Source organism: Streptomyces sp. NPDC006529 (assembly GCF_040611795.1).
In the GTDB taxonomy this organism is placed as follows: domain Bacteria; phylum Actinomycetota; class Actinomycetes; order Streptomycetales; family Streptomycetaceae; genus Streptomyces.
The window spans coordinates 169,787-263,563 of sequence record NZ_JBEXPB010000004.1; the positions used below are offsets into that span (position 1 = coordinate 169,787).

The window sequence follows — 93,777 nt, forward strand, 5'->3', positions numbered from 1 at the left end:
AGACCTCCGGCGTGTGCACCGTCAACAGCGCCGACGGCTTCCGCCTCGGCTCGGTCGGCCGGCCGATCGAGGGCCTGGAACTGAAGCTCGCCGAGGACGGCGAGATCCTCACCCGGGGCGCCACCGTCTTCGACGGCTACCTGCAGGCGGACGGGACGGTGGAGCGCGCGAGCGACGCCGATGGCTGGTTCCCGACCGGGGACATCGGCCGGCTCGACGAGGACGGGTTCCTCTGGCTGACCGACCGCAAGAAGGAACTCATCATCACCTCGAACGGCAAGAACGTCTCGCCCGCCCTGGTGGAGAACACCGTCAAGGAACATCCGCTGATCGGCCAGGCCCTGGTGCACGGCGACGGCCGCTCCTACCTGGTCGCCCTGCTGGTCCTGGACGCCGAGATGGCCCCCGCCTGGGCCGCCGCCCACGGCATCGAAGCCACCGGCCCCGAAGAACTGGCCGCCCATCCGGCCGTCGTGGCGGAGATCGCCCGCGCCGTCACGGCCGCCAACGCCCGCCTCAACCGCACCGAGCAGATCAAGCGCTACCGCCTGCTCACCGGCGAATGGGGCCCGGACTCGGGCGAGCTGACCCCGTCCCTGAAACTCCGCCGCCGCGTCATCCGCGAAAAATACGGCTCCCTCCTCGAAGCCCTCTACGAGGACCCGCCGGGCGCGGCGTAACGGCGACCCCGCGACCGCGTTCACCGGGAGCCCTGGGATCTCAGGGCTCCCGGGTGAGCGGGTTCTCGTGGCGTCAGCGCGCGAACTTTTCGATGGCCGCCGGGGTGACGGGGGTGAAGAAGTTGACGAGGTTGCCGTCGGGGTCACGCAACAGCAGCGACCGGTTGCCCCAGGGCATCGCCGTGGGCTCGGTGACGAAGTCGGTGACGAAGCCGGTCAGGTCCTGGTGAAGGCGGTCCACGTCGTCGACGAGGAACTCCGTGATCACGCTGTGGTTGTCCGCCGGGCGGGCGGAACCCGGGGCGAACAGCGGGACGGTGCGGGTGCCGGCGATCGCGAGGGCGGCGCCCGCGGTCCTGAGTTCGGCGAAGTCTTCGGTGGCCCACGTCGCCCGCGCCCCGGTGGCCCGCTCGTAGAACGCGACGAGGCGCGCTACGTCGATGGTGATGATGCGGATCGAGACGAACTCCATGGGGATCTCCTTGGCTGTGCCGACGGCGTGCACTGCGGAGGCTAGGAGAAATAGAGGACAGAATCGGTCCTGTATTCGCGTTAGGTTGTGCCCATGTCCCGACCCACTCGACCCACTGCCCGCGTGCTGACACTCCTGGAGCTGCTGCAGTCGGGCGGCACCCGGACGGTGGCCGAACTGGCCGACCGGCTCGGCGTCGAGGGGCGCACCGTGCGGCGGTACGTGGACCAGCTGATCGAACTGGACCTGCCCGTGGAGTCGGTGCGCGGCCGCTACGGCGGGTACCGGCTCGCCCGCGGGCACCGCTTGCCTCCGCTCATGCTCAGCGACGACGAGGCGCTGGCCGTGCTGCTCGGCCTGGTCGCCGGCCGCCGGGCAGGGCTGACGACCGCGGAGCGCACGGCGAGCGAGACGGCATCGGCGAAGATCCGACGGGTGCTGCCCCAGCACGTCGCCCGTCGGCTCGACACACTCCTGGAGGCCCTCGCCTTCACGGACCAGCCCGGCGAGTTCGACACTCCGGACGCCGGGGTGCTGCTCACCATCGCCGATGCGGTGCGCCACCGCCGACCGGTCTCGATCCGCTACACCGACCGCGACGGACGGCGCAGCGAACGCACGCTGCACGCGTACGGGATCGTCGCCCATGCGGGCCGGTGGTACGTCACGGGCAAGGACGCTCAGATCGGCGAGGACCGGACCTTCCGGCTCGATCGCATCGCAGACGCGCGCGCCCTGCCCGGCGCATTCGAAGCGCCCGCGGGTCCCGGTCCGGCACAGCGCGTGTTGTCTGCGTTCGCCACGGCCGAGTACCGGCATGAGGTGACCTTGCGGATCCACGGGACGGTCGAACAGATCCGCACCCGCCTTCCCGCCGGCGTCGCGACCTTGGAGGAGCACGAGCCCGCGGCAGACCAGGACCGGGCGACCGAGCGCTGGCGGCGCGTCGAGCTGCGGGCGGAGCGCCTCGACTGGTTGCCTCCGGTACTCGCCTCGCTCGACCGGCCGTTCGTCATCGAGCGCCCCGACGAACTGCGCGACCTCGTCACCGCGCTCGCGGACCGCCTCGCGTCCTACGCCCGCCACGCCTGATCCGCGAGGAACCGATGTCACGTGGAGCAACCCGGTCACAGGCGTCGGCGCCGCGCGGTCCGGGCCGCGGCCGGCCCGGACCGCGGGGGTGGGCTACGAGCCGATCAACGGGTAGTGGTCCGAGAGGTTGGTGTAGGTGTAGGAGGTGCCCCAGCTGGAGACGGTCCAGGGGGCGGACTGCTCCTTGACCACGGTGTTGTTCCAGTTCGCCGGGCGGGCGTTGCCCTTGCGGTACAGGACGTAGTCGAGGTCCTCGCGGGGGTCCGTCGGGTAGCGGTAGTTCGCTATCGAGTTGGTGGCCGTGTCGAAGGAGTACGGGTGGCCCGTGCGGGAGTCGGCGCCCGCGAGGTCCGCGTCCGCGAGCATGGAGGCGTACTCCGGGCTGCGCGAGTCGACGTTCATGTCGCCCGCCACGATGACCTGTTCGCCCGCCGGGATGTTCTTGGCGTCCAGGAAGGCGTCGATGTTCCGGAACTGGCGGCTGCGCATCTGGGCCGCCTCGCCCGCCTTGCAGCCCGAGTCGGTGGACTGCGCGTGGGTGCCCACCACGTGCACCCTGGCGCCGTTCACGTTCAGGACGACGTAGGCGAAGCCCTTGTTGGACCACCAGTCGGAGCCGCAGGCGTCCTTGTAGACGTACTGCTCCTTGCGCAGGACCGGCCACTTGCTGAGGACGGTGACCCCGCCGTCCTCCGGGGTCGTGGAGGTGTACGCGCCGCCCGTCGCGTCCCAGCCGTCTTTGCTCCGGCCGACCACGGGGGTCTGGTAGGGGTACTGCGCGGCCGCGTTCGCCTTCAGGGCGTCCGAGGTGCCGTTGTCGAAGGCCTCCTGGAGGACGACCACGTCGTGGCCCTGGAAGAAGGCCGCCTTCGGGATCTCGCGGGCCCGGAGGTCCTGGCCCCAGTTCGGGTACAGGCTGGTGCTCATCAGGAAGGTGTTGTACGTCAGCACGTTCAGCCGGGGCGCGGCGGCGGAGGCGGACTCCGCGGCCGGGGCGGCGGAGGCTGCCGGGACCGCGGTGACGGTGAGCGCGAGGGCCGCGAGCGCGCCGACGGCCGCCGCGGCGGCCCTGGCGTGAGGCGCGCGAGGAGTGCGAGGAGCGCGAGCGGTGGGGCGGTTCGTGCTGGGCAGCATGAGGACTCCATCGTTCCTGCGGGGGGAAGATCGGCTGCGCCATCACATCATCTGCAGTTACCTCTGGGTAACACCCAGGACAAGACTTTCCGACGGGGGAGGGGACTTATCGCGCTCGCATACTGGAGTCATGAGCACCACGCGCGCCACCAGCACCGGAAGCCACCCGGACCCCCGTGGTCACATCGCTCCGCCACCGCCCGGCGGGGTGCTGTGGACCATCGCCGGAGACGTCCGCGCGCTGCTGATGCTGCCGCCCGCCTTCACCATGCAGGTGGCCCACCCGGCGATCGGCGCGGGCGTGGACCAGTACTCCGTCTTCCGCAGCGACCCCTGGGGGCGGGGCGAGCGCTCGCTCCGCTCGGTGCAACTGTGGGTGTACGGCGGCGAGGAGGCGGCCGAGGAGGGGCGCCGCGTCCGCCGGCTGCACCGGGGGATCCAGGGCACCGACACCCGCGGGCGGCGCTACCACGCCCTCGACCCGGCCTGCTACTCCTGGGTGCACGCCTCCGGCTTCCCGGTCTACCTCCACGCCGCCCGCTACCTCTTCCGCGCCTTCACGCCCGCCCAGGAGCGGGCCCTCTACGCCGAGTGGCTCCAGGTCGGCCGGATCCTCGGCATCCACGACCGCGACATGCCGCAGACGATCGAGGAGTACTGGCCGCACTACCACCGGATGCTGGCCGAGGAGATCGAGTCCACCCCGGTCGCCCGCGAACTGGTCGCCACCGACGCGGCGCTGCCCCGGCCCACGGGCGGACCGCTGCCCGTGCGGATCCTCACCCGGCTCGCCTGGCCGCTGCTGCGGACCCTCTTCCTGCGCTTGCGCGCCTTCGCCACCGTCGGCTACATGCCGCCGGAGGCGCGGGCCGCGATCGGGCTGGAGTGGAGCCCGGCCCAGGAGCGCAGGCTGCGCCGGTTCAGCGCCGTCGTACGGATCGTCGTACCACTGCTGCCCGAGCGGCTGCGGTACCTGCCGGTGGCCCGCCAGGCCCGGGCACGGTGGCGCGCCGCCGCCCGCTGAGGGGCGACGGCGCGCGGGCCGCCGTAGGAGCCGGCTGCCGTGGGGAGCTCAGCGGCCGTGGCCGTGCCCGTGCCCCGGCTCCGTCTCGTGGATGCTGTTCGTCGCGGCGATCTTCTTCCAGGACTTGGGCTCCGCCGCCGGGGCCGCGGCGGGGGCCGGGGCCGCGAGCGAGCGGCCCGTCGCCTTCGCCGCCGGGGGCGCGAAGGCGGGCTTGCCCGGCGTGTAGAGCCAGGTCTCGAAGAGGTCGGCCAGCGGCTTGCCGGAGACCCGCTCGGCATAGCGGACGAAGTCGTTCACCTTGGCGTTGCCGTAGGCGTGCTCGGCCGGCCAGCCCTTGAGGATGGCGAAGAACTTCTCGTCCCCGACCGCGTTGCGCAGCGCCTGGATGGCAATGGCCCCCCGGTCGTAGACGGCCGCGTCGAACTGCTTGTCCGCACCCGGGTCACCGGGCTTGACCTGCCAGAACGGGTCCTCGGCGGGCCGGTTCGCGTAGGTCCAGGCGGCCAGCTCCTGCGCGGTTCCCTCGCCCTCCTTCTCCGACCACAGCCACTGGCTGTAGCGGGCGAAGCCCTCGTTGATCCAGATGTCCTTCCAGCCGTCGACCGAGACGCTGTCGCCGTACCACTGGTGGGCCAGCTCGTGCACGACGACCTGGACGTTGGCCCCGTTCGCGAACTGGCGCGGGCTGTAGAAGGGCCGGGTCTGGGTCTCCAGCGCGAACCCGCTGGGCACGTTGGGCACGTAGCCGCCGAGCGCGTTGAAGGGGTACGGGCCGAAGACGCCCTCCAGCCATTCCGCGACCTCGGTGGTGCGCTCGACGCTCGCCCGCGCCGCGCCCGCGTTGTCGCCGAGGTCCACGCTGTAGGCGTTCAGGACCGGCAGCCCGCTCGCGGTCTTGTCGGTGGTGACGTCGAACTTGCCGATGGCCAGGGTGGCCAGGTAGGTGGCCTGAGGCTTGTTGGAGCGCCAGTTGTAGCGGGTCCAGCCGAGCTTCGAACTCTGCGACTGGAGCACGCCGTTGCTGATCGCCTGGGTGCCGTCCGGGACGTTGACGGAGACGTCGAACGTCGCCTTGTCCAGCGGGTGGTCGTTGCTGGGGAACCACCAGATGGCCGAGTCCGGCTCCTGGGCGGCGATCCCGCCGTCCGGCGTGCGCTGCCAGGCCGACCAGCCGTCGACCTTGAACTCCGAAGGCTTGCCTGCGTACTTGACGACCACGGTGGCCTGCTTGTTCTTCTGCAGCGCGGTCGCGGGGGTCACCTCCAGCTCCTGGACACCGGACTTGGCGAACTTCGCCTTGACCCCGTTGACCCGGATCTCGCTGACCTGGAGGCCGAAGTCAAGGTTGAAGCGGGAGAGGTCCTGCTTGGCGGTGGCCAGCAAGGTGGCCGTGCCCTCCAGGAGGTCGGTCGTGGGCTGGTACTGGAGTCTCAAGTCGTAGTGCGAGACGTCGTATCCACCGTTGCCGCTGGCCGGGTAGTAGGGGTCGCCGATGCCCGGGGCACCCGGAACGGCGGTCGCCGCCGACGCCGGGATCACCAGCAGCAGGGAGGCGGCGAGCACGCTCGGGGCGATGACTTTGCGTCGCACGAAGGACTCCAAGGGGGTTGGGGAGACGGTTCTGTTGAGCTGTGTGCAGCTCGGCTCACGGCTTGTGTGTTCGACCGTATTCACCCCTGCGCCCCACGTCATGTCCATGGCCCCTGCTGTCACACGATCGCCATTCGGACGTCACACCGCGCCATGCGGACGGTTCCCGGCCAGGTGGGGCGGGCCGGGCGGGCCGGCGAAGAACGGCCGGATCTCGCAGGGCCGGTGCGGGGCCGGTGCGGGCCCGGCGCGGCGCCGGGGAGCTTGCGCGCGGGGGCCGGGGGTCACCCTGTTGTACATACCAATCAGTCGGTAGGGTGCCGGGCATGACGCTCTCCACCCTCCCGCCCCTCGCCGCGCGCCGCTGTTGGCACGCGGCCATCAATCCGCTGCACGCCACCCTCTACTTCTCGCCGGACCTTGCGAGGGAGCTCGCCGCCCTCGGGATCGAGGGCCCGGCCGCGGCCCTGAGCACCCGCAGCGCCGCCCTGGGCGCCGTCGGCCCCGGCGCCGTCGCCGCCACCTTCTACAACTACAGCCACGCCCACCTCGCCCAGTACCTGCCCGCCGTCTGGCAGAAGGCGGACCCCGAGCAGGTCCTGGCCGCCCGCCTGCGGGCCGCCGACGCGACCCTCACCCGGCTGCTCGGCGCCGAGACCGTCGCCTCCCCGGAGATGGCCGAGGCCGCCGACCTGGCCCTGCGCGCCACCGAGGCCTGCACCCGGCACGGCCGCGCCCTCTACTCCGCGCACGCCGACCTGCCCGTCCCCGAGGCCCCGCACCTGCGCCTGTGGCACGCCGCCACGCTGCTGCGCGAGCACCGCGGCGACGGCCACCTCGCCGCCCTCCTCATCGCCGGCCTCGACCCCGTCGAAGCCCTGGTCAGCCACAACGCCACCGGCCGCGGCATGACCTCCAAGTGGCTGCGGGCCACCCGCGGCTGGAGCGCGGCCGACCTGGCGGCGGCCGCCGACCGGCTGCGCGAGCGTGGGCTGCTCGACGCCGAGAACGAACTGACCGAGGCCGGAACGGCGCTGCGCGAGCGGCTGGAGGCCGACACCGACCGGCTCGACGCGGCCCCGTACGAGCACCTTGGTGCGGCCGGCCTGGCCCGCCTGCACGAGCTGGGCGGCGCCTTCGTCGCCCGCGCGATCGGCGCGGGCGCCTTCCCCGCCGACCTCACCGGCAAGGGCTGACCCGCCCCACCGGGCGCGGGCCGCCCCGGCCCCCGCCCGGACGGGCGCCACGCCCTCCCGGCGCGGCGCCGGCCCCGCCGCCGGACCGATCGGCAGGGTTCCCGCCCCGCGATACCGCCACCTGCCACAATTGGCAGCTTCCAGTGCAGTGCAGACGAAGGCGGGACCGGAACGTGACGACGTCCATCGAAGGCAGGATCGCCGAGGAACTCGGCGTACGGGAGCGGCAGGTCAAGGCCGCCGTCGAGCTGCTCGACGGCGGCTCCACCGTGCCGTTCATCGCGCGCTACCGCAAGGAAGCGACCGAGCTGCTCGACGACGCCCAGCTGCGCACCCTGGAGGAGCGGCTGCGGTACCTGCGCGAACTGGAGGACCGCCGCGCCGCGATCCTGGAGTCAGTGCGGGAGCAGGGCAAGCTCGACGACGCGCTGACGGCCATGATCAACGCGGCGGACACCAAGGCCCGGCTGGAGGACATCTACCTGCCCTTCAAGCCCAAGCGCCGCACCAAGGCGCAGATCGCCCGCGAGGCGGGCCTGGAACCGCTCGCCGAGGGCCTGCTCGCCGACCCCTCGGCCGAACCGGCCGCCGCGGCGGCCGCGTTCGTCGACGCTGACAAGGGCGTCGCCGACGCGGCGGCCGCCCTCGAAGGCGCCCGCGCCATCCTCACCGAGCGGTTCGCCGAGGACGCCGACCTGATCGGCGAACTGCGCGAGCGGATGTGGACCCGCGGCCGGATGGCCGCGAAGGTCCGGGACGGCAAGGAGGAGGCGGGCGCCAAGTTCGCCGACTACTTCGACTTCGCCGAGCCGCTCACGGCGCTGCCCTCGCACCGCGTCCTCGCCATGCTCCGCGGCGAGAAGGAGGACGTCCTCGACCTCACGCTGGAGCCCGAGGAGCGCGACGACACGGCGGCCCCCGGCCCCTCCACCTACGAGGGCATGATCGCCCGCCGCTTCGGGGTCGCCGACCGCGGCCGCCCCGGGGACAAGTGGCTCGCCGATACCGTCCGCTGGGCCTGGCGCACCAAGATCCAGGTGCACCTCGGCCTCGACCTGCGCACCCGGCTGCGCCAGGCCGCCGAGGACGAGGCGGTCCGCGTCTTCGCCTCCAACCTGCGGGACCTGCTGCTCGCCGCGCCCGCCGGGACCCGCGCCACGCTGGGCCTGGACCCGGGTTTCCGCACCGGCGTGAAGGTCGCCGTCGTGGACGCCACCGGCAAGGTCGTCGCCACCGACGTGATCTACCCGCACGTGCCCGCCAACAAGTGGGACGAGGCCCTCGCCAAGCTCGCGCGGCTCGCGAAGGAGCACGCGGTCGACCTGGTGGCCATCGGCAACGGCACCGCCTCGCGAGAGACCGACAAGCTCGCCGGCGACCTCATCACCCGCCACCCCGAACTGAACCTCACCAAGGTGATGGTCTCCGAGGCGGGCGCCTCCGTGTACTCGGCCTCCGCCTTCGCCTCCCAGGAACTCCCGGACATGGACGTGTCGTTGCGCGGCGCCGTCTCCATCGCCCGCCGCCTCCAGGACCCGCTCGCCGAACTGGTCAAGATCGACCCGAAGTCGATCGGCGTCGGCCAGTACCAGCACGACCTGTCCGAGGTGAAGCTCTCGCGCTCCCTCGACGCGGTTGTCGAGGACTGCGTGAACGGCGTCGGCGTCGACGTCAACACCGCCTCGGCGCCGCTGCTCTCCCGGGTGTCGGGCATCAGCGGAGGCCTCGCCGAGAACATCGTCGCCCACCGCGACGCCAACGGGCCCTTCCGCAGCCGCAAGGCCCTCAAGGCCGTGCCCCGGCTCGGCCCCAAGGCGTACGAGCAGTGCGCGGGCTTCCTGCGGATCCGCGACGGGGAGGACCCGCTGGACTCCTCCAGCGTCCACCCCGAGGCCTACCCGGTGGTCCGGGCCATGGGCAGGACGGCGGGCGGCGAGGTCGCGGCGCTGATCGGCAACACCGCGGTACTGCGCTCCCTGCGCCCGGCCGACTTCGTCACCGAGGCCTTCGGCCTGCCGACCGTCTCGGACATCCTGCGGGAGCTGGAGAAGCCGGGCCGCGACCCGCGCCCCGCCTTCAAGACGGCCACCTTCAAGGAGGGCGTGGAGAAGATCGGCGACCTGGCCCCCGGGATGATTTTGGAGGGCGTGGTCACCAACGTGGCGGCCTTCGGCGCGTTCATCGACATCGGCGTCCACCAGGACGGCCTGGCGCACGTCTCGGCGCTGTCGAAGACCTTCGTCAAGGATCCCCGTGACGTGGTCAAGCCCGGGGACATCGTCCGGGTGAAGGTCATGGACGTCGACATCCCGCGCAAGCGCATCTCGCTGACCCTGCGGCTGGAGGACGAGGACGGGGCGGACCGCGCGGCGGGCGCCCCGCGGCCCCGCCAGGAGCGCGGCGAGCGCGGCTCCGGCGGACGCCCGCCGCAGCAGCGCGGCGGCGGCGACCAGGGCCGCGGCGCATCCGGCGGCAACTCCGCGTCCGGTGGCAACCCGGCGGGCGCGGCCAACGGCGCCGGCGGAGCCCGTGGCGGCGGCGGCCGGGGCGGCGCCGGAGCCCGCGGCGGATCCGGTGGCGGGGCGGGCGCGGCCAAGGGTGCTCCGGCGCCCGCCAACAGCGCCATGGCCGACGCCCTGCGCCGGGCCGGCCTGACCGGCCCCGAGGACCGCCGCAAGCGCTGACGCGGGAGGGCCCCGGCGGCGGCGGGGAGCCGGTCCGCAGGTCGCGGCCCCGGGCAGGAAGAAGTGGCCGAATAAGCGCCTTGCCCGGGGCCCCGCCTTGCCAACCCCCGCAGCCGATCTGTAGGCATGTGGGAACGCCCGTTCGTCATTCGCGCACGGGCTTCCCTGACCCCCCTCAGGACGTCATGCCCACATCAGCCCCTGCCTATCGACGCTGCCCGGGAAAGGGTCCGAAGAGGGAGCACATGCCATACCGGCAACTCAGCCTGCGCAAACGCTGCGAGATGATTCTCGGCCGTTTGGACTTGCCGCATCCGTTTTCCCTCGACGCCCTGTGCGGGCGCATCGCCGAGCAGCGGGGCCGGCCCATCCGGCTGCACCCGCTTCCCAAGGAAGCTGCCGAATCCGGCGTGTGCGGCCTGTGGGTGGGCACCACGAGCGTCGACTACGTCTTCTACGAGGCCCAGACCTCCCCGCTGCACCGCGAGCACATCGTCCTCCACGAACTGGGCCACATCCTCTTCGGCCACAACTCGCTGACGAGCGAGGAGAGCGGCGCCGAGGCCCCGGTCATCCTCGGCCGCACCAACTACACCACCCGGCAGGAACAGGAGGCCGAGATGCTGGCCAGCCTGATCCGGACGAGGGCGGGACTGCCCCCGGTCGACGAGGCCGCCGGGACCCTGGCGCGCCTGGAGTCCGCCATGGGGTACCGGCGGGTGCAGCATGGCGCCTGACCCCATCGCCGCCTTCGGGGACTCCCTGGCGGTGCCCAGCGTGGTCTGCCTGTGGCTCGCGGTCCTGCTGCGCTCCCCGGCCGCCGTCCGCTCCCCGCAGCAGCGCGGACTGCTGCTCGCCGTCGCCACGGCCGCCGCGGCGATGACCCTGAACCTGCCCGACGTGGTGACGTACGCGATGCGCGACCCCGCGTACTCGCACACCGTCGGACTGGTCCGCAACCTCATCGGCGTCTTCTCCGCGGGCGCCGTCCTCTACTTCGTCGCCGCGGCCACCACCCGGGGCCGGCGGCTGCGCCAGACCGCCGCCGTCACCACCGTGGGCCTGCTGACCGCCCTGGTCCTGCTCGATCACGCCGCCCCCGGCCACGGCACGCACACCATCCCGCCGCACGGCGACCCGGTGCCCTCCCTCGGCTACTGGCTCGTGCTCATCGCGGCCCACCTCAGCGCCAACACCGCCTGCGTGTACGTCTGCTGGCGCTACAGCCTGCGCACCGAGAGCCGGGGCCTGGCCGCCGGGCTGCGGCTGTTCGGCCTGGGCACCGCGCTCGCCGGGGTGTTCTGGTTCGTCTACCTGCTCAAGCTGCTGTTCGGCAGCACCGCCGCCATGCCCTGGCTGCCCCTGCTGATGAACCTGCACGGGCTGCTGCGCGCCGCCGCGCTGCTCGTGCCCGTGCTGTTCGGCGTGCGACGGACCGCGTCCGACATCGGCACCGCGTGGCGGCTGTGGCCGCTGTGGCGCGACCTGGTCGAGGCGGTGCCGCACGTGGCGCTGACGAAGCCGCGGGCCGGGCGGGTCGTGGAGCTGCTGTGGCCGCCGGTCCCGCGCGACCTGCTGGTCTACCGCAAGGTCATCGAGACCCGGGACGCGATCCTGATCCTCAACGAGTACGTCGTCCAGGGCGTCCCGGAGCGCGCCCGCAGCCACGTCGCGGGCGCCGGAGTGCCCGCCCAGCGCCGCGGCGCGGCCGCGCTGGCGTGCGTGCTCAAGGAAGCCCGGCAGGCCAAGCTCGACGGGCTGGCCGGGCGGCCGCAGGACGGCGCCGAGCCGCTGTACGTCCCGTCCTCGGTGCACGGACCCGCGGGCACCGTCGAGGGCAGCGACCTGGAGGACGAGAAGAGCTTCCTCGTCGAGGTCGCCCAGGCCTACGGATCCGCCGCGACGCGGACCTTCACCCCCGAACCGCCCGCACGACCCGGAAAGCGAGACCGTCCGTGAACCGCCGCACCACCGTACTGATCACCGGGGCCAGTGCCGGGCTCGGCGCCGCCTTCGCCCGCGGGTTCGCCGCCAAGGGCTGCGACCTGGTCCTCGTCGCCCGTGACAAGGACCGCCTGGGGGCCCTGGCGCAGGAGCTGCACCGGGAGTTCGGCGCGGAGGTGGAGGTGCTGCCCGCCGACCTGCTCGATCCGGCACGGTGCGCCGCCGTCGAGGAGCGGCTCGCCGACGCGGGGCGGCCGGTGGACGTCCTGGTCAACAACGCGGGCTTCGGGCTCCCGGCGCCCTTCCCGTACAGCCCGGTCGAGGACGAGGAGCGGATGCTCGACCTGCTGGTCAAGGTGCCGATGCGGCTGACGCACGCGGTGCTGCCGGGGCTGCGGGAGCGGCGGCGCGGGGCGGTGCTGAACGTGTCCTCCGTCGCGGGGCTGCTGCCGACCGGCACGTACGGGGCGGCCAAGGCGTGGGTCACCGCCTTCAGCGAATCGCTGCGCGTGGACATGGCGCCGTACGGGGTCCGCGTCCTGGCGGTGGTCCCGGGCTTCACCCGGACCGAGTTCCAGGAGCGGGCGGGGATGGACGTCAGCAAGCTGTCCGACGCGGTCTGGCTGGAGCCGGAGGCCGTGGTCGCACAGGCGCTGCGGGACCTTGCGCGGGGGCGGCCGCTGAGCGTCACCGGGCGGCGGTACCAGGCGTACGCGATGGCCGTGCGGCACCTTCCGCGGGGGCTGGTGGCCCAGCGCATGGCCCGCAAACGCCTCCCCCCGCCGAACCAAGCCTGACCCCGGGCCGGGCCCGCCTCAATCGCCGGCGGGGCTGGGGTGGTGGGCCGGGTTCGGTCAGCCCTCCGACGCCGGGGGGCTGAGGTTGCCTCCGGCGGCGCCTCAAACGCCGGCGAGGCTGGGGTGGTGCGGGTGAGCTGGCGTGGTGCAGCTGGTTGGCTGGTCCGCCTCAAACGCTCGCGGGGTTGGGTTGGGTTGGTGGGCCTGGGTTCGGTTCGTCCTCGGACGCCGGGGGGCTGCGGTTGCCTCCGGCGGCCCCTCAATCGCCGGCGAGGCTGGATGTGGTTTCGGCTCGGTGCCGAGGCGCCGGAGCGGGGCAAAACTAGCCTCGCCGGCGTTTGAGGCGCCGCCGGAGGCATGCCGTAGGCCCCGCCGGAGGCGCACCCGGGGACCGGACGGAGACGCACCCGGGTCCGACGGGAGGCACACCCGGGGACCGGCCGGATGCGCACCCCGGGGCCGGACCGGAGAAACACGAAGGCGCACCCCAGGGCCGGACCGGAGGCGCACCCCAGGGCCGGACCGGAGGCGCACCCCGGCCCCAGCCGGAGACGCACCCCGGGCCCGACCGGAGACGCAGCGCGACGGTGGTCGGACAGGGGGGACAGCCGGGGCTATTCCTCCGTGACGCGGCCCTCGGCCACCCGCAGGCGGCGCGTCACGTGCACCGCGTCCAGCATCCGCCGGTCGTGCGTGACCAGCAGCAGCGTGCCCTCGTACGCCTCCAGCGCGGACTCCAGCTGCTCGATCGCGGGAAGGTCGAGGTGGTTCGTCGGCTCGTCCAGCACCAGCAGGTTCACCCCGCGCCCCTGGAGCAGGGCCAGCGCCGCCCGGGTCCGCTCGCCCGGGGACAACGTGCCCGCCGGGCGCAGCACGTGCGCCGCCTTCAGGCCGAACTTCGCGAGCAGCGTACGCACTTCCGCCGGCTCCGTCTCCGGCACCGCCGCGCAGAACGCCTCCAGCAGCGGTTCGTCGCCGAGGAACAGCCCGCGCGCCTGGTCCACCTCACCCACCAGCACGCCCGAACCGAGCGTCGCCGCACCGGAGTCCGGCGCGAGCCGCCCCAGCAGCACCGCGAGCAGCGTGGACTTCCCGGCGCCGTTCGCCCCGGTGATCGCCACCCGGTCCGCCCAGTCCAGCTGGAGACTGGCCGGCCCGAAGGTGAACTCCCCGCGCCGCACGGTCGCCTCGCGCAGGGTCGCGACCACCGAGCCGGAGCGCGGCGCCGCCGCGATCTCCATGTGCAGCTCCCACTCCTTGCGCGGCTCCTCGACCACGTCGAGGCGCTCGATCGCGCGCTGCGTCTGGCGCGCCTTCGAGGCCTGCTTCTCGCTGGCCTCGCTGCGGAACTTCTTGCCGATCTTGTCGTTGTCGGTCGCCTTGCGCCGGGCGTTCTTGACGCCCTTGTCCATCCAGCCGCGCTGCATCTGCGCGCGCCCTTCGAGCGCCGAGCGCTTGTCGGCGTACTCGTCGAACTCCTCGCGGGCGTGCGTCCGGGCCCGCTCGCGCTCCTCCAGGTAGGCGTCGTACCCGCCGCCGTACAGGTTGATCTCCTGCTGGGCCAGGTCGAGTTCGAGGACCTTGGTGACCGTCCGGGTGAGGAACTCGCGGTCGTGGCTGATCACCACCGTGCCCGCGCGCAGCCCCTTCACGAAGGCCTCCAGCCGCTCCAGACCCTCCAGGTCGAGGTCGTTGGTCGGCTCGTCGAGCAGGAAGACGTCGTAGCGCGACAGCAGCAGCGACGCGAGCCCGGCGCGGGCGGCCTGGCCGCCGGAGAGCGCGGTCATCGGCAGGTCGAGGCCGACGGACAGACCGAGGTCGGCGGCGACCTCCTGGGCCCGCTCGTCCAGGTCCGCGCCCCCGAGGTCCAGCCACCGGTCCAGCGCGGTCGCGTACGCGTCGTCCGCGCCCGCGACGCCGTCCACCAGGCCCTGCGTGGCCTCGTCCAGCTCCGTCTGCGCGGCGGCCACCCCGGTCCGGCGGGCCAAGAACTCCCGGATCGACTCGCCCGGGCGGCGCTCCGGCTCCTGCGGCAGGTGGCCGACGGTGGCGGTCGGCGGGGAGAGCCGCAGCTCACCGGTCTCCGGCGTGTCCAGACCGGCGAGCAGGCGCAGCAGCGTCGACTTCCCGGCGCCGTTGACGCCGACGAGGCCGATGACGTCACCGGGGGCGACGACGAGGTCGAGCCCGGTGAAGAGCGAGCGCGCACCGTGCCCGGCGGCGAGTTCCTTGGCGACGAGGGTTGCAGTCATGATCCGTCGATCCTATCGGCCGTCCCCCGCCCGGCCGACCGATGAGGCGGTGGCAGGAAAGGTGGGGAGCCCGGCATTGCGGACGTCCACCCGGCGGGAAGACGATGGATCCATGCCCACCGAAACCTGCCGGGACGTCCTCGTCCTGCTCTACGACGGCGTCCAGAGCCTGGACGTCACCGGCCCCGTGGAGGTCTTCGCGGGCGTGGGCCACTACCCCGGCCGTGCGGGCTACCGGATCCGCACGGCGTCGCCGGGCGGCGCGCCCGTGCGGACCGGCAGCGGGCTGACCCTGGTCCCCGACGAAGCCCTGGAGGACGCCGTTCCGGGCCCCGGCACCACGCTGCTGGTGCCCGGCGGCCGCTACCGGGGGGACTTCGAGCCGCGGCTCACCGACTGGCTGCGCGCGCACGGCGCACGACCGGGCCGGCTCGTCGCCGTCTGCACGGGCGCCCTGCTGCTCGCCGAGGCGGGGCTGCTCGACGGCCGCCGCGCCACCAGCCACTGGAACGCCTGCGAGCGGATGGCCCGGGACTACCCCGAGGTGCGGGTGGACCCCGAACCGATCTACGTCCGGGACGGGTACGTGGCCACCTCGGCCGGGGTGACCGCCGGCATCGACCTCGCGCTGGCCCTGGTGGAGGAGGACCACGGCCGGGACCTCGCCCTCGACATCGCCCGCCACCTGGTGGTCTACCTGCGCAGACCGGGCAACCAGGCGCAGTTCAGCGCGCTGCTCGCCGCCCAGAGCGCCCGGCGCGAACCGCTGCGCGAAGTACAGCACTGGATCACCGGGCATCCCGGGGCCGAGCTGACGGTCGAGGCGCTCGCCGCCCGGGCCCGCCTCTCGCCCCGGCACTTCGCCCGCGCCTTCCACGCCGAGACCGGGACCACCCCCGGCCGCTACGTGGAGCGCGTCCGCATCGAGCACGCCCGGCGGCTGCTGGAGGACACCTCGGACGGCGTCGCCCAGATCGCCCGGGCCTGCGGTTACGGCACCCCCGAGGCGCTGCGGCGGGCCTTCGTCAAGATCCTCGGCCAGCCGCCCGCCGAATACCGGCGGCGCTTCGGCGCCGGGTGACCGCCCCTTCCCGGCTTCCCCTTTCCGACTCTCCCTTTCCGGAGGACACCGCATGCAGATCGCCATTTTGCTCTTCGACGGCTTCACCGCCCTCGACGCCATCGGCCCCTTCGACACCCTGGGCCGGCTGCCCGGCGCCCAGAGCGTCTTCGTCGCGGAGCGCCCGGGCCCCGTCCGCAACGACTCCGACCAGCTCGCGCTCGTCGCCGAGCGGTCCCTCGCCGAGGTGACGTCCCCCGACATCCTGCTGGTCCCCGGCGGCCCGGGGCAGAGCGCGCAGATGAAGAACGAGGTGCTGCTCGACTGGCTCCGCGCCGTCGACGCCACCACCCTGTGGACCACCTCGGTGTGCACCGGCTCGCTGCTGCTGGCCGCCGCCGGCCTGCTCCGGGGCCGCCGCGCGACCAGCCACTGGCTGGCCCTGGACCAGCTCCCGGCGTACGGGGCGCGGCCGACGGGGGAGCGGGTCGTCACCGACGGCAAGTACGTGACCGCGGCCGGGGTGTCCTCCGGCATCGACATGGGCCTGACCCTGCTGGGCCGGATCGGCGGGGACCGGGTCGCCCAGTCCGTCCAGCTGCTGACCGAGTACGACCCCCAGCCGCCCTACGACGCGGGCTCGCCGCAGAAGGCGCCCGCCGACCTGGTGGCGCAGTGGCGGGAGAAGAGCCGGTTCGTCATGGAGTAGCCGCACCGGGCGCCGCGGCCGCGCCCAGCGTCCAGGTGAAGGCGGGCGTGCGGCGCTCCAGGAAGGCGGCGACCCCCTCGGCGGTGTCGCCGCCGGCGCGCGCCTGCTCGGCCCAGTGGGCGTCCCGGTCGGTCCGTCCGTTCGCGAACTCCTTCGCGGCGGCCTGGGTGAGCTGCGAGCGGCCGGTCAGGATCCGGGTGAACTCCGCGACCCGCTCGTCCAGCCGGCCCGCGGGCAGCAGCTCGTCCACCAGACCGGTCCGCAGCGCCCGCCCCGCGTCGATCAGCTCGCCGGAGAAGAGGAGGTACTTGGCCGTCGCGGGGCCCACCAGGGCGGTCAGGCGGCGGGTCGAGGAGGCGGGGTAGACGATGCCGAGCTTGGCGGGGGTCACCCCGAAGGACGCGCCCTCCTCGGCGAACCGCAGGTCGCAGGCGGCGGCGAGCTGGCTGCCGCCGCCCACGCAGAACCCGCGGATCGCGGCCAGCGTCGGCTTCGGGAACGCGGCGAGCGCCTCCTCGGCCCGCACGGCCAGCGCCTGCGGGTCGTCGGCCGGACCGGCCCCCGCCTCCGGCGAAGGCACCGCTCCCGCCGCGGCCCCCGCCTCCGGCAGCGGCTCCCGGCCCCGCAGCGAGGAGATGTCGGCCCCGGCGCAGAAGGTGGCGCCGGCTCCGGTCAGCACCAGGGCCCGTACCGCGGGATCGGCCGCCAGCGTCTCCAGCAGCCCGGGCAGCGCGCGCCACATCGCGGCGGTCATGGCGTTGCGCTTGGCGGGGTTCGAGATGACGACCGTGGCGACCCCGTCCGCGACGGTGTGCAGTAGCTGCGCGTCCATGCGCCGGATGCTATCCCGGCCGGTCGATCCTATGATCAAGGAGTCCGGGGGGCTCGGGGGGTGCGAGAAAGAGGCATGTCCATGGCCGCAGACCGCACACGCCGCATCGACGGGGCCGGGCAGCAGAAGCAGGAGAAGAAGAAGCTGAGCCGGGGCTTCGGACTGCTGGCCCTGCTCGGGGTGATCCTCGTCGTGGCCGGGCTGGTCGGCCTCATCTACACCGGGGTCGCGACGCTGACCTCGATGTTCCTCTTCGGCTGGCTGCTGCTGATCGGCGGACTGGTCGGCCTGCTCCAGGCGGTGCAGGCCCGCAAGAGCAACTACTTCTGGCTCGCCGTCATCGTCGCCGCGATCAACCTCGCCGCCGGGTTCGTGATCCTGCGCCGCCCCGAGGCGAGCGCCGAGGCGCTGACCATGTTCGCCGCGCTGCTCTTCCTCACCGGCGGGGTGTTCCGGCTGGCGGGCGCCCTGGTGGTGCGGGGATCGAACTTCGTGCTGACCCTGGTCCAGGGCGCCTTCGGGATCCTGCTGGGCGTGCTGGTGCTGTGGCGCTGGCCGGGCAGCAGTCAGTACGTGATCGGAACCTTCTTCTCGCTCGCCCTGCTGTTCGACGGACTGAGTCTGGTGGCGCTCGGCATGGGCGCGCGCCGGATCCTCGGCCTGGTCAGGGAGGACGAGGTGGCGGCGGTGCCGGTGACCGATCCGGCCGTGGCGGCCACTGCACGGCAGGCGGCCGATAAGCGGGCCGTGGGAGATCAAGAACAGTCGAACAACTGACGAGGCCATACTTCGACGGTCAAAAAGCGTCCGAATAACGCTGACTTATGGTCAGTGGTCCGGTCCGCGCCGACCCCGTCCCCACTCTTGACGCGTGGAGACGATCGAGCGTGAAGACGGGGGCCGGAAGATGGACGTCAGCGGGAATGTCCCGCCAGCCGGGGGGAGCGCGCCGGTCGACCCGGCCGGTCCCCTCGCCTACGAGGGCGTGTGGCGGTTCACCGCGCCCTCCACAGAAGAATCCGTTCCGCAGGCGCGCCGGGCGGTGCGTGACCTGCTCGGCCGCCAGGGCGTACCGGCCGACCGGGACCTGGTCTACTCGCTGCTGCTGATCGTCTCCGAGCTCGTCACCAACTCGGTACGGCACGCGGCCCTGCTCTCGCCGGAGGTGGCCGTCGAGGTCGCCATCGGCCGCGAGTGGGTGCGGGTGGCCGTCGAGGACGACCATCCCTACCGGCCCAAGGCGCTGGAGGCGGATTTCGGCCAGACGGGCGGCCGGGGCCTGCTGCTGGTGCGCGAGATCACCCGGGAGGCGGGCGGGGTCTGCGACGTCGAGCACACCTCGACCGGCGGCAAGGTCATCTGGGCGGCCCTGCCGCTCACCGCCCCGGGCCCGCTCACCGCGGCGGGCTGACCGGCACCGGCGGCGCCCCGGGGGCGCCGCACGGCGAGGCCTACCAGCCCGCGGCTTCGCCGGTCAGCTCGCGGATCGCCGGACGCGCCGCGTCGAGCACGGTCATGAACCAGGCCGAGAACGGCGCCTCGGCATGGCGCTTCACCAGCTCGTCGGCCGTCACGAAGGCGGTGTCGCCGACCTCGTCCGGATCCGGGTCGAGCCGCGCCTGCGCGAGTCCCACGAACAGGTGGTTGTACTCCTGCTCGACCAGCCCCGACGCGGGATCCGGATGGTTGTAGCGCACGGTCCCCGCCTGCGCCAGCAGCGAGGGCGACAGCCCCAGCTCCTCGTGGGTGCGCCGGGCGGCCGCGGCGAACGGGGACTCCCCGGGATAGGGGTGTCCGCAGCACGTGTTCGACCAGACGCCGGGGGAGTGGTACTTCCCGAGGGCCCGCTGCTGGAGCAGCAGCCGCCCCTGTCCGTCGAAGAGGAACACGGAAAAGGCCCGGTGCAGCAGGCCGGGCGCCTGATGTGCGGAGAGCTTCTCAGCCGTACCGATGGTCTGACCGGACTCGTCGACAAGTTCGAGCATGATCGGTTCTTGAGTGCCGGTGCCGGTGGACGCGCTGTTCGCGGCGGTGGCTGGTGTGGTCGGCATACCCATCCTTCGCTTCGGACTTCGGCGTTCAGTCTGCCGCACAAATGCGGCTTGTCCCCACTTCGGTGATCTGCGGCGGGCTGCCCCCCGAGGCGTGGTATGCGGCGGCGGACACCTGCCCGTGCCCAGGGGTACAGGGGCCGGATCGTCCGGCACCGGAGCCCCCGCGGTGCCCCGCGCCGCTCGCCCGCGCACCCTCGCACCCGGGCGGTTTGGCGTGCGTGGCACGATCGTCAATGATGATCCGAACGGGTCCGCACGCCGGACAATCGTCGGATCGTCGGTCGCGAACGGGTGGTGAATGCCCGGTTCCCTTCATCCGATAGCCTCTGCCGACGTGCCGCCGCCCCTCGTGGCGGCCGTCCCGTGTGTACGTCGCAAGGAGTGAGTTCGTCTGCCGACCGCCATCCTCACCGGCCAGCCGGTTCCCGGCTCAGCGCTCGCGGACGACCTGAGGTCGCTCGGCTTCGACGTCGAGCCCGCGACCGATCCGGTCCGCACTGCCGCCGTGCTGGCCGCCGTACCCGCCGACCAGCGGGTCGCGATCGTCGACAGTGAATTCGTCGGGCACCTGCACGCCCTGCGGCTGGCCCTGACCGACCCGCGCTTCGACGCCTGCGCGGTACCGGGCGCGCTCGCCGTCCGGAGCGCCGCCCGCGCCGCGCTCACCCGCGCCGTCGCGGCCGACGGCGCGGCGTCGGCCCCCGCTCCCAACCCGGACCGGCTCGCCGCGGCCGTCGAGGCCGCCGGCACCCCCGTGCACCGGCCCGAGCTGGGCAACCTGGTCGCGTCCGTGCCCGCCGCGGGCCCCGAGCGCGCGGCCGCCGAGGCCGCCGTGGCCGCCGTCGACGACGAGGCCGTCCGGCTGCGCACCGCCGTGAAGTCCCGCGACGGGTTCTTCACCACCTTCTTCATCAGCCCGTACTCGCGCTACATCGCCCGCTGGTGCGCGCGCCGCGGGCTCACCCCGAACCAGGTCACCACCGCCTCGCTGATCACCGCGCTGATCGCGGCGGGCTGCGCCGCGACCGGCGACCGCTGGGGCTACGTGGCCGCGGGCGTGCTGCTCCTCGTCTCCTTCGTCCTGGACTGCACCGACGGGCAGCTCGCCCGCTACTCGCTCCAGTACTCGACGATGGGCGCCTGGCTCGACGCCACCTTCGACCGCGCGAAGGAGTACGCCTTCTACGCGGGCCTGGCCCTCGGCGCCGCCCGCCACGGCGACGACGTGTGGGCCCTCGCTCTCGGCTCGATGATCCTCATGACCTGCCGGCACGTCGTGGACTTCGCCTTCAACGAGGCCAACCACGACGCGACCGCCAATACGAGCCCCACCGCGGCGCTGTCCGGCCGGCTCGACAGCGTCGGCTGGACGGTCTGGGTCCGCCGCATGATCATCCTGCCGATCGGCGAGCGCTGGGCGATGATCGCGGTCCTGACCGCCCTCACCACCCCGCGCACCGTCTTCTACGCGCTGCTCGTCGGCTGCGCCTTCGGCGCGCTCTACACCACCGCGGGCCGCGTCCTGCGCTCCCTGACCCGCAGGGCGACCCGCACCGACCGGGCCGCCCAAGCCCTCGCCGACCTGGCCGACCCGGGCCCGGTGGCGGAACTCGTGGGCCGGGTGGCGGGGCGGATGGCGCCGGGAGCCGGTGTCGTCTTCGCCGCGGCCGGTTCGGCCGCCCTGGTGTGGACGGCGTGGGCGTCCGCCTTCGGCGCCCGCCAGGTGGTCGTCGCCGCCGTGTTCTACGCCGTCCTCGCCGGCGCGGCCGTCGCCCGCCCCCTCAAGGGCGCCCTCGACTGGCTCGTCCCGCCGCTCTTCCGGTTCGCCGAGTACACGACCGTGCTGATCCTCGCCGCCAAGGCGGACGTCCCCGGGGCCCTTCCGGCGGCATTCGGACTGGTCGCGGCGGTCGCCTACCATCACTACGACACGGTGTACCGCATCCGCGGCGGCACCGGCGCGCCCCCGCGCTGGCTGGTGCGGACGACGGGCGGCCACGAGGGCCGGGTCCTGTTGATCACGGTCCTGGCCGCCGTCCTGGCGGAGCGCGCCTCGGACTTCCCCGTCGCGCTCACGGCCCTGGCCGTGTTCGTGGCACTCGTGGTGCTCGCGGAGAGCATCCGGTTCTGGGTCTCCTCGGGAGCACCCGCCGTACATGACGAAGGAGAACCAGCATGATCGGCCTTGTCCTCGCGGCCGGTGCCGGACGCCGCCTGCGTCCCTACACCGACACCCTTCCCAAGGCCCTCGTGCCCGTCGGCCCCGAAGGCGACGAGGAGAGCATCACGGTCCTCGACCTGACCCTCGGCAACTTCGCCGAGGTCGGCCTGACCGAGGTCGCCGTCGTCGTCGGCTACCGCAAGGAAGCCGTCTACGCGCGCCGCGAGGCGCTGGAAGCCAAGTACGGCGTCAAGATCACGCTGATCGACAACGACAAGGCCGAGGAGTGGAACAACGCCTACTCCCTGTGGTGCGCCCGCGAGGTCCTGAAGCAGGGCGTCATCCTCGCCAACGGCGACACCGTGCACCCGGTCTCCGTCGAGCGCACCCTGCTGGACGCCCGCGGCCGCGGCCAGAAGATCATTCTCGCCCTCGACACGGTCAAGCACCTGGCCGACGAGGAGATGAAGGTCATCACCGACGGTGAGAAGGGCGTGCGGCGCATCACCAAGCTGATGGACCCCGCCACCGCCACCGGCGAGTACATCGGCGTCACCCTCATCGAGCCGGAGGCCGCCGAGGCGCTGGCCGAGGCGCTGAAGACCACCTTCGAGCGCGACCCCGACCTCTACTACGAGGACGGCTACCAGCAGCTCGTCGACGACGGTTTCACGATCGACGTGGCCCCCATCGGCGACGTCAAGTGGGTCGAGATCGACAACCACGACGACCTCGCCAAGGGCCGGACGATCGCATGCCTGTACTGACGCGGCTCATCCCCTCGCCGGTCGTCGTCGACATCAGCCACGGCGCCATGGACGACCTGGCCGGCCTCCTGGCCGACCAGCGGATCTCCGCGTCCGGCAAGCTGGCGATCGCGATCAGCGGCGGGTCCGGTCAGGTGCTGCGCGCCAAGCTGGAGCCCGTGCTCCCGTACGCCGACTGGTACCCCGTCGTCGACGGCACCCTCGACTCCGCGGTCAAGCTGGCCGACGACATAAAGGGCCGCCGCTACGACGCGGTGGTCGGCCTGGGCGGCGGCAAGATCATCGACGTGGCGAAGTACGCCGCGGCGCGGGTCGGGCTGCCCATGGTGTCCGTCGCCACGAACCTCTCGCACGACGGCATCTGCTCGCCGGTGTCCATCCTGGACAACGACAACGGGCGGGGCTCCTACGGCGTGCCGATGCCGATCGCGATGGTCATCGACCTCGACGTGATCAAGGAAGCCCCGGTGCGCTTCGTCCGCGCCGGCATCGGCGACGTGATCTCCAACATCTCGGCGATCGCCGACTGGGAGCTCTCGCACCGCCTCACCGGCGAGCCGGTCGACGGCCTGGCCGCCGCGATGGCCCGGACCGCCGGAGAAGCCGTCCTGCGCCACCCGGGCGACTGCGGCGACGACGAGTTCCTCACCGTCTTCTCCGAGTCCCTCGTACTGTCCGGCATCGCCATGGCGATCAGCGGCGACAGCCGTCCTTCCTCGGGCGCCTGCCACGAGATCAGCCACGCCTTCGACCTGCTGTACCCCGGCCGCTCCGCGCTCCACGGCGAGCAGGTCGGCATCGGCGCGGCCTTCGCGATGCACCTGCGCGGGGCCCGCGAGCAGTCCGGGCTCTTCGCCGAGGTACTGCGGCGCCACGGCCTGCCCGTGCTGCCCGAGGAGATCGGGTTCAGCGTGGACGAGTTCGTCGAGGCCGTCGAGTACGCACCCCAGACCCGCCCGGGACGCTTCACCATCCTGGAGCACCTCAACCTGTCCGCCGCCGAGATCAGGGACGCTTACTCCGACTATGCAGAGACCATCCGTAGCTGAACTCCGGCCCGTCGTTCACCCGGCGGGCGTCAAGGACCGGGTCAGCGGGGAGCACTGGGGCGGGCGCCTCTACATGCGCGAGATCTCCCTGCGCATCACCCGTCTCCTGGTCACCACCAAGGTCACGCCGAACCAGCTGACCTACGTGATGACCCTCTCCGGTGTCCTCGCCCTCCCGGCGCTGCTGGTGCCGGGCGTCTGGGGCGCCGTACTCGGCGTGGTCATGGTCCAGGGCTACCTGCTGCTCGACTGCGTCGACGGCGAGGTCGCCCGCTGGAAGAAGCAGTTCTCCCTCTCCGGGGTCTACCTGGACCGGGTCGGCGCCTACCTGTGCGACGCGGCGGTCCTCGTGGGCTTCGGCCTGCGCGCCGCGGACCTGTGGGGCGGCAGCCGCGTCGACTGGCTGTGGGCCTTCCTGGGCACCCTCGCGGCGCTCGGCGCGATCCTGATCAAGGCCGAGACCGACCTGGTCGGCGTCGCCCGCCACCAGGCCGGCAAGCCCGTGGTCAAGGACGCGGCGGCCGAGCCGCGCTCGTCCGGCATGGCCCTGGCCCGCCGGGCCGCGGCCGCGCTGAAGTTCCACCGCCTGGTCCTCGGCATCGAGGCCTCGCTGCTCATCCTGGTGCTCGCCGTCGTGGACCAGGTCCGCGGCGACCTGTACTTCTCCCGGCTCGGCGTGGCCGTGCTGGCCGGCATCGCGATCCTCCAGACCGTGCTGCACCTCGTGTCGATCCTGGCCTCCAGCAGGCTCAAGTGAGCGCCCCGATGCGGCTCGGCGCCGTGATCATCACCATGGGCAACCGGCCCGACGAACTGAAGGCGCTCATCGACTCGGTGGCCCGGCAGGAGGGCGACCCGATCGAGGTCGTCGTCGTGGGCCAGGGCGTGCGGGTCACCGGCCTGCCCGACGGGGTCCGCACCGTCGACCTCCCGGAGAACGTCGGCATCCCGGCCGGCCGCAACGTCGGCATCGAGGCCTTCGGGCCCGGCGGCCGCGACGTGGACGCCCTGCTCTTCCTCGACGACGACGGGCTGCTGGAGCGCACCGACACCGCGCAGCTGTGCCGCCGGGCCTTCGCCGAGGACCCCGAGCTGGGGATCGTCAGCTTCCGGATCACCGACCCCGAGAGCGGCGAGACCCAGCGCCGGCACGTGCCCCGGCTGCGCGCCTCGGACCCGATGCGGTCGTCCCGCGTGACCACCTTCCTCGGCGGCGCCAACGCCGTCCGCACGAAGGTGTTCGAGCAGGTCGGACCGCTGCCCGGGGAGTTCTTCTACGCGCACGAGGAGACCGACCTGGCCTGGCGCGCGCTCGACGCGGGCTGGCTGATCGACTACCGCGCGGACATGGTGCTGCTGCACCCGAAGACCGCCCCGTCCCGGCACGCGGTCTACCACCGCATGGTGGCCCGCAACCGGGTGTGGCTGGCCCGGCGCAACCTGCCCGCCCCGCTCGTTCCGGTGTACGTCGGCGTCTGGCTGCTGCTGACGCTGGCGCGCCGCCCCTCGGCGAGCGCGCTGAAGGCGTGGTTCGGCGGCTTCAAGGAGGGCTGGGTCGCCCCGTGCGGACCCCGCCGCCCGATGAAGTGGCGGACCGTGTGGCGCCTGACCCGGCTCGGCCGTCCCCCCGTCATCTGACGGCGGCCCGCCACCCCCGTCCGACCGCGGCGACCGCCCGCCGTCCACCCGTCATCCGCCGACCACGCCGGATCTGGGAGCATGGGTACCTGCCCCCGGCACCCGGCGGCCAGCCCGACGCCCCCCTGCCGCATCTTGAAGACGAAAGTTTCAACTTGTGAGTGACACAACCCACGACGGCGCCCTCGCCACGAGCAGGCCGCCGTCAGCCGACGAAGGCCTGACGGCCGCGGAGCTTGCCAAGAAGTACGGCCTGTCCGTGAGCGGGGCCCGACCCGGGCTCGGCGAGTACGTCCGGCAGCTCTGGGGACGTCGCCACTTCATCATGGCCTTCTCCCAGGCCAAGCTGATGGCCCAGTACAGCCAGGCCAAGCTCGGCCAGATCTGGCAGGTGGCGACCCCGCTGCTGAACGCCGCGGTCTACCTGCTGATCTTCGGCGTGATCCTCGGCGCCTCCAAGGGCATGACCCTGAAGGAGTACATCCCCTTCCTGGTCATCGGGATCTTCGTCTTCACCTTCACGCAGAGCTCCGTGATGGCCGGTGTCCGGGCGATCTCCGGCAACCTCGGCCTGGTGCGCGCCCTGCACTTCCCCCGCGCCTCGCTGCCGATCTCGTTCTCGCTCCAGCAGCTCCAGCAGCTGCTGTACTCGATGATCGTGGTCGTCGTGATCACCATCGGGTTCGGGAACTACCCCCGGCTGTCGTGGCTGCTGGTGGTGCCCGCGCTGGTGCTCCAGTTCGTCTTCAACACCGGGCTGGCCCTGGTCTTCGCGCGGATGGGCTCCAAGACGCCCGACCTCGCGCAGCTCATGCCGTTCCTGCTGCGCACCTGGATGTACACCTCCGGTGTGATGTTCTCCATCGAGACGTTCCTCAAGAGCAAGCCCGCCTGGATCTCGGACGTCCTGCAGTGGAACCCGGCGGCCATCTACATGGACCTGATCCGGTTCGCCATGATCGACAACTACACCGCGGCCAAGCTGCCGCCGCACGTGTGGGGCTTCGCCATCGGCTGGGCCGTCGTCGTCGGCGGTCTGGGCTTCGTCTACTTCTGGAAGTCCGAGGAGCGTTACGGCCGTGGCTGACACCACCGTGGGGCAGGTCCCCACCGTCATCGCGGACGACGTGCACATCGTCTACCGCGTCAACACCGGCGGCGGGGGCCGGGGCAGCGCGACCGCGGCCCTCAACAAGATAATCCGCCGCCGCAGGAACAAGGGCGACACGCCCGGGGTCCGCAAGGTGCACGCCGTGCGCGGCGTCTCCTTCACCGCCTACCGCGGCGAGGCCATCGGCCTCATCGGATCCAACGGCTCCGGCAAGTCCACCCTGCTGCGGGCCATCGCCGGGCTGCTGCCCTGCGAGTCCGGCAAGGTCTACACCGACGGGCAGCCCTCCCTGCTCGGCGTGAACGCCGCGCTGATGAACGATCTGACCGGCGAGCGCAACGTGATGCTCGGCGGCCTCGCGATGGGCATGTCCCGCGAGGAGATCAAGGAGCGCTACGCGGGGATCGTGGACTTCTCGGGCATCAACGAAAAGGGCGACTTCATCTCCCTTCCGATGCGCACCTACTCCTCCGGCATGGCGGCCCGGCTGCGTTTCTCCATCGCCGCGGCCAAGGACCACGACGTCCTGATGATCGACGAGGCGCTCGCCACCGGTGACCGGAAGTTCCAGATCCGCTCCGAGGAGCGCATCCGGGAACTCCGCAAGGAGGCCGGTACGGTCTTCCTGGTGAGCCACAGCAACAAGTCGATCCGCGACACCTGCGACCGCGTCCTGTGGCTGGAGCGCGGCGAACTCCTCATGGACGGACCGACCGAAGAGGTCGTTTCCGCCTACGAGAAGGAAACCGGGCGCTAGAGCGGCCGGTACGGGCCGGACCGCTTTCCGCGGCCCCGGCCCGACGGGCGACACGCCGCAGGCCTCCGCCGTACGCAACGGCGGGGGCCTGCGGCGTGTCGCGGCGCCATCGCGGCGCGCTCGGGATGTCCTCGTCCTGTCCTCCGCGGAACCGGCGGGCACGGCAGCGGGCGGTGGCATATTCGCGCCGACAGATCTCACATGAGATCTCCCGTGACATCTCGTAATGGAGCGAATACCCGATAGGTCCCCGCGCCGTTGTACAACGTAAGCTGGGCCGGTCCTGAATCGCGCTCCGCGGGCCGGATTACCCGCAGGTGAACGGCCCGGCGCACCCCGGGTAAAGTCCGGCGGCGTGTCCGAAATAGGATGCATTGGGTCGGCAGTGTAGAACGGGAGATGTGACGGCAATGGCTACGGGAATTCTCCGGCCCCCAGGCGTTTCCGCCGTCCCCGCCCCGGGCGGCGGGCGGTGACCCCGGGGCAGCACCTCCGTCTCCCGGCCGACGCCGACCCCGCGCGCGCCACCCTCCGCAAGGCCGCCGCGGAGAACTTCCCCGTGGCCCCCGCCTTCCTGCCCCGTGCCTGGCGCGACGGCCTGACCGCGGTCTACGGATACGCCCGCCTGGTGGACGACATCGGCGACGGCGACCTCGCCCCCGGCGGCCGCGACGCCGAACTGCTGGGCCTCGACGCCGGGCAGGCCGACGACCGCCCCGCCCTGCTGGACGCGCTCGAAGCCGACCTGGGCCGGGTCTTCGCCGCCACCGGCGACGGCCCGCGCCACCCGCTGCTCCGGGCCCTGCGTCCCGTGGTACGCGCCCACGCGCTCACCCCCGAGCCCTTCCTCGGCCTGATCGAGGCCAACCGGCAGGACCAGCGCGTGTCCCGCTACGAGACGTACGACGACCTGCTCGGCTACTGCGAACTCTCCGCGAACCCGGTCGGCCGCCTCGTCCTCTCCCTCACCGGAACCAGCACCCCCGAACGGGTGCGCCACTCCGACGCGATCTGCACCGCCCTGCAGATCGCCGAACACCTCCAGGACGTCACCGAGGACCTCGGCCGCGACCGGATCTACCTCCCCGCCCAGGACATGCGCCGCTTCCACGTCCGCGAGGCCGATCTGCGCGCCCCGGTCGCGGGCGCCTCCGTCCGCTCCCTGATCGCCTTCGAATCCGAACGCGCCCGGCACCTCCTGAATGAAGGCACCCCCCTGGTGGGTAGCGTGCACGGCAGACTCCGGCTGCTGCTCGCGGGCTTCGTGGGAGGCGGGCGCGCCGCCCTCGACGCCGTGGCCGCGGCCGGATTCGACGTGGCACCCGGCCCGCCCAAGCCCACCAAGCGCGGCCTGCTCCGCGAGGTGGCCGCCGTCCTGCGCACAGCGCCGAGAAAGAGGTGAGCCCGAACGTGGAGGGCCCCGCACACGCGTCCGCACCATCCGCACCATCCGCCCCGTCGGCACCGGTAGTCGCCGCCTACAGCTACTGCGAGGCCGTCACCGGCGCCCAGGCGCGCAACTTCGCGTACGGCATCCGGCTGCTGCCCGCCGACAAGCGGCAGGCGATGTCCGCGCTGTACGCCTTCTCGCGGCGCGTCGACGACATCGGCGACGGGACGCTGCCGGCCGACGCCAAGTTCGCCCGGCTGGAAGAGACCCGGGCCCTGCTCGGCCGCGTCGTCGAGGGAGCCGTCGACGAGGACGACACCGACCCGGTCGCCGTCGCCCTCGCCGACGCCGCCCGCCGCTTCCCCATCCCCCTCGGCGGCCTCGACGAACTCATCGACGGCGTCCTGATGGACGTCCGCGGCGAGCGCTACGAGACCTGGGACGACCTGAGGGTCTACTGCCGGTGCGTCGCCGGCGCCATCGGCCGGCTCTCCCTCGGCGTGTTCGGCACCACCCCCGGCGCGCCCGACGCCGCGCGCGCGGGCGAGTACGCCGACACCCTCGGCCTCGCCCTGCAACTGACCAACATCCTCCGCGACGTCCGCGAGGACGCGGGCAACGGGCGCACCTACCTGCCCGCCGAGGACCTCGCCAAGTTCGGCTGCGCGGACGGCTTCCACGACGACCGGGCCCCCGCCGGATCCGACTTCGCCGGACTGATCCACCACGAAGTGCGCCGCGCCCGCGCCCTGTTCGTCGAGGGCTACCGGCTGCTGCCCATGCTCGACCGGCGCAGCGGCGCCTGCGTCGCCGCGATGGCCGGCATCTACCGGCGCCTGCTCGACCGGATCGAGCGCGAGCCCGAAGCGGTGCTGCGCGGGCGCGTCTCGCTGCCGCCCCACGAGAAGGCGTACGTCGCCGTGCGCGGCCTCTCGGGCCTCGACGCGCGGCACATCTCGCGCCAGAGCACCCGGAGGCGGCCCTGATGGGACCCGGCGCAACCCCGGACGTCGCTCCGACGTCTGTCGGGACGACCAAGGAGGACCAATGACCGCGGACCGTGCGGTGGTCGTCGGCGGCGGGCTCGCGGGAGTGAGCGCCGCGCTGCGGCTCGCCGACACCGGCATGCGCGTGACCCTGCTGGAAGGCCGCCCCCGGCTCGGCGGGCTCGCCTTCTCCTTCAAGCGCGGCGAACTGGACGTCGACAACGGCCAGCACGTCTACCTGCGCTGCTGCACCGGCTACCGGTGGTTCCTGGACCGGATCGACGGCGCCGCCCTCGCCCCGCTGCAGGACCGGCTCGACGTACCCGTCCTCGACGTCGCCCACCCCGGCGGACCGCGACTGGGCCGGCTGCGCCGCAGCGCCCTGCCCGTCCCCCTGCACCTCGCCGCGTCCCTGGCCCGCTACCCGCACCTCTCGCCGGCCGAACGGGCGGGCGTCGGGCGCGCCGCCCTCGCGCTGCGCCGCCTCGACCCCGCCGACCCGGCGCTCGACGGGCTGGACTTCGCGACCTGGCTCGGCCGCTACGGCCAGTCCCCCCGGACCATCGAAGCCCTGTGGGACCTCGTCGGCATCGCCACCCTGAACGCCACCGCCGAGCAGTCCTCCCTGGGACTCGCCGCCATGGTCTTCAAGACCGGCCTGCTCTCGGAGAACGGCGCGGCCGACATCGGCTGGGCCCGCGTCCCCCTAGGCGAACTCCACGACACCCTCGCGCGCAAGGCCCTCGACGCGGCGGGCGTCCGTACCGAACTGCGCACCCGGGTCACCGGCATCACCCGCACCCCCGAGGGCGGCTGGAGCGTCGGGACCGAGGAGCACGCCATCGACGCGGACACCGTCGTCCTCGCCGTGCCGCAGCGCGAGGCCCACGGCCTGCTGCCCGCCGGCGCCCTCGACGACCCGGACAAGCTCCTCGACATCGGCACCGCGCCCATCCTCAACGTCCACGTCGTCTACGACCGCAAGGTGCTCAAGCAGCCGTTCTTCGCGGCCCTCGGCTCCCCGGTCCAGTGGGTCTTCGACCGGACCGACAGCTCGGGCCTGGCCGACGGCGGCCAGTACCTCGCCCTGTCCCAGTCCGTCGCCCACGACGACATCGACGAACCCGTCTCGGTGCTGCGCGCGAAGTACCTGCCCGAACTGGAGCGGCTGCTGCCCGCCGCCCGCGGCGCCAAGGTCCGCGACTTCTTCGTCACCCGGGAACGGACGGCGACCTTCGCCCCCGCGCCCGGCGTCGGCCGGCTGCGACCGCCGGCCCGGACCGGCGCGCCCGGGCTCTACCTGGCCGGCGCGTGGACCGCCACCGGCTGGCCCGCCACCATGGAGAGCGCCGTCCGCAGCGGACTGAACGCGGCCCACGCCGCGCTCGCCGCCCTCGGCCGCCCCCGCGAACACCCGCTGCAGGAGGCGGTATGACGATCACCAGCACGACCGGTACCGCACGTACAGGAACCAGAGGAGAGCCAGTGAACCCGGGGAACCCGGCTGACGGGAGGGCCGAGCAGGCCCAGGGCGCGGCGGAGAAGACGGACACCGTCGCGCTCCTGGAGCGCGGCCGCACCCTGTCGACCCCCGTCCTGCGCGCGGCGGTCGAGCGGCTCGCGCCGCCCATGGACACCGTCGCCGCCTACCACTTCGGCTGGATCGACGCCCAGGGCAACCCGGCGGACGGCGACGGCGGCAAGGCCGTGCGCCCCGCGCTCGCCCTGCTCTCCGCCGAGGCGGCGGGAGCCGCGGCCGAGGTCGGCGTCCCCGGCGCGGTCGCCGTCGAGCTGGTGCACAACTTCTCGCTGCTGCACGACGACCTGATGGACGGTGACGAGCAGCGCCGCCACCGCGACACGGTGTGGAAGGTGCACGGTCCCGCGCTGGCGATTCTGGTCGGCGACGCGCTGTTCGCGCTGGCCAACGAGGTCCTGCTGGAGCTGGGCACGGTCGAGGCCGGGCGCGCCGCGCTGCGGCTGACCACCGCCAGCCGCAAGCTGATCGACGGTCAGGCCCAGGACATCTCCTACGAGCACCGCGAGCGCGTCAGCGTCGAGGAGTGCCTGGAGATGGAGGGCAACAAGACCGGCGCGCTGCTCGCCTGCGCGGTCTCCATCGGCGCGGTGCTCGGCGGCGCCGACGACCGCACGGCCGACAAGCTGGAGGAGTACGGCTACCACCTCGGCCTCGCCTTCCAGGCCGTCGACGACCTGCTCGGCATCTGGGGCGACCCCGAGGCCACCGGCAAGCAGACCTGGAGCGACCTGCGCCAGCGCAAGAAGTCGCTGCCCGTGGTCGCCGCGCTCGCGGCGGGCGGACCGGCCTCCGAGGAACTGGCCGAACTCCTCGCCGCCGACGCCAAGAGCAACGACTTCGAGAACTTCTCCGAGGAGGAGTTCGCGGCCCGCGCAGCCCTCATCGACGCGGCGGGCGGCCGCCAGTGGACCGCCGACGAGGCGCGCCGCCAGCACGTGATCGCCGTCAAGGCGCTCGACGACGTGGACATGCCCCAGCGGGTGCGCGACCAGCTCGTCGCCCTCGCCGACTTCGTCGTCGTGCGCAAGAGGTGATCGCCACCCGTACGCGGATATGACGCGCAAGTCGCCGGCCGGTGCCGCTTCCCCGTGAAGCGCGCACCGGCCGACGGCGGACCCCAGCACAGCAGAGGACACTGCCACGTAAGGGGAAGCCATGACAGCGACGACCGACGGCGGTGCCGGGGACTGCGGCACCGACTCGGGCAGCGACACCGCCACACCGGTCCGCCCGGTGCGGACCGGACCACCCGGGCCACCGGGACCACTCGGACCACCCGCACCGTCCGGACCACCCGCACCGTCCGGGCCGCCACCCGGAGCGCCGGCCCGCGGCCGCTCGGCGCCGGAGGTCACCGACCGGCGCGTCCGGGAGGCCACCGACCGGGCCACCCGCCACCTGCTGGACCGCCAGGACCCCGAGGGCTGGTGGAAGGGCGACCTGGAGACCAACGTCACCATGGACGCCGAGGACCTCCTGCTGCGGCAGTTCCTCGGTGTGCAGGACGAGGCCGTCACCCGCGCCGCCGGCCTGTTCATCCGCGGTGAGCAGGGCCCGGACGGCACGTGGGCCACCTTCCACGGCGGCCCGCCCGACCTCTCCGCGACCGTCGAGGCGTACGTCGCCCTGCGCCTGGCCGGCGACCGCCCGGACGAGCCGCACATGGCCCGTGCCTCGGCCTGGATCCGGGACCAGGGCGGCATCGCCGCCGCCCGGGTGTTCACCCGGATCTGGCTGGCCCTCTTCGGCTGGTGGAGCTGGGACCACCTGCCCGAACTCCCGCCCGAGCTGGTGTTCCTGCCCAAGTGGGTGCCGCTCAACATCTACGACTTCGGCTGCTGGGCCCGCCAGACCATCGTCCCGCTGACGATCGTCTCCGCCCAGCGGCCGGTCCGCCCCGCGCCCTTCGCCCTCGACGAACTCCACACGGACGCGCGCACCCCGTACCGCGCCCGGCCCCTGGCCCGCCTCGCCAGCTGGGACGGCGCCTTCCAGCGCATGGACCGGGCCCTGCACCTCTACCGCAGGCTCGCTCCGCGCCGGCTGCGCAAGGCGGCCATGGACGCGGCCGCCCGGTGGATCATCGAACGCCAGGAGAACGACGGCTGCTGGGGCGGCATCCAGCCGCCCGCCGTGTACTCCGTCATCGCGCTGCACCTGCTCGGCTACGACCTGGGCCATCCGGTGATGCGGGCGGGCCTGGAGTCCCTCGACCGGTTCGCGGTGTGGCGCGAGGACGGCGCGCGGATGATCGAGGCCTGCCAGTCCCCGGTCTGGGACACCTGCCTCGCCGCGATCGCCCTCGCCGACGCGGGCCTGGCGCCCGACCACCCCGCGCTCGTCAAGGCAGCCGACTGGATGCTCGGCGAAGAGATCGTGCGCAGCGGTGACTGGGCCGTCAAGCGCCCCGGACTGGCCCCCGGCGGCTGGGCGTTCGAGTTCCACAACGACAACTACCCCGACATCGACGACACCGCCGAAGTGGTCCTCGCCCTGCGCCGGATCCGCCACCCCGACCCGGCGCGGCTCGAAGCGGCCGTGGCCCGCGGAGTGGCCTGGAACCTCGGCATGCAGTCCCGCAACGGTGCGTGGGGGGCCTTCGACGCCGACAACACGAGCACGCTGCCCAACCGGCTGCCGTTCTGCGACTTCGGCGAGGTCATCGACCCGCCGTCGGCCGACGTCACCGCCCACGTGGTGGAGATGCTCGCCGTCGAGGGCCGGGCCGCCGACCCCCGCACCCGGCGCGGCATCGCCTGGCTGCTGGCCGAACAGGAGTCGTACGGCGCCTGGTTCGGCCGCTGGGGCACCAACTACGTCTACGGAACCGGCTCGGTGGTCCCCGCGCTCACCGCCGCCGGGATGCCCGTCACCCATCCCGCGATCCGGCGCGCGGTGACCTGGCTGGAGAAGGTGCAGAACGAGGACGGCGGTTGGGGCGAGGACCAGCGCTCCTACCAGGACCCCGCCTGGGCCGGGCGGGGCACGTCCACCGCCTCGCAGACCGCGTGGGCGCTGATGGCCCTGCTGTCGGCCGGTGAGCGCGAAAGCCGGGCCGTGCGGCGCGGGATCACCTACCTGGTGAACACCCAGCAGGCCGACGGTTCCTGGGACGAGCCCTACTTCACGGGCACCGGCTTCCCCTGGGACTTCTCCATCAACTACCACCTCTACCGGCAGGTGTTCCCGCTCACCGCGCTGGGCCGCTACCTGTACGGCGAGCCCTTCGCGGCCGGCGCCACCGCGGCCGCGCGGACGGCCGGGCCCCCGGCCCTGCACACCGTCGAGGCGCCGGCCCCCGCCCCCGCTCCGGCCCCCGCTCCCGCTCCTGCTCCCGCCCTGGACGGGGATCCCCGGTGACCGCGCGGTCCCCGGCCGGGCCCGGGGAGCCGGGACCGGACGCGCCGCTCCTCATCGCCTGCGCCCTGCGCATCGAGGAGGCGGCCCTGCGCAGCCGCCGCGACCGCGGCGCTCCCGAGGGGTACGCGGTCCTGCGCACCGGCATGGGCCCGCGCGCCGCCGAGCGGGCCGTCGCCCGCTCGCTGGCCGCGCCCCGGATGCGCGGGGCGGCCGTACTCGCCACCGGCTTCTGCGCCGGGCTCGTCCCCGGCATGCACCCCGGCGACCTCGTGGTAGCCGAGGAGACCCGGGACCCGCGCGGCGCCGTCGGCTGCGCGGCCACCGGACGCCTGGCCGACGCACTGGCCCGGGCGGCACCCGGCCGGACCATCCACACCGGCCCCCTGATCGGCTCCGACCACGTCGTCCGCGGCCAGGAACGCGCGCAGCTGCGCGCCACCGGCGCCATCGCGGTCGACATGGAATCGGCCGCCACCCTCTGGACCGCCGCCCACACGGGCGACCGCACCGGGCCGCGCCCGGTTGCGGCCGTCCGGGTGATCGTGGACGCTCCGGAGCATGAGCTCGTCCGTATCGGCACCGTGCGCGGTGGAATATCGGCTTTCCGCGTATTGCGTGCGGTACTGCCCGCATTTTATGAATGGCACCGTTCTTCGCTGCTCCCCAGGAGGTGAGCCAGATGGCCATGCCGCTGCGACAGTCCATCAGGGTCGGGACGTATCTCTTCGAACAGAAGCTCCGCAGGCGTGAGAAGTTCCCGCTGATCGTCGAGCTGGAACCGCTCTACGCCTGCAACCTGGCCTGCGAGGGGTGCGGGAAGATCCAGCACCCGGCCGGGGTGCTCAAGCAGCGCATGCCGGTGGCCCAGGCGGTCGGCGCCGTACTGGAGTCCGGCGCGCCCATGGTGTCCATCGCGGGCGGCGAGCCCTTGATGCACCCGCAGATCCACGAGATCGTGCGGCAGTTGGTGGCGAAGCGGAAGTACGTCTTCCTGTGCACCAACGCGGTGCTGCTCCGCAAGAAGATGGCGAAGTTCACCCCCTCGCCCTATTTCGCCTTCGCCGTCCACATCGACGGTCTGCGCGAACGCCACGACGAATCCGTCGCCAAGGAAGGCGTCTTCGACGAGGCGGTCGAGGCCATCAAGGAGGCGAAGAAGCGCGGGTTCCGGGTGACCACGAACTCCACCTTCTTCAACACCGACACCCCGCAGACCATCATCGAGGTGCTCAACTACCTCAACGACGACCTCCAGGTCGACGAGATGATGATCTCGCCCGCCTACGCTTACGAAAAGGCGCCCGACCAGGAGCACTTCCTGGGCGTGGAACAGACCCGGGAACTCTTCCGCAAGGCATTCTCGGGCGGAAACCGGCGCCGCTGGCGGCTGAACCACTCCCCGCTCTTCCTGGACTTCCTGGAAGGCAAGGCCGATTTCCCCTGCACGGCGTGGGCCATTCCCAACTACTCGCTCTTCGGCTGGCAGCGCCCCTGCTATCTGATGAGCGACGGGTACGTGCCCACGTACCGGGAACTGATCGAGGAGACCGACTGGAGCAAGTACGGCCGCGGAAAGGACCCGCGCTGCGCGAATTGCATGGCGCACTGCGGCTACGAACCCACCGCCGTCCTCGCCACCATGGGCTCGCTCAAGGAAACCCTGCGGGCGGCCCGGGAGACGGTGGGGGGCAACTGGGAGAAGCGGGTATGACAGCCGTCGCGCAGGGCCCGGGCGCCGACGGCGGCCCGGGCCCGGGCAAGGAGTTCGACCTCGGCTCCCTGCTGGCCGAGCGGGGCGCCGAGCGCTACGAGCTGCACGCCCGCCACCTCAACCACCAGCTGCCCCGCATGCTGCACACCATCGGCTTCGACAAGGTCTACGAGCGGGCCGAGGGCGCCCACTTCTGGGACGCGGAGGGCAACGACTACCTCGACATGCTCGCGGGCTTCGGGGTGATGGGGCTCGGCCGCCACCACCCCGTCGTCCGGCGGGCCCTGCACGACGTGCTCGACGCGCAGCTCGCCGACCTCACCCGCTTCGACTGCCAGCCGCTGCCCGGGCTGCTGGCGGAGAAGCTGCTGTCCCACAGTCCCCACCTGGACCGGGTCTTCTTCGGCAACAGCGGCACCGAGGCCGTGGAGACCGCGCTGAAGTTCGCCCGCTTCGCCACGGGCCGCCCCAGGGTCCTCTACTGCGACCACGCCTTCCACGGACTCACCACCGGCTCCCTGTCGGTGAACGGGGAGGCGGGCTTCCGGGACGGGTTCGCGCCCCTGCTGCCCGACACCCGGATCGCCCTCGGGGACCTGGGGGCCTTGGAGCGCGAGCTGAAGCGCGGCGACGTGGCCGCCTTCGTCGTGGAGCCGATCCAGGGCAAGGGGGTGCTGGCGGCCCCGCCCGGCTTCCTGCGCGCCGCGCAGGAGCTGCTGCACCGGCACAAGGCCCTGCTGATCGCGGACGAGGTGCAGACCGGCCTCGGCCGGACCGGGGAGTTCTACGCCTACCAGCACGAGGCCGGGGTGGAACCGGACCTGGTGTGCGTCGCCAAGGCCCTGTCGGGCGGCTACGTACCCGTCGGCGCGACCCTGGGCAAGGACTGGATCTTCAAGAAGGTGTACTCGTCCATGGACCGGGTCCTCGTGCACTCGGCCAGCTTCGGCTCCAATGCCCAGGCCATGGCCGCCGGGCTCGCGGTGCTGTCCGTCATGGAGAACGAGTCGGTCGTGGCCAACGCCCGTGCCATGGGCGATCTGCTGCGCGGCCGGCTCGCGGCGATGGTGGACGAGTACGAACTGCTGCACGAGGTGCGCGGCCGGGGGCTGATGATCGGCATCGAGTTCGGCCGCCCGTCCTCGCTCGGCCTGCGCAGCCGGTGGACCATGCTCCAGGCCGCGCGCAAGGGGCTCTTCGCGCAGATGGTCGTCGTACCGCTGCTCCAGAAGCACCGGATCCTCACCCAGGTTTCCGGTGACCACCTGGAAGTGATCAAGCTCATTCCGCCGCTGATCGTGGACGAGGCGGACGTGGACCGCTTCGTGGGCGCCTTCCGGGACGTCATGGACGACGCCCACGGCGGGGGCGGGCTGATGTGGGACTTCGGCAGGACCCTGGTCAAGCAGGCCGTCGCGAACCGCTGACCCGCGGGGCGGCCCGCCGGTCGGCCGCCCGGCGGGCCGCCCGGCGCCGTCACTCCAGGAGGCGGTCGCGCAGCTCGTCGAGGGTCTCGGGCGCGAGCCCGAGGCCCTCGGCGAGGTAGCGGTCGGTGCTGCCCCAGATCTCCTCCAGGGTCTCGAAGGCCGCGTGCAGGTACTCGGCGCGCGCGTCGAAGAGCGGGGCGAGCAGCTCCATCACCTCGGGGGAGCGGGCCTCGGGGGTCCCGCCGCTGCGGCGCACCTTGTAGCGGCGGTGCGGAGCGTTCGACTCCAGGTAGTCCGCCACGATCGCCTCGCGCTCCACGCCGAGCGCGAGCAGCGTGACGGCGATCGAGAGACCGGCCCGGTCCTTGCCGGCCGCGCAGTGCATCAGGACCGGCACCTCGTTCCGGGCGAGCGCCTGCACGACCCGGCGGTGCTCGGCGGTGCGGGTCGTCACGATCTCCCTGTAGGAGGCGGCCATCCGCCGGGCGGCCTTGCCGTCGCCGAGGGCCTCCCGCAGCTGGCCGAGATCGCCGTCGCGGACCATCCGCCAGAACTCCGTGCCGTCCGCCGGGTCGGAGAGCGGGAGGTTGACGTTGCGCACGCCCGGCAGCTCGACGTCCGGGCCCTCCAGGGCGTGGTCGGCGGCGTTGCGGAAGTCGAAGACGGTGTGGAGACCCAGCGACGCGAGGAATTCCGTGTCGGTTTCGGTGGCATGCGCCAGATGTCCGCTTCGATAGACCTGTCCCGATCTGACCCTCCGTCCGTCGGTGGCCGGGAGGCCGCCCACGTCACGGAAGTTGCGCACTCCGGTCAGTTCCGGCTCCGTGGACGGGGCCTGGGGTATCTGCTGGGTCACGAAGACTCCTCCGTATCGTCGCGGCATGTCCGAATTGCGCTGGTTGAACGCAACTTGCCATAAGGGACCGGGAGATCGGGCCCGTCCCCGTGAGCAGGATCATACGGTGACCGTGAGTGTGTGATCGCTAAAGCCGAATTGCCTTGTGCGCAAGGGTGTTGCCGCAGCGGATTCCACGGAGGGTGACCGGAATTCCGGCGGTCCCTCACCCGCGCCATTACCCAAGGGAATTCGCGGCTTGTTCCACGGGACCGGAGCCAATACCTTCACCTCCACCCGGATGGACCGCCTAATCCTGCCACCGTCCGGCACCGCACCCGACGATCCACGCGCCCGGCAGGAGCGGGGGAACCAGGTAAGCCGCCGTTTCCGAAACCGATCTTCTCGATGTTCTCGAATGGATCTCCTCCGGACGGCTCGGGGTGAAGCCGTAGACCTACGGCCGGACATCTCCAGTCCGAACCCGACAGCTCACCTCGCAGGCGACGGAGAGGAATTCACCATGCCCGCAAAGGGAAAGCACCGCCGTCCGAAGTCCGCCGCGTTGACCCGCGGTCTCGTCGTCGCGGGCACCGGAAGCGCGGCGCTCGCGCTGCCGCTGCTGGGCGCCGCCGGCGCGCAGGCCGCCCCGCAGGCCACGGCTCCCGCCACCGCCGCGCTGCCGGCCCAGGCCCTCCCGGCCCAGGCTCCGGCGGCGCTCCGGGCCGCGGCCGCCGCGCCCGCGGCCTCCTCGGTGTACACCGTGGTGTCCGGCGACTGCCTCTCGGAGATCGCCGCGGAGCGGCACCTGAGCGGTGGCTGGCAGCGCCTCTACGCGGACAACCGCGAGGCCGTCGGCTCCGACCCCTCGCTGATCCACCCGGGGCTGAAGCTCGCGCTCGGCGGACCGGGCGAACAGGCTCCGGCGCCCGCCGCGCAAAGCGCCGAGGAACCCGCGCCGGTGGCGGACGCGGACGCGGACGCGGACGCGGACGCGGACGCGGGCCAGGACGAGGGCGCCGCCGCCGCGGAGGCCCCGGCCGCCCCGGCCGACGAGGGTGCGTCGCAGAAGGGGACGAGTGCTCGGGGCGGCACCTCCGCCGGCACGGGCTCGGGCAGCGGTACCGCCTCGGCCTCCGGCTTCGTCGCCCCGGTCTCCGCCTCCATCACCACCCAGTACCGGGCGAGCGGCAGCATGTGGTCCAGCGGTTACCACACCGGCGTCGACTTCGCCGTGGGCACCGGCACCACCGTCCGCGCGGTCGGCGCGGGCACCGTGGTCTCCGCCGGCTGGGGCGGCGCGTACGGCAACGAGGTCGTCATCCGGCACGCGGACGGCCGCTACTCGCAGTACGGCCACCTGTCCCAGCTCTCGGTCTCGGTCGGCCAGAGCGTGACCGCGGGCCAGAGCATCGGCCTCTCCGGTTCAACCGGCAACGTCACCGGCCCGCACCTGCACTTCGAGATCCGCACCGGGTCCGGCTACGGCACGGACATCGACCCGCTGGGCTACCTGCGCTCGAAGGGCGTGAACGTCTGACGCCACCGCCGCGTCGGTGTCCCCGCCTCCCTTGAAAGACCTGACGGACTCCTCACTTATTCCTTACCCGCCGGGTGGTAAAGATCACGGTCCGTCAAGGGGTGGCTACGGTCGCGTAGGTCACCGCCCGGGGTGGAGTATGAGCTCTCGTGGCAGCGACGACAGCGATGACGACGAAGACGACGGCACGGACGACGGAAATCAAGACGGCACTGCCGGGCATCGGCTCGTACGCGGCGATCGGGGACAGTTTCACCGAGGGTGTGGGCGACCCGGGGCCGGGGGGCCTGTGCGTGGGCTGGGCCGACCGGCTCGCCGTGCTCCTCGCGGACCAGCGCGAGGAGCACGACTTCCGGTACGCCAACCTCGCTGTGCGGGGGAAGCTCCTGGACCAGATCGTGGCCGACCAGGTGCCGCGGGCCAAGGAACTGGCGCCCGACCTGGTCAGCTTCTGCGCCGGGGGCAATGACATCATCCGGCCGGGGAGCGACCCCGACGACGTGGCGGAGCGGTTCGAGGCGGCCCTCGCCGACCTCGTCGGGTCAGTCGGCATGGTGATGATCACCACCGGTTTCGACACCCGCGGGGTGCCGGTGCTCAGGCACATCCGGGGCAAGGTGGCGACGTACTCGGCGCACGTCCGGTCCATCGCCGACCGGTACGGATGCCCGGTGCTCGATCTCTGGTCGCTGAAGTCCGTGCAGGACAGGCGGGCTTGGGACCACGACCGGCTCCACCTCTCGCCCGAGGGGCACACCCGGGTCGCGCTGCGCGCCGCGCAGGTGCTCGGCCTGGAGGTGCCCGCGGACCCGGACCAGCCGTGGCCCCCGCAGCAGCCGCGCGGCTCGGCCGAGGTGACCCGCGACAACATCCAGTGGGCACGGGAGCACCTCGTGCCGTGGATCGGCAGGCGATTGCGCGGGGAGTCCTCGGGGGACCGCATGGGGGCCAAGCGCCCGGACCTGCTGCCGCTGTAGGGGCCGGCCGTCGCGGGCGGGGCGGGGAGGCGCGCGGAATCCTTCGGGGGCAGTGTGCGTTGGGAGGGTGGTAGAACGTACGACCAGCCCTGCCCACTTCCCCTCTGGAGGCGCCTTGACCGGCTCCGACCCCGGCTCCCGTTCCTTGCGTCCACGGCTTCGCGCCCTGCGGCCCGAAGCCTTCGGCGCGGATCCGTCCGGCGCGCGGCTGGAGCGGATCCTGCGCTCGCCGAACTTCGCCGACGGCGTCTTTCAGAACCCGGTCGGTGCCCGGACCAGGCCTTCCGGCTCGATGGTGGAGTTCGCCAAGATCTATTTCCACAAGGAGCAGCGGGTCCGGCGCAACCCGGGCGCGCCCGTCCCGGTGCACCCGACGACCCTGGCCGATCTGGCGAAGCCGCCGGTCAGCGGCCTGCGGCTGACCTGGATGGGGCACTCCAGCGTGCTCGCGGAGATCGACGGACGCCGGGTGCTCTTCGATCCGGTGTGGGGAGAGCGGTGCTCTCCCTTCCCGTTCGCCGGACCCCGCCGACTGCACCCCGTACCGGTGCCGCTGGCCGCGCTGGGGCCGGTCGACGTCGTGGTGATCTCGCACGACCACTACGACCACCTCGACCTGCCGACGATCAAGGCTCTGGCCGCCACGGACACGGTCTTCGCGGTCCCGCTCGGCGTCGGCGCGCACCTGGAGCACTGGGGCGTGTCGGCCGACCGGCTGCGCGAGCTGGACTGGAACGAGACCACCAAGGTCGCCGGACTCTCGCTGACCGCGACCCCGGCCCGGCACTTCTGCGGGCGCGGCCTGCGCAACCAGCAGTACACCCTGTGGGCGTCGTGGGTCGTCGCGGGCGACGAGCACCGGATCTTCCACAGCGGTGACACGGGCTACTTCCCCGGCTTCAAGGAGATCGGCGCCGCGCACGGCCCCTTCGACGCGACGATGATCCAGATCGGCGCGTACTCGGAGTACTGGCCGGACATCCACATGACCCCGGAGGAGGGCATGACCGCCCACCTCGACCTCCAGGGCGGCGCCCCGCACGGCACGATGCTGCCGATCCACTGGGGCACCTTCAACCTGGCCCCGCACCCGTGGGAGGAGCCGGGCGAAGGGACCCTGTCGGCCGCCGGACGGGTGGGCGCGGCCATCGCGCTGCCGGTGCCGGGCCGCCCCTTCGAGCCGGGAGCGGCGGACGCCCCGGCCGAGCCGTGGTGGCGCCCGTTCGTGGCGGCCCCCGTCCCCGGCGCCGCGACCGGGCCGGGCTCCGCCGCCCGGCCCGCCGCCCCCTCCCGCCCCGTGTCGGCGTCGGCGGCGGACCCGCGCGAGGAGCCGGAGGCCGTCGGCAGCTGACGCCGGTCCGGCCGGTGCGCCTGGTGTGCCCGGTCGGCGGGGTGCGGGCCCGTGCGGTGAGCGCGGGTCCATACGTTCAGCGTGGGCCCGTCCGTGGAGTGCGGGCCCGTACGAGGGGCTCACGGCGGTGGTGGGGGCGGGGGGACGGCGCCCGCGAGGGGATTCGGGCGGCCGTGCGAGCGCTCCTTCCGGAGCGGGACGCACCCCGGTGAAGTTCCCGGCCTGGCCGCCTGTGGGGTGAGGACGCGGTCTAGCGTGGGTATTCGGTGATCAACACCGGGTCCCGGTACCCCGGGGGCCCGGGCCCCCGTACCGTACCGAGGACGCCGATGTCCGGACTCCGCGCCGCCCGCCCCCGCCACTCCCCGTCGCGACACGCCGTCACCGGTCCGGGCCGGCAGATACGGCCCCAGCTGATCCGCGCGGCCGTCCTGCCCACCCTCGCCGCCGGGCTCAGCGGCGCCGCCGCGGTCATCTTCACCCTCCAGCTCGGCGGCGGCGCGGGCGCGCGGGACCCGCGGCTGTGGCCGGCGCTCGGCGGCTGCGCCCTGCTCGTCGTCGGCGCGCTCGCCGCCGCCCTGCTCGGGGCCCAGCGCGCGGGCAAGGCCGTACGGGACCGCTGCGAGGCGCTGCGCCGCTCCAGCGCGCGCGGCCGCCGGGAGCTCGCCGTGGTGGCCGACCGGCTGGAACGCGGCGAGACCCCGCCCCGTCCGCCGCGCGCCGCCGGCGCTGCGGCGGCCGTCCCCGCCGACGGCCCCGGCCAGGAACGCCTGGACGAATTCTGGCTGCTGTCCCAGGAGTTGCGCGGAGCCCGGGAACAGGCGCACGCGACGCTCGTACGGCTGGCCGGGCCCGCCGCTCCCTGCGACAGCGACCGGAAGGTCGAGGTGTTCGTGAACGTCGCGCGCCGCCTCCAGTCGCTGGTCCACCGGGAGATCTCGCTGCTCGACGACCTGGAGGACACGGTCGAGGACCCCGACCTGCTCAGGGACCTCTTCCAGGTCGACCACCTCGCGACCAGGATCCGGCGCCACGCGGAGAACCTCGTGGTACTCGGCGGCGCCGCCTCGCGGCGGCAGTGGACCCGCCCCGTCGACCTCAGCGAGGTACTGCGCTCCGCGGTGGCGGAGGTCGAGCAGTACACCCGGGTGAAGGTGGTGCCGCCGGCAGGCGGGACGGTGCGCGGGCACGCCGTGGCCGACGTGGTGCACCTGCTGGCCGAACTGGTCGAAAACGCCACGGTGTTCTCCGCCCCGGACACCGACGTCGTGCTGCGCGCCGAGCGGGTCACGGCGGGCATCGCGGTCGAGGTCGAGGACCGCGGCCCCGGCCTGCCGCCCGAGGAGCAGCACCGCATGAACGCGCTGTTCGGCGACCGCGACCGGGCCGACGCCCGGCGGCTGCTGGCCGACGGGCGGATCGGGCTGTTCGTGGTCTCGGCGCTGGCCCGCAGGCACGGCATCGCCGTCGAACTGAAGTCGAACATCTACGGCGGGGTGCTGGCCGTCCTGGTGCTGCCGCCGGAGCTGCTGGGCGCCGGGGCGCCGGGCGCGGCCGATGCGGCGGGGGGCACGCGGACCACCTCGTGGGGGACCGGCGCGGCGCTCCCCGTACCGCCGCTGGAGCCCGTACGGAGGGTGGTGGCGCACCCGCCGTGGAGTCCGGTACCGGCTCCGGCACCGGTACCGGAGCCGACCGCCCCGACGCGGACCCCCGGGCCGGCGGTCACCGCCACGATGTGGACGGCCGTCCCGGAACCGGGGCCGCAGGCGGGTCCGGTGGGCGCTGCGCCCGAGGCGGTGGAGCCGGTGATGCCGGAGCGGGAGCCGGAGCCGCTGCCCCGGCCGGTGGTGATCGCCGCGACCGCGCCCCCGGTCACGGCGGCGCCCCCGGCCGCGATGCAGCCCCCGGTCACGGCGGCGCCCCCGGCCGCGGACGGCCGTACCGGTACCGCCGCCGTGGTGCCCGCAGCGCGGAGCGGCGGCGGCGGGGCGGCCGGCCGGCCGTCGCTGCCGCGGCGCCGGGCCCAGGAACACCTGGCGCCCCAGCTGCGCGACGCGCCTGCGCCGCGCCGCGCGGACGACCACGGTCCCGGGGGCGAGGCCCCCGTGCACGACCCGGGTCTGATGGCCGCCTTCCAGCGGGGCTTCGGCCTCGCCCAGTCCGAGAGCCCGTCATGACGACGCCGCGCACCCCATCCGCGTACCGCAGCGAGGAGACCTTCCGATGACAGCCGAAGCGGCGACCAGGATCACCCCCCACGCGGATCTGGACTGGCTGCTGAGCGGCCTGGTGCGCCGCGTGCCCTACACCCGCAGTGCCGTGCTGCTCACCGCGGACGGCCTCGTCACCTGCGTGCACGGCCTCGACGCCGACGCGGCCGACCACTTGGCGGCCCTCGCGTCCGGGCTCCACTCGCTCGGCCGCAGCGCCGGGTCGCGGTTCGCGGACGGCGCGGAGGTCCGGCAGGTGGTCGTGGAGCTGGACTCGGCGCTGCTGTTCGTCTCGGCGGCCGGCGCGGGCACCTGTCTGGCCGTCCTCGCCGACCGGGAGGCGGACGCCGGAGTGCTCGGCTACGAGATGGCGATGCTGGTCAAGAGCGTACGGCCGTACCTGGCCGCGCCGCCGCGCCGCCCGGCCACCGCCCCGGAGCGATGAGGCGGCATGCCACGGGGGCACGCGCGAGCGGTCAGCACCCGGCCGGAACCGGCCGGGACGCGCCCTGGCTCGACGCCACCGCGGGCCGGGTGATGCGCCCGTACACCGCGAGCGGCGGCCGGACCCGTGCGGCGATGGCACTGGACCTGCTGTCCCTCGTGAGCGCGACCGGCACCCGGCCGTGCGCGCCGCTCGGCCCCGACCACGGCCTTGCGCTGCGGCTCTGCGCCGGTGCGGGAGCCGTCACGGTCGCCGAGGTGGCCGGCCGGCTGCGGCTGCCCGCCGTGGTCGCGAAGGTGCTGCTGTCCGACCTGATGGAGTGCGGGGCCGTCACGGCCCGCTCGCCGCGCTTCCCGGGCACCCCCGGGGACCCCGGGAGCGCGGCCGATGACGTGTCCCTGCTGCGGGCGGTGCTCGATGGCCTGCGCCGCAGGCTCTGAGGCGGGGGCCGGGGGCGGCCTGCCCGGCGGCCCCCCGGCGGCACTGAAGATCCTGGTCGCGGGCGGCTTCGGAGCGGGCAAGACCACCTTCGTGGGCGCGGTCAGCGAGATCGAGCCGCTGAGCACGGAGGAGCTGCTGAGCGGTGCGGGCGAGAGCACCGACCCGCTCGACGGCGTCGAGGCGAAGACGACCACGACGGTCGCGCTGGACTTCGGCCGGATCACCCTGGACGCCGAGCGGGTCCTGTACCTCTTCGGCACGCCCGGTCAGCAGCGCTTCTGGTTCCTCTGGGAGGAGCTGTGCGCGGGCGCGCTCGGAGCGGTGGTGCTCGCCGACACCCGGCGGCTCGCCGACTGCTTCGACGCCGTCGACTTCTTCGAGCGGCGCGGGATCGGCTTCGTCGTCGCCGTCAACGAGTTCGACGGCGGCCACCGCTACACCACCGACGAGGTCCGCGAGGCGGTGGACCTCGCGCCGGACGTGCCCGTCGTGCGGTGCGACGCGCGGCTCACCCGATCCGGCACGGCGACGCTGGCCGTCCTCGTCCACCACCTGCTGTCCACGGCCACGTCTTCTGAGTCGGGGGAACCGCCATGACCTCTTACGAATCCACCGGGCACCTGCTGCTCACCCCGGAGGACCGCGAGGCGCCCGCGCGCGTGACGCGGTTGCGCGAACTGGGTTTGGGGGAGCGGGTGGACGCCGAACTCGACGCTTTCGCCCGGCGGATCGCGGTCACGCTGGGCGCGCCGTACGCGGGGGTCAACTTCGTCGGCGAGGAACGGCAGTTCTTCGCCGGGCTGCACCGCGGCGGCGAGGCACCGGCGAGCGGCTATCCGGCGCGGGTGCTCGCCCGCGACCGGGGGTACTGCCCGCACGTGGTGGTCCGGCGCCGGGCCCTGGTCCTGGAGGACGTACGGGACTTCGCGCGGTTCGCCGGGAACGCGGTGGTCGACGAGAGCGGGGTCCGCGCGTACGTCGGCGCGCCGCTGACCGACCGGCGCGGGGTGGTGCTCGGCACGGTGTGTGCGGTGGACGTCGTACCGCACCGGTGGGGCACGGAGGGCCTGGACGCGGTCAAGGCCCTGGCGGCGGAGCTGGTGTCCGTCTTCCACGCGCGGGAGGACGGGACGCGGGCGGGCTGACGGACCCGCGCCCCGGGGGACCGGAAGGTGACGGATGGGTGATGGGAGGGATGGGCTATGCGGCCGGCTCCTCGGTGGTCCGCTGCGCTACTCGGTCGGCCGGCCGGAGAAAGGCGGTGATGCGCTCGCGCAGAGCGCGCGGGTCCAGGCCGTGGGCGGCGGTGTGTTCGTCGACCGTGCCGAACCTCCGTAGCTCCGCCCTGCCCACACCCAGCCCCAGGATCCGGTGCGGGACCTCGATCAGCGCCCCCGCGGCCGCGCCCGACGAGGTCCCGGCGAGGTAGGGCTCGACCAGGACCACGTCAGCCGGTCCGGAGCCGACGGCCGCGCGCAGGGCCGCGGCGTCGAAGGGCCGCACGGTGGTCGCGTACAGCACGCCCACGTCCAGTCCCTCGGTGGCCGCCAGGACGTTGTCCAGCAGCGGGCCCACGGCGATCACCACGCCGGCGCGCCCCTCGCGCACGGTCAGGAAGCGGGCGCCGTCGACCGGCCGCGGGGAGGCGTTGGACTGTTCCGAGAGCCGGACGTACACCGTGTCGTCCCCGGCGTCGTAGGCGTGGCGCAGCAGCGCCTCGGCCTCGTCGGGGTGTCCGGGGACGTGGACGGTCCAGCCGTCCAGGGTGTCGAGCAGCGCCACGTCGCCCGGCGCCATGTGGGTGAACCCGCCCGCGGGCCAGTCGTACGAGGCGCTCGCGCTGACCAGCACCGCGCCCGTGCCCTGGTGCCCGAGGTCCAGCTTGACCTGCTCGAACGGCCGCTCGACGAGGAAGCTCGCGAAGGTGTGCAGCACCGGCCGCAGCCCGGTCAGCGCCAGCCCGCCGCCGACGCCCACGAGCAGCTGCTCCCGGATCCCGACGTTGATCACCCGGTCCGGGTGCCGCTCCCGGGCGGGGGCGAACCCGCTCATGGTGATCTCGGCGAGGGCCAGCGCGAGGCGCGGGTCCTCGTCGAGCCGCCGGGTGGTGAAGGAGACGAAGCGCTCCCGCATGGAGGCGTTGGCCACGGTGTCCATGGATCTTTCAGCCCTTCGTCTCGACGCGGGCGACCACGGCGTGCGGCCGCCCGGGGTGGGGTGCGGTGAAGGCGGCGTACAGCGCCTCGTGGTCGCGTCCGTCGACGGTGACGGCCGACCACCCGGCCGCCTCGAACCGGGACGCGATGCCGCCCGGCCAGCCGTGGGTGGCGGAGTCGTTGTCGATCACCACGGTGTGCAGCCGCTCCAGGGCGGCCGGTCCGGCGTAGGCGAGGGCCTCGTGGTTGCTGCCCTCGTCCAGCTCGGCGTCGCCGATCAGCACCCAGACCGCCGGCTCGTGCAGCCCCTGGGCCCGCAGCCCGAGCGCGCTTCCGACGGCAAGGGGCAGCCCGTGCCCGAGGGAGCCGCTGCTGATCTCCACGCCCGGCAGGAGGGTGCGGTCCGGGTGGTGGCCGAGCGGGGACGCGTACCCGCCGAAACCGGGGAGCAGGCCGACGGGGAAGAACCCCTTGGCGGCGAGCACGGCGTAGTACGCCATCGGCCCGTGCCCCTTGGACAGCAGGAACCGGTCCCGCCCCGGGTCCGCGGCGCGCGCCGGGTCGACGCGGAGCACCCGGTCGTAGAGCACCCACAGCACGTCCAGCGTCGACGTGGCGGCGGGCCCGTGCTTCTCGTCCCCGGTCATGAGCCCCATGAGCCGGTCCAGATCCTGGAAGCGGAACGCCGTGTCCGCAGTCGTTTGTGTCATACACCGATCGTGCGACCTCAACCGCGCTTGAGGTCAACCCGCCGTGCCGCACCCCCGGCACGATCCGGCCACGCCGGGCCCCCAAAAGGTGCGCGCGACCACCACCCGAAGTGCGGTATCGTTCTCGTGCACGAGCGATCGCGGCGAAACGCCGCAGGTCAGCGCGTAGCGGGACGTGGCGCAGCTTGGTAGCGCACTTGACTGGGGGTCAAGGGGTCGCAGGTTCAAATCCTGTCGTCCCGACTGTGCGGAAACGCAGGTCGGAGGCCGTTCTCTCATCCATGGGAGGGCGGCCTTTTCCATGTCCGGGGTCCGGGTGGTCGTCAGTGGGTGTGGCCGGTGACGTCGAGGCGCTGGCCATCGGTGTAGGGCTCGGCGTGCGGGATCGGCGGGACGGTGAACAGGCCCGCGCGGGCCCAGTCCGCGGTGAGCGCGAGGACCTGCGGCCGCCGCTGTCCGGTGGCGCCGGAGAGCCGGCGGATGATGCCCGGGTGGTCGGTGTGTCCGGGGGTGAGCACGATGGCGTCCAGGCCTTGTCCCCGCCGCTTCAGCCAGGCCATCGGCGCGGGCCACTGGCCGGGCATGCTGCCGTCCATGACGGTCAGGGCGCCGCCCTGAACGCCTTTCCTCAGTGACTGTCCCGCCGTCCGCGCGCGGGAAGCCCTTGCCGGGGCCCGCCGGTTCGACGAATTCCGCGACCGGTTGCCGATGAGCGAGAACACGCCCGCCCGACGGCTGGCGGAGCTGACTGCCGCAGGCGTCCTCACCCGCACGCAGTACAGCCTCAAGCCCACCCGCTTCGAGGGCGGCCGGATCGGCGGCCCGGGGCGGGCTGATTCCTTCGTGTCCGCGCCGCCGTTGACGGTGACCGCCGTGACCGTGCATCCGCCCCCCGCTGCGGACGCCTGTCACCTGGTACACCCCGCAGTGCCCCCCGTCGGGCGTGTCAGGGGCGGGTCAGCGGCGGGTCTCGATCACGCCGGCCTTGTCGATCCCGTCGCCGGAGCGGCCGTGGAAGCCGGTGATCTGCCAGCCGGGGGGAGCGGTGTGGGTGACGCAGTCGGGGGTCGGGGTGCCGCCGGCCAGGGTGCGGCCGAGGTTCGTGGTGAACGCGGCGTGGAAGATCCGGGTGTGCCCGTCCCGCTGGGCACGGCACAGGTGCGCGGTGGTCAGGTACTCGCCCGTGCCCAGCGTGAGCGTGGACGCGGCGCCGCCGGTGCCGCCGTGGGTGAGGGCCGTGCCGTCGTCCAGGGTGATGCCCATGCTGTCGATCCGGGCGCCGGAGCGCAGGGTGAGGGTGGTGGCGCGGGCGCCCGCCGGGACGCGGTCGATGTCGGTGAAGGGGGCGCCGTGCGGGCCGCCGAACGGGTCGCTCAGCCGGTAGGCCGGGTTGCGGGACCAGGAGAAGCCCACCGCGACGGGGTCGTGGTCGGAGAGCATGAGGCCGCCGGCGTTGAGGAACGCGGCGTGCTCGTTGTGGTAGGCGGTGGCGTGCAGGGAGAGGAGGCTGCTGCCGCGGTAGAGGACCTTGTCCACGAGCTCGCAGGTGTCGGGGACGGTCGGCTGGGACTGGTCGCACAGCAGGGGGTCGCTGCCCTGGGCGGGTGGCGTGCCGCCGCGGACCAGCTCGGTCCACGCGTCGGTGAGGCCGCCCGCCGCGGCGAACGCGGCGATCGTGTCGCCGCTTCGGGTGTAGCGGGTGTTGGTGTCGCCCATGACGACGACCGCGTTGCCCGCCGAGTGGGCCGCGATGTAGGCGGTGAGCTGCTTCAGGTTGTCGGCGCGCGAGGTCAGGTCGCCCGGGCTGGTGCCCGCGTTGGTGTGGAGGCCGTAGAAGTCGACGTACACGCCCTCGGCGAGGCGCCGGCGGTCGAAGGTGAAGCCCTTGGGGGTCAGGCAGTCGCCGGAGTCGTACTGGCAGGAGTTCCAGCGGACCCGCTCGAAGTCGTCCTCGTCGGACGGCAGTTTCGACAGGGTGTTGAGCCCGCTGCCGATGCCCGCTCCGCCGCTGGTCGGGGTGCGGTGGGGGTGGGCGGTGTCGGCGGCGTACAGCAGGGCGTGGTAGTTGAAGTCCTCCTGCACGTGCACGACGTCGTACGGGGCGATGCGCCGGCCGATCTCCGTCGTGCTCGGTTCGCGCGGGGTGGGGGCGCTGGAGATGCTCTCGGGGAGCCCGGCCACGTTGTAGGTCAGCACGCGGAAGCTGCCCGAGTCGGCGGTGGCCGCGGTCGGCGCGGCCGCCGCGGGTGGCGCCGTCGCGGTGAGCCCGGCCAGAGCGGCTGCCGCCGCCGCCAGGCAGGCGAGGAGTCTGCGCATGGGTGTCTCCTGGTCGCTGGGGTGGTGCCGGGTGCTGTCGGGGCGTTGTCGGGGTGTCGCCGAGGGGGAAGCGGCCGCGGCCGGGTCCGGGCGGGGGATCCGCCCGGACCCGGCCGGCCGTGGGTCAGGCGCAGGCGCCTCCGTTGAGCGCGAAGGCCGTGGGGGAGGAGTTGGTCCCGCTGTACGTCCCCTGCACTCCGAAGCTCGCGCTCGCGCCGGGGGCGATCACCCGGTTCCAGTCGGCGTTGCGGGCGCCGACGGCGGTGCCGTTCTGGGTGACGGCCGCGTTCCAGGCGCTCGTGACGCGCTGGCCGCCCGCGTAGGCCCAGGTCAGTTGCCATCCGTCCACGGCCGTCGGACCGGTGTTGCGGACGGTGACGGTCGCCGTGAAGCCGGTGCTCCAGACGTTGTCCACCCGGTACGTCACCGCGCAGGCGGCGGCGGGCGGTTCACCGGTGGAGGCCCGCTCGGCGGCGTAGGCGGCGAGCCAGGCCAGCGGGGCGTTCCAGTTGACCGCCACCTCGTTGGTGGAGTACGAGCCGATGTCGTCGATGTAGCAGGCGGCCGGCGCGCAGCCCGTCAACTTGGCCTGCGCCACCGGGTCCTGGAGCGCGCTGTCGGGGCCGCCCGCGAGCGATCCGGCCGGCGGGTGGGGCAGCGAGGAGTCCAACTGGTGTGCCCAGAAGCGGTGGTGCTGGTTCTGAGAGGACAACTCGCCGTAGCCGCTGACGTAGGACTGGCCGAGGGCGTTGCGGCCGAGCAGGTAGTCCATGGCCTCCAGCGCGCCGGTGCGGTAGCGGCCGTCACCCGTCAGCTCCCCGGCCACGGCCATGACGACCGCGTCATCGGCGACTTCGCCGTTGGACCCCCAGAAGTACCCGTCCGCGGGGACGGGCACCGCGTAGCCCTGGGCGGCCATCCTGGACAGGTAGCCGTCCGCCGCCGTGGTCACCGAGGCACGGACCCGGGCCACGTCGGCGGCGGGCAGGCCGTTGGGCACGGTGGCCAGGGTGAGCCGGCCGAGTGCGGCGGTGTCCGCCCAGCCGAAGCCGTAGGGGGTGAAGGCGGTGGCCGAGGTGTGCCAGGCCGAGGAGGTGACGGCGTCCCGGTAGGCGCTCTCACCGGTCGTCGCGTACAGCTCGGCGGCCGCCCAGTAGAACTCGTCGGTGACCTGCGCGTCCCCGTAGGCCCCGCCGCCCGTGCCGTCCGAATCCGGCGCGATCACGGCCGGGTTGGCCTGCGCCCCCGCCCAGGCGCGGCGGGCCGCGGCGAGGCAGCGGTCGGCGTACGCGGCGTCGTACGGGCGGAAGACCCGGGCGCACTGCGCGGCCGCCGCCGCGAGGTTGAGCGTCGCCGCCGTGGACGGGCGGTGCAGTTCGCGGGGCTGGACGTCCTGGTCGGGGCGCAGCGGCATGCCGGTCCAGGCCGCGTCGTGGACCTTGTGGAAGGCCATGCCCGCGTACGGCTTGCCCTCGGGCACCTGCATGCGCATCAGGAAGTCGAGTTCCCACCGCGCCTCGTCCAGGACGTCCGGCGTCGCGTTGCCGCGCTCCGGGACGCGCAGGGTCCCGTCACCGAGCGCCGCGTCCTTGCCCGCGCGCTTGGCGCGCTCGAAGGAGTTGACGACCAGCCAGGTCGAAATGCCGCCGTTCACCACGTACTTGCCGTGGTCGCCCGCGTCGTACCAGCCGCCCCTGACGTCCCGGGTGTAGTCGCACACGCCGGCCTGGCAGGGGACGGAGACGTCTCCCTTGTTGGGCGCGACGCCGAGGTGCGCGGCCGGGCGCGCGTACGCGGGTCCCACCAGGGAGGCGTCGATGGAGACGCCGCTGCGCTGGTGGTAGAAGAAGGCCATCGAGTCGGCGCGCAGCGCGTCGTAGAGGTCCGCGCGGATGTCGAACGGCACGCTGTCGGCGCCGTCGACCGTCAGGACGTACCCCGAGCCCGTGCCCTGGTACGAGGAGAAGTCCGCCACCTGGACCGACTGCCCGGAGGGCGCGTCCGCGCCGCGCGGGGCGGTCGCTCCGGAGGCGACCACCGCCCCGGCGGCGCTGCGCAGTTGCCAGGTGAGCGCCTGCGTCGCCGGGGTGGCGACGGTGGCGCGCTTGGGTCCGGTCGGCAGGTACCCGACCTGGTTGACGCGTACGGCCGTGCCCGCCGCCGCGACGGATGTGCGCGGGGAAGCGGCCACGGCTCGCGTGCTCGTGGACGTGTCGGCCGCCGCCGGGGCGCTCAGGGCCCCGCCGAGGAGGAGGGCGCCCGCCAGCAGGGCGGCGGGCAGGCGTGCGGGGCGGCGTAACGGCGTGGTTGCTCCCGGCATGAGCGGCTCCTGTGTCGTGGGGGACGGTCCCGTGCGCCGGCGGCTCTCCGGCGGGACCACGCACACCGCGGACCTGCGAAGGCTCCTGGGAGCGCTCCCATGGGAAGCGGTCAGGTGGCGCGATGTGCAGGCCCGGGGGGTGTGGCCGGTATCGTGGGCCGCCCTGCCCGGGCTGTCAAGTGCGCGCACAGGAACGGTGGTTGTGGAGCGGTTCGGCGGCCTGGGGCGGGCGCCCGGCTTGTGACGGGCCGTCAGGGGTCGCTGGTGATGACTTAGCCGAGGCTCACCTTGGTTTTGGGGTCAGGTGGACGCGGGGGTTGTCGCCGTAGGGCCGGTGGGCGTGCGGCGGGCCAGGGCGTCGGACGTGCGCACGGTGATGTAGAAGGAGGCCCCCAGGGTGAGGACGAGGGCCGCGCCCACCGCGAAGACGCTGCCGTCGGAGACGGCGGGCGGGCTGCCGGCCTCGGAGCGGGCGGAGCCGCTGAGGAAGGGGACCACGGCCAGCACGGCGATGCCGAGGGCGACTTCACCCCAGACGACCTTCGGGAAGTGCCGCAGGGTCAGGTGGAGGAGCGAGGACGTGTCGTCCTGCGCGCGGGCCCGGGCGATGCGGGGCATCAGCCAGAACTGGTTGACGCCGCCCGCCGCCATCATGGCCATCACCAGCAGGATCTTGATCAGGACGAAGAGCCCGTAGGTCGTCGTCCACAGCTGGCTGACGGCGCCGACGTGCTTCCAGGTCAGCCAGAGGCCCGAGGTGAGGACGGCGCCCACGCAGACGAGGGCGACGAGGGAGTAGCGGCGCCAGATGTCCGCCCACAGCAGGCCCGCGCCGTCACCGAGCCGGCCGCGGGAGGTGGTGAGGGCGGCGAGGAAGGCCAGGCCGCCGATCCAGACCACACCGCTGGTGATGTGGACCTGGTCGAAGACGAGGTCCAGCACCTTCTGCGCGTCCTTGGGTGCGGTCGCCGGTATCGCCGCGATGAGCGTCACCGCGAGGCTCAGGGGCAGCGCGGTCAGGGCGAGGGCGTTCAGGTGGCGGCGTGCGCGCGGGAGGAACAGGGCGATCAGGGTGGCGGCGGCGAGGACGAGCACGGCGTTCTGGACGACGTAGAGCGTGCCCTGGGCCACCCAGGCGCCCTTGGCGGCGGGGGCGGTGAGGAAGTCCGCGATGCGGGCGGGGGCGAGGGCGTCGCCGAACGGCATGCCCTTCCCCGCGCGGGCGACGCGCCCGGCGAGCTGGAAGTAGCCCGCGACGAGCAGGACGACTCCGGCCCAGGCGAGGTACCCCGCCGTTCTTCGGCCGAGGACCTCGGTGTCGCCGCCGCGGCCCGTCGACGCGCGGAGCGCGGGGCGTACGGAGGTCGCGTAGGTGACGGTGGTGCCGATCGCCCCGGTGAGGCCGATGAAGTAGCCGGCCTTGGTGAGGACGCGCCAGAGGGGAGGCGTGGTGTAGCCGGCCGAGGCGGCCAGGTGGAGGAGCTGCATGGAAGGGAAGGCTAGCCTAAGTTGTATGGGCCTCCTGAGGGCAAAGTGGACATGGTTGAATCTTTACCTACCTGCTTGCGCCGCCGTCCAGCACCTCTGCGTCGGCGGGGCGGGGCGGGACCGTGCCGGCGGCCTCCCGCGCGCTACTGGTACGCGGCCCTGACCGGGACGGCTTCCGTCGTGGGGCTTTCGGCCTTGCGGTAGTCGGCGGTCCAGAGGGGGCGGGAGCGGTCCGGGTCGCCGTAGACGGTGCCGCCGCCGTCGCAGAAGTAGTTGAGGCGGCGGCCGGCCAGGACCGAGGTGGCGCCGGAGGCGAAGCCGCAGGTTTCGCCGTTGGCCAGTTCGAGGATCAGGCTGTTCGGGTCCGGGTCGCCGGAGGTGCGGAAGGCGTCGGCCGGGAGGGGTTCCGTCAGCGTCATGCGGAGCATGCGCCGCGCGGTGCCGTCCAGGCACAGGACGACGTCCGAGGGGCCCTCGCCCGGGGCGAAGCAGGGGTCGAGGATGGTGTGGTCGCTCTTGCAGCGCCAGGCGTCGGAGCGCTGGGTCTTACTGGAGACCGTCCAGCAGGAGCCGGTGGTAGTGCCCGTGAGGGTGATGCCCTCGGCCGGTTCGCCGCCGGACACGGACCAGGGCGCGATCGTGTGGACGGTGGTCCGGGTGAGCGCCGGGTCCGTGGCGGGTCCGGTGGTGGCGGTTCGGGTCGGTGCGGTGGTCGCGGACAGGGGAGCGCCCGGGCTGCGGGGCGGCGCGGAAGGCGCCTGGGCGGCGCGGGGCGCCGTACCGCGCCGGGCGTCGGGGGACCCTGACGACGCGGCCGCCTGCCCGGTGTCCCGGCCGTCCCCTCCCGGCGGGAGCACGCTCAGGCCCAGCCCGACCACCCCGCCCAGGGCGGCGGCCGCCGCGACGAACAGGCCGCGCCGCAGCCACAGCCCGCGCCGGGTGGGCCCGGGAGCGCTCGCGTCCGCGTGGGTGGGAAGCGGGGCGGTGCCCCAGGCGGGGTCCTCGACCGAGGGCATGTCCCACCGCGCGGCGACCAGGGCGTCGTCGACGGGTACGCCGTCCCCGGCGGCGGCGGTCGTGGCGGCGGGCGGCCCCGCCGGCAGCACCTCCGTGTCCGCCCCGCCCAGCAGCCGGGCGGTGACGACCGCGAGGGCCCCGGACAGCGGCCGCTCACCGGGTTCCTTGGCGAGGCAGGCGCTCAGGACGCCGTGCAGTTCCCCGGGCACGCCCTCCAGGTCGGGCTCCTCGCGCAGCACGCGGTACGCCACCGCGTCCGGCGCCCCCGTCCCGAAGACGGGCCTGCCGGTGGCGGCCGAGGCGACGAGCGCGCCCCAGGCGAAGACGTCACCGCGGCCGTCCGCCGCGCCGTCGCGGTACTGCTCGGGGCTGATCCAGCCGGGCGTGCCGGTCATGACGCCGGTACGGGTCACCGCGGTGCCGTCCGCGACGTGCGCGATGCCGAAGTCCAGCACCCGGGGGCCCGCCGGGGACAGGATCACATTGGCCGGCTTGAGGTCCCGGTGGACCACCCCCGCCGCGTGGACGGCGGCCAGCGCGGCCGCCGTACCGGCCGCCAGGAGGTGCAGCCGGGCGCCGGTCAGGGGGCCGTGCGCGGCGACGTACTGGTGCAGCGTGGGGCCCGGTACGTACGTCGTGACCAGCCAGGGCGCGGCGGCGTCCGGGTCCGCGTCGAGGAAGGGGACCAGGCACGGCCCCGTGACCCGCCGCAGCACCCCCACCTCGCGGTGGAAGCGGGCCCTGAACTGCGGATCGGCGGCGAGGTGCGGATGCACCGTCTTGAGCGCGACCCTGCGCCCGTCGGCGTCGACGGCCGCGTAGACGATCCCCATGCCGCCCGCGCCGAGCCGCCCCACGAGGCGGTACGAGGCGATCACCGGCGGGTCACCGGGCAGCAGCGGACCCATCACGGCGGCCGCGGCGGGTGGGCCGGGCCGCGCGGGACCGGGCGGATCAGCGGGCACGGCGGGTACAGCGGGCACGGCGGATCCATCCCCCACGGTCGGTGACCATCACGCAGGAGCACGCTGCCGCCCGGCCGCGGCCCTCATCCGCCGGATCGGACGGCTCCACACGGGAGTTGTGCGGCACCACCGGCCGCGACACCGCCCCCGAGGCCCCGGGAGAGCCCCTCGCCCCGCCCCCGGCCAGACTCCCGTCCCCGTCCCCGCCTCCGCCCCAGGCCCGCTACGCGAACGCGGCCAGCTGCCGGGCGAGCGTCGAGACGCTCTGGAACGTCGCGCCCAGCAGGGCGACGTGCTTCCAGTGCAGGGTGCCGTCCGGCGCGACGAGGAAGACCGACCGGCGCAGGCCGATCCCCGGGGCGCTCACCCCGAAGGCGCGCGCGACCTCGCGTCCGGTGTCCGCGAGCAGCGGCATCCGCAGGCCGTGCCGCCGGGCGAAGTCCTCGTGGCTGTCGACGTCCTGCGGGCTGATCCCCCATACGGTGGCGCCGAGTTCGGTGAACTCCTCGAAGCCGCTGGAGTACGAGCACAGCTGCTTCGTGCACACCGCCGTGTTGTCGCCCGGGTAGAACGCGAGGACCAGCGGCCGGCCGCGCTGCGCGCTCAGCGTGAAGTCCCGGCGCTCGAAGACGTCGCCGACCAGTTCGCCGCCGGGCAGCGTGAAGTCGCCCACCACGGTTCCCACGTCCAGTGCAGTCGCCACAACCGTCTCCTCGGGTTCGTCCCTCCGCGCCGTCGGGCGCGGCGCGGTCCTCGTACGCGCCGCAACGGTACGCGGCCCCGCGCACGCGCCGGCCCGGAGCCCCCGGCCCGGAGCCCCCGGCCCGGAGCCCCGGGGCGGGGCTGCCGCCCCCGCGCGCCGGTGGCACACTGGCGGGCGATCCGCCGAAGAGGGGTACCAGCGTGACGATGTTCAGCAGCCTGCGCACCGGAGGCCTGCGCATGGGAGGACTGCGCATCAACGGTCTGCGCATCAGCGGCCTGCGCAAGGCCGTCCGCCGCGGCTACCGGCGCGCCGTGGACCTCAGCCACCCGGCCAGGTCCCCCCTGGGCAGCGCGGTGGTCAACTGCGTGGTCTACCGCGACGGGGTGCGGCAGGAGGACTGCGCCGACGCCGAGGAGGCGCTGCGCCGCGTCCGCAAGAGCGGCGAGGGCTTCGTCTGGATCGGCCTGCACGAGCCGGACCAGCAGGAGATAGCGGGCCTCGCGGCGCTCTTCGCACTGCACCCGCTGGCCGTGGAGGACGCCGTCCACGCCCACCAGCGGCCCAAGATGCAGCGCTACGACGACACGCTCTTCGCCGTCCTCAAAACGGTCCGCTACGTCGAGCACGAGCAGCTGACCGAGACCAGCGAGGTGGTCGACACGGGCGAGCTGATGGCCTTCGTCGGCCCCGACTTCGTGATCACGGTCCGGCACGGCGGCCACGGCTCCCTCGGCCCGCTGCGCGAGGCCCTGGAACACGACCCCGAGCAGCTCGCCAAGGGCCCCGCGGTGGTCCTGCACGCCATGGTGGACCACCTGGTCGAGGACTACCTCTGCGTCACCGACGCCGTCCAGAACGACATCGACTCCGTCGAGACCACGGTCTTCAGCGAATTCAGCGGCCGCGGCGACGCGGGCCGCATCTACCAGCTCAAGCGCGAACTCCTCGAACTGCGCAGGGCGGTGGCCCCGCTGGACCGCCCCCTGCACCGCCTCGGCACCGAGCCGATGCCGGCCGTCCCCGCCGAGGTGCGCCCGTACTTCCGCGACGTCGCAGACAACCTCACCCGCACCACCGACCAGATCGCCAGCTACGAGGCCCTCCTCGACTCCATCCTCCAGGCCCACCTGGCGCAGGTGACCGTCGCCCAGAACGAGGACATGCGCAAGATCACGGCCTGGGCGGCGATCGTCGCCGTCCCCACCATGGTCTGCGGCATCTACGGCATGAACTTCGACCACATGCCGGAACTCCACTGGACCTACGGCTACCCCGCCGTCCTCCTGCTCATGGCCGCTTCCTGCTTCGCCATCCACCGCGGCTTCCGCCGCAACGGCTGGCTCTGACCGCCCGCCCGGTACCGCACCGCCGTGCCCGTCAGGGCTGCGGTGGCGGCCAGGGCGTAGGCGGTGGTGGGGGTGGCCGGGCCCAGGGCGGTGGGGGCGGCGGCCACGTAGGACGCGGCGCCCGCCAGGGCGGTGGGGAGCCATTCCCAGCGGCCGTCCAGGGCCACCAGGGCGATCAGGAGCAGGGCGTACCAGGAGTAGCCCGGGGTCAGGAGGAGGAACGCCGTGCCCGTGACCAGGAGCGAGCCGTGCCAGGGGCGGGCCGGGTCGCCGCGGCGCCAGACGTGGGCGGTCACCGCGAGGAGGACGAGGGCCACGGCCGGCAGGGACCAGGAGTCCGGCAGGACCAGGCGCAGCAGGGCGTAGCGGCCCTTGGCGGCGGGGTCGTCGTAGCCCTCCTCCTCGGCGTAGCCGCCCAGGTACCCGAAGACGGAGGAGCGGGAGGCCAGCACGTAGGGGAGGTAGGTGAGGGCCACCACCCCGGCGGCCGGGAGCAGCAGGGCCGCCGCGTCGCGCCACCGGCGTACGCCGGACAGCGCGCCCGGCAGCAGCACGGCGGGCAGCATCTTCGCCGCGACGGCCAGGCCGAACAGGGCTCCGCCGAGGGCCCGGCGGCGGGTGACCAGCCCGAGGGCGGCTACCGACAGGAGCACCGCGAGGACGTCGGCGTGCGCGTTGTTCACCGCCTCGACGGGTACCGCGGGGCACCACGCCCAGTAGGCGGCGCGGCGCGGGTCCGCGCCCCGGCGGCGCAGGACGAGCAGCAGGAAGGCCGTCACGGACACGGCCAGCAGGGCGCCGCCGGCCTGGAGCGCCTTGTGCCGTACGCCGGGCGGGGACAGGGCGTGCACCAGGAGGAAGTAGCCCTCGGCCACGGGCGGGTAGATCGTGTGGACCCGGGGCCGGTTGATCCGTGTGCACACCCCGGGGGCGACCGCGTCCCGGTCCGGTCCGGCGCAGGCGGCGGCGCCGCGCGGGAACAGCCAGTCGTCCCGCAGCCGCGCGAGCGCGGGATCGGCCGGGGCGTGGTCGTACGGGGAGGTTCCGGCGGCCTGCACGCGCCCGTCCCAGGCGTACCGGAAGGAGTCGGTGCTCGTCCGCGGCGGGGCGGCCAGGCCGGTGGCGGCCACGGCGACGGCGCCCGCCAGGACCAGCGGCGCGATGTACCGGGCGGGCACCGCGCGCAGGGCCACCACGGCCAGCGCGAAGAGGGTCCAGGAGACGGCGTACCACCAGGTCAGCCCCGCCTGGTCGGTGAAGAAGCCGTCCTTGCGGACCGTGGCGAGGAGCGCCGCCACGAGCGTGCAGAGGAGGGCGGGGGCCAGGGCGGGGAGAACGAGCGCGCGGGCGGTGGCGGGGCGGGGGCCGGTCATGGGGTCAGCCTGGCAGCGGGAGCGGTCCCGGCGGGGGCGGCCGGGCCCGGCGTCCGCGTTTCGTAAGGTGTCGAAACCCCCGTCCGGCGGCCCGTGGGGCTGTGATGGACGGTATGACCGCACCGACCCGGCGCCGGGACCGCCTGCCGCGCCCGCGCCCGCCCGCCTTCTCCGGCCGACTGCACGACGCCCGTACCGCCACCGCTGTCGGCCGCTGGCTCGGCGGGGCCTTCGCGGTGTGCTTCGTGACGGGGCTGATCAGCCACTACCTCCAGCACCCGCCGTCCTGGGCGGCGGACCGGCTGCCGGTCCGTCCGGTGTGGGGGTACGCGCTCAGCCAGGGGCTGCACGTCGGCGCCGGGATCGCCGCGCTCGTGCTGCTCCTGGTCAAACTGTGGGCGGTGTATCCGCGGCTGTTCGTCTGGCCGCCGGTGCGCTCGGTGCGGCACGGGCTGGAGCGGCTCTCGGTGGCGCTGCTGGTCGCGGCCGCCGTCTTCGAACTGTTCAGCGGGCTGCTCAACATCGCCGAGTGGTACCCCTGGCCCTTCTCGTTCGTGCCGGTGCACTTCGCCGTCGCGTGGGTGGCGATCGGCTCCGTCCTGCTGCACGTCGCCGTCAAAGCGCCCGAGATCAGGGCCCATTGGAGCCGCACCTCGACCGGGACCCTCGAACTCCCCGCCCAGGACGGCCCCGACCGGCGGTCCCTGATGCTCGGTCTCGGCGCGGCGGTCGGCGCGGTCACGCTGACCACCGCGGGCCAGTCCTTCACCCCCCTCGCCGCCCTGGACCTGCTGGCTCCGCGCCACCCCGGGTACGGGCCGCAGGGCCTGCCCGTGAACCGTACGGCGGCGGCCGCCGGGGTGGACGCGCGGACGCTGGGGGACTGGCGGCTGGAGGTGCGCGGACCCGTCCCGTACCGCCTCACCCGTGCCCAACTCCTCGCGCTCCCGCAGACGTCGGCGAGGCTGCCGATCGCCTGCGTCGAGGGCTGGAGCGTGGACGCGCACTGGGGCGGCGTGCGGGTACGGGACCTGCTGGAGCGGGCCGGAGCCCCGCCCGGCGCGGCCGTCCGGGTCACCTCGCTGGAGGCGGGCGGGGCGTACCGGGTGATGGAGATGGGGGGTGAGTACGCCCGGGACCCGCTCACCCTGCTCGCCCTGACCCTGAACGGGCAGCCGCTCTCGCCCGACCACGGGTTCCCGGCCCGGATCATCGCGCCGAACCGGCCCGGGGTGCTCCAGACCAAGTGGGTCGCCCTGCTGGAGGTGCTGTGATGAGGTCCCGGAGCATCCCCCGGTACCTGCTCGGGGCGCTCGGGCTGGTGCTGATCGCCGTCGGGGTCCGGCAGGTCCTGGCGCTGCCCGACCCGCTGGACGTGGTGATCTGGCTCGGCGGAGGGCTCGTGCTGCACGACGGGATCATCGCCCCGCTGGTCTTCCTGGTGGGGCTGGTCCTGGCCGCCGCGGGCTCGGGCGCGGTACGCCTCGCGCCCGGGAGGTGGCCGGGCCCGTGGTCCCAGGGGACGCGGGGGCTCGTACGCGGCGCGCTGCTCACCGGGGGAGCGCTCGTCCTGATCACGCTGCCGCTGCTGCTGCGCCCCGGCGCGCCGCCCAACTCCTCGGCGCTGCCGCTCCCGTACGGACGCAACCTGCTGATCGTGCTCGGCGCGGTGCTCGCCGTCACGGCGGCCGCGGCCGGGTACCGCGCCGTCCGCCGGCCGCGCCCCGGCAGCACGGCCGACGGCGCGGGCGCCACGGCGGGCGGGACAACGGACGGGGAGACGAGCGCGCAGGACTGAAACTCGTTCTGGTTTTGCGGGTCGCGGCCCTAGGAACCTGCAGGCCCGCTCGCTACCCTCCGCGCATGATTTCCACGGTTGTCTGGGGTACCGGCAACGTCGGCCGCGCGGCCATCCGTGCCGTCGAGGCCCACCCGGCCCTGAAACTCGCCGCTGTGCTCGTCCACGATCCCGCCAAGGTCGGCCGCGACGCCGGTGAACTGGCGGGTCTCGACCGCGCCCTCGGCGTCCCCGCGACGGACGACACCGCAGCCGTCCTGGCCGCCGGGCACCGCGCCGTCGTGTACGCGGCCTCCGGAGACGTCCGCCCCGATGGCGCCCTCGACGACATCGTCCGGGCGGTCCGCTCCGGGGCGGTCGTCGTCAGCCCGGCCCTCTACCCGCTCTACGACCACCGCAGCGCGCCGCCCGAGTTCCGCGACCCCGTGCTCGCGGCGGTCGCCGGGGGCGGCGGCTCGTTCTTCGCCTCGGGCGTCGACCCCGGCTGGGGCAACGACGTACTGCCCCTGCTGATCAGCGGACTCGGCACCACCGTGGACGCGATCCGCTGCCAGGAGATCTTCGACTACTCCACCTACGACCAGCCGGACTCCGTCCGCAACCTCGTCGGCATGGGGATGCCGATGGACGTCGAACCGATGATGCTCGTGCCGTCGGTCCCCACCATGGTGTGGGGCGGCCAGATACGGATGATGGCCCGGGCCCTCGGCGTCGAGCTCGACGAGATCCGCGAGACCTCGCAGCGGCGCGCGCTGGAGACGACCGTACGGACCGCCACCATGGGCGAGTTCGAGGCCGGCACCCAGGGCGCCATCCGCTTCGAGGTGCAGGGGATCGTCGAGGGCGAACCCCGCATCGTCATCGAGCACGTCACCCGGATCCACCCCTCCTGCGCCCCGGACTGGCCCACCCCGCCCGACGGCGCCGGAGCGCACCGCGTCGTCATCGAGGGCCGCCCCCGCATCGAGGTCACCATCGAGTGCACCGACGAGGGCGAGAACCGCTCGGCGGGCGGCAACGCCACCGCCGTGGGGCGGCTGGTGGGGGCCATCGACTGGCTCGTGGCCGCCGACCCGGGCCTCTACGACGCGCTCGACGTGCCGCTGCGCCCGGCAGTCGGCCGACTCGGAAGGAAGCAGTCATGAACGCCCTGCACATCGACATCCCGGAAGGCCAGCACCCGATCGAGTACGTCTGGGGCGACATGGTCCCCGGCATCGGGATGGCCGCCGCCAACTTCTCGCTCTCGGTCTACGCCCACACCACCCTGGGCCTGCGGGAGTTCGAGGCCGCGCGGCTGCGCGTCGCGCAGATCAACGGGTGCGTCTTCTGCCTCGACTGGCGCACCGACCGGGACGGCGAGAAGGTCGACGACGCGTTCGCCGACGCCGTCACCGACTGGCGCACGACGGACGCGTTCGACGAGCGCACCCGGCTCGCCGCCGAGTACGCCGAGCGCTACACCCTCGATCACCACGGTCTCGACGAGGAGTTCTGGGACCGGATGAAGGCGTCGTACACGCAGGTCGAGATCGTCGAGCTGAGCATGAGCATCGGCTCCTGGCTGGCCTTCGGCCGGCTCAACCACGTCCTCGGCCTCGACAGCGTCTGCGTGCTGCCCGGCCGGTGACGCGCACGCCGGGGGAGCGGGAGCGGGACCGGTGAAGCGCACGAGGTGCGGGGCCGACCGGTGGCGTCCGGTCGGCCCCGCACCCTTCGCGCGTCGGGGCGCATCGGCGGCCGCCGCCGGGTCACAGGTCCGTGGCGATGATCTTCTCGATGTTGCGCTCGGCGAGCGCGGTGATGGTCACGAACGGGTTGACGCTGGTGTTGCCGGGGATCAGCGCTCCGTCGATGACGTACAGACCGGGGTGCCCGTGCAGCCGCCCGTAGTTGTCGGTGGCCTTGTCCAGGACGGCCCCGCCGAGCGGGTGGTAGGTGAGGTGGTCCCCCCAGATTTTGTAGGTGCCGAAGAGGTCGGTCCGGTAGATCGTCCCCTCCTTCGAATTGATCTTGTCGAAGATGGTCTTGGCCATGTCGATGGCCGGCTGCTTCCAGGCCGTCTGCCAGTCCAGGTCCACGTTCCCCGTACCGGCGTTGTAGCTGAACTGCGCCCGGTGGGGGTTCTTGGTGATCGACAGGTAGAAGGAGGCGTACGTCTCGATGCCGGTGGGCAGCGGCGCCACCTCGGCGAACGCCCCGCCCGCGGCCCAGTTGTCGATGCCGCCGCAGGGGATGGTCGCCTGGAGCTTCCCCGTCGGGTCCCACATGTGGTTGGCGCGGCCGCACATGACGTTGCCGTTGTCGCCCCAGCCCTTGCCCACCTCGTCGTTGAGGTTCGGCAGCAGACCGGTGGCCTTGAGCTTCACGAGGAGTTTGCTGGTGCCGACGCTGCCCGCGGCGAAGAACACCTTCGCGGCGGTGACGCTCTTGGTGGCGACGGCGGCGCCGGTGGTGTCCAGTTGCTGCATGACGACGGTGTAGCCGCCACCGGCCGAGGGGGAGACGGTGGTGACCTTGTGGAGCGGCGAGATGGAGACCTTGCCGGTGGCCTTCGCGGCCGCGATGTAGGTCTTCTGGAGGGATTTCTTGCCGTTGTTGTTGCCGTAGAGGATCTCCCCGTCCAGCGCCGACTTGGTGGCGGTGCCCGCCGCCTCCCTCTTCATGTAGTCCCAGTCGTACACGTCGGGCACGAAGACGAAGGGGAAGTTGGAGCGCTGCGCGTGCTTGCGGCCGACCCGGGCGAACTGGTAGCAGTCCACCGTGTCGAACCACGCCGGGTCGATGAGGCCCACTCCCAGCCCGGCGTTGGCGCGCGGGTAGTAGGTCGTGTACATCTCGTCGGCGTTGACGGTCGGGAGCACGGCGGCGAAGTTCTCGCGCTTGGGCGTGACCGCCATGCCACCGTTGACCAGCGAACCGCCGCCGACGCCGCGGCCCTGGTAGACCGTGATGCCCGCGAAGTCCTCCGCGTCGAGGATGCCGGTGTACTTGGGGATGTCCTTGTCGATCGGGAACCCGAGGAAGTAGTTCAGCGGAGCCTTGGTCCGGGTGCGCAGCCAGTACGACCGCTGGTCCGGGTTGAGCGTGTTGCAGAAGATCTTGCCGTCCGGCCCGGGGGTGTCCCAGGCCATTCCCATCTCGACCATCTGTACGTCGACGCCCGCCTGGGCGAGCCGCAGCGCGGCGACGGAGCCGCCGTATCCGGTGCCGATCACCAGCACCGGGACGTGGGCCCCGTCGCTGATCGGTGCGGAGGTGACGGCGGTGGCGGCCGGGGTGGATCCGGCGCTGCGCAGCTGTGCGGCGTTGGCTCGACCGGCGACGGCCATGGCCCCTAGAATGGAACCTGTTCCTGTGATGAATCCGCGACGGGAAAATCCCTTGGATCCCTTGTCGGACATGGTGGAGTCACTCATGTGACCTTCCTCACTCTCGGCGGAGTGAGAACAAGTTCTACTGTCGCTTGCGTGGTAAGTCACTAGATACCTCTAAGTAACTTGCGGTCCGCTCCGCCCCCGTCGGCCCGGTCCCACCACCTGCCCGGACCGCCCGCCGAGCCCTCCGCGCCCGCCGTGCGCGCGCCGTACGAGCCGGACGAAGACCCGGCCCTGCGCGGTCCACCGCTCGGCCGCGGCCCACCCCGCCGCGCCGGCGTACCCGTCCAGCGCGGCGGCGCCGACCCGGGCCCAGGGGAACGGCGGACCCGCCGCCCCGCGGCCGTCGTCGACCCGCACCACGCACCGCTCGTCGAGCCGGTCGGCCCGCGGCCGGGCGCCCGCCGCGCACTCGACGATCAGCGCGCCGCCCGGGGACGCCACCCCGGCGAGGCGCCCCAGCAGCGAGGCCGGGTCCCCGCCGATGCCGATGTTCCCGTCGATGAGCAGCGCGGTGTCCCAGCGGCCCTCCCCGGGCAACGGCTCGAAGACCGAGCGGTGCAGCGCCGCTCCGCCCGAACGCGTCGTACGGGCCACCGCCTCCGGGCTCACGTCGATGCCCAGCGCCCGGTGGCCCCGTACGGCGAGCGCCGCGACCAGCCGGCCGGGTCCGCAGCCGATGTCCAGGGTCGCGCCGCGGCAGCGGTCCAGCACCGTCCGGTCCGCCGGGCCGGGCGCCCCGCACCAGCGCTCCACGTCCAGCGGCAGCAGCCGGCCGTCGCCGCTCCGCAGGAAGAGGGGGCCGCGGCCGCTGCGCAGGGCCGCGGTGTACGGATCGGCCGTCCAGGCCGCCGCCGCCGCCCCGCCGCCGCTCCCCACGGTGTCGACGTCGAGGGCGCTCATGAACGGACCGCCGTGTCCGCGGCGGCCGCCCCCGCCGTCAACGTCCCGTACAGGGCCGCGAACCGGCCCCCCGGAGCCTCGGCCGCCACCAGCCGGGCGTCCTCGCCGCCGTCCACGTCGCGCAGCAGCGGCAGCCGTCCCACCCGCAGGCCGGCCGCGCGCAGCCGCTCCTCCTGCGCCGCGCCCGTCTCGGGCACGGACATCGGGACGCCGCGCAGCAGCCGGGGGTCCGGCGCGGCCAGCCCGAGGGCCCAGAACCCGCCGTCGACCGCGGGTCCGAACCATGCGTCGTACGTCGCCCAGGCCTGCGGACCGGTCGCGCGGGCCAGCAGCTCCGGCGTGACCTGAGGCGTGTCCATGCCGATCAGGAGCGCGGGCCCGGCGCACCCCGCGAAGGCGGCCGCCAGCCGCTCGTCCAGCGTTCCGGCGCACTGCGGCACCACCTCGAAACCGGGCGGCAGCCACGGCCCCGGCCGCCCGTCGAGCACCAGCACCCGCCGCGCGGCCGGGGTCGCGGCCACCGCGTCGAGCGTGTCGGCGAGCGAGGCCCGCGCCAGCGCGGCGGCCTCGGCCGGGCTGAACGGCGGGGTGAGCCGGGTCTTCACCCGACCCGGCAGCGGCTCCTTGGCGATCACCATCAGCGTGGTGCCCGCCGGCCCGCCCGCGGCCCGGGCGGTCCCGGTCACAGCGAGGCCCCGGCGCCGGTGGACGCAGAGCCCGAGGCGCTGAGCGGAGGTTCGGCCAGGACCCGGCTCATGTCGTGCACGGCCTGCCAGGTGCCCCGCCAGGTCCCGGTCACCTTCGACTTCCCCGCACGCGGCAGGTACGGCACGTCCACCTCCCGGATCCGCCAGCCCGCGTCGGCCGCCCGGACCACCATCTGCAGCGGATAGCCGCTGCGCCGGTCGCTCAGCTCAAGGCTCAGCAGCTCCGTCCGCCGCCCGGCCCGCATCGGGCCCAGGTCGCGCAGGGCCAGGCCGGTCCGGCGGCGCAGCAGCCGGGCCAGCGCGATGTTCCCGGCCCGCGCGTGCAGCGGCCAGGCACCGAGGCCGCGGGGGCGGCGGCGCCCGAGCACCAGGTCGGCCTCACCGGCGGCGACGGAGGTGGCGAACCCCGCCAGCAGCCCCGGATCGAGGGAGGCGTCGCCGTCGCAGAAGCAGACGACGTCCGCCTCCGCGGCGAGCAGCCCGGCATGGCAGGCGGCGCCGAAACCCCGCCGGGACTCGGTCACCACCGTGGCGCCCAGCGCCCGGGCGATCTCGGCGGAACCGTCCGTGGAACCGTTGTCCACGACCAGGGCGCGCCAGCCCGCCGGGATGCGGGCGAGGACCCAGGGCAGCGCCTCGGCCTCGTTCAGACAGGGAAGGACGACGTCCACGGAGGGGGGCGTCGCGGGCAGGGGGGCCGCGGTTGCTGAGTCTGCTGTCACGGGTTTCACCGTAGGAACGACAGGGCCGCGAAAGGGCCATCGACTCCTTACGAAACGCGGACGTCACCCCTGCCGGGGGGACCGGCGGCTCCGCCGGGGGACCGCTGGTGGGAGGCTGGACGCATGAGCCTGGACCCCCCGTCGCCGCCCCCGCCCGTGTCCGTGTCCGGCGCCGCGCCGCCCGGCGACACGGCCGGCCGGATCCTCGTCGTGGACGACGACCCGACCGTCGCCGAAGTCGTCAGCGGCTACCTGCACCGCGCCGGGTACGCCGTGGAGCTCGCCGCGGACGGCCCCGCCGCCCTGGCCCGCGCCGAGCGCCACCGGCCCGACCTGGTCGTCCTCGACCTGATGCTGCCCGGCATCGACGGGCTGGAGGTGTGCCGCCGGCTGCGCGCGACCGGGCCGGTACCGGTGATCATGCTCACCGCGCGCGGCGACGAGGACGAGCGGATCGCCGGCCTGGAAGTCGGCGCGGACGACTACGTCACCAAGCCCTTCAGCCCGCGCGAACTCGTGCTGCGGGTCACCTCCGTCCTGCGGCGCAGCCGCGCGGCCGACCGGGCCGCCGGTCCGGATACCCCGGCTGCCGCGCCGCCGGTGCTCGCGGGCGCCGGGCTCGCGCTCGACCCGGCGACCCACCGGGCCACCAAGCACGGAGCCGAACTGGCCCTGACCCTGCGCGAGTTCGATCTGCTCGCGCATTTCCTGCGGCACCCCGGGCGGGCGATCGGCCGCGAGGACCTGATGCGGGAGGTGTGGGGCTGGGACTTCGGTGACCTGTCCACCGTCACCGTGCACGTCCGGCGGCTGCGCGCGAAGATCGAGGACGATCCCGGCAGCCCCCGGCTGATCCAGACCGTGTGGGGCGTCGGCTACCGCTTCGATGCCGGGACCGAGGGGGCGCGGTGAAGGACATCGCGCTCATCGCGCTCTTCGCCCTCGGCGGCGCCGCCTGCGCCGGGGTCCTGGGCGCGGCCGTCCTGCGCCTGGTCCGCCACCGGTCGGTGACCGTGTCCCTGACCGTCGTCGGAGCCGTCACCGTCACCGCCATGCTCGCCGGTACGCTCGCGGTCGCCCAGGCGATGTTCCTCTCCCGGCACGACCTGGGCGTGGTCACCCTGGTCGCCGCGATGGCCGCCGTGGTCTCCCTGGCCACCGCGCTCGTCCTGGGTCGCTGGGTGGTCGCGCGCAGCCGTGAACTCTCGCTGGCCGCACGGGATTTCGGGGACGGGGGCAGCTTCGCGGCGCCGCCGGGGCAGGCGACCGCCGAGCTGGCGGGCCTCTCCCGGGAGCTGGCGGCGACGAGTGCGAAGCTGGCCGCCTCGCGGGAGCGGGAACGGGCGCTGGAGACCTCCCGGCGGGAGCTGGTCGCCTGGATCTCGCACGACCTGCGGACCCCGCTCGCCGGGCTGCGGGCCATGTCGGAGGCGCTGGAGGACGGCATGGCCGCCGACCCGGCGCGTTACCACCGGCAGATCCGCACCGAGGTGGAGCGGCTCAACTCCATGGTCGGGGACCTCTTCGAACTCTCCCGGATCCACGCCGGGGCGCTCGCCCTGACCCCGAGCCGGATGTCGGCGTACGACCTGGTCGGGGACGCGCTGTCGGGGGTGGACCCGCTGGCGCGGGAGCACGGGGTGCGGCTGGTGGGGGAGGACGTGGAGCGGGTGCCGGTCGAGGTGGACGGCAAGGAGATGACCCGGGTGCTGGCGAACCTGCTGATCAACGCGATCCGGCACACCCCGGCCGACGGGACGGTCGCGGTGGCCGCGGAGCGGCGGGGGGACGGGGTGGTGCTGTCGGTCACCGACGGGTGCGGGGGGATCCCGGCGGAGGATCTGGCGCGGGTCTTCGACACGGGGTGGCGGGGGACCGCGGCGCGGACGCCTCCGGCGGGGGCGGGGCCGGTGCCGCCCGCGGGGGCGGGGCTGGGGCTGGCCATCGTGCGGGGGATCGTGGAGGCGCATGCGGGGCGGGCGGAGGTGCGGAACGTTCCCGGGGGGTGTCGGTTTGAGGTGACCCTGCCGTTGCGCTAGCGCTGGCCGGGTGGGGTGGGGTGGGGTGGGGTGGGGTGGGGGTGGGGCGGGGGCCCCGGGTCCGCTGGGTCCGCGGGGTGCCCGGGGTGCCCGGGTGCGGGTCGAGTGCGGGGGCTCCGCCCCCGGGCCCCCGCGCCTCAAACGCCGGTGGGGCTGGTTGCCTCAAGCGCCGGCGGGGCTGGGGTCGCCTCAAACGCCGGCGGGGCTGGAGTCGCCTCAAGCGCCGGCGGGGCTGGGTTTGGCCGGGCTGGAGTGGTTGCCTGCGGGGCTGGAGCGGTCGGCCATGGGGCTGGGTTCAGGGGTGGGGGTGGCCGAGGGGCGTTGGGGGGCGTGGGCGAATTCCGTCATGCCCGTCGTGAAGGTGGTTTCGGGGTGCCAACCGAGGTCCTGGCGCAGGCGGCGGGAGTCCGCCGTGATGTGGCGGACGTCGCCGAGGCGGAACTCGCCCGTCACCACGGGGGCCGGGCCGCCGTGGGCGGTGGCCAGGGCCGTGGCCATCTCGCCCACCGTGTGCGGGTCCCCGCTGCCGGTGTTGTAGGCGACCGCCGTGCCCGGGGGCCGGGAGCCGACCGCCTCCAGGGCCGTCACGTTCGCCTCGGCGACGTCCCGGACGTGGACGAAGTCGCGCCGCTGGGCGCCGTCCTCGTACACGCGGGGCTCCTCGCCGCGGGCCAGCGAGGAGCGGAAGAAGGACGCCACCCCCGCGTACGGGGTGTCGCGCGGCATGCCCGGACCGTACACGTTGTGGTAGCGCAGGGACATCGAACGGCCGTCCGCACAGCGGGTCCAGGACGCCGCCAGGTGTTCCTGGGCGAGCTTCGTGGTCGCGTACACGTTGCGCGGGTCGGCCGGGGCGTCCTCGTCGACCAGACCCGGCGTCAGTTCCGCGCCGCAGGAAGGGCAACGGGGTTCGAAGCGGCCCGCGCGCAGGTCCGCCGCGCGCCGCGGGGCCGGGCGCACCACGCCGTGCGCGGGGCAGTCGTAGCGCCCCTCGCCGTAGACGACCATCGAGCCGGCCAGCACCAGATCGCGCACCCCCGCCGAGGCCATCTCGGCCAGCAGCACCGCCGTGCCCAGGTCGTTGCAGCCGACGTACGCGGGCGCGTCCGCGAAGTCCTTGCCGAGGCCCACCATCGCGGCCTGGTGGCACACCGCGTCCACCCCGCGCAGGGCCTCCCGCACGGCCGCGGCGTCCCGCACGTCGGCCCGTACGAACTCCGCGTCGGGCAGCTCCGGGGGCCCGGGGTGCGCGGCGGGCAACAGCGCGTCCAGCGCCACCGGATCGTGGCCTCGGCGCCGCAGCGCCCCGACGATGTGCGAGCCGATGAATCCGGCTCCGCCTGTGACGAGTACTCGCATGGGCCGGACGCTACGGAGCCGCGGGCCCCAACGGGGCGCCACGCGCCCGCCGTAAGAATTCCGTCACCCGGAAGTGCCGCCCGTAAACATGGTTTTTGGCCGGGGAACGCCTTGAAATAGGCTCTTAATACGTCTTGTGTGATGGCTTGACCGCAACGTAAAGGGGGCATAAGTTCTGCCCCGGCTTGCTCCACCAGGACGGGCCGCCAAAACCCGTCCTTTGGGGGGACACATGCACTGGTACACCGATGTGCTCAAGCGCTACATCGACTTCTCCGGCCGCTCGCGCCGCCAGGAGTACTGGATGTTCGTCCTGTTCAACATGATCGCGCTGATCATCGTTGCGGTCGTCGACAACCTGCTGGGCACCTACCCGCTGCTCTACGGCATCTACGCGCTGGCCGTCCTGCTGCCGGGCCTCGGCGTCGCGGTCCGCCGTCTCCACGACACCGGCAAGTCCGGCTGGTGGATGCTCATCGCCCTGATCCCGCTCGTCGGCGGCATCTGGCTGCTCGTCCTCATGGCCAGCGAGGGCAACCCGCAGCCGAACCAGTACGGCCCGAACCCGAAGCTCGCTGTCTGAGGTTCCCCCGGCGCCACGCCGAGAGCGCCGTGTCCGACGTATCCCGTCGGGCGCGGCGCTCTCGCCGTTCCCGGCGCTCCCACCAGGGGTGACGCGTGTCTCGCCGAAGCCGGAGCGGGGGGCTGTCGGAGCAGGCCCGATCACGAGATATCTTGATGTCGAGCAATGTTGCAGACGAGAGACGCAGACTGTGGAGCGGAGCATCCGGTGACTGACTCGACCATCATCTACACGCACACTGACGAGGCCCCGGCCCTGGCCACCCATTCGTTCCTGCCCGTGATCCAGGCGTACGCCTCGACCGCCGGCGTGCGCGTGGAGACGCGGGACATCTCGCTGGCCGGCCGGATCATCGCGAGCTTCCCCGAGCGTCTCCAGGAGGACCAGCGCATCGAGGACGCCCTCGCCGAGCTGGGCGAGCTGGCCAAGACCCCGGGCGCGAACATCATCAAGCTGCCCAACATCTCGGCCTCGATCCCGCAGCTCAAGGCCGCGGTCGCCGAGCTCCAGGGCCAGGGCTACGCGCTTCCGGACTACCCGGACGACCCGAAGACCGACGAGGAGCGCGAGACCCGCGCCCGCTACGACAAGATCAAGGGCAGCGCCGTCAACCCGGTCCTGCGCGAGGGCAACTCCGACCGCCGCGCCCCCGCCTCGGTCAAGAAGTACGCGCAGGCGCACCCGCACCGCATGGGTGCCTGGACCCCCGAGTCGAAGACCAACGTCGCCACCATGGGCGCCGACGACTTCCGCTCCACCGAGAAGTCCGCCGTCATCGCCGAGGCCGGCACCCTGCGCATCGAGTTCGTCGCCAAGGACGGCGCGACCACCGTCCTGCGCGAGTCCGTACCGGTGCTCGCCGGTGAGGTCGTGGACGCCTCCGTCATGCGCGTCGACGCGCTGCGCACCTTCCTCAACGGCCAGATCGAGCGTGCCAAGGCCGAGGGCGTGCTCTTCTCCGTGCACCTCAAGGCCACGATGATGAAGGTCTCCGACCCGATCGTCTTCGGCCACGTCGTCCGCGCCTTCTTCCCGAAGACCTTCGCGCGCTACGGCGAGACCCTCGCCGCCGCCGGCCTGTCCCCGAACGACGGCCTCGGCTCCATCCTGAACGGCCTGGGCGCGCTGCCCGACGCCGACGCGATCAAGGCCTCCTTCGACGCCGAGATCGCCGAGGGCCCGGCCCTCGCGATGGTCGACTCGGACAAGGGCATCACCAACCTGCACGTCCCGAGCGACGTCATCGTCGACGCCTCCATGCCGGCGATGATCCGCACCTCCGGCCACATGTGGGGCCCGGACGGCGCCGAGGCCGACACGCTCGCCGTCCTGCCGGACAGCAGCTACGCGGGTGTCTACCAGGTCGTCATCGACGACTGCCGCGCGCACGGCGCGTACGACCCGTCCACGATGGGCTCGGTGCCGAACGTCGGCCTCATGGCCCAGAAGGCCGAGGAGTACGGCAGCCACGACAAGACCTTCGAGATCGCCGCCGCGGGCACCGTCCGCCTCGTCGACGCCGAGGGCACCACGGTCCTGGAGCAGGAGGTCGCCGCCGGTGACATCTTCCGCGCCTGCCAGACCAAGGACCTGCCGATCCAGGACTGGGTCAAGCTCGCGGTCACCCGCGCCCGCGCCACCGGCTCCCCGGCCGTCTTCTGGCTGGACGAGACCCGCGCGCACGACGCGCAGCTGATCGCCAAGGTGAAGACCTACCTCGCCGACCACGACACCGACGGCCTGACCATCGAGATCCTGTCGCCGGAGAAGGCCACCGCCTACTCGCTGGAGCGCATCCGCCGCGGCGAGGACACCATCTCGGTGACCGGCAACGTGCTGCGCGACTACCTGACCGACCTCTTCCCGATCCTGGAGCTGGGCACCAGCGCCAAGATGCTGTCGGTCGTCCCGCTGATGAACGGCGGCGGCCTCTTCGAGACCGGCGCCGGCGGCTCCGCCCCCAAGCACGTGCAGCAGCTCGTCAAGGAGAACTACCTCCGCTGGGACAGCCTCGGCGAGTTCCTCGCGCTGGCCGTCTCCTTCGAGCACCTCGCGCAGACCACCGGCAACGCCCGCGCCCAGGTGCTGGCCGACACCCTGGACCGCGCCACCGGCACGTTCCTGGACGAGGACAAGTCCCCGAGCCGCCGCCTCGGCGGCATCGACAACCGCGGCAGCCACTTCTACCTCGCCCTGTACTGGGCGCAGGAGCTGGCCCGCCAGAGCGAGGACAGCGAGCTGGCGGCCGCCTTCGAGCCCCTCGCCAAGACCCTCGGCGAGCAGGAGTCGACGATCGTCGCCGAGCTGATCGCGGTCCAGGGCTCCCCGGCCGACATCGGCGGCTACTTCCACCCCGACGCGGCCAAGGCCACGGCGGTCATGCGTCCGTCCGCGACGCTCAACCAGGCGCTCTCGATCCTGGGCTGATCCACCCCGCGGCCGATGCGCCGGCGGCGCACGCCGCCGCACGCCATCGCACCGCGGCGCACCGCCCCGGCCGGGAACCCCCGGCCGGGGCGGTGGCGCGTCCGCCGGTAATCCTGTTGTGGTCCCTTCCCGCCAGCGACTAGTAATACCGCGTGATCAAAGGACATCTGGCCGGGCTGCGCGCCCGCCACCCCGACGACGTGGCCGTCCTGCACGCCGAGCTCTACGACGACGTACCCACCCGCGCCCGGGCCGATTCCCGGCCCTGGCGCCCCCTGTCCGCCACGGGCGGGCACTCCCCGTACGAACCCGCCGCGCCCTCGGAGGACGTCGACTTCTTCTCGGTGGTCGACCTCGGCTCCGGCGAACTCGCCGGCGAGGCCCTGCTCTGGGGCATCGACACCCACAACCGCTGCGCCCACCTCGGCCTGTCCCTGCGGCCCGGCAGCCGCGGCCGCGGGCTCGGGCGGGAGGTGGTCCGGCTCCTGTGCCACCAGGGCTTCACCGTGCGCGGCCTGCACCGCCTCCAGCTGGAGACCCTCGCCGACAACACGGCGATGACCAGGGCCGCGGCCGCGTCCGGCTTCGTCCTGGAGGGCACCTTCCGCCGCTCGGCCTGGGTGTACGGAGCCTTCGCCGACGAGGTGGTCCTCGGCCTGCTGGCCGAGGACTGGACCGCCCCCGACCTCCCGGCCGTCTGACCCGTTTCCGCCCAGCCGCGTCAGAGGCTGTGGATCCGCTCCTGCTCCAGTGCGAGCGGGTGGCGTCCGGCCGCCAGGATCCGCAGCCCCGGCGCGCGGGTGAGCAGGGTCCGCAGCCAGGTCACCGCCTCCGGAGTGAGCCGGTCGGAGCCGTCCAGGACGAGCAGCATGTCCCGCTCCGCGAGCCACGAGGCGGCCTGCGCCGATCCGTGGGGCACGGACGCCCGGCCGGGTACGGAGCCCAGCAGGCCCACCAGCTCCCGGACTCCGCAGGCGCGGTCGAGGGTGACGACGGCCACCCCGTCGCAGAAGTTGGACGCGAGGCGGCGGCCCATCTCCCGCACCAGCAGGCTCCGCGGCGCGCCGAACCCTCCGGTCACCGTCAGCACCCGCCCCCGCCGGACGGTGGTGAGCAGCCGGGACAGCTCGGCGGAGGTCGCGGGAAGCGTCCCCGGGGAACCCGGCTCGCGGCCCGGCTCCCGCCCCTGCTCCGCCCGACCCGTGTCCCGCGCCGCTTCGCCGCCGGGCCCCCGTCGGTGTGCCTGATCCCCGTCCCCCATCGGCACGATGCCCCCCTCGCACGCGTGGCCACGCGCGGATCGAGGGTTGGATCGAGCCGCGTGCCGCCGATTATGCGCCAGTGGCGCTCCAGGGCCAGAGGAATTACGCATTCCGGTGGCGTCCCCGCGGAGCCGTCACCGGGGGACCCGCCCGGTCGCCCCTGCGTTCGGCGTAGACGCCGTGGTCCCCGTGACGTACGTGCCCGGCCCGGCCGTCCGGGGAACGGTTGTCCGGATGACGGGAATCCGCTCTACTGCTGTGCAGCCCGGTCCTCGGGCATATTCCGGCGGAGGGAACCAGGATGACAGCGCACCGCCGGAGACGGCCCTTATCCCACCGGCGCCGCGCGGGTCTGCGCGGCGGCCGGGCCCTGCTGGCCGCCCTCGCCGGGGCCTTCCTCCTCGTCGGCGTGTTCGCCGCGACCGGGGTAGCCGGGGACCCCTTCTCCGGCGGATCCCGCGGCGCGCGTCCGGCGCCGGCCATCGGCACGCCCTGGTCCGCCCGGCCCGACCAGCGACCGCCCGCGGCCGACACCTCCGGCAGCGGCGCCGCGGACACCGGCGCCGTCCCCTCCGCACCCGGCGGCGGGGGCGGGGCGGCCGACGGGGACGGCGCGGGACAACGTCCCCCCGGCGCACTGCCGTTCGACCTGCCCGCCCCCGCCGCGCTGCGCTCCGGCAAGAAGCTGGTCTTCGCCCACTACTTCACCCCGTACCCGCTCTCCCTCGACAACGCGAGCGCGGACGGCGACTACTACACCCGCAACTACCTCACCCCGGCGGGGGAGAAGGGCAAGCACGCGCGCTACGGCGGCCTGCTGCGCGACCGGCCGCTGCCCACGGCGCCCAAGAGCGGTGACTGGGAGGCCGCCAACCTCCGCGAAGAGGTGCGCACGGCCGTGGCCGCGGGCATCGACGGTTTCACCCTCGACCTCCTCTCCCTCTCCGGCCCCAACTGGGAGCGCGCCAACCGGCTGATGGAGGCGGCCCGTTCGGTCGACCCGGGCTTCAAGGTCATGCTGATGCCGGACATGACCTCCCTGCGGACCGACGACCCGGCCGTGCTCGCGGACGCCCTCGCCGCGCTCGGCAGGGCCCCCGCCGCCCACCGGCTCGCCGACGGCCGGCTGGTCGTCTCGCCCTTCAAGGCGGAGCAGCAGAGCGCCGCGTGGTGGACCGGGGTGCTGGACCGGCTGAAGTCGAAGCACGGCATCCGGACCGCGTTCGTCCCGCTCTTCCTCGACGCCGGCGCCCACAGCGCGCAGTTCGCGCCGATCAGCTACGGGTTCTCCGAGTGGGGCAGCCGCAGTTACGTCGGCCAGGACGGCGCCGCCGGTGACATCCGGCGGGCGCACGACCTCGGCAAGATCTGGATGCAGCCGGTCTCGGTCCAGGACGCCCGCCCCAACCAGGGGATCTACGACGAGGCGGGCAACACCGCCACCCTGCGCTCCACGTGGACCCACGCCATCGACGACGGCGCCGACTGGGTGCAGCTGACCACCTGGAACGACTACTCGGAGGGCAGCCAGTTCGCCCCCTCCCTGCACAACGGCCACACCTACCTGGACATCTCCTCCTACTACCTCGCGCGGTTCAAGACGGGCGCCTGGCCCGAGATCGTCCGCGACACCCTCTACCTGACCTCCCGCACCCAGTTCGCGGCCGCCGACCCGACCGGCAGCCAGTCCCTGGTGATGTCCCTGCGCAAGGGCAGCGCGGCGCCCCGCGACGCGGTGGAGGTGCTGAGCTTCCTGACCGCGCCCGCCACCGTCCGTACCGCCACCGGCCCGGCGAAGGACGCGTACGAGGCCCCGGCCGGCGTCCACGCCCATCTGCTCGCCCTGCGCCCCGGCACCAGCTCGGCGCGGGTGGTCCGGGACGGGGACTCGCAGACCGCGGTGGAACTGCCGTACCGGGTGGACGGCACGGTCGAGGTGCAGGACCTCCAGTACTACGGGGTCACCAGCGGCCGGACACCCTGAGCGCGCGCCGCGGCGGAACGGCGCGGGGAGCGTGCGCGGGGGCGGCGGACGCTCGGAGCGTGCGCCCGGTGACGCGCCGTCCGCCGTGACGCAATTGGCCCTACCGGAGCACGCGGCCACCGCGCATGATCCGCAGGACAGCACCGCCGCTCCCGCGCGCCCGTCCGTCGCGCCGCACCCCCGGAGGCACCGTGACCGAGCCCACCACCCCGTCCGCCTTCCCCGGCGGGGCCGGACTCTTCCGCCTGGACCCGGACATCGCCCACCTCAACCACGGCTCGTTCGGCGCCGTGCCGATCCCCGTCCAGGACGCCCAGCGGGCCCTGCGCGAGGAGGCGCACGCCGACCCTGACGCCTTCTTCATCGAGGCCCCCGACCGGGTGGCCGCCGCCCGCGCCAGGATCGCCGCCCACCTCGACCCGGGCGCCGACCCGGACGGCATGGCCTTCGTCTCCAACGCCACCGAGGGCGCCAACCTGGCCCTGGCCGCCCTCACGCTCGCCGACGGCGACGAGATCCTGGTCACCGACCACGGCTACGGCACCGTCGTGGAGGCCGCCGCCCGCCGTGCCCCGCTCACCCGGGTCGCCCTCGACCCGTCGCTGCCCGACGAGGACGCCGTGCGCGAAGCCGTCCTGGCCGGACTCACCCCGCGCACCAAGGCGGCCGTCCTGGACCACATCAGCTCGCCCACCGCGCGCGTCATCGCCTCGCCGCGGCTCCTCGCCGACCTCGCCGAGCGCGGGATCACCACCGTCGTCGACGGAGCGCACTCCCTCGGCATGCTCGCCGATCCGCTCGCCGGACGCGCCGACTTCTGGTTCGGCAACCTGCACAAGTGGGGCTACGCACCCTCCGGCAGCGCGATCCTCGCCGTGGCCGACCCGGCGCGCCGGGCCCGGATCCGGCCCCTGGTGCCGTCCTGGGAGGACCACCGGGGCTTCCCGCGCTCGGTGGAGGGCCGGGCCACCGTCGACTACACCGGCTGGCTCGCCGCCCCGGAGGGCCTGGACCTGCTCGCCCGTCTCGACGCCGCCAAGGTACGGGCCCACAACAGCGCGCTGGCCGGCTACGGCGCCGCGCTGCTCGCCGAGGTGCCCGGCCTCGTCCCGCTGCCGTACACCGAGGGCCTCGCCCTGCGCTCCCTGCGCCTGCCGCCGGGGACCGCGGAGACCCAGGAGGGCGCCCGCGCGCTGCGCGAGGAGATCGCGGCGCGGCTGCGGATCCGGGTCCTGGTCTGGCCCTGGCCGGGCGGCGGCGGCATCCGGGTCTGCGGCCAGATCTACAACCGGCCCGAGGAGTACGAGCGCCTCGCGGCCGGACTCCCCGCGCTGTTGGGCTGACGGGGGCGGGACGGGGCGGTGGGCGGGAAGCCCCGCCCACCCGCGTCCGTCCGGCCGGTCAGTTCCGGCGCAGCAGGTACGTGTCCATGATCCAGCCCTTGCGGGCCCGGGCCTCGGTGCGCAGTTCCTCGATCCGCCCGGCCACCTCGGCCAGCTTCCCGGAGACCAGGATCTCGTCCGGGGTGCCGACGTAGGCGCCCCAGTAGATGAAGAGGTCCTGGTCGAGGTGGCGGGTGAAGGCGTGCCGGGCGTCCAGCATCACCACCACGTCGTCCACGTCGGCGGGCCAGCCCTCGGCGAGCCGCCGGCCGGTGGTGATCTGCACGGGCCGGCCGACCCGGTTCAGGTTGGTGCGGTGCCGGGCCAGCAGCGCCGAGACGCTGCTGATGCCGGGGACCACCTCGTGCGCGAACTCCACCCGGCCCCGCTCCAGCACCTCGTCGAGGATGGCGAGGGTGGAGTCGTACAGGGAGGGGTCGCCCCACACCAGGAACGCGCCGGTCTCGCCCTCGGCCAGGTCCTCCGCGATGAACCGCTCGAACAGCTCGGCCCGCGCGCTGCGCCAGCCGTCGACGGTCGGCGCGTAATCGGCCGGGGTGCGGTCCCGGTCCGGGTCGCGGCCCTCCACGAGCCGGTGGTCCGGGCGGGCGTGGGCGTCGAGCATCGCGCGCCGCAGACCCGTCAGGTCCGCCTTCTCCTCGCCCTTCTCCAGGATGAGGAACGCGTGCGCGGCGCCGATCGCCTTCACCGCCTGGAGGGTGAGGTGGTCCGGGTCGCCCGCGCCTATACCGATCACTGAGAACTTCTTCACCGGGCCATTCTGCACGGCACGCCCCGGACCCGGCCCGGCGCCGCCCCCGCGCCCCGGACACCGCGCTCCCTACCGCACCATAGGGGTCATGTCCGCCTACATCGCCCTCACCGCACTGCTGGTCCACGACTACGACGAGGCCCTCGACTTCTACACCCGAGCCCTCGGCTTCGAGCCGGTCGAGGACACCGCACGCCCGGACGGCTCCCGCTGGGTCGTCGTCCGTCCGCCCGGCGCCACCGAGAGCGCGCTCCTGCTGGCCCGGGCCAAGGACGGGGCCCAGCGCGCCCGCGTCGGCGACCAGACCGGCGGCCGCGTCGGGTTCTTCCTGTACACCGACGACTTCGCGCGGGACCACGCGCGGATGAGCGCCGAGGGCGTCCGCTTCCTGGAGGAGCCGCGGCACGAGCCGTACGGCTCCGTCGCCGTCTTCGAGGACCTCTACGGCAACCGCTGGGACCTACTCCAGCCCGCCGCCGCGTAGCCGGGGCGCCTCGCCCGCCGCGTCCACGGCCGGACCGCCGCCGGCCGCGACCCGGTGGGCCAGCTCACCGGCCCACCGGACCAGGCCCGGTACGTCGATGCCGTGCGCCCCCTCCATCTCCGCGAGGGAAGCCGCGCCCCGTCGCAACAGCCGCGCCCCGCCCACCGCGTTGCCGCGCGCGGCGTGGGTCAGCCCGACCGCCAGCTGCGCGAGGCCGCGCCACAGCGGCGCCTGCTCCGGCGGGCCCGACTTCCACGCGTCCTCGAACACCTCGTGCGCGTGGAACGGCATCCCCGCGTCCAGCAGCCGCTGCGCCTCGCGCACCGTCTCCGCCGGGGTCCGCACCACCCCCTCGGGCTGCCGCTCGACACCCGCCGCCCCGTAGGGCAGGGGCCGCCCCAGCCCGTCCCGGGGCCGCGCACTGCGCGCCCGTCCTTCGCCGTCCCGGTCTCTCGCTTCCGCGTCCACGGGCCCATCCTGCCCCCGCCCGGTCACCGATGCGTACCCACCCCTCGCCGTGGGGTAATGTTGCCCATGCACCGCCGCCCGGGGGAAACCCCAGGTGACAGGGGCACCGGGACGTGGCGCAGCTTGGTAGCGCACTTGACTGGGGGTCAAGGGGTCGCAGGTTCAAATCCTGTCGTCCCGACTCGTGAGAGTCGTAGGTGAGGGGCCGTTTCAGAGAAATCTGGAACGGCCCCTTTCCCGTCTTCGGGAACGGATGCCTCCTGGTGGTCGTCCTCTCGTAAGCAGGCTCTGCGACCATGCCTTCGTCCCGCTTCGTGGTGGGGCGGCCGGGCCGACATCGGTGGGACAGCCGGGGGGCACTCCACCGTGATCACCAGACCAGTGATCACAAGACCAGTGGGGAAGGAAAACGGGACTCATGGGGGAAGACGGCATCCGTTTCACCGTGCTCGGAGCCGTTCGGGTCGTCCGGGACGGCGCGGTCCTGACCACCGGATCGCCGCAGCAGCAGGCGCTGCTGGCGGCCCTGCTCCTGCGGGCGGGCCGCGCCACGCCCGCGCACGAGCTGCTCGCCTCGATCTGGGGCGAGGACGCGCCGGACTCCGCCCTGTCGAGCCTGCGCACCCACGCCTGGCGGCTGCGCCAGATCGTCGAGGAGGACCGCTCCGCGCCCAAGGTCCTCGTCTCGCTGCGCGACGGCTACCAGCTGCTGGTACCGCCCCCTTCGGTGGACGCGCTGTACGCCGAGGACCTCGCGGCGCGGGCCGCGCGGGCCCGGGCGGCCGGCCGGGAGGACGAGTGCGGGCGGCTGCTCGCCGAGGCGCTCGGCCTGTGGAGCGGCGAGCCGCTGGCGGGCGTACCGGGGCCCTTCGCCGAGCAGCAGCGCTCCCGGTTCACCGCGCTGCGCCTCGCGCTGGTCGAGGAGCGCTTCGAACACGACCTGCGGCAGCGGCGGCACGCGCTCGTCATCCCCGACCTCATCGGCTTCACCCACGAACACCCCCTCCAGGAACGGCCCTACGGCTTCCTGATGCGGGCGCTGTACGCGATGGGGCGCCAGGCCGACGCGCTCGCGGTGTTCGGCCGGGCCCGCCGGGTCCTGGCCGACGAACTGGGCATCGACCCCGGTCCCGAACTGACCGCGCTCCACGAGCGGATCCTCGCGAACGACCCGCTGCTCATGGGCCATCCGGCCGAGGAGCGCGACCGGTCGGCGCACCCCGCCGCGCCCGAACCGGAACCCGAACGGGAACCGCCCGCCGGGGCGCCCAGGGAAGTGCCCGCGCCGACCAGGCCCGCCCAGCTGCCCGCCGACATCTCCGACTTCACCGGCCGCGAGGACCAGGTCCAGGACCTCTACCGGTCCCTGACGGACCCCGCGCGCCCGTCCCTCGCGGTGGTGTCCGTCACCGGCATGGGCGGCATCGGCAAGAGCACCCTCGCCCTGCAGGTCGCCCACCAGGCCAAACCGGACTTCCCCGGCGGCCAGCTCTACGCCGACCTGCGCGGCAACGGCATGGAGCCCGCCGACCCGGGAGCCGTCCTGGGCAGCTTCCTCACCGCGCTGGGCGTCCCCGGCCCCGGGCTGCCCGCCTCGACCGAGGACCGGTCCCTGCTCTTCCGTACGACCCTCGACGGCCGCCGCATCCTGGTCGTCCTGGACAACGCCCGCGACCCCGCGCAGATCAGGCCGTTGCTGCCGGGCTCCGCCGACTGCGCGGTGATCGTCACGAGCCGCGCCGTGCTCGCCGGGCTCTCCACCACCATCCAGCGGGACCTGGACGTCTTCGACACGGCCGAGGCGATCGCCCTGCTGCGGGCGATCGTCGGAGCGGCCCGCGTGGACGAGGAACCGGAAGCCGCAGCCGAGCTGGTCGCCCTGTGCGGCCACCTGCCGCTGGCCGTGCGCATCGTGGCGGCGCGGCTCGCGGCCCGGCCCCGCTGGCGGGTGGCCACCATGACCGGCCGGCTCGCCGACGAGCGGCTGCGCATCGGCGAGCTGCGGGCCGGGGACCTGGCCGTGGCGGCCGTCTTCGAACTCGGCTACCGCCAGTTGACCCGCCCGCAGGCGCGGGCGTTCCGGCTGCTCGCACCGGTGACCCGGCAGGGCATCGGGACGGCCGCCGCGGCGGCCGCGCTGGGCCTGGACGCGTACGACGCCGAGGAGCTGCTGGAGGCACTGGTCGACGCGGCGATGCTGGAGGCACCGCGGCCCGGCCACTACCGCTACCACGACCTGGTCCGCTCCTTCGCGCTCCAGCTCGCGGGATCGGAGCAGCCGGGAGCGCAGGAGGCGGACGGCGACGACGGGGCCGCGGCCCTGGGGCGGCTCCTCGACTTCCTGCTGGACGGATCGCGCGCGGCGTTCCAGCTGATGGTGCCGGGCGACCCGGTCGCCGCGATCCTCGGCGCCACGCCCGCGTCGGGACCGGGCTTCGCCACGCTCGCCGAGGCACGCGCGTGGGTGAGCGACGAATTCGACTGCGCGGCCAACGCGGCCGCCCTGGCCGCCCAGGGCTCCGCGGGCGGCGACCCGCGGACCCTGCGCACGGCCGGCGACCTGCTGGTCGCCCTCAGCCCCTTCGGCCAGGACATCCCGTACCTGCAACTGGCCACGGCCGCCCGGAAGGTGGCCGACGCCGCGGCGCTCCGCGGCGACGACCAGGCCGAGGCGCGGGCCCGGTTCGTGTGCGGCAACGCCGCCCTCCAGAACACCCTGCTGGCCGAGGCCGAGCTGCACACCCGGCTGGCGACCGAGGCCTGCGGGCGGGCCGGGGACGAGGTCATCCTGCGGCAGATCCTCAACGACCGGGGGCTGATCGCGCAGTGGCAGCGCCGCTTCACGGACGCGGTGGTCTTCTACGACCGCGCCCTGGAGCTGGCCCGGCGCCTGGGACACCGTTCGGGGGAGCTGACCACCGAACTCAACGCCGCCCAGGCCCGGTTGCACAGCGGCCGCCCCGCCGACGCGGTGGAGGTGTGCGAGGCCGCGCTGGAGCGGCTGCGCACCGAGCGGGACCCGCACGTGACCTCGTACGCCTGGTACGTCCACGGCATGGCGCTGAACGAGCTGGGGCGGCACGCGGACGCCGTGGTCAGCTACACCGCCTGCCTGGACCTGTGCGCCTCCGCCCGGCTGCGGGGCCGGGAGACCCAGGCGCGGTTCCGGCTCTCCGACAGCCTGCGGGGCCTGGGCCGGTACGACGAGGCGCTGGCGGAGGCCGAGCGGGCGCTGGCGCTGAGCGAGGAACTGAACTCCCAGCAGCAGCGCGCGCACTGTCTGCTCGCCCTGGCCCGCGCGCTGGCCGCGACCGGGAACGACGCGGCGGCGCTCGTCCGGGCGCGCCAGGCCCGTGACGTGTTCGTCCTCCTCGGGCTGCCCGATGTGGACCAGGCCGAGGAACTGGCCCAGTCGCTGGGCGCGCAAGGACCGGTCCGGCCGCCGGGCGCGGACGAGCCGTCCCGCTCGCCCGGCCGGCCCGTGAGCGCGAACGGCCCGACGGGCTGAAGGACGCCGGCTGCCCGACGGGGGTCGGCGTCCCGCCGGGCCGGCCGTGGCTCAGCCCTGGCTGTTCCAGTCGGTCGGGTCCTTCGGGCCGCCGGTGGCGACGGTCACGGTGTGCTCGGGCGCCGGAGCGTCGAGGTGGGAGGCGGCCACCGAGAACAGCGAGGCGGCGGCGCAGCCGACGGTGACGACGATGGCGGCCTTGCGCAGGACCAGGGTCTTCAGGGAGTGCTTCATGGGGTGCCGTCCGCTTCGTGGTTCGATGCCTGCGTATGGGGGAGAGCCGGTGGGACCGTGATGGTTCCGGCCGCTCGAGAACAAGATTGATCCAGCCCGCTCTACGACGGATATATGCGGGATCACAGGCTCCCCGCCCGCCGTCGGCGCGCTCGAGGATCCTCCGTATATGCGCCCCGTGCACCATTCGGACCGTGCGGTGGTCGGCCACTGGGCCGGTGCTTCCCGCCGGACCCACCCGGTCCGTCCGGGCCCGCACCGCACGCCGGCTCCGGCCACCCCGACCACGCACCGTACTCCCACAGCTGCACCCGAACCGCCACACGATGGAACCGGGCCAGCGGAGGTTGCCATGACTGCCCTTCTGTCTCCTTCGACCGCGCACCCCTCCTCTGCCGCGCACCCGGCCGACCTCAGCTTCGAACTGCTGGGCGAGGTCCGGGGCTGGCGAGGCGGCGTCGAGCTGCCGCTCGGCGCACCCCGCCAACGGGCGCTGCTGGCGGTTCTGTTGCTGCGCGCCGGTTCGCCCGTCGGCCGCGACCACCTGATCGACGGCATCTGGGGCGACACCACCGTGCTGGACGGCGCCAACCTGGTGCAGGCGTACGTCTCCAAGCTGCGCAAGCTCTTCGAGCCGGACCGGACGCCGCGCACCGCGGGCGGAGTGCTCACCCGGGTCGGCGCCTCCTACCGGCTCTCCATCGGGCCCGGGCAGTGCGACCTCGGCCGGTTCGAGCGGTCGGTCACCGACGCCCGGGCCCTGCGGGCGGCGGGACAACCCGAGGCGGCGGAGCGGATGCTGGCCGCCGCCCTGGCCGACTGGCCCGGCCCCGCGCTCACCGGAGTGAGCGGCCCGCTGCTCGACGTCGAACGCACCCGGCTCGCGGAGCTGCGGCTGGCGGTCGTCGAGGAACACACCGAACTCGCGCTCGAACTGGGCGGCCACGCCCGGCTGGTGCCGCACCTGCTCGTCCTCACCGCCGAACACCCCTACCGGGAACGGCTCTGGGCCCTGCTCATGGTCGCGCTCTACCGCGGCAGCCGACAGGCCGACGCACTGGCCGCCTTCCAGCGGGCCCGGCACACGCTGATGGAGAACCTGGGCCTGCTCCCGGGCCCGGAGCTGCGCGGCATCGAGGAAGCCATCCTCGCCCGCCGCCCCGACCCCTTCGCCCGCCTCGCCCCGGCCGATGCGGCCCGGCGGGCGCCGGGCCACGACGGCTCCGACCGCGCCCCGGCCGCTCCGTACGGCGCTGCGCCGGAGCTCGGCGGCCGGCCCTACCTGACCCTGGTCGACCCGGCGGCCTCCGGCGCGTCCGTGCCGCGCACCGCCCCCCGCGGGCCCTGGTCCGAGGGCGCGGCCCGGCTGGCGCGCTGAGCCGCCGCGGCCCCCCCGCACCCACCCCGCCGTTCGTCCTTCCCCGCCCCCCTTTTCCCCCACCCCTTCCCCCGCCCGTCGCCCACCGCCGTGCACCGCGCCGCCGGCCCGTGCACGGCGGCGTTCGCCATGGCCGCAATCCCGTCGAGACAAGGAAGCGCCACCCCATGACAGTCCAGACCGACACGGCCCCACCGGACGATTCCAGTCCGGACACGCCCCGCCCGGCGCCCGGACCGGAGGCCGCCGAGGCGCCCGCCGGTGACTCCGGCGCGCCCGCTGCCGCGCCCGCTCCCCGCCGCCGACGCGTGCGGCGGATCCTCCTGCGCACCGCGGTCTCCCTCACCGCCCTGGTGGTGCTGGCGGCGGCCTCCCTGGCCGGGTACGCGTACTGGACCGTCCAGCGCTCCCTGCCGCAGCTCTCCGGCAGTACCAGCGTGCCCGGGCTGCGGGGCGAGGCCCGGATCGTCCGCGACGCCTCCGGCATCCCGCAGATCTACGCCGACAACGCGCACGACCTGTTCATGGCCGAGGGCTATGCCCAGGCCCAGGACCGGTTCTGGCAGATGGACACGCAGCGCCACGTCACGGCGGGCCGGCTCGCCGAGATGTTCGGCCCGAGCCAGGTGCAGACCGACAAGGTGGCGCGCACCTTCGGCTGGTACCGGGTGGCCGAGCAGGAGGTGGCCATGCTGTCGCCGCAGACGCAGGCCTACCTGCGGGCCTTCTCCGACGGAGTGAACGCCTACCTCGCGCGGAACGGGGGCGCGAAGCTGTCGGTCGAGTATCCGGTGCTCGGCTTCGTCGCCGGCGACTACCGGCCCGAGCCGTGGACCCCGGCCGATTCGGTCTCCTGGCTGAAGACGATGGCCTGGAACCTCAACACCGGCATGATCGACCAGTTCCAGCAGGCGATGCTGGCGGCCAAGCTCCCCGCCGGCACGGCCGACGCGCTCTTCCCCGGATACGACTACGCGCGCTGGTCGCCGATCGTCCCCGACCGCGCCCCCGGGTCCGCGCCCACGCCGGCACCCGCCCCCGCGCCCGTGACGGCGGCTTCCGCACCGGCGGCGCCGCCCGTCGGCGGGCAGCCCCCGGCCGGGGCGCCCGCCGTGCCCGTCGCGGCCTCCGCCGCGCTCGCCGACAGCGCCGGAGTGCGCAACGTACTGGCCGCCGTCCTCGGCCCCCAGGGCATCGGCATCGGATCCAACTCCTGGGTCGTCTCCGGCAGTCGCACCACCACCGGCAAGCCGCTGCTGGAGAACGATCCGCACCTGACCCCCTCGCTGCCGGGCATCTGGTACCAGGTCGGCCTGCACTGCACCCGGACCGGCCCCAACTGCCCGTACGACGTCACCGGCTTCACCTTCGCCGGCATGCCGGGCGTGGTGATCGGCCACAACGACGCGATCTCCTGGGGCTTCACCGACCTGGGCGCCGCCGACTCCGACCTGTTCGTGGAGAAGGTCAAGGGAGCCGACTACGAACACCAGGGCGAGCAGAAGCCGTTGACCGTCCGCCGCGAGCGGATCAAGGTGGCGGGCGCCCCCGCGGTGGACCTGACCGTCCGCTCCACCTTGCACGGACCGCTGATCTCCGACGTGCTCAAATCCGCCGACGAGGTGGGAGACGACGGCAAGGAGCCCGACGTCCCGCCGCGCGGCCCGCAGGAGGACTATGCGGTCTCCATGCAGTGGACGGCGCTCGACCCGGCCCCCACCATGGACGCCCTCTTCGCCCTGGACCGGGCCCGGAACTGGGACGAGTTCCGCGCGGCCGCCGCGGTCTTCGCCTCGCCCGTGCAGAACATGATCTACGCGGACACGGCCGGGAACATCGGCTACCAGACCCCGGGCCGCATACCCGTCCGCAAGGCGGGCGACAGCCGCCACCCGGTGCCGGGCTGGACCGGGGCCTACGACTGGACCGGATACCTGCCCTTCGACCAGCTGCCCACCAGCTTCAACCCGCCCGAGGGATACATCGTCACCGCCAACAACGCGGTGGTCGGCCCCGCCTACCCGCACCTGATCGGCAGCAGCTGGGGCACCGGCTACCGCAGCCAGCGGATCGCGCGCCTCATCGAGCAGGGCGGCAAGCTGGACGTCGCGGCGATGGAACGGATCACCCAGGACAGCTGGAACGGCAACGCCGCCACCCTGGTGCCCCGGCTGCTCCAGGCCGGAGTCGGCGCGCAGACCGAACCGGCCCGGGAGCTGCTCCGCGGCTGGGACTTCAGCCAGGGCGCCGACTCGGCCCCGGCCGCCTACTTCAACGCGGTCTGGCGCGAACTGCTGCAGATCGCCTTCACGGACCGGCTGGAGAAGGCCGGAGTCAAGGGCTACGCCCACCCGGACGGCGGCGGCCGCTGGTTTGACGTCGTACGCGGCCTGCTCGACCAGCCGGACAGCATCTGGTGGACCAGCGCCACCGACCCCTCCCTGCACGGCCGTGACGCGATGCTCGGCCGGGCGATGGAGCGGGCCGCCACCGAGCTGCGCGGACGCCTCGGCGAGGATCCCGCGAAGTGGCGCTGGGGCGCCCTGCACACCCTCACGCTGGAGAACCCGACGCTGGGCGCCGGCGGCCCGGCCCCGCTCCAGTGGCTGCTGAACGCCGATCCGGTCGGCGTCGGCGGCGGCACCGACTCGGTGCTGGCCAACGGCTGGGACCCGAAGAAGGGCTTCGAGGTGATCTGGGTGCCCTCCATGCGCATGGTGGTCGACCTGGCGGACTTCGAGAGCTCCCGCTGGATCAACCTGACCGGAGCGTCCGGTCACGCGGGCGCGGACACCTACACCGACCAGATCGGCCCCTGGGCCAAGGGCGGGAGCCTGCCCTGGCCGTACACGGCGGCGGCGGTGGAGGCCACGGCCCGGGACCGCCTGCGCCTCACTCCCTGAGCCGTACCCCTTCCCTTCTTCCCTTTCGTGCGTTCTCGCTACGCATCCAGCCGGTCTTCAGTCCGGCTTCAGTCGGGCGCCAGCCCGGCACACGCGGGCCGTCGGCGGTGTCACCGCCGACGGCCCGTCGTGCGTCAGCCGCCCGGCAGCCGGGAGCCAGCGGGCACCCAGGGCACGTCCGGCGGGCGGCCAGAGCGACACCGACCGGGCTGTCAGTGCAGGGCAACCGCGCGGCAGGCGGCGGACGGAAACATCGTCACCGACAGTCGCCCCGGGCGTCCTGCCACGGGGCCGGAGATCGGAGAGACATGCGCTGGGAGCAGGTGTACCTGGCCGGCACGGGTGTCTGGTTGGCCGACCGCACGAACGCGGCGGCGGCGGTCGAGGCCGGTGCGTACGACGCCGGGGAACACGCCCTCAACCAGATCCACTCGGTCAGCTCGGCCGTGGCCGGCGGGCCGGACGACCTGTCCGCGCCGGAGATGGCGGTCCGCGCGGCCCGTACCGCGCTGCGCCGTTCCGGCCCGGCCGCGCAGCGGGTCGCCGCCGTGTTCCACAGCTACCTGTGGTTCCAGGGGGCCGAGTTGTGGCCGTCCGCCGCGTATGTGGCGCAGCACGCGGTCGGATCGGCGGTACCCGCCTTCGACCTGTTGCAGCAGTGCAACGCGGGACTGGCGGGAATGGAGCTGGCCGCCCGCCAGCTCGGGGCGCGCGGCTCCGGCCGGGCCGCAGGCTTCCGCGAGGACGAGGCGGTGCTGCTGACCACGGCCGACCGGTTCGCACCCCCCGCCTTCGACCGCTGGACGGCGGAGCGGGGCATGGTCTACGGCGACGGCGGCACCGCGCTGGTGCTGAGTTCCTCGCCCGGGGGAGCGAGCGCCCGGCTGCTGTCCACCGCGACCCGGGTGGACAACTCGCTGGAGGGCCTCGCCCGGGGCGCCGGATTCCGGTCCGGCCCGGATCCGCAGGCCGGCCCGGTCGACCTGGGGGCGCGGGCGCAGGAGTACTTCCGCGCGCACCGCAACATGCGGGCCGCAACCCTGCGCACCGCGGAGGTGGCGGCCGAGTCCATCCGGGTCGCGCTGGCCGATGCGGACACCCCGAGGGAACGCGTCGACCGGGTGGTGCTCAACGCCACCGGCCACCAACGGCTGACCTGGCAGCTGGAGCACCAGCTGGGCATCGAGGAGAAGTTCTCCAACTGGGAGTTCTGCCGCGAGGTGGGCCACTTGGGCGCGGGGGACCACTTCGCCGGGCTGAACGAGCTGCTGGAGACGGGCGAAGTCGGCGCGGGGGACCGGGTGCTGCTCGTCGGCGGCGGCACCGGCTACAGCTGCACCAGTGCGGTCGTCGAGATCACCGACCCCGCGGGCTGGTACGCGTGAGCGCCGCGACCCCGAGGGAGCCGGACGACGGCGCCCTCGTCACCGACCTGCTCGACGCGGCCGCCGCCGCCCGTCCCGGCGCGACCGCCGTCCGGGACGCCTCCGGCGCCTGGAGCTACGCCCAACTCGTCGAATCGAGCCGGGTGGTGGCCGCACGGCTGCGCACGTGGGGCGTCGCACCGGGTGACCGGGTGGTCCTGCGGCTCGGCAACCGGCGGGAGTTCGTCGCGCTGTACTACGGCGTCCTGCGCACGGGGGCCGTCGCGGTGCCGCTGAACCCGGAGCTGAAGGCCTACGTCCTGCGCGGGGTGCTGGCGGACGCCGCTCCCGCGGTGGTCGTGCTGGACCCCTCCGAGGCGGAGCCGGTCCGTGGGGCGGTCGCCGCCTGTGGCGCCCGTACGCTCGCACCCGCCGAACTCCTGCTCCCCCTCGGCCCGGACGCGCCCGCGCACCCGGACGCCGTGCCCGGCCGCCCCCCGGCCGACGCCGTCGCCCAGCTCATCTACACCTCCGGCAGCACCTCCGCCCCCAAGGGCGTCGTCTGCACCCACCGGCAGGTGGTCTTCGCCGCCCGCGCGATCGCCCGTCGGCTCGACTACCGGCCGCAGGACGTGGTGCTCGCCGCCCTGCCGCTCTCCTTCGACTACGGCCTCTACCAGCTCCTGCTGGCCGCGATCGGCGGCTCGGCGGTGGTGCTGGCGGACGCGGCCGCGCCGGTGCGGGTGCTCGGCCTGCTGCGCGAGCACCGGGTCACCGTGGTGCCGGTGGTGCCCTCGCTGGCGCAGATGCTGTGCCGCCTCGCCGCCCGCGGGGCGCCGCCCGAGCACGTCCGGCTGTTCACCAACACGGGCGCGGCGCTGGCCGGTTCGACGATCGAGGCGCTGCGGTCCGGCTTCCCGGGGTCGGCCGTGGTGGCGATGTACGGCATCACCGAATGCAAGCGCGTCACGATCGCCGCCCCGGACGCCGACCGGGAGCGCCCCGGTTCGGTGGGCCTGCCCCTGGACGACACGACGGTCGAGGTGCTCGACGAGCGGGGCCGCCCGCTCCCGCCCGGCGGGACCGGCGAGATCGTCGTCGGTGGCCCGCACGTGATGACCGGCTACTGGAACGCGCCCGCGGCCACCGCCCTGCGCTACCGCCCGGACCCGCACACCGGACGGACCCGGCTGCACACGGGCGACCACGGGTGGCTGGACGCGGACGGACACCTCTACATCAGCGGCCGCGTGGACGACCAGTTCAAACGGCGCGGCGTGCGGATGAGCACCCCGGAGATCGAGGCCGCCGCCCTGGACGTGCCCGGCGTACGGACCGCCGCCGCGCTGCCGCCCCGGGACGGGCTCGACCTGCGCCTGGTCGTCACCGGCGAGGACGGGCTGACCGGGCGCCGGGTGATCGAGGGCCTGGAAGAACGGCTGGAGGCGGCGAAGGTGCCCGCCGACTGCCGGGTCATCGCCCGGATGCCCCTCACCCCCAATGGCAAGACCGACCGGAAGGCGCTGGAGACCGATGCGCACTGACCCGCCGCCCGCCGCGCCCGTCCGGGCTCCGGCCCCGGCGCCACCGCCCGCCGAGGACCTGCTGGCGGCCGGGCTCGTACGCCGCTACGGCAGCCCGCTGTACGTGTATGACCTGGCCCGGGCCGAGCGCGCCGCCGCGGACCTGCGGGCGGCCCTGCCCGGAGGATCCCACCTCTACTACTCCCTCAAGGCGAACCCGCACCCCGAGCTGGTCCGCACCTTGCGGCTGGCCGGATGCCGCCCCGAGATCTGCTCCACCGGCGAACTCGCCGCCGCCCTGGCGGCTGGTTTCGACGGTGCCGACTGCCTCTACGGCGGCCCGGGCAAGACCGCCCAGGAGCTGGGCGAGGCACTGGCCGCGGGCGTGCGCACCTTCTCGGTGGAGTCGCCCGCCGACCTGCGCCGGGTCGGCGCCGCGGCCCGGGCCCGGGGCGTCACCGCGCGCTGCCTGCTGCGGATCAACGGCGCGGGCGCGGGGGCGGGCGTCGGTCTGCGGATGACCGGCGGCGCCTCGCAGTTCGGCCACGACATCGCCGACGGCCTGCCCGACGTCGATGAATTCACCGTGGACGGGACGGAGTTGTGGGGACTGCACTTCTTCCCGCTGACCAATGCCGCCGACCCGCGCGGCCTGCTCGCCGAAGCCGTCGCCTCCCTGCGGACCGCCGCCGCGCTGGAGGCCCACTGGGGCCGGCCGCTGCGGATGCTCGACCTCGGCGGCGGATTCGCCTGCCCGTACGCCGCTCCGGGGCAGCGGCCGCTCTACCACGCGCTGCGCGCACCGCTGGAGGCCGCGCTCGACGAGCATCTGCCGGGCTGGCGCGAGCGGTTGGAGCTGGCCTTCGAGTCCGGCCGGTACCTCGTCGGCGACAGCGGGCGGCTCGTCTGCACCGTCACCGAGGTCAAGGAGAGCCGCGGCACCGCCTACGGCGTGCTGGACAGCGGGATCAACCACCTCGGCGGGCTCTCGGGGGTGGGCCGGCTGCCGTCGCTGCGCGCCGAACCGCTGCACCTCGCGGACCCCGCGTCCGGGACGGACGAGCCCCCCGCCCGCCGGGTGGCCCTGGTCGGGCCGCTCTGCACCCCCGCCGACGTGATCAGCCGGGCCGCCGAGGCCGTACCGCCGCGGCCCGGCGCGCTGCTGGCCGTGCCCAACGTCGGCGCGTACGGCGCCACCGCGAGCCTGCTCGGCTTCCTCAGCCGCCCGGCCCCCGCGGAGATCACCGTCCGGGACGGCCGGGTGGTCAGCGCCGACCGGCTGACCCTCACCCGCGAACCCCTGCCCGACCACCACCACGGCGACCTCACCGGTCGCACCGCAAGGAGCTGAACAGCGTGACCACACACCACCGTTGGGACGACCGGTACGAGAACGTCCTGGCCGAGCTGCTGCCGCGGCTCGCCGAGGAGCGCCCGCTGTCCGCCGGCAGCGGGCTGCGGGCCGCCGGACTGGACTCGATGGCCGTCGTCGAGCTGCTGGTGCGGCTGGAGGACGCCTACCAAGTGGCCCTCCCCGACGAGGAACTGGGCCCCGAGGCCTTCGAGACCGTCGGCAGCCTGTGGGAGGTCGTCTCCCGGCAGCTGGACTCGGCCGCCACGCACTGACCGGACCACCCCACCGCAGAGAGAAAGGCTGGCCTCCGTGCCGGTATCACTGGACATCGAAACATCGGCGCCGGACCTGGTGCTCACCGGAGCAGAAACGGCGGCCACCGAACGGGTCGCCGCACTGCTCGGGGCCGGACCCGCAGGGGCCCTGGTCGACGACCCCGCCTGGGTGGCCTCGGCCCGCGACCGCTGGGAGGAGCTGCCCGCCCGGCTGCGCCGCACGCTGCGCGCCTTCCGCCGGGCGCCCGGGCCGGGCGGCGCGCTGCTGGTGCGCGGACTGCCGGCCGGAGGGCCCGTGCTCGGCGGCACCCCCCTGACCGACGGCTCGGTGCAGCGCACCGCGACCGTACCGGCGTCGGTGCTGATGCTCGCCGCGTGCGGGCTCGGCGACCCCGCCGCCTTCCGCCCGGAAAAGACCGGGGCGCTCGTGCAGGACGTCGTCCCCGTGCCCGGGCGCGAGGACTTCCAGGGCAACGCGGGCTCGGTCCTGCTCACCTTCCACAACGAGAACGCCTTCCACCCGCACCGGCCGGACTTCGTCATGCTGCTGTGCCTGCGCGCCGACCCGGACGGGCTGGCCGGACTGCGCACCTCCTGCGTGCGCGAGGTGCTGCCGCTGATGGACGAGAGCACCCGGGCGGCGCTGCACCGGCCGGAGTTCCGCACCGCGCCGCCGCCGTCCTTCGGCGCGTCCGACGGGCCCGCCGAGCCGCACGCGGTGCTCACCGGGGCGTACGAGGACCCGGACCTGCGGGTGGACATGGCGGCCACCGAACCGCTCACCGGGCGGGCCGTGGCGGCCCTGGCCGAGCTGCAGCGCCTCTTCGAGCGCACCGCCCGTACGGTCCGGCTGGAGCCGGGGGACCTCGCCGTCGTGGACAACCGGATCACGGTGCACGGGCGGACCGCGTTCAGCCCGCGCTTCGACGGGACCGACCGCTGGCTGCAGCGGACCTTCGTCCTTGCGGATCTGCGCCGCTCCCGTGCCCATCGGGCGGGCGACGGCTACGTCCTGGCCGACCCGGCCCCGGCCCCGCGAGCCTGACCCCCCCTCCCCGCAGCCTGGCCGGCGCGGCCCCCGTGGCCCCGCCGCCCAGGCTGCGCCGTCTCGCCGCCCCCGGGCCCGCCGGCGTCGGGGCGCGGGCCCCTTGGCCTGCGCCAGGCCCGATTCAGCCCGCTCAGCCTGCCCCCTCAGCAGCCTGGCCCCCTCAGCCTGGCCACCCCCATCCTCGCCCGGGGGCACCACCTCAGCCTCGCCGGCGTTTGAGGCGCGGGTCCGGGCGGAGCCCGGGGCGGCCCGCCAGGGCCGTTGCCCCTCGCGGGGCCGCTGGGGCCGATCGGAAGAGCGGCGGGTA

General features: G+C 73.9%; 80 protein-coding genes, 2 tRNA genes, 1 pseudogene and 1 riboswitch (1 of these 84 running past the window's edge). Of the genes and pseudogenes, 58 read left to right on the plus strand and 25 right to left on the minus strand.

Going from position 1 to position 93,777, the window contains the following annotated elements:
- Positions 1–680, plus strand: partial view of a long-chain fatty acid--CoA ligase gene (locus tag ABZY31_RS05645; protein ID WP_356405140.1) — the 3' portion only. 1,153 nt of this gene lie to the left of the window's left edge; the window shows 680 of its 1,833 coding nt (coding positions 1,154–1,833); its start codon lies off the left edge, out of view; its stop codon occupies positions 678–680.
- A gap of 73 nt (positions 681–753) precedes the next feature.
- Here the strand turns inward: ABZY31_RS05645 and ABZY31_RS05650 are convergent, their stop codons facing one another.
- Positions 754–1,152 (minus strand): VOC family protein, encoded by a 399-nt coding sequence (locus tag ABZY31_RS05650; RefSeq protein WP_356405142.1) that lies wholly within the window; start codon positions 1,150–1,152, stop codon positions 754–756.
- A gap of 93 nt (positions 1,153–1,245) precedes the next feature.
- Here ABZY31_RS05650 and ABZY31_RS05655 point away from each other — a divergent pair, with 93 nt between their 5' ends.
- Positions 1,246–2,244: a YafY family protein gene (locus tag ABZY31_RS05655; protein WP_356405144.1), complete on the plus strand. Its 999-nt coding sequence runs from the start codon at positions 1,246–1,248 to the stop codon at positions 2,242–2,244.
- Between the two features lie 93 nt (positions 2,245–2,337).
- Here ABZY31_RS05655 and sph read toward each other — a convergent pair whose 3' ends face one another.
- Positions 2,338–3,378: a sphingomyelin phosphodiesterase gene (sph, locus tag ABZY31_RS05660; protein ID WP_356405146.1), complete on the minus strand. Its 1,041-nt coding sequence runs from the start codon at positions 3,376–3,378 to the stop codon at positions 2,338–2,340.
- Between the two features lie 130 nt (positions 3,379–3,508).
- Here sph and ABZY31_RS05665 point away from each other — a divergent pair, with 130 nt between their 5' ends.
- On the plus strand, positions 3,509–4,402 hold the full coding sequence (locus ABZY31_RS05665) for an oxygenase MpaB family protein (protein ID WP_356405148.1): 894 nt from the start codon (positions 3,509–3,511) through the stop codon (positions 4,400–4,402).
- Between the two features lie 48 nt (positions 4,403–4,450).
- Here the strand turns inward: ABZY31_RS05665 and ABZY31_RS05670 are convergent, their stop codons facing one another.
- Positions 4,451–5,992, minus strand: coding sequence for a M1 family metallopeptidase (locus ABZY31_RS05670; RefSeq protein ID WP_356405150.1), 1,542 nt, complete (start codon positions 5,990–5,992; stop codon positions 4,451–4,453).
- Between the two features lie 326 nt (positions 5,993–6,318).
- Here ABZY31_RS05670 and ABZY31_RS05675 point away from each other — a divergent pair, with 326 nt between their 5' ends.
- From ABZY31_RS05675 to ABZY31_RS05695, 5 genes are all read left to right on the plus strand, one after another.
- Positions 6,319–7,188, plus strand: a complete 870-nt coding sequence (locus tag ABZY31_RS05675) for a hypothetical protein (protein WP_356405152.1) — start codon at positions 6,319–6,321, stop codon at positions 7,186–7,188.
- A gap of 173 nt (positions 7,189–7,361) precedes the next feature.
- On the plus strand, positions 7,362–9,872 hold the full coding sequence (locus ABZY31_RS05680) for a Tex family protein (protein WP_356405154.1): 2,511 nt from the start codon (positions 7,362–7,364) through the stop codon (positions 9,870–9,872).
- Between the two features lie 305 nt (positions 9,873–10,177).
- The gene (locus ABZY31_RS05685; RefSeq protein ID WP_356405156.1) at positions 10,178–10,609 is read left to right on the plus strand and encodes a hypothetical protein; all 432 of its coding nucleotides are present in this window, start codon (positions 10,178–10,180) and stop codon (positions 10,607–10,609) included.
- Positions 10,599–11,831, plus strand: coding sequence for an MAB_1171c family putative transporter (locus ABZY31_RS05690; RefSeq protein ID WP_356405158.1), 1,233 nt, complete (start codon positions 10,599–10,601; stop codon positions 11,829–11,831). The genes ABZY31_RS05685 and ABZY31_RS05690 overlap by 11 nt, the downstream gene beginning before the upstream one ends.
- Entirely contained in the window at positions 11,828–12,613 is a 786-nt protein-coding gene (locus ABZY31_RS05695; RefSeq protein WP_356405159.1) for an SDR family oxidoreductase, read from the plus strand. The genes ABZY31_RS05690 and ABZY31_RS05695 overlap by 4 nt, the downstream gene beginning before the upstream one ends.
- 614 nt (positions 12,614–13,227) lie before the next feature.
- On the opposite strand, the gene ABZY31_RS05700 is transcribed toward ABZY31_RS05695, so the two are convergent.
- Positions 13,228–14,865: an ABC-F family ATP-binding cassette domain-containing protein gene (locus ABZY31_RS05700; protein WP_356405161.1), complete on the minus strand. Its 1,638-nt coding sequence runs from the start codon at positions 14,863–14,865 to the stop codon at positions 13,228–13,230.
- Between the two features lie 112 nt (positions 14,866–14,977).
- On the opposite strand from ABZY31_RS05700, the gene ABZY31_RS05705 reads away from it, so the two are divergent.
- Together ABZY31_RS05705 and ABZY31_RS05710 are read left to right on the plus strand one after the other, a co-directional pair.
- Positions 14,978–15,946 (plus strand): GlxA family transcriptional regulator, encoded by a 969-nt coding sequence (locus ABZY31_RS05705; RefSeq protein ID WP_356405163.1) that lies wholly within the window; start codon positions 14,978–14,980, stop codon positions 15,944–15,946.
- A 52-nt stretch (positions 15,947–15,998) separates the two neighbouring features.
- Positions 15,999–16,634: a DJ-1/PfpI family protein gene (locus ABZY31_RS05710; RefSeq protein ID WP_356405165.1), complete on the plus strand. Its 636-nt coding sequence runs from the start codon at positions 15,999–16,001 to the stop codon at positions 16,632–16,634.
- On the opposite strand, the gene ABZY31_RS05715 is transcribed toward ABZY31_RS05710, so the two are convergent.
- Positions 16,624–17,466, minus strand: coding sequence for an enoyl-CoA hydratase/isomerase family protein (locus ABZY31_RS05715; RefSeq protein ID WP_356405167.1), 843 nt, complete (start codon positions 17,464–17,466; stop codon positions 16,624–16,626). The genes ABZY31_RS05710 and ABZY31_RS05715 overlap by 11 nt on opposite strands.
- Positions 17,467–17,547: 81 nt before the next feature.
- Between ABZY31_RS05715 and ABZY31_RS05720 the strand changes: the two genes are divergently transcribed.
- Both ABZY31_RS05720 and ABZY31_RS05725 read left to right on the plus strand, forming a co-directional pair.
- Entirely contained in the window at positions 17,548–18,243 is a 696-nt protein-coding gene (locus ABZY31_RS05720; protein ID WP_356405300.1) for a DUF308 domain-containing protein, read from the plus strand.
- Positions 18,244–18,337: 94 nt separating this feature from the next.
- The gene (locus ABZY31_RS05725; protein ID WP_356405169.1) at positions 18,338–18,877 is read left to right on the plus strand and encodes an ATP-binding protein; all 540 of its coding nucleotides are present in this window, start codon (positions 18,338–18,340) and stop codon (positions 18,875–18,877) included.
- 40 nt (positions 18,878–18,917) lie between these two features.
- On the opposite strand, the gene idi is transcribed toward ABZY31_RS05725, so the two are convergent.
- Entirely contained in the window at positions 18,918–19,517 is a 600-nt protein-coding gene (idi, locus tag ABZY31_RS05730; RefSeq protein ID WP_356405171.1) for an isopentenyl-diphosphate Delta-isomerase, read from the minus strand.
- Positions 19,518–19,911: 394 nt separating this feature from the next.
- Here idi and ABZY31_RS05735 point away from each other — a divergent pair, with 394 nt between their 5' ends.
- From ABZY31_RS05735 to ABZY31_RS05805, 15 genes and pseudogenes are all read left to right on the plus strand, one after another.
- The gene (locus ABZY31_RS05735) at positions 19,912–21,699 is read left to right on the plus strand and encodes a DUF5941 domain-containing protein (RefSeq protein WP_356405302.1); all 1,788 of its coding nucleotides are present in this window, start codon (positions 19,912–19,914) and stop codon (positions 21,697–21,699) included.
- Positions 21,696–22,448: a phosphocholine cytidylyltransferase family protein gene (locus ABZY31_RS05740; protein WP_356405173.1), complete on the plus strand. Its 753-nt coding sequence runs from the start codon at positions 21,696–21,698 to the stop codon at positions 22,446–22,448. Before ABZY31_RS05735 ends, ABZY31_RS05740 begins: the two co-directional genes overlap by 4 nt.
- A complete protein-coding gene (locus tag ABZY31_RS05745; protein WP_356405175.1) occupies positions 22,436–23,497 on the plus strand; it encodes an iron-containing alcohol dehydrogenase family protein in 1,062 nt (353 codons plus the stop codon). Before ABZY31_RS05740 ends, ABZY31_RS05745 begins: the two co-directional genes overlap by 13 nt.
- Positions 23,475–24,254: a CDP-alcohol phosphatidyltransferase family protein gene (locus tag ABZY31_RS05750; RefSeq protein ID WP_356405177.1), complete on the plus strand. Its 780-nt coding sequence runs from the start codon at positions 23,475–23,477 to the stop codon at positions 24,252–24,254. The genes ABZY31_RS05745 and ABZY31_RS05750 overlap by 23 nt, the downstream gene beginning before the upstream one ends.
- Complete coding sequence (locus tag ABZY31_RS05755; protein ID WP_356405179.1) at positions 24,251–25,135, plus strand: glycosyltransferase; 885 nt, start codon at positions 24,251–24,253, stop codon at positions 25,133–25,135. The genes ABZY31_RS05750 and ABZY31_RS05755 overlap by 4 nt, the downstream gene beginning before the upstream one ends.
- A gap of 157 nt (positions 25,136–25,292) precedes the next feature.
- The gene (locus ABZY31_RS05760; protein WP_356405181.1) at positions 25,293–26,222 is read left to right on the plus strand and encodes an ABC transporter permease; all 930 of its coding nucleotides are present in this window, start codon (positions 25,293–25,295) and stop codon (positions 26,220–26,222) included.
- Positions 26,215–27,003, plus strand: a complete 789-nt coding sequence (locus ABZY31_RS05765) for an ABC transporter ATP-binding protein (protein ID WP_356405183.1) — start codon at positions 26,215–26,217, stop codon at positions 27,001–27,003. The genes ABZY31_RS05760 and ABZY31_RS05765 overlap by 8 nt, the downstream gene beginning before the upstream one ends.
- Positions 27,004–27,475: 472 nt before the next feature.
- A complete protein-coding gene (gene hpnC / locus ABZY31_RS05770) occupies positions 27,476–28,405 on the plus strand; it encodes a squalene synthase HpnC (protein WP_356405185.1) in 930 nt (309 codons plus the stop codon).
- Between the two features lie 8 nt (positions 28,406–28,413).
- Entirely contained in the window at positions 28,414–29,379 is a 966-nt protein-coding gene (hpnD, locus tag ABZY31_RS05775) for a presqualene diphosphate synthase HpnD (RefSeq protein WP_356405304.1), read from the plus strand.
- A 61-nt stretch (positions 29,380–29,440) separates the two neighbouring features.
- Entirely contained in the window at positions 29,441–30,814 is a 1,374-nt protein-coding gene (hpnE, locus tag ABZY31_RS05780) for a hydroxysqualene dehydroxylase HpnE (RefSeq protein WP_356405187.1), read from the plus strand.
- Positions 30,811–31,953, plus strand: a complete 1,143-nt coding sequence (locus ABZY31_RS05785) for a polyprenyl synthetase family protein (protein ID WP_356405189.1) — start codon at positions 30,811–30,813, stop codon at positions 31,951–31,953. The genes hpnE and ABZY31_RS05785 overlap by 4 nt, the downstream gene beginning before the upstream one ends.
- Positions 31,954–32,074: 121 nt before the next feature.
- Positions 32,075–34,150, plus strand: a pseudogene (gene shc / locus ABZY31_RS05790) (squalene--hopene cyclase); the annotation flags it as partial.
- Positions 34,151–34,275: 125 nt separating this feature from the next.
- A complete protein-coding gene (locus tag ABZY31_RS05795) occupies positions 34,276–34,953 on the plus strand; it encodes a 1-hydroxy-2-methyl-2-butenyl 4-diphosphate reductase (RefSeq protein ID WP_356405191.1) in 678 nt (225 codons plus the stop codon).
- A gap of 5 nt (positions 34,954–34,958) precedes the next feature.
- Positions 34,959–35,990 (plus strand): adenosyl-hopene transferase HpnH, encoded by a 1,032-nt coding sequence (gene hpnH / locus ABZY31_RS05800; RefSeq protein WP_356405193.1) that lies wholly within the window; start codon positions 34,959–34,961, stop codon positions 35,988–35,990.
- Positions 35,987–37,417 (plus strand): aspartate aminotransferase family protein, encoded by a 1,431-nt coding sequence (locus tag ABZY31_RS05805; RefSeq protein WP_356405195.1) that lies wholly within the window; start codon positions 35,987–35,989, stop codon positions 37,415–37,417. Before hpnH ends, ABZY31_RS05805 begins: the two co-directional genes overlap by 4 nt.
- A 49-nt stretch (positions 37,418–37,466) precedes the next feature.
- Here ABZY31_RS05805 and ABZY31_RS05810 read toward each other — a convergent pair whose 3' ends face one another.
- Positions 37,467–38,273: a tyrosine-protein phosphatase gene (locus tag ABZY31_RS05810; RefSeq protein WP_356405197.1), complete on the minus strand. Its 807-nt coding sequence runs from the start codon at positions 38,271–38,273 to the stop codon at positions 37,467–37,469.
- Between the two features lie 276 nt (positions 38,274–38,549).
- Positions 38,550–38,771, plus strand: a riboswitch (cyclic di-AMP (ydaO/yuaA leader).
- A gap of 4 nt (positions 38,772–38,775) precedes the next feature.
- Here ABZY31_RS05810 and ABZY31_RS05815 point away from each other — a divergent pair.
- The 8 genes from ABZY31_RS05815 (at position 38,776) to ABZY31_RS05850 (ending at position 46,364) form a co-directional block, all read left to right on the plus strand.
- A complete protein-coding gene (locus ABZY31_RS05815; protein WP_356405199.1) occupies positions 38,776–39,792 on the plus strand; it encodes a LysM peptidoglycan-binding domain-containing M23 family metallopeptidase in 1,017 nt (338 codons plus the stop codon).
- A 167-nt stretch (positions 39,793–39,959) separates the two neighbouring features.
- Complete coding sequence (locus tag ABZY31_RS05820; RefSeq protein ID WP_356405305.1) at positions 39,960–40,769, plus strand: SGNH/GDSL hydrolase family protein; 810 nt, start codon at positions 39,960–39,962, stop codon at positions 40,767–40,769.
- A gap of 115 nt (positions 40,770–40,884) precedes the next feature.
- Positions 40,885–42,120, plus strand: coding sequence for an MBL fold metallo-hydrolase (locus tag ABZY31_RS05825; RefSeq protein ID WP_356405201.1), 1,236 nt, complete (start codon positions 40,885–40,887; stop codon positions 42,118–42,120).
- 329 nt (positions 42,121–42,449) lie between these two features.
- Positions 42,450–44,300: an ATP-binding protein gene (locus tag ABZY31_RS05830; protein ID WP_356405203.1), complete on the plus strand. Its 1,851-nt coding sequence runs from the start codon at positions 42,450–42,452 to the stop codon at positions 44,298–44,300.
- Positions 44,301–44,346: 46 nt separating this feature from the next.
- Positions 44,347–44,778 carry a roadblock/LC7 domain-containing protein gene (locus ABZY31_RS05835; protein ID WP_356405205.1) on the plus strand — a complete coding sequence of 144 codons (432 nt, stop codon included), beginning with the start codon at positions 44,347–44,349 and terminating at the stop codon, positions 44,776–44,778.
- Complete coding sequence (locus tag ABZY31_RS05840; RefSeq protein WP_356405206.1) at positions 44,775–45,218, plus strand: DUF742 domain-containing protein; 444 nt, start codon at positions 44,775–44,777, stop codon at positions 45,216–45,218. Before ABZY31_RS05835 ends, ABZY31_RS05840 begins: the two co-directional genes overlap by 4 nt.
- Positions 45,196–45,816: an ATP/GTP-binding protein gene (locus ABZY31_RS05845; RefSeq protein WP_356405208.1), complete on the plus strand. Its 621-nt coding sequence runs from the start codon at positions 45,196–45,198 to the stop codon at positions 45,814–45,816. Before ABZY31_RS05840 ends, ABZY31_RS05845 begins: the two co-directional genes overlap by 23 nt.
- Positions 45,813–46,364, plus strand: a complete 552-nt coding sequence (locus ABZY31_RS05850; RefSeq protein WP_356405210.1) for a GAF domain-containing protein — start codon at positions 45,813–45,815, stop codon at positions 46,362–46,364. Before ABZY31_RS05845 ends, ABZY31_RS05850 begins: the two co-directional genes overlap by 4 nt.
- A gap of 55 nt (positions 46,365–46,419) precedes the next feature.
- On the opposite strand, the gene ABZY31_RS05855 is transcribed toward ABZY31_RS05850, so the two are convergent.
- The gene (locus ABZY31_RS05855) at positions 46,420–47,376 is read right to left on the minus strand and encodes a transketolase (protein WP_356405212.1); all 957 of its coding nucleotides are present in this window, start codon (positions 47,374–47,376) and stop codon (positions 46,420–46,422) included.
- A gap of 7 nt (positions 47,377–47,383) precedes the next feature.
- Positions 47,384–48,085 (minus strand): transketolase, encoded by a 702-nt coding sequence (locus ABZY31_RS05860; RefSeq protein ID WP_356405214.1) that lies wholly within the window; start codon positions 48,083–48,085, stop codon positions 47,384–47,386.
- Between the two features lie 169 nt (positions 48,086–48,254).
- Here ABZY31_RS05860 and ABZY31_RS05865 point away from each other — a divergent pair.
- Positions 48,255–48,328 (plus strand) — tRNA-Pro (locus ABZY31_RS05865).
- A gap of 80 nt (positions 48,329–48,408) precedes the next feature.
- On the opposite strand, the gene ABZY31_RS05870 is transcribed toward ABZY31_RS05865, so the two are convergent.
- The 6 genes from ABZY31_RS05870 to ABZY31_RS05895 form a co-directional block, all read right to left on the minus strand.
- Positions 48,409–48,681, minus strand: coding sequence for a hypothetical protein (locus ABZY31_RS05870; protein ID WP_356405215.1), 273 nt, complete (start codon positions 48,679–48,681; stop codon positions 48,409–48,411).
- 361 nt (positions 48,682–49,042) lie between these two features.
- On the minus strand, positions 49,043–50,401 hold the full coding sequence (locus ABZY31_RS05875) for an endonuclease/exonuclease/phosphatase family protein (RefSeq protein ID WP_356405217.1): 1,359 nt from the start codon (positions 50,399–50,401) through the stop codon (positions 49,043–49,045).
- Between the two features lie 124 nt (positions 50,402–50,525).
- Positions 50,526–52,721, minus strand: a complete 2,196-nt coding sequence (locus ABZY31_RS05880) for a glycoside hydrolase family 9 protein (RefSeq protein WP_356405219.1) — start codon at positions 52,719–52,721, stop codon at positions 50,526–50,528.
- A gap of 300 nt (positions 52,722–53,021) precedes the next feature.
- Positions 53,022–54,209 (minus strand): CopD family protein, encoded by a 1,188-nt coding sequence (locus ABZY31_RS05885; RefSeq protein WP_356405221.1) that lies wholly within the window; start codon positions 54,207–54,209, stop codon positions 53,022–53,024.
- A gap of 143 nt (positions 54,210–54,352) precedes the next feature.
- Entirely contained in the window at positions 54,353–56,209 is a 1,857-nt protein-coding gene (locus tag ABZY31_RS05890; protein WP_356405223.1) for a serine/threonine-protein kinase, read from the minus strand.
- A gap of 205 nt (positions 56,210–56,414) precedes the next feature.
- The gene (locus tag ABZY31_RS05895) at positions 56,415–56,894 is read right to left on the minus strand and encodes a peroxiredoxin (RefSeq protein ID WP_356405225.1); all 480 of its coding nucleotides are present in this window, start codon (positions 56,892–56,894) and stop codon (positions 56,415–56,417) included.
- Positions 56,895–57,133: 239 nt separating this feature from the next.
- Here ABZY31_RS05895 and ABZY31_RS05900 point away from each other — a divergent pair, with 239 nt between their 5' ends.
- Complete coding sequence (locus ABZY31_RS05900; RefSeq protein WP_356405307.1) at positions 57,134–58,243, plus strand: magnesium and cobalt transport protein CorA; 1,110 nt, start codon at positions 57,134–57,136, stop codon at positions 58,241–58,243.
- On the opposite strand, the gene ABZY31_RS05905 is transcribed toward ABZY31_RS05900, so the two are convergent.
- Positions 58,165–59,616 carry a glycosyltransferase family 87 protein gene (locus tag ABZY31_RS05905; RefSeq protein ID WP_356405227.1) on the minus strand — a complete coding sequence of 484 codons (1,452 nt, stop codon included), beginning with the start codon at positions 59,614–59,616 and terminating at the stop codon, positions 58,165–58,167. The genes ABZY31_RS05900 and ABZY31_RS05905 overlap by 79 nt on opposite strands.
- 113 nt (positions 59,617–59,729) lie before the next feature.
- Here ABZY31_RS05905 and ABZY31_RS05910 point away from each other — a divergent pair, with 113 nt between their 5' ends.
- The 4 genes from ABZY31_RS05910 to ABZY31_RS05925 all read left to right on the plus strand — a co-directional run bounded on the left by ABZY31_RS05910 (position 59,730) and on the right by ABZY31_RS05925 (position 63,044).
- Positions 59,730–60,890, plus strand: a complete 1,161-nt coding sequence (locus ABZY31_RS05910; protein WP_356405229.1) for a molybdopterin-dependent oxidoreductase — start codon at positions 59,730–59,732, stop codon at positions 60,888–60,890.
- Positions 60,890–61,414 carry a hypothetical protein gene (locus ABZY31_RS05915; protein ID WP_356405231.1) on the plus strand — a complete coding sequence of 175 codons (525 nt, stop codon included), beginning with the start codon at positions 60,890–60,892 and terminating at the stop codon, positions 61,412–61,414. Before ABZY31_RS05910 ends, ABZY31_RS05915 begins: the two co-directional genes overlap by 1 nt.
- 65 nt (positions 61,415–61,479) lie before the next feature.
- Positions 61,480–62,559 carry a dihydrodipicolinate reductase gene (locus tag ABZY31_RS05920; protein WP_356405233.1) on the plus strand — a complete coding sequence of 360 codons (1,080 nt, stop codon included), beginning with the start codon at positions 61,480–61,482 and terminating at the stop codon, positions 62,557–62,559.
- Between the two features lie 5 nt (positions 62,560–62,564).
- Positions 62,565–63,044: a carboxymuconolactone decarboxylase family protein gene (locus ABZY31_RS05925; protein ID WP_356405309.1), complete on the plus strand. Its 480-nt coding sequence runs from the start codon at positions 62,565–62,567 to the stop codon at positions 63,042–63,044.
- A gap of 121 nt (positions 63,045–63,165) precedes the next feature.
- On the opposite strand, the gene ABZY31_RS05930 is transcribed toward ABZY31_RS05925, so the two are convergent.
- The 4 genes from ABZY31_RS05930 to ABZY31_RS05945 form a co-directional block, all read right to left on the minus strand.
- Positions 63,166–64,833: a GMC oxidoreductase gene (locus ABZY31_RS05930; RefSeq protein WP_356405235.1), complete on the minus strand. Its 1,668-nt coding sequence runs from the start codon at positions 64,831–64,833 to the stop codon at positions 63,166–63,168.
- Positions 64,834–64,905: 72 nt separating this feature from the next.
- Complete coding sequence (locus ABZY31_RS05935) at positions 64,906–65,694, minus strand: methyltransferase domain-containing protein (protein WP_356405237.1); 789 nt, start codon at positions 65,692–65,694, stop codon at positions 64,906–64,908.
- Positions 65,691–66,332, minus strand: a complete 642-nt coding sequence (locus tag ABZY31_RS05940) for a DUF2064 domain-containing protein (RefSeq protein ID WP_356405311.1) — start codon at positions 66,330–66,332, stop codon at positions 65,691–65,693. The genes ABZY31_RS05935 and ABZY31_RS05940 overlap by 4 nt, the downstream gene beginning before the upstream one ends.
- A gap of 44 nt (positions 66,333–66,376) precedes the next feature.
- Positions 66,377–67,123, minus strand: coding sequence for a glycosyltransferase family 2 protein (locus ABZY31_RS05945; protein ID WP_356405239.1), 747 nt, complete (start codon positions 67,121–67,123; stop codon positions 66,377–66,379).
- A gap of 123 nt (positions 67,124–67,246) precedes the next feature.
- Here ABZY31_RS05945 and ABZY31_RS05950 point away from each other — a divergent pair, with 123 nt between their 5' ends.
- Positions 67,247–68,035, plus strand: a complete 789-nt coding sequence (locus ABZY31_RS05950; protein ID WP_356405240.1) for a response regulator transcription factor — start codon at positions 67,247–67,249, stop codon at positions 68,033–68,035.
- On the plus strand, positions 68,032–69,162 hold the full coding sequence (locus tag ABZY31_RS05955; RefSeq protein WP_356405242.1) for a HAMP domain-containing sensor histidine kinase: 1,131 nt from the start codon (positions 68,032–68,034) through the stop codon (positions 69,160–69,162). Before ABZY31_RS05950 ends, ABZY31_RS05955 begins: the two co-directional genes overlap by 4 nt.
- A gap of 216 nt (positions 69,163–69,378) precedes the next feature.
- On the opposite strand, the gene ABZY31_RS05960 is transcribed toward ABZY31_RS05955, so the two are convergent.
- Positions 69,379–70,521 carry an NAD-dependent epimerase/dehydratase family protein gene (locus ABZY31_RS05960; protein WP_356405244.1) on the minus strand — a complete coding sequence of 381 codons (1,143 nt, stop codon included), beginning with the start codon at positions 70,519–70,521 and terminating at the stop codon, positions 69,379–69,381.
- Between the two features lie 232 nt (positions 70,522–70,753).
- Here ABZY31_RS05960 and ABZY31_RS05965 point away from each other — a divergent pair, with 232 nt between their 5' ends.
- The 3 genes from ABZY31_RS05965 to ABZY31_RS05975 all read left to right on the plus strand — a co-directional run bounded on the left by ABZY31_RS05965 (position 70,754) and on the right by ABZY31_RS05975 (position 74,232).
- Entirely contained in the window at positions 70,754–71,104 is a 351-nt protein-coding gene (locus ABZY31_RS05965) for a DUF805 domain-containing protein (RefSeq protein ID WP_356405246.1), read from the plus strand.
- Between the two features lie 207 nt (positions 71,105–71,311).
- Positions 71,312–73,531 (plus strand): NADP-dependent isocitrate dehydrogenase, encoded by a 2,220-nt coding sequence (locus ABZY31_RS05970; protein WP_356405247.1) that lies wholly within the window; start codon positions 71,312–71,314, stop codon positions 73,529–73,531.
- A gap of 152 nt (positions 73,532–73,683) precedes the next feature.
- Positions 73,684–74,232: a GNAT family protein gene (locus ABZY31_RS05975; protein ID WP_356405249.1), complete on the plus strand. Its 549-nt coding sequence runs from the start codon at positions 73,684–73,686 to the stop codon at positions 74,230–74,232.
- A gap of 20 nt (positions 74,233–74,252) precedes the next feature.
- On the opposite strand, the gene ABZY31_RS05980 is transcribed toward ABZY31_RS05975, so the two are convergent.
- A complete protein-coding gene (locus ABZY31_RS05980) occupies positions 74,253–74,798 on the minus strand; it encodes a hypothetical protein (RefSeq protein WP_356405251.1) in 546 nt (181 codons plus the stop codon).
- 296 nt (positions 74,799–75,094) lie between these two features.
- Here ABZY31_RS05980 and ABZY31_RS05985 point away from each other — a divergent pair, with 296 nt between their 5' ends.
- The gene (locus ABZY31_RS05985) at positions 75,095–76,777 is read left to right on the plus strand and encodes a glycoside hydrolase family 71 protein (RefSeq protein WP_356405253.1); all 1,683 of its coding nucleotides are present in this window, start codon (positions 75,095–75,097) and stop codon (positions 76,775–76,777) included.
- 191 nt (positions 76,778–76,968) lie between these two features.
- Positions 76,969–78,120, plus strand: coding sequence for an aminotransferase class V-fold PLP-dependent enzyme (locus ABZY31_RS05990; RefSeq protein ID WP_356405255.1), 1,152 nt, complete (start codon positions 76,969–76,971; stop codon positions 78,118–78,120).
- Positions 78,121–78,178: 58 nt separating this feature from the next.
- On the opposite strand, the gene cobF is transcribed toward ABZY31_RS05990, so the two are convergent.
- Positions 78,179–78,931: a precorrin-6A synthase (deacetylating) gene (gene cobF, locus ABZY31_RS05995; RefSeq protein ID WP_356405257.1), complete on the minus strand. Its 753-nt coding sequence runs from the start codon at positions 78,929–78,931 to the stop codon at positions 78,179–78,181.
- An 88-nt stretch (positions 78,932–79,019) separates the two neighbouring features.
- Here cobF and ABZY31_RS06000 point away from each other — a divergent pair, with 88 nt between their 5' ends.
- Entirely contained in the window at positions 79,020–79,415 is a 396-nt protein-coding gene (locus ABZY31_RS06000; protein ID WP_356405259.1) for a VOC family protein, read from the plus strand.
- Here ABZY31_RS06000 and ABZY31_RS06005 read toward each other — a convergent pair.
- A complete protein-coding gene (locus ABZY31_RS06005; protein ID WP_356405261.1) occupies positions 79,392–79,883 on the minus strand; it encodes a DUF309 domain-containing protein in 492 nt (163 codons plus the stop codon). The two genes, ABZY31_RS06000 and ABZY31_RS06005, sit on opposite strands and share 24 nt — an antisense overlap.
- A 107-nt stretch (positions 79,884–79,990) precedes the next feature.
- On the opposite strand from ABZY31_RS06005, the gene ABZY31_RS06010 reads away from it, so the two are divergent.
- Positions 79,991–80,064: transfer RNA gene (locus tag ABZY31_RS06010), tRNA-Pro, on the plus strand.
- A 237-nt stretch (positions 80,065–80,301) separates the two neighbouring features.
- A complete protein-coding gene (locus tag ABZY31_RS06015) occupies positions 80,302–83,391 on the plus strand; it encodes a BTAD domain-containing putative transcriptional regulator (RefSeq protein WP_356405263.1) in 3,090 nt (1,029 codons plus the stop codon).
- A 51-nt stretch (positions 83,392–83,442) separates the two neighbouring features.
- On the opposite strand, the gene ABZY31_RS06020 is transcribed toward ABZY31_RS06015, so the two are convergent.
- Positions 83,443–83,625, minus strand: a complete 183-nt coding sequence (locus tag ABZY31_RS06020) for a hypothetical protein (RefSeq protein WP_356405265.1) — start codon at positions 83,623–83,625, stop codon at positions 83,443–83,445.
- 352 nt (positions 83,626–83,977) lie between these two features.
- Between ABZY31_RS06020 and ABZY31_RS06025 the strand changes: the two genes are divergently transcribed.
- From ABZY31_RS06025 to ABZY31_RS06055, 7 genes are all read left to right on the plus strand, one after another.
- The gene (locus ABZY31_RS06025; RefSeq protein ID WP_356405267.1) at positions 83,978–85,003 is read left to right on the plus strand and encodes an AfsR/SARP family transcriptional regulator; all 1,026 of its coding nucleotides are present in this window, start codon (positions 83,978–83,980) and stop codon (positions 85,001–85,003) included.
- Positions 85,004–85,170: 167 nt separating this feature from the next.
- A complete protein-coding gene (locus tag ABZY31_RS06030) occupies positions 85,171–87,906 on the plus strand; it encodes a penicillin acylase family protein (protein ID WP_356405269.1) in 2,736 nt (911 codons plus the stop codon).
- A gap of 308 nt (positions 87,907–88,214) precedes the next feature.
- Positions 88,215–89,291, plus strand: coding sequence for a ketoacyl-ACP synthase III family protein (locus tag ABZY31_RS06035; RefSeq protein WP_356405271.1), 1,077 nt, complete (start codon positions 88,215–88,217; stop codon positions 89,289–89,291).
- A complete protein-coding gene (locus tag ABZY31_RS06040) occupies positions 89,288–90,814 on the plus strand; it encodes an AMP-binding protein (protein ID WP_356405273.1) in 1,527 nt (508 codons plus the stop codon). The genes ABZY31_RS06035 and ABZY31_RS06040 overlap by 4 nt, the downstream gene beginning before the upstream one ends.
- Entirely contained in the window at positions 90,804–92,144 is a 1,341-nt protein-coding gene (locus tag ABZY31_RS06045; protein WP_356405275.1) for a type III PLP-dependent enzyme, read from the plus strand. Before ABZY31_RS06040 ends, ABZY31_RS06045 begins: the two co-directional genes overlap by 11 nt.
- Positions 92,145–92,149: 5 nt before the next feature.
- On the plus strand, positions 92,150–92,419 hold the full coding sequence (locus ABZY31_RS06050) for a phosphopantetheine-binding protein (RefSeq protein ID WP_356405277.1): 270 nt from the start codon (positions 92,150–92,152) through the stop codon (positions 92,417–92,419).
- 37 nt (positions 92,420–92,456) lie between these two features.
- Positions 92,457–93,467 (plus strand): clavaminate synthase family protein, encoded by a 1,011-nt coding sequence (locus ABZY31_RS06055; protein WP_356405279.1) that lies wholly within the window; start codon positions 92,457–92,459, stop codon positions 93,465–93,467.
- Positions 93,468–93,777: the final 310 nt, after the last annotated feature.

Excerpts from the sequence above, each read along its gene's own strand:
- ABZY31_RS05750 (WP_356405177.1), top strand. The coding sequence starts at position 23,475 with ATGCAGAGACCATCCGTAGCTGAACTCCGGCCCGTCGTTCACCCGGCG.
- sph (WP_356405146.1), bottom strand. The coding sequence starts at position 3,378 with ATGCTGCCCAGCACGAACCGCCCCACCGCTCGCGCTCCTCGCACTCCT.
- ABZY31_RS05930 (WP_356405235.1), bottom strand. The coding sequence starts at position 64,833 with ATGAGTGACTCCACCATGTCCGACAAGGGATCCAAGGGATTTTCCCGT.
- ABZY31_RS05915 (WP_356405231.1), top strand. The coding sequence starts at position 60,890 with ATGAGGTCCCGGAGCATCCCCCGGTACCTGCTCGGGGCGCTCGGGCTG.
- ABZY31_RS05960 (WP_356405244.1), bottom strand. The coding sequence starts at position 70,521 with ATGCGAGTACTCGTCACAGGCGGAGCCGGATTCATCGGCTCGCACATC.
- ABZY31_RS05665 (WP_356405148.1), top strand. The coding sequence starts at position 3,509 with ATGAGCACCACGCGCGCCACCAGCACCGGAAGCCACCCGGACCCCCGT.
- ABZY31_RS05815 (WP_356405199.1), top strand. The coding sequence starts at position 38,776 with ATGCCCGCAAAGGGAAAGCACCGCCGTCCGAAGTCCGCCGCGTTGACC.
- ABZY31_RS06025 (WP_356405267.1), top strand. The coding sequence starts at position 83,978 with ATGACTGCCCTTCTGTCTCCTTCGACCGCGCACCCCTCCTCTGCCGCG.
- ABZY31_RS05850 (WP_356405210.1), top strand. The coding sequence starts at position 45,813 with ATGACCTCTTACGAATCCACCGGGCACCTGCTGCTCACCCCGGAGGAC.
- ABZY31_RS05655 (WP_356405144.1), top strand. The coding sequence starts at position 1,246 with ATGTCCCGACCCACTCGACCCACTGCCCGCGTGCTGACACTCCTGGAG.
- ABZY31_RS05985 (WP_356405253.1), top strand. The coding sequence starts at position 75,095 with ATGACAGCGCACCGCCGGAGACGGCCCTTATCCCACCGGCGCCGCGCG.
- ABZY31_RS05855 (WP_356405212.1), bottom strand. The coding sequence starts at position 47,376 with ATGGACACCGTGGCCAACGCCTCCATGCGGGAGCGCTTCGTCTCCTTC.
- ABZY31_RS05840 (WP_356405206.1), top strand. The coding sequence starts at position 44,775 with ATGAGGCGGCATGCCACGGGGGCACGCGCGAGCGGTCAGCACCCGGCC.
- ABZY31_RS05675 (WP_356405152.1), top strand. The coding sequence starts at position 6,319 with ATGACGCTCTCCACCCTCCCGCCCCTCGCCGCGCGCCGCTGTTGGCAC.
- ABZY31_RS05845 (WP_356405208.1), top strand. The coding sequence starts at position 45,196 with ATGGCCTGCGCCGCAGGCTCTGAGGCGGGGGCCGGGGGCGGCCTGCCC.
- idi (WP_356405171.1), bottom strand. The coding sequence starts at position 19,517 with ATGCCGACCACACCAGCCACCGCCGCGAACAGCGCGTCCACCGGCACC.
- ABZY31_RS06035 (WP_356405271.1), top strand. The coding sequence starts at position 88,215 with ATGCGCTGGGAGCAGGTGTACCTGGCCGGCACGGGTGTCTGGTTGGCC.
- ABZY31_RS05700 (WP_356405161.1), bottom strand. The coding sequence starts at position 14,865 with ATGACTGCAACCCTCGTCGCCAAGGAACTCGCCGCCGGGCACGGTGCG.
- ABZY31_RS05820 (WP_356405305.1), top strand. The coding sequence starts at position 39,960 with ATGACGACGAAGACGACGGCACGGACGACGGAAATCAAGACGGCACTG.
- ABZY31_RS05880 (WP_356405219.1), bottom strand. The coding sequence starts at position 52,721 with ATGCCGGGAGCAACCACGCCGTTACGCCGCCCCGCACGCCTGCCCGCC.
- ABZY31_RS05900 (WP_356405307.1), top strand. The coding sequence starts at position 57,134 with ATGGGAGGACTGCGCATCAACGGTCTGCGCATCAGCGGCCTGCGCAAG.
- ABZY31_RS05920 (WP_356405233.1), top strand. The coding sequence starts at position 61,480 with ATGATTTCCACGGTTGTCTGGGGTACCGGCAACGTCGGCCGCGCGGCC.
- ABZY31_RS05870 (WP_356405215.1), bottom strand. The coding sequence starts at position 48,681 with ATGGACGGCAGCATGCCCGGCCAGTGGCCCGCGCCGATGGCCTGGCTG.
- ABZY31_RS05785 (WP_356405189.1), top strand. The coding sequence starts at position 30,811 with ATGACGATCACCAGCACGACCGGTACCGCACGTACAGGAACCAGAGGA.
- ABZY31_RS05690 (WP_356405158.1), top strand. The coding sequence starts at position 10,599 with ATGGCGCCTGACCCCATCGCCGCCTTCGGGGACTCCCTGGCGGTGCCC.
- ABZY31_RS05715 (WP_356405167.1), bottom strand. The coding sequence starts at position 17,466 with ATGGACGCGCAGCTACTGCACACCGTCGCGGACGGGGTCGCCACGGTC.
- ABZY31_RS05720 (WP_356405300.1), top strand. The coding sequence starts at position 17,548 with ATGGCCGCAGACCGCACACGCCGCATCGACGGGGCCGGGCAGCAGAAG.
- ABZY31_RS05940 (WP_356405311.1), bottom strand. The coding sequence starts at position 66,332 with ATGGTGATCGCCAAGGAGCCGCTGCCGGGTCGGGTGAAGACCCGGCTC.
- ABZY31_RS06045 (WP_356405275.1), top strand. The coding sequence starts at position 90,804 with ATGCGCACTGACCCGCCGCCCGCCGCGCCCGTCCGGGCTCCGGCCCCG.
- ABZY31_RS05935 (WP_356405237.1), bottom strand. The coding sequence starts at position 65,694 with ATGAGCGCCCTCGACGTCGACACCGTGGGGAGCGGCGGCGGGGCGGCG.
- ABZY31_RS06020 (WP_356405265.1), bottom strand. The coding sequence starts at position 83,625 with ATGAAGCACTCCCTGAAGACCCTGGTCCTGCGCAAGGCCGCCATCGTC.
- ABZY31_RS05830 (WP_356405203.1), top strand. The coding sequence starts at position 42,450 with ATGTCCGGACTCCGCGCCGCCCGCCCCCGCCACTCCCCGTCGCGACAC.
- ABZY31_RS06000 (WP_356405259.1), top strand. The coding sequence starts at position 79,020 with ATGTCCGCCTACATCGCCCTCACCGCACTGCTGGTCCACGACTACGAC.
- ABZY31_RS05910 (WP_356405229.1), top strand. The coding sequence starts at position 59,730 with ATGACCGCACCGACCCGGCGCCGGGACCGCCTGCCGCGCCCGCGCCCG.
- ABZY31_RS05710 (WP_356405165.1), top strand. The coding sequence starts at position 15,999 with ATGCAGATCGCCATTTTGCTCTTCGACGGCTTCACCGCCCTCGACGCC.
- ABZY31_RS06030 (WP_356405269.1), top strand. The coding sequence starts at position 85,171 with ATGACAGTCCAGACCGACACGGCCCCACCGGACGATTCCAGTCCGGAC.
- ABZY31_RS05950 (WP_356405240.1), top strand. The coding sequence starts at position 67,247 with ATGAGCCTGGACCCCCCGTCGCCGCCCCCGCCCGTGTCCGTGTCCGGC.
- ABZY31_RS05885 (WP_356405221.1), bottom strand. The coding sequence starts at position 54,209 with ATGCAGCTCCTCCACCTGGCCGCCTCGGCCGGCTACACCACGCCTCCC.
- ABZY31_RS05740 (WP_356405173.1), top strand. The coding sequence starts at position 21,696 with ATGATCGGCCTTGTCCTCGCGGCCGGTGCCGGACGCCGCCTGCGTCCC.
- ABZY31_RS05875 (WP_356405217.1), bottom strand. The coding sequence starts at position 50,401 with ATGCGCAGACTCCTCGCCTGCCTGGCGGCGGCGGCAGCCGCTCTGGCC.
- ABZY31_RS05905 (WP_356405227.1), bottom strand. The coding sequence starts at position 59,616 with ATGACCGGCCCCCGCCCCGCCACCGCCCGCGCGCTCGTTCTCCCCGCC.
- ABZY31_RS05745 (WP_356405175.1), top strand. The coding sequence starts at position 22,436 with ATGCCTGTACTGACGCGGCTCATCCCCTCGCCGGTCGTCGTCGACATC.
- ABZY31_RS05965 (WP_356405246.1), top strand. The coding sequence starts at position 70,754 with ATGCACTGGTACACCGATGTGCTCAAGCGCTACATCGACTTCTCCGGC.
- ABZY31_RS05705 (WP_356405163.1), top strand. The coding sequence starts at position 14,978 with ATGCCCACCGAAACCTGCCGGGACGTCCTCGTCCTGCTCTACGACGGC.
- ABZY31_RS05805 (WP_356405195.1), top strand. The coding sequence starts at position 35,987 with ATGACAGCCGTCGCGCAGGGCCCGGGCGCCGACGGCGGCCCGGGCCCG.
- ABZY31_RS05650 (WP_356405142.1), bottom strand. The coding sequence starts at position 1,152 with ATGGAGTTCGTCTCGATCCGCATCATCACCATCGACGTAGCGCGCCTC.
- hpnH (WP_356405193.1), top strand. The coding sequence starts at position 34,959 with ATGGCCATGCCGCTGCGACAGTCCATCAGGGTCGGGACGTATCTCTTC.
- ABZY31_RS05835 (WP_356405205.1), top strand. The coding sequence starts at position 44,347 with ATGACAGCCGAAGCGGCGACCAGGATCACCCCCCACGCGGATCTGGAC.
- hpnE (WP_356405187.1), top strand. The coding sequence starts at position 29,441 with ATGACCGCGGACCGTGCGGTGGTCGTCGGCGGCGGGCTCGCGGGAGTG.
- ABZY31_RS05860 (WP_356405214.1), bottom strand. The coding sequence starts at position 48,085 with ATGACACAAACGACTGCGGACACGGCGTTCCGCTTCCAGGATCTGGAC.
- ABZY31_RS06015 (WP_356405263.1), top strand. The coding sequence starts at position 80,302 with ATGGGGGAAGACGGCATCCGTTTCACCGTGCTCGGAGCCGTTCGGGTC.